This is a genomic window from Streptomyces sp. NPDC026377 (assembly GCF_055567715.1).
The window spans coordinates 57,672-154,793 of record NZ_JBVHPV010000018.1; the positions used below are offsets into that span (position 1 = coordinate 57,672).

Consider the following 97,122-nt stretch of genomic DNA (forward strand, 5'->3'; position numbering starts at 1 on the left):
CCGTCGAGCAGCTCCCCCGTGGTCAGCAGCCGGGGCCCGGCGAGCTGCCCGGCGGCGACCGCCTCCCGGATCCGGGCCTGCTCGTGGGCGAACCCGCCCAGGGAGACGGCCGTGGTGATCCCGTAGGTGAGCTGGCCCACCGTCTGACGGCCGCCGTAGGTGCTCTGCCAGGGGTGCGTGTGGGTGTCCCACAGTCCGGGCACGACCGTACGCCGCGAAGCGTCGATCCGGCGCAGCGCGCCCCGGCCGCCGCGGTGCGGCTCGACGGAGGCGACGCGCCCGTCCCGTACGACGATGTCGACGTCGTCCCGGACCCGCTCGCCGGTGCCGTCCCACAGCCGCCCGGCGTGCACCACGGTGTCGGCGGGCGCGGGCCGGCGCGCCTCCAGCGGTACCCGCACGGTGCGCGCGGGCCCGCCGCCGACGCCGATGAGCCGCAGGCGCGAGCCGGACAGGTACAGCAGCGTCCTGGAGTCCCCCGACCAGGAGGGGTGGTCGGCGGGCTCGTCGGTGAGGGTGCGCGGCGGACCCTGCGGGGTGCCGTCGGGGGAGACGGGCAGCAGACACAGGGCGGATTCGACGATGACCGCCATCCAGCGCCCGTCCGGCGACCAGACGGGCCCCGAGTCGTACCGGTCGGAGACCGAGACGTGCGGCGCCACCGCGTGCAGACGGGCGGTGCCGGTCCCGGTGTCGACGACCCGGATGAGGTTGTAGCCCTCCCTGAAGCGCGCGTTGAGGCGGTTGCGGTCGCAGAACGCGAGATGGCGGCCGTCGGGCGACCAGCTGGGACGACCGGGCAGACCACCCCCGCCCAGGGGCGCGGCCAGGACGCGTTCGGTGCCGGAGGCGAGGTCGCGCAGGAGGAGACGGCCGGTCATGTCGAAGCAGGCGAGCCGTGTGCCGTCGGGCGAGAGCGCCGGGTGCACCCGGCCGCCCGTCGCCAGCGCGCTCTCCTCGCCGGTGGCCAGATCCCGGCGGTAGACGCCGAGCAGCCCGTCGCGGTCGTCGGTGTAGAGCAGCGCCGCTGCGTCCCGGGTCCAGACCGGGCCGAGCAGATAGCGCGTCGGCGCCGACGCGCGCAGCCGCCGGGGCGGCCGGCCCCCCGACGTGTCCGCCAGCCACAGCGTGTTGAGGGCGGCGAAGGCGATGTGGCGCCCGTCGGGCGAGAGCGCGGGCAGATGGACGCCCCGCACCGGGCGCACCCGGCCCTCGCCGAGGTCGTACTCCTTGACCCGGTACCGCGGCCGTTCCACGGGCAGCACGCCCTCGAACGGGATCGCCTCCGCCTCACCGGGCCGCTCCGGACGTACGAGGGTGAAGTGCCCGTCGACGGTCAGCAGGAGCTCCCCCGCCGCCGTCCAGCGCGGCGGCACCGGGGCGATGTCCCCGGCGACGGCCACCGGTTCGCCGTCCACGACGAGTACGCAGGAGCCGTTCGGCGCGGGCGTGGTGCGCAGATACGCGAGCCGGTGGCCGTCGGGCGCCGGCGCGGGGCACATGACCTGCGCGGCCGCGGTCTCCGTGTGGACGGTGCGGACGGGTCCGGTCCCCTCCGCCGCGACGGCGGCGATTGTCCGCGCCTCCACACCGAGGCCCAGCGCGGTGGTGACGACCTTGGCGCGCACGAACAGGACGCGTGTCCCGTCCGGCGACCAGGTGGGGTCGAAGTCCTCCCAGGCGCCGTCCTGGAGCGGACCGTCCTGGCCGGGGAGCCCGGTCAGCCGGGTGAGATGGCCGGTGCGCAGGTCCAGCACATGGACGCGGTAGGCGCTGCCCGCCACGGGGTCGCCCGCGCGCTCGGAGGCGAAGGCGATACGCGTCCCGTCGGGCGACCAGGCCGGCCCCCGGTCGTCCCACGGCCCGTCGGTGCGCCGGCGCACGTCCGAGCCGTCCGGCCGCATGGTCCACACGTGGTAACCGCCACCCTGATAGGCACAGAAGGCGATGAGCGAGCCGTCGGGCGAGTGGACGGGCCGCACCGGTTCGAGCCCGGCCGGGGTGAGCGGCACGGCCTCGCCGCCGTGCCGGGGCAGCGACCACAGCACGCTCTGGACCTCGGCGACCAGCCGGTCCCCGGCGGGCGACAGGCTCGCGGAACCGTTGGTGGCCGCGCTGAACGACAAGGAGGTCCCATGCCGTCCACGGGCCGCCGCGGGGACCGTCCCGACGGCGGTGACGGCCCCGGCCGCACCGGCCGCCGCGAGCAGTTGACGACGGGAGAGGGAGCTCGCGGCCGGGCCGACGGTGTCACGATCCATGCCCCCACACGCTGGCGCACCACGCTCCCCAGGGGCAACGGTGCCATTCCGGCCAAACGGGCGACGGTCAGATCCGCCAGGACCGTATCCGGTCGGCCGCGTCGTAGGCGTCGGTGTGGCCCGCGTCCATGTCGCGGGCGAGGTCGATGAGGGCGCCGTAGGGGGCGTCCAGCCCTTCGCCCGCCGCGTTCATGTACGCCACGACCACCGCCGCGCCGAAGAGCGCGTTGCGGGCGGGCAGCGGGCGCAGCCGGATGATCGCGTGCATCAGGGCCCCGGCGCGCCAGGAGTTGTCGACGGTCGCCTCCACCCGGGGGGTGTTGACGCGGTGGCGGCCGACGGCGGCCACCAGGCTGGAGAAGTCGTGGACCGTGGGCTGTTTGGGCAGCACTTCCGTCTGGCGTTCGAGCAGCCAGCGGATGTCGATGTGGAACTCCACCGTCAGGCGGCCCGCCCCGAGGTGTCTCCCCGCCCGGGGGCGTCGTCGGGGAAGGCCGCGTCGAAGGCGTCGCCCTGTTCGGCGATGAAGGAGCGGAAGACCTCGGCCGCGCCCTCCAGCCGTGGATCGCGCACCGCTTCGTACGCCGCCCGCGTGATGAGCGCGGTCACCGTCGACCCCTCCGCCGCCGCGCGCTCCTTCAGCAGCGCGTGCAGATGGTCGTCGACCCGGATCGTCACCGACTTGGACATGCTTCGACCGTACCGCAGGGCGTACGGCGCGGGACCGGCCCGTCAGAAACGGCCCCGGCGCCCTGGTGCCCGCCGGACAAGCCCGCCGACAAGCCCGGTACGGGGGTCAGCCGTTCGCCGCGTACCGCCAGAAGTCGTTCATGGCGTCGGGGAGCGGGCTGGGGCCGGCCAGTTCCAGCTGGGTGAGCAGGATCGTGGCCGTGCCGGTGGAGGGGACGATGTGCGAAGCCGTGCCGGTGCCGCCGACCCAGCCGTACCGGCCCGGCACGTTCCACGGCTCGTCCGGTGCGACGTCGACCGAGCCGCCGTAGCCCCAGCCCTGGCCGACCAGGAACAGCCGGCTCCCCTCGCGCTGGACCGGGGTGAGGTGATCGGTGGTCATCCGCCGTACGGCGGCGGGCGACAGGACGCGGCGGCCGTCGAGCGTCCCTGCGGCGAGCAGCATCCGGGCGAAGGCGTACACGTCGTCGACGGTCGAGACCAGGCCGCCCGCCCCGGAGGGGAACACGGGCGGGGCGCTCCACTGGCCGTCCTGGGCGTCGACCTGCTCCAGCCCGCCGCGCTCGGCGCTCCCGGCCCGGTAGTAGCCGGTGAAGCGGCCCAGGTCGGCGGGCGGGACCGCGAAGCCGGTGTCGGTCATGCCCAGGGGCTCGAAGATCCGCTCGGCCAGGAAGTCGGACAGCGGGAGCCCGCTGACCCGGGCGGCCAGGACGCCCTGGATGTCCGAGCACGCGTTGTACAGCCAGGCCTCGCCCGGCTGGCGCAGCAGCGGGATGCGGCCGAGCGCCGCCATCCACGCGTCCGGGGCCGCCACCTCCTGCGGCTGCGGGGGTCCTTGCAGCAGCTCGGTGAAGAGCGGGGCGACCGCCGGGAGCGAGAAGTCGTCCGGGAAGCCGTAGCCCGCGCGGAAGGTGAGCAGGTCCTCCACCGTGATGGGACGGGCGGCCGGGACAAGGTCGTCCAGGGGGCTCTCGGGCGTGCGCACCACGCTCGGGGACGCCAGCTCCGGCAGCCACCGCGCCACCGGCGAGTCCAGCGCGATCCGGCCCTCGTCGACCAGCGTCATCACCCCGGCCGCCATGATCGGCTTGGTCAGTGAGGCGATACGGAAGATCGAGTCCCGGGCCATGGGGGTGCCGCCCTGGGCGGCGGTGAACCCGACGGCCGCCACCTCCACCTCCTCACCCCGCGCCACCAGGGCCACGGCCCCGGGCGCGCGCCCGTCGCCCACGTGCTTGCCGAGGATGTCGTGCAGCTCGCTCATCGGTTCGTCCGCCTTCACAAGTCGGTGCCGGGCATTCGGGAGTAGGACCGCCCGTGGCTCCGAAACTCATCGCCTCTCGCGGCGGGCGTAGGCGGTACGGGCGAAGGTGAGGGGCGCCGCCCGGCCGGGCGGCGCCCCTCGGCCGTCGAGGACGGGAGGATCAGCGGTTGAATACGCTGGTGCGGCTCCCTTCGACGACCGCCGTGCCGTCGAGCGGGGCCTGGTTGGCGAGTCCGCACAGCTGCGCGGGCGTCAGGCCCGCCAGCGCCTTGAAGTCGCGGTTCAGATGCGCCTGGTCGTAGTAGCCGCACGCCGCCGCGAGTTCGGCGAGCGACCCGTGTGAGCCGTACGGGAGTGTCAGCGCCCGCTGGAACCGCAGGATCCGGGCGACCGACTGCAACGGCAGGCCGATCTGTTCCCGGAAGAGCACCTGGAGCCGGCGCCCGCCGCGGCCGGTGGCCCCGGCGAGTTCACCCAGCGTCATCCCGCCGTGGCGGGCGCTCAGCCTGCTCCAGGCCTCGGCGACCACCGGCGACGGCTCGGGCCCGTCGGCCAGCAGGCTCGCCAGGGCGTCGTCGAGGAGCGCCCAGCGCGCCTCCCAGTCGGGGGCCGCGGCCAGCCGTTCGGTCAGCCGCTCCGTCCATCTGCGGCCCAGCAGCTCATCGGGATGGACGGTCTCGTTGGCCAGCTGGTGCATGGATATGCCCAGGCACATATAAGCGCCGAGCGGCGTGAAGTCCACCTCGACGGCCTGTCCCGAGCCCTGGTAGCCGCCGAAGACGGGTGAGGTCCGCAGACCTCCGACCAGCGAGTACCACGCGTTGCCCGAACCGCCCTCGGCGGCGTCGAACAGGTGCAGCGGGTCGCCCCAGCCGACGATCAGCGTCACCGTGGCGGCGGGCAGCGTCAGCCGCGCGGGCATTCCTCCCGGTGTGCGCCGGCCCCGGTACTTGACCACCTGGCCCCGCAGCCAGTCGGGCGCGGCTCGTTCCACACTCTCCCCTCGGTCTTCGGTAATCAAGGATGCTTTGGCCTCCACCTGCAACCCTCTCCTCACCATGCGCGTGTTCCGCCGACCGGAATCCGGCAAGGCAGTGCGCCTTCTTACAAGACCAGCGGTCGGCCTCGGCAGCAGTCTGGGACGGCACAGGCGGTGAAGGCCAGGAACGGACGGTCCCCTGGCCGAATATCGGCCATTGCCCGAGGCCGGGCGCACGTGCCACCGGTCTACGGCCGGCCGGGCGGCGGTACGGATGGCCCGGCGGGGCCGGCGCGGGCCGGTCCGTCTCCCTGTTGCCACCCGCCCACGGGGGTGGCGGGTGGCAACAGGAAGACGGACCGCGCCACGGGAACCGCGTGGCCGGTCCACGGCGTCCCCTGCGGCATCCGGACGATCGCTGTCCGGATCACTGCCTGCCGCACGAAGGACGTCCCCCATGGCCGCTTCGGCTGACCGCTACCTCTACCTCGCCCGCCACGGCGAGGCCCTGCCCGACGAGAGCGGCCTGACGGAGAGCGGGCGGCGCCAGGCCGTCCTGCTCGGCCGGCGGCTCAGGGACAGCCCGCTCGCCGCGGTGCTGCACAGTCCGCTCGCCCGGGCCGCACAGACCGCGGCCCTCATCCACGGCGAGCTCGACGGCGTCCCCATGGAGTCCTCGGAGCTCGCCGGGGACTACGTCCCGTACATGCCCCGCAAGGAGGAGCTGCCGCCCCGGTGGGCCGATTCGATGCTGGCGAGGCTGGCCCAGTACCCGGCCGGGATGCGCGAGCGGGGGCGCCGGCTGGCGCCCGCCGCGCTGGAGCGGTTCGCGGGGCCCGTCGAGGGTGACGAGCCGCGCCACGAACTCGTCGTCACCCACAACTTCCTCATCGGCTGGCTCGTCCGGGCCGCCCTCGACGGCCCCGACTGGCGCTGGCAGGGCCTCAACCACGCCAACGCGGCGCTGACGGTGATCCGTTACGCGGCCGACCGCCCCGCCTCCGTCGTCTTCTTCAACGACATGGGCCATCTGCCCGAGGAGCTGCGCTGGACCGGCTTCCCCCCGGAGTTCCGCGTCTGAGCGACGGGGGCACGCCTCCGGCGGAGCGGGCAACCGCCCGCGCCGCACAGGCGTGGTGGGCGCGGATGGCCGGATTTGCGGCGGCGGTGGGCCGGTGCTGTCTGCCTATGATCGTTTCGGAGTTCCGGGCGCGGTCGACGATCCAGGTGACCGGGTCACCGGCCCGGCGACCGCACACGACCACGGAGGCTGAACCGGCATGACCGAGCGACAGGTTGTCATCGTCACCGGGGGTGGGACGGGCATCGGCGCCGCCACCGCCCGGCTGCTGGCGGCATCCGGACACCGGGTGGTCGTCGCCGGGCGCCGCCCCGAGCCGCTGCGCGAGATCGCCGAGGAGACCGGCGCCCTGGCCCACCCCTGCGACATCGGCGACCCCGAGGCCGTGCAGGGCCTGGTGGACGCCACGGTCGCCGCCCACGGCCGGCTCGACGGTCTGGTCCTCAACGCCGGAACCGGGCGCAGCGGAGCCGTCGGTGAGACCTCCGTGGCGGACTGGGAGCTGGTGATGCGCACCAACCTCACCGGCCCCTTCCTGCTGCTGCGCAGCGCGCTGCCGCATCTCGTCGGGGCCCGCGGCTCCGTCGTCGCGGTCGCCTCGGTGTCCGCGCTGCGCAACGGGGTGGGCAACGCCGCCTACGCCACGTCGAAGGCCGCGCTGCTCCAGCTCTGCCGCTCGCTGGCGGTCGACTACGGGGCGCTGGGGCTGCGGGCCAACACCGTGTGCCCGAGCTGGGTGCGTACGGAGATGGCCGACCGGCGTATGGCGCGGTTCGCCGAGGAGGCGGGCCTCGCGGACGTGGACGAGGCGTACGAGACGGCGACGCGGCTGCTGCCCGTCCAGCGCCCGGGCGAGCCGCGGGAGGTCGCCGAGGCCATCGCGTGGCTGCTCTCCCCCGCCGCGTCGTTCGTCAACGGCGCGACGCTCACCATCGACGGCGGGGCGACGGCACTGGACCCGGGGACCGTGCCCTTCGGCTACCGCGTCGAACGGCGCGGCGGGGCGACCTGACGGACGGGGCCGGTCCGCCGCCCCGGATCGCACGCCACTGACCGGTTCCGGGATTCGGAGAATGCGTCGGCATTCCTTTGCGTTCAACAAATGAACGAATAGGCGACATATAGCGCGGGTGGAGTATATTTCCTGAAGCTTCGCGCCTTACGTGGACCACTCGGGGTCATTTCATGATCACCAACCCGCTGAGCTGCGGAACCGCCATTCCCCCGCAGGTCGAATTGACGAACCATCAGGAATGTTCCGGACAAGCAAAACGCTCCTGAAAGACCGTTTCACCCCATATTGCGGGGCAGATTAAGCCCGTCCGGCCCGTATCCGAAAATTCCGTTGTCATCTCGTTAAGGGCTAACTTCTTGACGGCATCGCCAAGGCAGGGTTGGCTTCCAGCCACCTCGGCCGAATTTATGCGGCCATGTCAGGGAGGTTGTTTTTCAGTGAGCACGCGTACCGGTCGTGGAGCGATGACAGCAGGTGTCATCGCGATGGCCGTCACCCTCGCCGCATGCGGCGGTGGGAGCAAGTCCGGTGGATCCGGCGACGCATCCAGGAAGAAGGACCTCAAGATAGGTCTGCTGCTGCCGGAGAAGCAGGCTGCTCGCTACGAGAAGTCCGACAAGCCGCTGATCGAGAAGATGGTCGGCGAGCTGACCAGCGGCAAGGGCCAGGTCGTCTACGCGAACGCGGAACAGGACGCGGCCCGGCAGAACCAGCAGGTCGACGCGATGATCGCCAAAAAGGTCGACGCACTCATCATCGACGCCGTGGACTCCAAGGCCATCGGCGGTGCGGTGCAGCGGGCCAAGGACGCGGGCATCCCCGTCGTCGCCTTCGACCGGCTCGCCGAGGGCCCCGTGGACGCCTATGTCTCGTTCGACAACGAGGACGTCGGCCATGTGCAGGCCAGGGCGCTGCTGGACACCCTGGGCACGAAGGCCAAGGACGGCCAGATCGTGATGATGAACGGTGCCCGCACCGACCCGAACGCCGCCCAGTTCAAGAAGGGCGCGCACGCCGAGCTCGACGGCAAGGTGAACATCGGCAAGGAGTACGACACCAAGGAGTGGAAGCCGGAGAACGCCGCCGCGAACATGCGCAGCGCGATCGCGGCGCTGGGCAAGACCAAGATCATCGGTGTCTACTCCGCCAACGACGGCATGGCCGGCGGCATCATCAGCGCCCTCAAGGACGCGGGCGTCACCAAGCTGCCGCCCGTCACCGGCCAGGACACCGAGCTTGCGGGAGTCCAGCGCATCGTCGCGGGCGAGCAGTACATGAGCGTTTACAAGTCGTACGCGGAGGAGAGCCCGATCGCCGCGCAGATGGCGGTCGCGCTGGCCAAGAAGCAGAGCCTCATCTCCATCGCCAACTCCAAGACCGACAGCCCGACCAAGGGCGACATCCCCACCGCGCTCGTCCCGGTCGTCGCCGTGATCAAGGAGAACATCCGCTCCACCGTCGTCAGCGACGGCCTCTACACGATCGACGAGATCTGCACGCCCAAGTACAAGGCCGCGTGCAAGTCCGCCGGACTGCAGTGACGGCCGCGCGCCAGTAGCGCGCGCACCCCGACCGTGAAGACCTCTGCCCGGCCCGCGTGACGCGGGCCGGGCAGAGGTCTTCGTGTGTGCCGACGGAACGGGCCTGCGGGCCGCTCAGCCGTCGTAGGCGGCCTTCGGCGGGCGGCGCAGCCGGGGCTCCGGGCGCGCGGCCCCCGATGCGCACGGCTCGAACCCGAAGGGCGCCAGGAGCTCGGCCTGGAAGGACGCGGGGGCGGTGGCGTAGGCCGGAAGGGACGCGCCGTCCACGATGCGCAGGACCGGGTCCAGGACGACCTCCAGGGCCGCCGGATGGGCGGTCGGGGCGATGCCCACGGCCGCGAGCAGCCAGTGGTCCTCCTCGCCCGGTATCCGTCCGTCGTGGTCACGCGCGGGCATCAGCGCAGGCCGCAGCCCGTGCAGCCGCAGGAGGGCTCTGTGCTCCTCCTCGTCGATGGAGACACCCGGCGGGATCCACACCGCGGCCGCCTCGGGCGCCCCCGACCCCGACTCGGCGACCCACACCTTGCCGGTCTCCAGGCCGAAGTGCGCGAGGATGAGCCGGAGTTGGGCCTGTGACGCCGAGACGAGAGCGGCGGTCTCGGGCGGCAGCCCGTGGTCGCCGGAGAGCAGGCGGACTATCGCGTTCACATCCTGCAGGGATGCACGCCGAGCGCTGACCCTGTGCGCAAAGGTGAGGGCCATAAGCCGTGCCTTTCGCTGTGGTGCGTGAGGACGACTGTGGCCTCGCGCACCTCTTTGGCTTCTCTTTACCGAGGCTACCCGCCCAAGGGTAAGGGCATCGTATGAATCCGGGACCCCTCGTCCGGCTGAGATTTGTGCGCCGGAGGAGGCGCCCGGGGCGCGCGATGCCGTCCGGGCGCCGTCACGCGGCACCCCGAATCCGTCGGGCCGGGGCGGGCGGCCGCGCTTGCGTTCCTCCTCGCGTACGGTCCTGACCTGCGGCAACGGGCGGCTCGGAGGCCGATGGCGGTCGAGGTACGCGCCCGGCCTCGGCGGACGCCCTCCTCACCCCGGGGGCTCGGCGGGCGTCTCGGGGCCCGGCTCGCCCGACAGGCCGGGCTCGGCTCAGAGGCCGGGCTCGGCTTCGAGGCTGTGGGCGACCGGGTGGCGGGGTTCGTAGAAGGCGAGCTCCGCCCCGCTGGGCAGGCGGACCGCCGCGATCCGGCCCCAGGGCTGGTCGGTGACGGGGCGCGTGATCGCCACCCCCTTGGCGAGGAAGTCCCGCACCTGGGCGGTGATGTCGTCGCACATCAGATACAGCTCGTGCCTGGGCTCGTCCGTGGTGGGGTGGACGGCCAGCTCGGCGGGCGGGAGCCGGAAGATCAGCCAGCCCTGGCCCGCGTCCACCCCGGGGAAGCCGAGCACGTCCCGGATGAAGGCCCGGTCGGCGTCGGCGTCCGTGCTGTAGAAGATGGCGTGCGCGCCACTGAACATGCTGCCCTCGCTTCGTCGTTCTTCCGCACCGGCTCGTCCCCGGCATCCTCGCAGCCGGGCCGCGGGCCCCCGTCGCCACGCGTGACCCGGCCGGACCCTACCCGCTCCGGGGGCGGCCGGAGTGGAGCGCCGCTGGAGCGCGGACGGGATGGCCCGCCCCGGCCCGCCGTTCCGCCTGCGAGCGGCCCTCCACCCCGGCGCCCCGCCCCGCAGGCCACTCGGGTCACCCAGCGTCACAATGAGACCGTGGAGTGGTTCGTCGCACCCGACTACTGGCTGAGCCGGCTGGTCTTCCAGCGGATGCTCGCCGCGATCTACCTCGTCGCGTTCCTGGGCGCGGCCCTGCAGTTCCGGGCGCTGATCGGCGAGCGCGGCATGCTCCCGGTGCCCCGTCACGTCGAGCGGGTCCCGTTCCGGCGGGCCCCCAGCGTCTTCCACTTCCGCTACTCCGACCGGTTCTTCGCGGCCTGGGCGTGGGCGGGTGTCCTGGTCTCCGCGGGGCTGCTGGCGGGGGTCGACGGCCGGGTTCCGCTGTGGGGCGCGATGCTGCTGTGGCTGCTGCCCTGGGCGCTGTACCTGTCGATCGTGAACGTGGGCCAGACGTGGTACGCCTTCGGCTGGGAGTCGCTGCTCCTGGAGGTCGGCTTCCTCGCCGTGTTCCTCGGCAACGACGACGTCGCGCCCCCGGTCGTCGTGCTGTTCCTGATGCGCTGGGTGCTGTTCCGCGTGGAGTTCGGGGCCGGGCTCATCAAGATGCGCGGCGACGAGTGCTGGCGCAGGCTGACCTGTCTGGACTACCACCACGAGACCCAGCCCATGCCGGGCCCGCTGAGCTGGTTCTTCCACCACCTGCCGAAGCCCGTGCACCGGGTGGAGGTCGCCGCCAACCACATCACCCAACTGGCCGTGCCCCTGCTGCTCTTCACCCCGCGGCCCCTCGCGACGGCAGCCGCCTCGCTGATGATCCTCACCCAGCTGTGGCTGATCCTGTCGGGCAACTTCTCCTGGCTGAACTGGACGACGGTCGCCCTGGCCGTCACCGCCGTCGACTTCTCCGGCCTCACCGGCTCCCGGCGCTTCGCGGCCGTCCCGCTCTGGTACGAGGTGGTCGTCCTGGCGGTGGCCGCGGGCCTGCTCGCCCTGAGCTACCGCCCGGCCCGCAACCTGTTCTCGCGCCGCCAGGTCATGAACCGCTCCTTCGACCCGCTGCACCTGGTCAACACCTACGGCGCGTTCGGCAGTGTCAGCCGGCTGCGGCTGGAGGTCGTCATCGAGGGCACGGCGGACCCGCTGGCGCACCACGAATCCGACTGGCGGGCCTATGAGTTCCGGGGCAAGCCCGGGGACCTCGGGCACTGGCCGCGCCAGTTCGCGCCGTACCATCTGCGGCTGGACTGGCTGATGTGGTTCGCCGGTCTCTCCCCGGGTTACGCGCGGCCGTGGTTCGGCCCCCTGGTGGAGCGCCTCCTGGACAACGACCGCGACACCCTGCGCCTGCTCCGGCGCTCCCCGTTCCCGCCCGACAGCCCGCCCCGCTACATCCGCGCACGGCTGTTCCGCTACCAGTACACGACGTGGCGCGAGCTGCGGGCGACGGGGGCGTGCTGGAAGCGGACGTACGTACGCGACTTCCTGCCGCCGACGCGCCTCGGGGCGGCGCGGGGCACGACGGGGGGCGGGAGCGGGCGGTCGGAGTGAAGGGCCCGGATCAGGGCCGGCAGACGCCGCGCTCGTAGTCGAACGTCGCGGTCGCCTTCGAGTACCGCCACTGCGGGGCGAGCAGCTTCGACGTCAGCTGGGCTGCGCCTTCGGGGCTCTCCACCACGTAGCCGAAGTCCTGGAGCCAGGAGGGGTAGAGGTTCTTCGAGCCGATGTAGAAGGCCGAGTCGTCGACGGAGACCAGCTTGTGGTGCTGGGCGTACGGGTGGCCGTCGGCCCACTTCGGACTGTCGGAGCTGCGGAAGGTGGCCAGCTGGAGGCTGGAGCACATCGTCGCGCGGGCGGCGCCCTGGTCACCGGTCAGCAGGGCGAGGCGGTCGCGCAGGGTGTCGCTGATCTCGGAGAGCGACCTGATCTGCGAATAGCCGCCGCTGCCGACCGCGCCGCGGTTGGCGGGGTCGCTGACGACGATCCGCACCTTCACTCCGGCGGCCATCCTCGCCGCCAGCGCGTCGTAGAGGCGGATGTCGTAGCGCGGGAGGGGCGGGCAGGTGGCGTTGAGGTCCTGCTGGGAGATCTCGATGTGGTCGCGGGCACTGGCGACGAGCGCGCGCAGGGCGCTCTCCTCGGGGTTGACCGTGTCGTAGTCCCGGTCGGCGTTGGTGTTGTCGTGCAGTCCGACGACGCACTTGGTGTCGGCGGCGGTGGGCAGCGTCGGGCGGAACGCGGAGGCCGGGTCGCTGCTCTTGATGCCGACGCCGAGACCGCCGACGGCGATCACGGGCACGCCGCCCTCGGCGGTGGTCCGGGCGGGGGCGTCCTGGGCCAGCGACGGCATGCAGCCGGCGCCGCCCGAGGAGGCGAACCAGACACTGGCGATGTTGGACTTGTTCTGGCAGGTCCAGGCCCACAGGGTGTCGAGGTACTTGCCCGCGGAGCCGGCGGCCGGTCCCGTCAGCGCGAGGTCGACGTCCGACACCGGGTGGGCGGTGTCGAGGTAGTCGTCCTTCCAGCCGTTGATGCCTCCGGTGACCGCCGAGCGGTTGTCGACGACGAGCAGCTTGGAGTGGTTCCAGGAGAACGCGGTCTTGGAGGTGGTCATCGACGCCACGTTGAGCGTGATGTTCTTCGCGGCCCCGCCCAGCCTGCCGACGAGTTCGTCGCGGTACTTCGAGGGGACCACGTTGAGGTGGTAGAGCGGCGCGGCACCGACGAGGACGCGGACCTTGAGCCGGTGTCCCGCGGCGGCCGAGGCCTTGAGGCCGGCGACGACCGCGTCCTCGAACGCCCCGTTGGGGAACGGGGCGAGGGTGGATATGTCGACCGTGTGCTCGGCCTTGGCCATGTTCTCGGTCATCTTGGCGAGCAGCCGCTCGGTCCCGGGCCGCTGGGCGCACTTGTCGTCGCCCCAGCAGCCGGGGGTCTGGAGCAGCCAGTCGGAGGGGTCGGCGTCCGAGGCGTCGAGGCGGTTGCCCGAGGTGCGCTCCCAGACGCTGCCCTCCAGACCGGGCGAGACCTGGCGCAGGGCCTGTTCGACCGCGTCCAGGTGCGCGGTCGCCGACCCCGGGGCGGGCGGGTTCGCGCCGGACTCCGCGAGCGCCGGGGCGGCGGGCAGGACGGCTAGCACGGTGGAGCAGGCCACCAGGTGACCGGCGAGACGGGTGCGGCGTCGAAGCTGACGGTGAGCCAATGGTTTTCGCATTCTGGTCGGGAAGGCGTTCGCGAACGCCCGCGCGGAGTGGGCGGGTCGGGCCACCGGGCCGCCCACCAAGATCAACTCCTCGAGGTTACCCATCGGGCGGAGGCGGTCGGACCGGAGCGGGGAGGCGGCCCGCCACGATGGCCGAGAACCGCCGGTCAGCGGCCGGCCCGGGCCCGCCCCGAGCCCTCCCGGCCGCGTGCGTGCGACCACCCCCGCGTGCCCCGCCCCCGCCGCGCGGCCCCGCGCGTATCGTCGCGCCCGTACCCGTCGTCCCCGACCCCGGCGAGGCCGCCTTGAGGAAGATCGTCCTGATGATGTCCGTGTCCCTGGACGGCTTCTTCGAGGGGCCCGGGCGCGAGCTCGACTGGCACCGCGTCGACGACGAACTGCACGAGCACTTCAACGAAGAGCTGCGCGCGATGGGCGGCTTCCTCCACGGCCGTGTCACCTACGAGTTGATGGCCGGGGTGTGGCCGACCGCGCAGGCCGATCCGGCGAGCACCGCGCCGATGCGGGACTTCGCCCGGATCTGGCTGGACAAGCCGAAGATCGTGTACTCGCGCACGCTGGAGCGGGCGGAGTGGAACACCACGCTCGTACGGGAGGTCGTCCCCGAGGAGGTCCGCGCGCTCAAGCAGCAGCCCGGCGGTGACCTGACGCTGGGCGGCCCCGACCTCGCCGCCGCGTTCCTGCGCCACGACCTGGTCGACGAGTTCCGTGTGTACGTCCACCCCGTCCTCATCGGACGGGGCAGGCTCCCCTTCCCGCCCTCCGGCGCCGAGGTCGCGCTCCGGCTCACCGAGAGCCGCGCGTTCGGCAACGGCGTCGTCCTCCTGCGCTACGAGCGCGCCGGCTGACCCACCCGCTCAGATCCGCCCCTTCCGGTCCTGCTCGCGCTTGTGAGGACCGGCGTCGGGGGACGGATGGGGATCGAGCTCGTGCAGTTGTACGCGGTGCAGCAGATCGGCGAGGTCGGCGCCCGGCCGACGTGCCTCCGCGCGCAGGGCGTCACAGCCCGGACAGCCGTACTGCATCCACCCTGTCCTCTCCCACCGGCGTGACGGATGCGGCAAGTCCATCACGCCGCCCCGCTCCGGCCGTGCAGCGAAATGATCCATCACTCCGATGGCCGGTCCGCCCCACGCCCGGGCGCGCCGGTCAGGCGCGGGCTCCGCGCGGTACCGCGAAGTCGGTGAGCAGCGCGGTCCCGGGCGCCAGGCCGGACCAGGCACCGCGCCAGGTGAGCACGGCGATCGCCGAGGTGGGGAACTTGGTCCCGGCCCGGTCCAGGCTCTCCCCGAGGGCCTCCCCGGTGAGCAGCAGGGTCAGGTCCTGGACGCCGGGGCTGTGGCCGACCAGGAGCAGCGTTCCGACGTCGGCGGGCCCTTCGCGCACCGCGCCGAGCAGACCGCGCGCGTCGGCCGCGTACAGCCTCGGGTCGTGGCGGACCGGGGGCGGGCTGCCCAGTTCGGCCGCTGCCAGCTCCCAGGTCTCGCGGGCACGGCGGGCGGTGGAGCACAGGACGAGGTCGGGCAGGCAGTCCGCCGCGCTCAGCCAGCGCCCGGCGGCGGGCGCGTCGCGCAGCCCTCGCCGCCCGAGCGGCCGGGCGTGGTCGGGCACGCCCTCGGGCCACGCCGACTTGGCGTGCCGCAGGACCACGAGCCGCCGCAGAGGGCTCACGCCCGCGCTCCCCCGGCGGGCGCGGTACCGATCTCGCGGGTCAGCTCCAGGGCGAGGACCCGGTCGAGCCGGGCGAACGTCTCGAACTTGGCGCCCGCCGGTACCCCGCCGTCCGTGGCCAGGTCCTCCAGCGTCCGCAGCACGGCGGCCGTGTCGAGGCTGTCCTCCAGCCCGTCGCGGACCGTGCGCACGAGATCGTCCAGGAGCGGCTTGGACGGCTCCTCGGCCCACCCGGCGACGGCACGGCGCCACCGCGCGAGGCGCCGGCCGGCGTCCTCGACGGCTTCGGCCGTGAGCGTGAGGGGCTGGTGGTACGGCTGGTCGAGCAGCGACAGCCGTACGGCCAGGCCGTCGCCGCCCTCGCCCTCGCGCGCCGCCCGCGCGACGCGCAGGGACAGTCCGCCCCCGCCCTCGTACGGCCGGGCGCTCACCTGTACGGCCGCCGGGCCGCCCAGGGCCTCGGCGATCTCCTCGGGGGTGCCCTCGGCGTCGGCGGGGTGGATACCGGCCTCGGCGGCGCCGGGCACCTGCGGGCCGGTCCGCCCGGTCAGGACGGCCCGGCCGCGCAGCTCGACCACGCGCGCGAGGACGTCGGCGGTCAGCAGCACCCGCAGCCCGGTGAGGTCGCCCGGGCCGCCGGCCCGCGGCACATGGGCGCAGATCCGCAGCGGACCCCGGCCGACGAGATGATCGAAGATGCGCAGCACACCCCCGAGCCTAGGCGCTCCCCCGCCCGCCCACAGGGACTCGTGCGAGCGAGGAACGGAATCCGGCCTCGCCCCGGGCCCACCGCGAGTTTTTCGGCGTACATTCCCGGCGCGGCCTGCCGCCCGTACGTGCGCGGCCGAGGCCCCCCGGGGGGGGGAGGCTCGCGGTCGCCCCGCGGAAGGGCGCGGTGGCCGCTCCGGGGCAGAAGCGGCCACCGCCCTCGCGGATCAGCGCGGCTCTCGGATGGCGTCGATGACGCGGGTCCAGTTGTCGCCGCCGTGTCCGTCCGCGAGCGCACGCCGGTAGTGGCTCTGCACGGCCAGCGGGAGCGCGAGGTCGAGGCCGAGTGACGTACTGGTCTCGACGATGTGGTCGGCCGTCGCCCCCATCATGGTCACCGTGCTGAGATCGCCGGGGTGCTCCCCCGCGTCGAGCGCGGTACCGGGCTTCTCCTCACCCGCCCTCAGGATGGCGCCGATCGAATCGGCGGAGGCGAGCAGCTCCGGCAGCGCCTCGCTCGCCTTCATCCCGGCGGTGCCCAGCATCGCGGTGGCGTGCATCAGCGCCGACAACGTGGTGAGGAAGACGGCCAGTTGGGCCTGGTACATCATCTGGGCGAGGCCCGGGTCCTCGCCCAGGTAGGTGGGCCTGCCGAGCAGCGCCAACGTGTCGCGCCGGTTCTCCATCGCCTCGCGCGGGCCGCTGTAGTAGACGTGGGACGCCTCCGTGCCGACCATCGGCGCGGGGACCATGACGCCTCCGGTGAGGAAGGCGGCGCCGTGGCCGGCCGCCCAGTCGGCCGCCTCGCGGGTGCGGTCGGGGGTGTCGGAGCTGAGGTTGACCAGCGTCCTGCCGGCGAGCGATCCGGTGGCGCCGTCGAGGACGTCGTACATCGCGCGGTAGTCGGTGAGGCTGAGGATCACGAGCTCGCTCGCCCCGACCGCCTCGGCGGGTGTCGCCGCGAGCGCCGCGCCTTCGGCGACGACACCGTCGGCCCGGTGTGCGGTGCGGTTCCATACGGTCACCGGGTGCCCGGCGGTGAGGAGGGTGCGGGTCATCGCCTGGCCCATCGGGCCGAGTCCGATGACGGTGACAGCGGTGCGCTGTGCGGCGGGGGTGCTGTGGTGTTGTTCGTTCACCCCTCCATGCTCGAAGGGCACCACTATTCTCGGAAGTACCCACTATTTACTGCGGTACTTACCTTTTAGTAAGGGGACATGGGATGGCCAAGGCGCCGAGGAACGGGCCGTACATCTGCGGCATCGACGCCGCGCTCGACGTGGTGAGCGGCAAATGGAAGGGCCTGATCCTCTGGGAACTCGAAGCCCATGGGGTGCGCCGCTTCGCCGAACTGCGGCGCGGCCTGCCGGGAGTGAGCGAGAAGATGCTGACGCAGCACCTGCGCGAGATGGAGGCGGACGGCCTGGTGCACCGGGTGGTCCACGCCGAGGTGCCGCCGCGGGTGGAGTACTCCCTGACCGAGCACGGACGCACCCTCAACCGGGCGCTCGGGCCGCTCGGCGCCTGGGGCTCGGAGCGGATGCGCCGCGAGGGCTTCGCGACGGTGGAGGTGGCGGCGGTCTCGCACGGCTGAGACAGGCTCTGCGCGTCCGGGCCGTTCGTCCACGCGCGAGCGCGGCGGTCCCGGCGGCCGTCGCGTGGTCGCGACCGGCCGCCGGGACCCCCGTGGCCGTACGGTCGGCGCCGCCCCCGCAGAGGCGGTCAGACGACCGTGAATCCGTGGCGGGCGCCGAGCCGGGTGAGTGAGTCGTGGCCGGGGATGCCGTCCGCGTCGGGGCCGGAGTAGCCGCACCGCCGCTGCCAGGCGGCGTACGCCGTCTTCGTCCTGGTGCCGAAGGAGCCGTCGACCCAGGTGGCGCTGAGCAGCCCCTCGGCCTGGAGGGCACGCTCGACGACCAGGACCTCGCTCTTGTACGTGGTGCCGCCCTGGGGGAGCCCCGGGTCGCGCCGGGCCGCGGCGATCACATGGGCCAGCGAGACCCTCGCCGTCGGCGGGGCTCCGGTGAACTGGGGCCAGGAGCCGGGGTCCTGATGGGTGTTCTCCGGTACGTGCTGGTGTCCGTACCATCCGCCGTGCGTCTCCCAGACGCGTTCGTCGCGGCGGGAGGTGAAGTCCACCGGCCGTCCCATCGGCCAGGTGTCGGGCACGCCCCAGGAGCGCACCCAGGCGTTCAGGGCCGCCCAGCCGGCGCAGGGGGTGTCGACGAGCCGGGCGTAGACCTTGCCGCTGACCCGGCAGTACGGGAAGAAGTGCGCCTCGATCTGGATGACGACGGTGCCCGCCCTGTTGGTCCGGGTGCCGCCGGACAGGTCGACCAGCGACTTGGAGCGCGAGTTGGCCGGGAAGAACTGGGTGAACGCGCCGGTGAAGGGCGACCAGAGCAGATGGGGGGCGGACCCCTTGCCGTCGGGGTTGCGGCCGAACCAGTCCTGCAGGTTGCCGTAGGGGACCTGGTCCTGGGGGTGGGCGGCGGTGGCGTTCTTGTCCCAGGTGATGTGGGCGATCGCCTTGGCGGGGTAGGTGCTGTCGGTGGGGGCGTGGTCGCCCACGTCGATCCGTTGTGCGCCGGGCAGCCAGAGGTCGGGCATGGGTGCCTCCAGGGCGGAGCCCCACTCGTGCGGGGTCCGTGGGGGGAAGGGGTGGGGGGAAACGGGTGGGGGCCGGCTGATGACGTCGAAGCCGAAGGCCCCCACGGGCGCGTCCCCGCCCGAGGTCTTCCGTGACTCTCCGTCGACCAGCCGGGGGGTCGAGGCGGAGTTGGCCTGTCATCAACAGTGTTGCGCGCAACGGCATCGCCGAAACGACTCAACGGGCCTCTGTGACAACGGTCTTGCCGAAAAGGCCTCGGCGGTGACGGGACGCGTCCCGGCAGTCCCGCCCGCTCCCCGCCCCTGGAACAACCTCCGTCCCACCAGCACCGAACGTCACGGTGTGCACGATCCGGCAAGGAGCACGCACGGATCGTCAAGGACATCTCTAGTCGACCCTCGTTGAATGAGGCACAAGTCGACCAGGAGGGGGCAGGCAGTTGAACACCCCATCGCAAGCAGACCACCGATCCGCCCACGTGGACACCTTCGTACAGGACCACTTACCATCCGGGCCGCTCCGGCCCGACCTGCTGCTCGGTATGCCCTCCCTGCGCTTTCCCGCGCGGCTGAACTGCGCGTGGGAACTCCTGGAGGGCGGCGGCTCGTTGGACCGGGCACAGCGGCCCGCCGTGCTGTCCCCGCACGGCGTGCGCTGGACGTACGGGCAGCTGACCGCGGTCGTGGCGCGTGTGGTGCACGTCCTGACCGAGGACATGGGCCTGGTGCCGGGCAACCGGGTGCTGCTGCGTGGCGCCAACACGCCGATGCTGGCGGCGATCTGGCTGGCGGTGGTGCGAGCGGGCGGGGTGGTCGTGACGACCGCGCCCACTCTGCGGGCCGAGGGGCTGACCCACGTGATCGACAAGGCGCGGGTCACCCACGCGCTGTGCGAGTGGGGCCTGCGGTCTGAGCTGGAGTCGGCGGGCCGCGCGCCCCGGACCCTGTTCTTCCTCGGCGGGGCGGGCGACGGGGCCGGTCTGGAGCGGGCCATGGAGGACAAGCCGGACTGGTCGCTGCCGGTCGACACCGCCGCGACCGACCCCTGCCTGATCGCCTTCACCTCCGGGACCTCGGGGCCGCCCAGGGCCACGGTCCACTCGCACCGGGACGTGATGGCCGCGTGCAACTCCTTCCCCCGGCACGTGCTGCGGGCCACCGGCGACGACCGCTTCATCGGCACCCCCTCGCTGGCCGACACCTACGGGCTGGGCGGACTGCTCCTCTTCCCCCTGCACGTCGGCGCCTCGACGGTGCTGCTCGACACCTCCTCGTCGCGCGTGCTCGCCCGCGCCGTCGCCGAGTTCCGCGCCACCGTCTGCTTCAGCGGCCCCGCGCGCTACCAGGCGATCTGCGCCGACCCCACCCCGTACGACCTGGCCTCGCTGCGCGAGTGCGTCTCCTCGGGGGAGGCGCTGCCCCTGGAGACGCGCCGCAGATGGAAGCAGCGGACCGGCAACAGTCTGATCGACGGGCTCGGCTCCGCCGAGATGTTCCACATCATCGTCTCGATGCGCGGCGAGCAGGCCTGGTCGCACCCCGGGGCGATCGGGCGCCCGGTGCCCGGCTATCTCACGGCGATCGTCGACGCCTCCGGGCGGCCCGTCCCGTACGGCCAGGTCGGCGCACTCGCCGTCAAGGGGCCCACGGGCTGCCGCTACCTCGACGACGAGCGCCAGCGGGACACCGTGCGCAACGGCTGGACCTTCACGGGCGACGCCTGCTGGACGGACGAATACGGCTTCCTCTACTACCACTCCCGCATCGAGGACATGGAGGACCCGCTCAGCGATTCGGGGCTGCCTCGCGGTAGTCACGCGGGCTGATCCCGTACGCCGCCCGGAAGGCGCGGCTGAAGTGGGACGGCTCGATGAACCCCCAGCGGGCGCCGATCGCGTGCACCGGGCGATGGCGCAGCACCGGGTCGGCGAGGTCCCGGCGGCAGCACTCCAGCCGCCGGGCCCGGATCCACGCGGCGACCGTGGTGCCGCGCGAGTCGAAGATCTGGTGCAGGTGGCGCAGGGAGATCCGGTGCGCGGCGGCGACGGTCGCGGGCGAGAGGGACGGGTCGGCCAGATGCCGGTTGATGTAGTCGCAGATCTCCACGCGCAGGGCCTGTCGGCGCGCCTGCGGGCTCATCGCGCCCTCGACGGCCAGCCGCCGCCCGAGCACAGCGGCGAGCAGGTCCACCGTCACCGAGGCGAGGGCCGGGATGTCGGCGGGCGCGCACTCGTCGGCGCGGGCACCGAGGTCGGCGAGCCAGCGGCCGAACACCCCGCCCATCCCCCGGTCGGCCGCGATGGGAGTGGCGGCGAGCCGCTGGACCACGTCCTGGGGCAGCGGCAGCCGGGTGCGGGGCAGCTGCACCACCGTCATGGACGAGTGCGCGCCGGCGAACCGGCCTTCGAAGGGGCGGCTGCTGTCGACCAGGACCAGCTCCCCGGGGCGCAGAGCCGTCTCCCGGCCGCCCTGCGCGGCATGGCCCGTGCCGGACATCAGGACGTTGACCTGATAGACCTCGGGGTCGTCCTGCCGTATCAGCTTGGGGGTGCGGGTGATCTCCACGCTCGGGTACGTCAGGGTCGTCACCCGCACATCGCCGAGGTCCAGGACGCGCAGCCAGGCGTGGAAGTCCTCGGCGCACTCGCTGCTGAGCCAGTTGCGCACATGCGACTGCGCGGCCAGTTCGGTCCACAGCGCGAACCGCTCGGCCGCCGGCACGGTCCCGGTGCTGAACTCGCTCGTCAGACCCATCCCCCACCCCCCTTGCGCAGAATGTCCGCCCCAGCCCGACCATGGCACATGTGTTCGCCTTGCGTCGAGCGCCTGATCGGCCATCCACCCCCGCCGGCCGGCCGCGCCCCGACCGGATCCGGAAGCCCGGGCGAGGTCCCCGGACCACTCCGCCGAGGCCGTCCCGGCCGGGGGCGGACCGAATTCCGTTGCCGGGCCACCGCCGCATGAGGAAGGCTGCCCGGCATGTCAGCGAATTCCCCCGGCGACGTGTCGGCACCCACCACCGGCGAGGCCTCGGCGCACACCACCGGCGAGGCGCGCACCACCCACGCCCCTCCGCCGCACGCCGCCACCGGCTCGCATGCCGTGGCCGCGCTCTTCTCCCACGGCCGCCTCACCGCGATCCCGCGCAAGGCCGCCCGCCGTGAGCAACTCCTCGTCCACCTCGCGCGGACACTCTTCGAGGCGGAGCGGCCGTACACCGAGCGGGAGGTCAACGAGGCGCTGCTCACGGTCCACGACGACTTCCCGGCGCTGCGCCGGTATCTGATCACGGCGGGCCTGCTGACCCGGACCCGGGACGGCGCCCGCTACCAGCGGGCCGCGTAAGGGGGCCAGGGCCACCCGATTGCGTCCGATCATGCTTTCGACGGTAGAGCGCGGACTCGGGTGGCCGCGTCGTCCTGGGGTCGCCATTCGAGCGGCTGCGCGTCCACCCGTGGGCTGCCTCCCCCCTCCACCCTGAGACGGGCTCACGGGCGCCCGGACCCGGGGACGGGTTGCGGAGGGCCGTGGGAGGACGGAAGGTGAACCGGGTGCCGCCCACGTCAGGGGCCATCGGTTTCGGATGTCGCCGATTTCGGGTGCCACTTACACCGGAAACGGGGTACCCGTACCAGGAGACCCGGAACGAGACACCTGCCTCGCCCGCCCAGCCACCGGCCCTGACGGCACGTGGACGGGGCCGGGCCCTTCCGGGGCAGTCCCTCCGATACGGTGAACGACGTCATACGCAGCGTAGCCATTACACTGCGCGACGGCACACCACCACAGGCGGCTGGGTGCGGGACGCCCGATTTGCGGGAAAATGGTGACCGCAGGAAGCCGCCAAGCGAGAGCGATCGGCATCAGTGATGGACAGGACAACCACGGTCCCGGACGACTGCAAGGCCTCGTCGAGCGCGGCGGTGCTCGGGGCACCGTGCTGGGTGAGCCTCATGGCGCGCGAGCTCGAACCCGCGCTCCACTTCTACGGAGCCGTCTTCGGCTGGACGTTCCGCGGCGGGCGGCTCGGCGAGCAGTTCCGGGTGGCGCTGGACGACGGCGAGCCCGTCGCCGGGATCGGGGCCCTGGCGCCCGCGCTCCAGGTGGCGGTGGCCTGGACGCCGTACTTCGCGGTCGAGGACGCCGACACCACCGCCTCGCGCATCCGCGAGCGGAGTGCCACGGTCGCTGTGGGCCCGGTCGCGTTCCAGACGGGGCGCGGCGCGCTCGCCGCCGACCGGGACGGCGCGGTCTTCGGTATCTGGCAGGGCAAACTCGTCGACGACTGGGAGTCCTGGCGCAACCGTGAGCCCGCCTGGCTGCGGCTGCGCACCCGCAACGCCTTCGAGGCGGCGATCTTCTACGGCGAGGTCCTCGACTGGGCGTCCGAGCGGCCGGGCTGCTGCGACGTGCGGTACGAGGCCGAGGAGGTCGTGCTGCGGCACGGCGGCCACATCGTGGCCCGCCTCAGCTCCGGCGCGCTCGAAGCCGCACCGGACCCCACCATCCGGCCGCACTGGGAGGTCCATTTCGTGACCACCGACGTGCCCGCCAAGACGGCGGCGGCCCGCGCCCACGGCGGCATGGTCATCGCCCAGGGCACGGCGGCGGGCGGCCCGTGGGCGACGATCCGCGACCCCGACGGCGCCACCTTCACCATCAACACGCGCGCGACGCCCGCGACACAACCGCGGCCCTCCTGACGGAACCGGCCCCCTCTCACGGACGAGCCCCGGCCGCCCCCGCCCCGCGCGGGGGCGGCTCACTTCACGTCCGTACCCCTTCGTCCCGGAATCCCTTCGTCCCGCAATCCCTTCGCCCCGGCGTCACTTCGCGTCGTGGAAGACGAGCCCCAGGGCGTGGCGCCGCCCCGAGCGGACCGTGCTCACCCCGTGCCTCATCGGGCCCGCCGACCAGCCGCGCCGCGAGGGCACCGGACGCTCGCGCGTGGTGAAGACGAGCCCGTGGCCCTGCGCCACGGTGGCGGCCGATCCCCTCGACTGGGCGCGGGGCCGCTGCTCGGTCATCAGGAACTCGCCCCCGGTGAAGTCGGTTCCGGGCACATTGAGGCCGATGACCACCTGGAGCGGGAAGACGGCCTCGCCGAACACGTCGCGGTGCAGCGCGTTCCAGTCGCCCGGCCCGTACCGCAGCAGGATCTGGGCCGACTTGCCCTGTCCGGCGTCCCGGCACATCCGCAGCCACTCCCCCAGCGAGTCCGGCCAGGGCGCCGGGCGCCCCAGCCGGGCGGCCCACGCTCGCGCGACGGGCAGCAGCCTCGGGTAGAAGGCGGCGCGCAGAGCGGCGACCACGTCCGGCAGGTCATGGGTGAAGTAGCGGTACTGGCCGGAGCCGAAGCGGTACCGGGCCATGTCGACCGTCGTACGGAAGTGCTCGCCCTCGTCGTAGAGCGCGATGAGCTCCCGGCACTCGTCCGGCGTGAGCAGCGGACCGGTGGGCGCGCTGCCGCAGGCGTCGAGTTCCTCGACCAGCGCGGGCCAGGCCACCGCGGCGACCCGACCGGCCGGGCCACCGGTGGGGCGGGGGGTGTCATTCGTGTCCATGAGGCGAGGCTCGCGCCCCGCCGCACGGGCCGCTGGCGGCAATCGGACAAGGCGGTGCGCGGTGCGCGCCCACGTTCACGGCCCCGGACGCAAACGCCATGATTACTCCACCAATTGCCTGGTCACGGAAGTGATAGCTTGGCGCGATGGCACTGCGCAACGCCGTTCTCGCCGCGCTCCTGGAGGGTGAGGCCTCCGGATACGACCTGGCCAAGGGGTTCGACGCGTCCGTCGCCAACTTCTGGATGGCCACCCCTCAGCAGCTCTACCGCGAACTGGAGCGGATGGAGTCCGAGGGCCTGGTCCGGGCGCGGCTCGTCCACCAGGAACGCAGGCCCAACAAGCGCCTGTTCTCCCTCACCGACGCGGGCTTCGCGGCCCTGCGCTCCTTCACCGCCGGGCCTGCGCGCCCCAGCGCGATCCGCGACGAGCTCCTGGTGCAGGTGCAGGCCGTGGACGCGGGCGACCGCGCGGCGGTACGGGGCGCGGTGGCGGAGCGGCTGGAGCGGGCCCGGGCCAAGGTGGCCCGGTACGAGCGGCTGCGGGACCGTCTGCTCGACGGGCGCACCGAGGACGAGTACCTGACCCGTTCCGCACGCGTCGGCCCGTATCTCACCCTGCTGCGGGGGCTCTCCTTCGAGGAGGAGAACATCCGCTGGGCCCAGCGGACGCTGGTGGTCCTGGACCGCCGCGCGGCGGTGGCCGAGCACTCCTGAACCCGGGGGCGACCTGGGCGTCTGCCGTGAGATCCCGACAGCCGGGCAGACGTGCGGACCGGCCCCGCGCCCCGCGCCCCGGTCAGGATCCCGGAGACACGTCCTGGCCCACCCGGTAGCCCGGCACCGAGGGCCAGCGGACCGTCAGCACGACGGACTCCTCCTCCGCGTACCAGGAGTGGTCCACCCCCTTGCCCCACACGACATAGTCGCCCTGCTCCGCCAACGTCACGGCGCCGCCCGGAAGTTCCACCCGGAAGCGGCCGCTGATGAGCACGAGCAGGGCCGTGCGCTCCTCGCCGGTCACCCACCGCGCCCGCTCGTCCCCCCGGGGATGGACGCCCCATTTGATCTCCACGGCGTCGCTGTGCCGCGGGTCCCCTGCGTCCTTGAAGTGGCCGAGCAGCCACCCGTGGTCCAGTGCGGCGTCCTTGCCCGCGTTGCCCGTGTACACCCCGTCGGCGCGCCCGTCACCAGCGGAAACCCTTATGCCTGCGTCCATGGTGTCGAACCCTAACCGCCGCCTCAGATCAGCGTGCGGCCCCCGTCCAGCGGCAGGAACGTGCCCGTGACCCTGCCGGCCAGATCGCTGGCCAGCAGCACGACCGCGTCGGCCACGTCCTCCGCCCGGATCGCCTCGGGCAGGGGTGTCCCGGCGGCGACCTGGGCGATGAGCGACGCCTGGGACGGGCCGGCGTTGGCGTCGGTGGGGACGAAGCCGGGGGCGATGGTGTTCACCCGGATGTTGTCGGGGGCCAACTCCCGTGCCAGCGCCCGGCCGACGGCGTCCTGAGCGCTCTTGGCCGCCGTGATCTCGACCGGCACGGGATAGGGGTTGTGCGTCGCCGAGGCGCCGATCAGGACGATCGAGCCGCCGCCGTGGCGCCGCATCGCCGGGACGACGGCGTGGCAGCAGGCGAGCGTCGCGTCCAGTTGGGAGGCGACCGCGTCCCGTACCGCGGCGATGCCCCGCGGGGTGTCGATGAAGCAGCCGGGCGCCCCCGCCCGGGCGGCGACCGCCTCGGTGCCGACCATCACGTTGCAGACCAGGACGTCCGGCGCGCCGAGCGCCTCCGTGCTCCGCGCCACCACGGCCCGTACCTGTCCGAGGTCGCTGACGTCCCCCGCCACGGCCACGGCCCGGCCGCCGGACCTCTCGATGTCGGCGACCACGCGGTCCGCGGCCCGCGCGCTGCGGAGGTAGTTCACGGCCACGGCAGCCCCGTGCGCGCCCAGCGCGCGGGCGACGGCGGCGCCGATCCCCCGGCTCGCGCCCGTGACCAGGGCCACCCGGCCCTCCAATAACGCCGACGACATGCGTCCACTTCCCCTCGTGCGTCCCGAGGGCGCCGCGGCTCTGTCAGTCCGGCCGCACGCCCGCCACTCGTATGACACTTTTGTGTACTTTCAGATGGATCTGAGGAGTCTTCTCCGCCAGCTCTGGAATGATCCAAAACGGCTGTCCGGAAGCCCGCCCGGCCCCGGTGCGCACCGTTCATCCCGACCCTCCCCGGCCCGCACGCCCGCTACGCCCGATCGAGAACGAATCCGCCGTGGCGGAGGCCGCCGCTGCGGAGCCTGCGGTCCGACCCCGCACCACCGAGACAGGAGAAGAACGCCATGGCCGAACCGCAGATCCACTTCTGGGCGCCGCCGGACCTGCCCGGCCTCGCCTTCGATCCGCTGCTCGCACGGCTGCTGCACGAGGAGCCGGTGGCCCGGGTGCGGCTGCCCAACGGCGAGGGCCACGCGTGGCTGGCGACCCGCTACGAGGACGTGCGGTTCGTCTCGGTGGACCCCCGCTTCAGCCGCCAGGCCGTGATGGGGCGCCAGGTGACCCGGCTCGCCCCGCACTTCATCCCGATGGACGGGGCCGTCGGGTTCGCGGACCCGCCGGACCACACCCGTATGCGGCGCGTGGTGGCCAGTGCCTTCACCGCCCGCTCGATGCGCCGCCTGCGCGACCACGCCCAGCAGGTCGTCGACCGGCTCCTGGACCGGATGGCCGACCGGGGCGGCCCCCTCGACCTGATGGCCCACCTCAACCGGCCCTTCCCCCTCGCCATGGTGTGCGCGCTGATGGGCGTACCGGAGGAGGACCAGTCGAAGATGGCGCACTGGTCGGACACCATCATCTCCGCCGCCCGCGGCCGCGAGGCCAGCGAGCGGGCCAAGGCGGAGATGGGCGCGTACTTCCGCGATCTCATCGAGCGGCGCGGGGCCGAGCCCGAGGAGGATCTGGCCGGTGTGCTGGCGAGCGCCCTGGAGAACGAGGTGCTCGACCAGGACGAGGCGGTCGGCCTCGCCGTGCTGATTCAGATCGGCGGCGCCCACGCGGTCCGCAACAACAGCGCCAACATGGTGTACGCCCTGCTCACCCGGCCCGGACACCTGGCCCGGCTGCGCGCCGAGCCCGAGCTCCTGCCGCAGGCCGTGGAGGAGTTGCTGCGCTACATCCCGCACCGTAACGCGGTCGGCCTCTCGCGCATCGCCCTGGAGGACGTCGAGGTGGGCGGGGTGACGATCCCCGAGGGCGACCCCGTCTACGTCTCGTACCTCACCGCCAACCGTGACCCGCGGGTGTTCGCCGACCCGGAGCAGCTCGACTTCGACCGGACGCACAACCCGCACGTCGCCTTCGGACACGGCCCCCACTACTGCCCCGGCGCCACCCTGGCCCGGATGGAGTCCGAGATCCTGCTGCGCTCGCTCTGGGACCGCTTCCCCGGCCTGCGGCTCGCGGTGCCGGAGCGGGAACTGGTGTGGGAGCGCGGGGCGCTGATCCGCGGGCCCCGGGAACTGCCGGTGCAGTGGTGACCGGCGGACCGTACCGAGAGGAGCAGACCGTGGACGACGCCGGCCCGTACACCCGCCCCACCGAGGGCCTGGTGATCCCGCCCGGCGGCGGCCGGACCGTCAGGACCGCCGCCCAGCAGGTCACCTTCAAGGTCACCGGGGCGCACTCGACGGTCGCCTCCACCTTCGAGGTGGTGGTGCCGCCCGGCTTCGACGTCGGCGCGCACGCCCACAGCCGCAGCGAGGAGCTGTTCTACCTGCTGGAGGGCGAGCTGGACGTGATGGCCTTCGAACCGAAGGTGCGCACCCTCGACGACTGGCGTGAGTGGGAGTCGCCGTCCGGGCAGCGCCACATCCGGGCCACGGCCGGGACGATGATCCTGGTGCCGCCGGGCTGCCCGCACGCCTTCGCCAACCCCACCGGCCGCCCCGCCAGGATGCTCTTCCAGGCGGCCCCTCCCCCGGACCACGAGCGCTACTTCGAAGAGCTGCTCGAACTTCTCGACAGCGGCGGCGGGATCGACCCGGCGGCCGTACAGGAGCTGCGTGTGCGCTACGACATCGAGCAGCTGACCCCGCTGCGGCACGCGTCCGCCGTCCAGGCCCCGGCGGCGGACGCGGGGGTGACGTCATGAGCGAGGACATCACCACCGGCGAGGTCACCACCGGCGAGCTGAGCCGGCGCACCTCCGAGGAGGCCACCGAGCACTTCTGGCCGGTGGAGCACCTTCACGAGCTGGAGTTCGACCCGCTGCTGCACCGGCTGCTGCGCGAGGAGCCCGTCGCCCTGGTGCGGATGCGGTTCGGGGAGGGCAACGCCTGGCTGGTGACCCGCTACCAGGACGTCAAGGAGGTCACCTCGGACCCGCGGTTCAGCCGGGCGCTGACCGTGGACCGGCCGGTGACCGGCATGACCCCGCACGTCGTGGCCCCCGCCGGTGGCATCGGGCGTACCGATCCGCCCGACCACACCCGGCTGCGGCGACTACTCGCCCAGACCTTCAACCGCAAGCGCGTCGCGGTCCTCAAGGTGGAGGCGGAGGCGATCGCGGAGCGGCTGGTGGGCGAGATGCTGGGGCGGGGGGCGCCCGCCGACCTCACCGAGTACGTGACCGGGCCGATGCCGGAGCAGGTGATCGGGAAGCTGCTCGGGGTGCCGGAGGCCGACCTCGGCCGCCTCCAGACCTGGCGGGGCGTCATCCTCTCCAGCGACCACTCCCTCGAGGAGAGCAACGCGGTCAAGGCCGAGATCGCCCAGTACTTCAGGACGCTAGCGGACCACCGCCTCGCCCACCCGGGCGACGACCTGTTCAGCGAGCTGTCCCAAGCACAGGCCGAGGGCGCGCTCAGCCGCCCGGAGCTGATCTCACTGGCCGTGATGATCGTCCTCAACGCCCTCGACCAGGTCCGCAACCAGTGCTCCACGATGGTGTACACCCTGCTCACCCACCCCGGGCAGCTGGCACGGCTGCGGGCCGAGCCGGAGCTGCTGCCCACGGCCATCGAGGAGCTGCTGCGGTTCATCCCGCAGCGCAACGGTGTGGGGCTGCCCCGGATCGCCACCGAGGACGTGCCGGTGGGCGATGTGCTCATCCGCGCCGGGGAGGCCGTCTACGTCTCGTACCTCGCCGCCGACCGCGACCCCGAGGTCTACACCGACCCGGACCGCCTGGAGCTGACCCGGGACGAGTCCCCCAACCTGGCCTTCGGGCACGGTGCGCACTACTGCCTGGGGGCGGCGCTGACCCGGATGCAGCTGGAAGTGATCCTGTCCACGCTGCTGCGCCTGGCCCCCGGTCTGCGGCTCGCGGTCCCGCCCGCGGAGGTGCGCTGGCGCCGCGGTTCGATCAACCGCGGCCCGGAGACGCTGCCGCTTGCGTGGTGAGGGCGGCGGGCGGGATCGTACGGGGATGACCTCTCCCCGGCACGACTTCCTGGCCCTGGCGGGCTCGGTCCCGGACCTGCTGCGCGAGCCGGCCGTCGCCGCCGCGTGGTCCGGGCCGAGCGCCCTCGCCGAGTTCACCGTGGCAGGACTGGCGGGCCATCTCGCCTACCAGGTCCTCTCGATCCCGCCCGCGCTGGCCGAACCCGTACCGGCCGAACCCACGGTCTCGCTGCTCGGGCACTACGAGCGGGTGGAGTGGATCGGGGCGGAGCCCGACGACGAGATCAGCGTACGGATCCGGCGCGGCGGCGAGAGCGCGGCCGTCGACGGGGCGAAGGCGCTGGCGGACCGGGTGGCCGCGGCCGTCGACGAACTGACGGACACGCTGGCCTCGGTGGAGAACCGGCCGGTCCGCATTCCGCTCTGGGGCCCGTGGTCGCTGCTCCTCGACGACTTCCTGACCACCCGGTCGATGGAGATCGCGGTGCACGGCGACGACCTGGCGGTGAGCGCGGGCATCCCCACGCCGCCCTGTGCGCCGAGCGCCGTGGAGGGCGTCGTCGATCTGCTCGCGCGTCTGGCCGTGCGCCGGCACGGCCCGACGGCGGTGCTGCGCGCGCTCAGCCGCGAGGAGCGGGCCCCCCGCACGATCGCCGCCTTCTGACGGGGGGCCACCGCCCGGAGCCGCTACAGGCCGAGCTCCGGCGCCACCGTGCTCACCTTGGTGAACACCGAGACCGGGTGCTGGGTGTCGCAGTACTTGTTGCCGGTCGAGACGATGCCGATCAGCTTGCCGTCCGCGACCAGCGGACCGCCCGAGTCGCCCGGGCAGATGCTGTCGGTGGTGCCGGTGCGCGGCAGGCCGCAGACGCGGAGGTCGCGGGTGTCGGCGGGTTCGGTGTAGGGGGCGCAGGATGCCTGCGGGGCGAGCCGGAGCGTGGCCTGCTTGAGCCGGGTGCCGAGGACGTTCGGGCCGGTCATGCCCCACCCGTACACGGTGGCCGTACGGCCGTCGCGGTACAGCGCGGTGTCCTTCTTTCCGGCCAGGGGCAGCGGCTTGTACGGAAGGGGCTTGTCGAGCGTGATGAGGGCCGCGTCGTGGTCCAGGTTCCAGTTGAAGTCGGGGGCAACCGCGAACCGCGCGACGTGGCGCACCCGGCCGCCGGTGGAGTTCAGGTCCGCCCGGCCGCCGACCACCAGCAGGGCCTCGGGGTCCGCCGCGTTCGCCAGGCAGTGCCCCGCGGTGAGGACCTTGTCCGGCGCGATCAGCGTGCCGCCGCACCACTGCGAGCCGTCGGGGCTCTCCAGGACCACCGCGAACGAGGGCGTCCCCGTGGCGTTCCCGCCCCCGTGCACGGCGGAGGCCGGGACGGCACCGGCCGCGACCAGGGCGGCGGCGGCCACGACCGCGCCCACGACGGCGCGGATCGTCTTCTTCGGCATGGCTTTCTCACATTTCGTCAGGGAAGGGCGGGACCGGCCGGCCCCGCGGTCCCACACTCCCGGCGGGCCCGTCCCGGCCGCCAGCCCCGGCGGCGAGTTGGGGACGCCGGGATGTTCCGACGGCTCTGACCTGCGCATATGCCGAGTCCTGGAACGGGGAGGTGGGACGCGTACGGCGGAGGCCCTCCTCTTTCCACCTTGCGCGGGAGGAAGTTCCGACCGTCAGACAGGGCGATCGCCGCGCCGATACGGTGTGCGGGCGAATCCGTATGCGGTGTCGGGGACGGAGTGCGATGGCGAGACGTGGGGGGCGCGATCGTGTATGGCTGGCCGGTGGCGCGGGGGCGGCGGCGGTCGGCGCGGTCCTGGTCTGGGCCCCGGGCGGGGTCCTGTCGTGGTCGGGCGGGGTGGCTGCGGCCGCCACCGCCGCGTATCTGAGCCAGGACCTGCCCCGGCAGTTCAGCGACCGGCTGGCACGGCGCAGGGCGCGCGAGGACTCCGGCACGGCGGTCCCCGTCCTCGTCTCGGCCCGGATCAGGAACCAGGACTACGTGGCGCTGGACGAGGGCGGCCGGGTCGTCGAGATCCCGGCGAGCGGGCACACGCTCCGACTGGTCGCGACCGGTGCCGGAGCACTGCCGGTGGTGCTGACGGAGCTGCGCGTCGAGGTGATCGCACGGGCGGACCGCCGCGGGGACCTCTCCCGGCACGCCGCCGAGATCCCGCTGCGGCGGTTCGAGGTGCTGCTCGACGCGGATCCGCCGCGCGTACGCCCGCTTGGCGGCAGCGACTTCCCCTACCAGGTGGGCCGGGACGCGGTGGAGGTGTTCGACCTGGAGGTCAGGACCGAGGCCGGGGACGTCACCTGGGTGCTGTGGCTGGACTGGTCCTGCGCGGGCCGGACCGGAAGCGTCCGGGTGGACCTCGGCGGCCGTCCGTTCCGCACCGCAGGCCGCCACGCGCGTCCGGCCCACTGATGGCGCCCGGCCCCGCAGGCAGGCCGCCGAGCGGCTCACCGCCCCGGAGGGACCCGCCGGGGGTGGTCTCCAGCACCGCGTCGGCGAGACCGGCGAGTCGGGCGAGGCGCTGTGCGCGTACGAACTGGCCTGTCTGCTGGACGAGAAGGGCGACCGGGCCGGGGCCGAGCGATGGTGGACCGCCGCGGCCCTCGCCGGACACCTGGAAGCGGTGCTGCGGGTCGCGCAGGTGGCAATGAACGATCACGACGACCTCGACGGGTGTCTGTCCTGGCTGCGGATCGCCGTCGAGGACGAGCGAACGCCGGTGGACCGGCTGGCGACGGCGGCGGACGCGCTGCGGCGGCTCGCGGGCGGGCTGTACGACGCGACGCGCCCCGACAACCCGGACGCGCTCGCGGCCTGCGCCCTGGCGGTCGAGGCGTACGAGCGGCTGCGACGCCTGGATCCGGCGGCCCACGAGGAGGCCTACGGCCAGGTACGCGACTTCCGCGCGCGCCTCGGCCGGTAGCGGAACCGGCCCAATCCCGCTGCCGGCGCGGCGGGTTGGCTTGGCGGTCCGGCGCTCCGGGCATAGCCCTACCGTTCCGCTGTGCACCCGGCGAGGAGGGGCGTGTGGACAAGGACGAGGAGCGGCGGCTGCGGGCCATCGCGCCGGAGATCACCCGTACCACGATCGACCTGCTGCGTACGGTCGTCGGGATGGAACCCGCCGAGCGGGTGCCCGAAGAGGCGCTGCGGGCGGCCGACCGGGTGCTGGCCAGGCACGGCCCCGACGGGCTGCGGATGCTGGTCATGAGCATGGCCGGATGGGCGGCGGTCGGCATCGAGTCGAACGCGCGCCTGACCGGCAAGACGCACGAGGCCTGCCTCGACGAGATGGAGCTCACCTGCCTGGAGGCCAACGCCGACGGCTGACACGCACGCCTGACGCGAACGGCTGACACGAACGGCTGACGAGGGCCCGCGTGGGTCGTGTGGAGGGCCGCACCCGGCCGCCGACCCGGTCGTGGCACCCGCTCCGACCTGGGCCGTCGTCCCGCCCGTAGCGGTGAACGAACCCTCGTGAGGGTGCCCGGAGCGCGGGTTCGCCGGACGGGATGTCAGGATGGGGGCATGACGACCAAGGTCTACTTCGACATCACCATCAACGACGAGCCCGCCGGGCGGATCACCTTCAACCTGTTCGACGACGTGGTCCCCAAGACCGCGGAGAACTTCCGCGCGCTCGCCACGGGCGAGAAGGGCTTCGGCTACGCCGGTTCCTCCTTCCACCGCGTGATCCCGGACTTCATGCTCCAGGGCGGCGACTTCACCCGCGGCGACGGCACCGGCGGCAAGAGCATCTACGGCGAGAAGTTCGCCGACGAGAACTTCACCCTCAAGCACGACCGCCCGGGTCTGCTGTCCATGGCCAACGCCGGCCCGAACAGCAACGGCTCGCAGTTCTTCGTCACCACCGTCGTCACCGGCTGGCTGGACGGCAAGCACGTCGTCTTCGGCGAGGTCGCGGACGAGGACGGCATGAAGCTCGTGCGGAAGATCGAGAGCCTCGGCTCGCAGAGCGGCAAGACCAAGGCGAAGATCACCATCGCCGAGTCCGGCCAGCTCTGACGGTCCCCCTCCGTCAGCGGTCCGCCGACGGCGGTCCGAGGGGCACACGTCCTGCGTGGGCCCCTCGGCGCCCGGCGGCACACCGCGCCACCGGGGTGGACGATTCCGGGGCGCGGGTTTCACCCGTGGCACCGCCGGGGAGAGTCGGGCATGACCCCAAGGCCCTCCTCCAGGCCCCCGCTGCGCCGACGGGCGGGCGCGCTCCCCGTGCTGCCTCTGACCGCGGCCCTGCTCACCGCAACCGTCGCGCTCTACATGGCACTTGTGGCGCTCGGGAACATCACCGACTTCGGCACCAACCGCGCCTTCGTCCACCACGTCCTGGCCATGGACACCACGTTCAAGGACCCCGACCTCACCTGGCGGGCCATCGATTCCACCGTCCTCCAGGACGTCGCGTACGTCCTGATCATCGTGTGGGAGACGGTCGCCGCGCTGGTGCTCGTCGCGGCGGGCGCGGTGTGGGCGCGGGCGCTGCGCGGCGGCGGGGCCTTCGTACGGGCGCGTCGGCTGAGCACGGTGGGGCTGCTGATGGTGCTGCTGCTCTTCGGCGCGGGGTTCATCGCGATCGGGGGCGAGTGGTTCGCGATGTGGCAGTCCAAGAGCTGGAACGGGCTGGAGGCGGCGACGCGCGACTTCGTCCTGGCCGCGTTCACCCTGCTCGTCGTCCACCTCCCGGGCGTCGAGGAGCGGAACGTCTGACGCCGGGCCGCCCCCGTCCCTCCCCGTCGCAGCGTCAGCCCTCCCGCCCCCCTGACACCCGCGTCGCCGCCCGGGTGATGTTGCGCGCCATGCCTCCGAAGACCACGGCGTGGAAGGGCGACACGCTCCACCAGTACGCGTGCCCGAGCAGCCCGTGCGGATGGAACAGGGCGCGCTGGCGGTAGCGGGTGCGGCCGTCGGGTTCGCGTTCCGCGTACATCTCCAGCCAGGCGAGCCCCGGCAGCCGCATCTCGGCGCGCAGCCGCAGCAGATGCGGCCGGGTGATCTCCTCCACGCGCCAGAAGTCCAGCGAGTCCCCGACCCGCAGCCGTGCCGCGTCACGGCGTCCCCGGCGCAGCCCCACGCCGCCGGACAGCCGGTCCAGCCAGCCGCGTACGGCCCAGGCGAGCGGGAAGGAGTACCAGCCGTTCTCCCCGCCGATGCCCTCGATGACCCGCCACAGCGCCTCCGGAGAAGCGTCCACCACGCGCTCGCGGCAGTCGGTGTAGAGGCTGCCGCCCGCCCAGTGGGGGTCGGTGGGCAGTGGCTCGCTGGGGGCCCCGGGGAGCGCGGCGGAGGACCAGCGGGTGATGACGTTGGCCTCCTTGATCCGCCCCAGGGCGAGCGCGATCGCCTCGTCGAAGCCGATGGGCGTGCCGGGCGGGTCCGGCACGTACCGCGCGATGTCGTGCCCGTGGCAGACCATCTCGTGGCGCAGGGACTCCGCGAGCGGTCGCGCCAGGCCGCTGGGGACCGGGGTGACCAGGCCGATCCACTCACTGGAGAGCCTCGGCGGCAGCATCGGCACTCGCAGGATCAGCCGGTGCGACAGCCCGGCGACCTCCGCGTACCGGCGCATCATCTGCTCGTAGCTGAAGACGTCCGGGCCGCCGATGTCGAAGGTGCGGTTGACGTCGGCGGGCAGCCGGGCGCTCCCCACGAGGTAGCGCAGCACGTCCCGTACGGCGATCGGCTGGACGCGGTTGCCCAGCCAGCTCGGGGTGATCATCACCGGAAGCCGTTCCGTCAGATGGCGCAGGATCTCGAACGACGCCGATCCGGAGCCGATGATGACGGCGGCCCGCAGCACGGCCGTCGGCACGGACGAGCCGAGGAGGATGTCGCCCACCTCCGCACGTGAGCGCAGATGCGGCGACAGCTCGCGCTGCGGTACGCCCGCGGGGATGAGGCCGCCGAGGTAGACCACGCGCCGGACCCCGGCGGCCGCGGCCTGCTCGGCGAAGATGCGGGCGGCCGAGCGGTCGGTGGTCTCGAAGCCGCGTCCGGTGCCGAGCGAGTGCACCAGGTAGTACGCCACGTCCACGCCCCGCAGCGCCGCCCCGACCGACTCCGCGTCCGTGACATCGCCCCGTACGGTCTCCACGCGCCCGGCCCACGGGTGGTCGCGCAGCTTCCCCGGGGTGCGGGCCAGACATCGCACCCGGTACCCGGCGTCGAGGAGCTCGGGCACCAGCCGGCCGCCGATGTAGCCCGTCGCGCCGGTCACCAGGACCAGTTCCGGGCCGTCCTCGCTCTTCATACCGCCTCCGCCGCTCGCGCTGCCCTGCGCCCACGATCTCCCGCGGACACCGTTTCCGCACGGCACGACACCGTTTCCGGCCGTACGGTTTGCCCCGGCCGCCCCGGCGGAGGAGGCTCGAAGCGTAGGCCCCTCGCGGCCCACCAGGCGCGGGCCGCGACCTTCTGGAGGAGGTCATCATGGGCACCGCCTTCGACACGGAGACACTGCGCCGCGGCATCGAGGGCCACGACGCGAAGGCCCTGCTGTCGCTGTACGCGGACGACGCGGAGATCCGCGTCGTCGACCGCAACAGCCAGCCGAGCCGCCCGATGGTCATGCACGGCCAGGGCGAGATCTCCCGGATGCTCGACGACGTCTACGGCCGGGACATGACGCACAGGGTGGAGCGGTGCGTGGTCCAGGGCGACACCGTCGCGTACACGGAGTCCTGCGAGTACCCCGACGGCGTACGGGTGCTGGCCAGCTCGATGATGTCGCTCAAGGACGGCAAGATCGTCGACCAGACCGTGGTGCAGGCCTGGGACGAGTAAGTCCCCCCGGGGGACGAGGACGGCGAGCGGCTACTGCACGCAGAACTCGTTCCCCTCCGGGTCCGCCATCACCACATGGTTCGTGCCGGGCTCCACGACGACCTGGAGCACGGTCGCCCCCAGGCCCCGCAGCCGCTCGACCTCCGCCTCGCGCTGCTCGGGGCCGAAGTGCAGGTCGAGGTGGAGGCGGTTCTTGACCTGCTTGGACTCGGGGACGCGCTGGAAGAGCAGCCGGCGGCCGAGGCCCATGCCGGAGGCCACGTCCACCGGGTCGTCGGGATGGCGTACGGCGGCCAGGGTGCGCCAGGCCGTGCGGTCCTCGGTCCGCGTGTACAGCTCGTCGGTGACGGCGCCCGCCGCGGCCAGCCGCTCGATGAGCGCGGTGTGGTCCTCCACCTCGTAGCCCAGGGCCTCGGCCCAGAACACGGCGAGGCTCTGGGGCCGGGCGCAGTCGACGACGAGTTTCCAGTGGACGGCCATACGGCTCTCCCGGTGGTGGGACGCCTTCGCGGGCGTTCGGGGTGTCGCGGGGGTGCGCGCGGTGACGGGAACGGGGCGCCCCCGTGTGCGTGCGGGGGCACCCCGTCAGGTGCGCTGAGCGATTCCTACCGGCATGTGCGGCCCTCGGACAGCCGGCTTTCGGCCCGGTCGGCGAACACGTGTCCGGCCGTGGTCCGCTGTCCGTACGCCGTGCTCCTTATCCCAGGCCCGGCAACAGGCCCATGACCGGCGCGACCGGGTCGGTGACCTGGTGGAGCTGCTTGAGGTCGTTCAGCTTGTTCAACTGGGCGAGCTGGGGCCCCACGTGGGGGATCCGGGCGCGCTCCTCCGCCGGGACGGAGCTGTTCACGAGCCCGTCGAGCACGGCGATCGGGGAGACACCGGCGCGCTGGGCTCCGAGCGGGCCCGCGGCGCTCGCCGCGGAAGCGCCGATGCCCGAGACGCCGGCGGCGAGGGCGAGGACTGTGGCGATACGTCGTGTTGAGATCACGCCCTGACAACCGGCCGACGCCACCGATGGACACGGCCACCCGGCAGCCTCACCCGGGAAGACGACGCCGCCGGGCCACGGCGAGCCGGTGCCGCCCGCGCGTCAACCGCGCGCCGGTGTCCGGCCCTCCCGCGTCCACGCCAGCAGTTCCTCGCGCGTCCACGCCGTGACGACCCGCTCGGCCGGGACCTGGCACTCCTCCGCGCGGGCACAGCCGAAGACCTGCCAGTCGAGCTGGCCGGGGGCGTGCGCGTCGGTGTCGATGGAGAACAGCACGCCCGCGTCCACCGCCCGCCGCAGCAGTCTGCGCGGCGGGTCCAGGCGCTCGGGGCGGCTGTTGATCTCGACCGCCGTGCCCGACTCGGCGCACGCGGCGAAGACCTCGTCGGCGTCGAACTCGGACTCGGGCCGCCTGCCCCGGCCGCCGGTGACCAGCCGGCCGGTGCAGTGCCCCAGGACGTCGGCGTGCGGGTTGCGGACCGCGGCGACCATCCGGCGGGTCATCGCGGCGGCGTCCATGCGCAGCTTGGAGTGGACCGACACCACCACGACGTCCAGCTGCTCCAGGAGCTCCTCCTCCTGGTCGAGCGAGCCGTCGTCCAGGATGTCGCACTCGATGCCGGTGAGCAGGCGGAACGGCGCCCACCGCTCGTTCGCCTCCGCCACGGCCTCCAGCTGCCTGCGCAGCCGTTCCGGGGAGAGGCCGTTGGCGACGGTCAGCCGGGGCGAGTGGTCGGTGAGGACCGCCCACTCGTGGCCGATCTCCGCGGCCGCCCACCCCATCTCCTCGATGGGGCTGCCGCCGTCGGACCAGTCGGAGTGGAGGTGGCAGTCGCCGCGCAGGGCCGCCCGCAGCCGCTCACCGCCCTCGGCCAGGGGCGCCGAGGCGCCTTCCTCCTCCAGCCGCCGCAGATACCGGGGCTCCTCACCCGCCAGGGCCTCCAGCACCACTTGGGCGGTCTTCGGACCGATCCCCCGCACGGACTCCAGCGACCCGGCGCCCGCCCGCTTCTCGACCTCGCCGTCCGCCATGTCCGCGATCACGTCGGCGGCCGTACGGAACGCCTTGACGCGGTACGTGGGGGCCTGGGTGCGCTCCAGCAGGAACGCGATGCGCCGCAACGCCGTCACCGGGTCCATCGCCACCTCCGACCGTCCCCATTGTCCGCCGCCACCCCGCCCGGCGCACTCCGCGCGCGGGTGCGGACCGGGTGGCACGCGGGCGGGGCACCCCCTCCGGGGGTGCCCCGCCGTTCGTACGGACGCGCTGTGTGCGGCCGCTCGGTCAGAACTCGAACACGATGCCCTGGCCCGCCTGCTTGAGGCAGGGGTTGGCGAACGTGTACTTGTACGACACGCGCTGGCCCTCCCACACGCCGTCGGCCGTGACCGTCACCGGCTTCCACTCCTTGGTGCACACCACTCCGGCCGGCGGGCCCGCCGTGATCGCGGCGAAGTCGCCGCGGTTCAGGCGGAGCTCCTGGCAGGCCCCCTTGGCGTCCGGGTGCGTGCCGGAGGGGGCGGGCGCGCAGGTGAGGGTGACCGCGCGCAGCACGGAGGCACCGTCGTCCCCGGTGCCGGGCGCCACGGTCAGGACGAGCGCGGAGGGAGCGTAGAGGCTCATCGCGACACCCCGGGTGTCATGCTGATCGGCGCCGGCCGCACCCGGTACGGCGACCGCTGCGCCGGCCAGAGCCAGCGCGGCCACCAGAGTCGTACGCCCAAGCGTCTTACGCATATCGAACACTCCTGTCATTCAGGGACGGATGAACGAGGGCGAGTCTTGCCCAGGTCCCGGGGTGCCGCAGCGCGTTGTATACGGATCCGGTCACACTCCGCCACGCCCCGATCGCGCAAAGTCGCAGGCCAGGGCCACCCGAACGATCGGACGGGCTGATGGGTGCTCGCGGAGAAGAAGGCGCAAAGCTGCCTCTGCTTGGGTTTCTAAAGCAACGAGAACATTGAATCTTGAATAGTAAGGTTTCGACGGGAGTTCATTCGCGGGCCACCGCCGGGATCCCCGGACGCGCCCGAGTGGCGCCGCCGGACGTGCGGGGAGCCGGGACGCCAGTCAGAGTGAGGGCGGTGCCGCGCTCCCCACCCGGCACCCCCGGGCCCCACGAAGGAGCAGCACACGATGGAACACCGCATCGTCGCCGAGATGACCGAGCCCGAGGGCACGCTCAAGGAGTGGCACATGGTCCGCGCCGGCCAGGACGTGTCCATGTGCGGGCGCGCACTCGACATGAGCCGGCCGCAACTGCCGTCCGACGCCTGGGGAACCGAGCAGGCGCGGCCGTTCTGTCACACCTGCGGCGCCCTGTTCCTGCGCGAAGTGCCGTGAAACAGGGCGCCGGGGCCGTACCGCCGCCGGACTATCCGCACAGATGCGGCTCCCGCTCCAGCGGGACGCCCACCGGGCGGCGCACCGGCATGGCGGGCGGGCGCTGCGCCGCGGCCAGCACGGGCAGCGGGTTCATCCGGACCAGGGCCTGCGCGTCGGGCGCCTCGGCCCGCAGCGTGAACCAGACGACCTTGCCGCCGTCCGTGGCGTGGGTGCCCCAGCTGTCGCTGAGCGAGGCGACCATGGCCAGACCCCGGCCACGGGCCGCGAGCGGCTCGTCGCCGCCGAGGACGGGCAGGCGCGGGTCGCGGTCGAGCACGGCCGCGGTGAGCCGGCGGCCGGTCCAGCGCAGTTCGAGCGTGCAGTTCTTGTCACCCTCGGCGTGCCGGAACACGTTGGTGAGCAGCTCGCACACACCGAGGCTGACCGGCTGGATCAGGCACTCGAGCTTCCAGTACCGAAGGTGTGCGGCGACGATCCGGCGGATCTGCGGCACCCGCTCGGGGGCCGCCTCCAGGTCCAGGGTGTACTGACGGTTGACTTCCACGACCACGCCCACGACTGCGCTCCTCATCAGGACGGCCGGCGGAGACCGGCTGCTGCCGCTTTGACATGACAGCCCCGAGAAAGCGGAAAGTAGTCACTCAGATACAGAGCGAACGCAATCAGCGTGACCCCATCCGGGTGAACACGCAACACAAGCGCCCGGGCGGCACGGCTGCACCCCAGGCCAGGGCAGCAAAAGAGCCCCGGCAGGACGGGGGAGACCCGCCGGGGCTCGTACAGGGAGCGGGTGAACCGGCGCCTCAGCGCGGCCCGCATATAGATGAATCATAAACCATGGCTGGAGTGCCTCTTGACTGGGGCGTGCTTCCCGGATCCGGCGCCTCGGATCCGGGCGCGCCCCTAGACCGGCAGGCTGTCCATGAAGGAACTCACCGAGAACACCGCGTTCCCCGGCCCCGCGGGCCCGTAACCGGGCGGGGAGGTCAGGCCGTACTCGTCCATCGTCGCCCGGTACGCCTCCAGCAGGCGGATGTGGTACTCGAGCGGCGCGCCCTGCGGGTTCGCCCTGCCGAGCGGGGTCGTCGGTTCGGGGCACCAGGTCGTGAAGCGCGGGGTGATCCCGCGCGACATGAAGTAGCGCAGGCCCTCGGTCGTGGAGGCGATCGCCTCGTCTACCGTGGTGAAGCCGAAGGGCTCGGCCATCTCCACACCCGCGACGAAGTTCGGGATCACCTGGCGCGGGCCGAAGATCTCCGCCGAGTCCAGGATCCGCCGGTGCCACTCGTCGCGGCCGACGTACTCCTCCTTGCCCGGGCAGTACAGCTCGAACAAACGCCGGTCCCACACCTCGTAGTTGGGGTGGTAGATCCGTACGCCGTAGTCGTGGAAGCGTTGCACGTCCTCCTTGGGCAGCGCCTGGGCGACGACCTTGCCGGTCCAGCGGCCGGGGAAGCGCTCCTCGATGGCCTTGGCGTACATCCCGTAGAAGTCGGCCTCGTCGCGTCCGCCGACGTGCGAGGTGATCGCACCGCCGGTGAGGGTGTACGCGGTGGACGCCTTGGCGGTGTCGTACCGGTCGATGATCTCCAGCGCCTCCAGGATCTCCTCGACCGGCTTCACGCCCGTGTAGGGGCGTCCGGCGGCCTTGTGCTGGCGCCAGTTGTGGTTGATGTCGCAGTACTGGCACTCCTGCTTGGCGCCGAAGTACTGGCAGACCCGGAACACGGTCAGATAGATCAGATAGCCCCACTGGATCGTCGGGGCCACCTCCATCACGGACTTGCCGTTGGACAGCTTGTGCTTGTAGTACTCCGGCATCGGGGGCAGCCCCACGTCGGAGATCCGCCTGCCGTCCAGGTACAGGCCGAGCATGCCGTGGTCGTCGGCCGCGACCCGGTACGGGGACGCCGGGTTGACGCGCACCGACACCACGGTGCGGCGCAGGCCGTACGGGCCGCCGGTCAGCACGATCTCCTCCGGCGGGCGGCGCAGCGCGGCCGCGCCGAGCTCCGGCAGGGTGCGGTGGTCGAAGGAGAAGATGAAGTACGACTTCGGCTTGACCTCCCCGGACTCGTTGTCGCTCAGCGCGGAGTCGTCGAAGGCCATCCCCCCGCGCAGCAGATCTTCCTTGATCACGGCTTCCCGGGGCACTCCCGGGAACCGGGCCATCAGTGATTCGACCTCATCGGTACGGCTGAGCATCTGCGGGCGTCCTCCGGTCCAGTCGCTTTCCTGTCCCACTGAACCTATGCTCTCGCCGGCTTCGCCGATCAACTGGGCATCGACGACGAAGCCGGCGAGCGAGGGCCACGCTAGCGGCGGCCCGGTCTTCGCCGGATCGGTCCCAGGTCGCGCTTCTCCTCCGCCCAAAGGCGTAGGCACCGCGGGCGCAGGCCGGGCGTCCGGCGCCCCGGCACGCTCAGTGGCCGATCGAGTCGATCAGCTCGCGGGCGCCCTGGCGCAGCAGGGTGACCGCGACGGAGGTGCCGAGGGTGGCGGGGTCGAGCGGGCCCGCCCACTCGTGGGCGTTGAGGACGGTCTTGCCGTCGGGGGTGAACACACAGGCGCGCAGCGAGAGATCGCCGTTGCGGGCGGCTCGCGCGTATCCGGCGATCGGGCTGTTGCAGTGGCCCTGCAGGACGTGCAGGAACATCCGCTCCGCCGTCGCCTCGCGGTGGGCGTCGGGGTCGCCGAGGTCGCTCACCAGGTCGATCAGGTCGCGGTCGCCCTCGCGGCACTGGAGGGCGAGGATGCCGGCGCCGATCGGGGGGCACATCACCTCCGGGGAGAGCACCTCGGTGATCGCGTCGGTGCGGCCGATGCGCTCCAGGCCCGAGGCGGCGAGCAGCAGGGCGTCCGCGTCACCCGCGGCGAGCTTCTCCAGGCGGCGGTTGGCGTTGCCGCGCATGGGGACGCAGCGCAGGTGCGGATGGGAGGCGGCGAGCTGGGCGACGCGGCGGACGGAGGAGGTGCCGATACGGGTGCCGTCGGGCAGCTCGTCGAGGGTGAGGCCGCCGGGGTGGATCAGGGCGTCGCGGATGTCGTCGCGCTTGAGGAAGGCGGCGAAGACGGTCCCCGCGGGCAGCGGACGGTCGGCGGGCACGTCCTTGACGCAGTGCACGGCGAGATCGGCCTCCCCCGCGAGCAGCGCGGCGTCCACCTCCTTGGTGAACGCGCCCTTCCCCTCGACCAGCGAGAGGTCGCCCATCCACGTGTCACCGGTCGTCCTGACCGGGACGACCTCGGTGGCCACCCGCGGGTGCAGGGCCGCGAGTTCGGCGCGTACGCGTTCCACTTGTGCGAGTGCCATGGGCGAGTCTCGCGAGACGATCCGGATCAGCTCGGGGGTGGACATGCGTCCACGATAGGGGCAGCGCGCGGATATCGCGCACAACACCCCTGGGGCTCCAGAGGCTGTGCCCGGCAGGGGAGTTGACGCCCGGCCCGGGCCCCCGGCGTATTCGGATCATCAGCCGATGGGGCAAGCCGGTCCCGCCGGACACGGGCGGGCCCCCGGCCGCGGCTGGCACGGGCGGGGGCCCCGGGAAGGGCGGCTGTGCGGGCAGCCGCCGTGGATCAGGTGGCCCTCTTGTTCTTGCTCATCAGCATGCCGCCCGCGACCAGCGCGAACAGGCACACCGCGCCACCGGTGACGACGTTGCTCAGGACCGCGCCGGTGCCGGGGTGGCGGGCCACCACCCAGGGAGCGGCGATCAGCCAGGCGCCCATCAGCAGGACCACGAGGTTCAGGTCCTGCGACCGCTCCGGGACGATGGACATGCACAGGCCCACGACCGCGAGGGCGATGCCGACGATCAGGTTGGTCAGGGCGAGCGTCGGCAGCGAGCCGGAGAAGTGCACGGTCCAGCCGGAGATGGCCGCGTAGATTCCGGCGAGGATCACCAGCTCCTCGACCGCCGCGACCCCCCTGGTCCGCAGCACCGCCGCGTACCTGTCCCGCATCTCCGGTACGTCGGGGTGCCCGGAAAGGTCACCTGATCGGTGGTGAGAGACGTCGGCCATGCGACTCGCCTCCTTCTGGTGTCCGCAAGTCCTGGCCCCGATGCGACATCCGGTCGCGGTTCCAGTGTGCTCTTATCCGTCCTTTATGCGAAGTTTTGCCGTTATCCGATATCTACAGAACTTATGGGCGTTCTATGTGGACACGCTCAGGCCGTGGCCTCGGCAGCCGCCAGCGCCCGCCGGCTGCGCCACCGCCACCATCCGCGCCGCAGGGCGGCGGGCCCCAGATCGACGCGGCCGTGCAGCAGTCCCAGCACGACGGCCATGCCCACCGCGATCAGATGTTCACGGCCGGCGAGATTGGGCCTCACCATCGCCTCGAAGAGCATCGAGCCACCGGTCAGGGCGAACACCACCGGAGCCCGGCGGACCACCGAGAGATAGGTGAACAGGCCGACCACGGCCGCCGAGGGCCCGGTGTCCAGCACCTGCCCGATCTCGCGCGGCAGGCCCAGGCCGCCCCAGGCACCGGGGCCGAGCGCGATCATGACGCGCGCGCTGAGCGTCCCGGCCAGCGTGGTCACGTACGCGATCACCAGGGTCCGGGCCCGGCCGAGGGCCAGCTCCGCGAGGGCGAAGCCGAGGAAGAGCTGGGTGAGGCCCGCCCAGACGGGCAGGTCGAGAGCCGGGACGAAGAGCGAGACGGGGGTGCGCAGCAGCGCCAGCCACAGGGGCAGATCGGCCTTGACCTCACCGGTCAGCCGGACCACCACCGCACCCGCCCCGGTCAGATGAATGGCGTGGAAGACGGTCACCGCCACACAGGCGAGCACGCCCAGGAAGAGGCCGCGCAGACCGCGGCGGACCAGTTGTCGCACGGGATCGACCACAATGCCCTGGAACTCGCCGCGCAGGGTGCGCACGACGAACCGCGCGAACCGCGCGGGCGGTTCGGCCCAGCGACGAGGGCCCCCGCCGCTCGTCGCGGGCGGCGCGTCCACCGCTCCGGCTCCCCGGACGGCGTCGCCGCCCCCCACCCCGTCACGACGGTCGTCGGCAAGTCGGAACACTGGTCGATCAACCCCTCAACGCTGCAACGCCCGGCAGTCACGACATTCGGCGCGTAGCTCCCCACGTACCCCCAGATCGTGCACCAGGTCGAACACGCGCCGCGCACGGGGGTCAACACCAAGGTAATCACCGCCGGGAGGAGCTTCAAGGATTTGGTTCACTCACCGAACCATTCTGGGCTAGGGTCGGCCGATGACCCTGCCGCGCGACTACACCGGCCAGTCCTGCTCCCTCGCACGCTCCCTGGAGGTCGTCGGGGAGCGCTGGACGCTGCTGATCGTGCGGGACGCCTTCTACGGGGTGCGCCGCTTCGGCGAGTTCGCGGCGCACCTCGCCGTCCCCCGCGCCGTCCTCACCGACCGGCTCACCACCCTCACCGAGGAGGGCGTCCTCACGAGGGTGCCCTCCGGGCGCCGCGAGGTGTACGAGCTCACGCCGAAGGGGGTGGCGCTGTGGCCGGTGGTGCGGGCGCTCACCTCCTGGGGCGACGAGCACTACGCGCGGGGCGGCCCGCGCCGGGTCTACCGGCACGCCGCCGACGACGCGCCGATCGCGGCCGACGGTCGGTGCACCCGCTGCGACCTGGCGGTGGAGGTGGCGGACATCCTCGTCACGCCCGGCCCCGGACTGGCCCCGGCGGACGAGGGCGACGACCCGGTGACGGTGGCCCTGAGCCGCCCCCACCGGCTGCTCCAGCCCCTGCGCGGCTGAAACCAGCCCCTCCCACCATCCCCTCGCACCACGATGTCCCCATGTCCACGAAGTCCACGAAGTCCACGACAAAAGGTGTACGCATATGAAGATCCTCGTCGTCGGCGCCGGAGCCACCGGCGGCTACTTCGGCGCCCTGCTCGCCCGCGCGGGACGCGACGTCACGTTCCTGGTGCGGCCGGGGCGCGCCGCCGTCCTGCGCGAGCGGGGTCTGCGGCTGACCGGTTCGGGCGAGGACGAGGTGCTCACCCCGCGCCTGGTCACCGCCGACGAGCTCACCGCGCCCTACGACCTGGTCCTGCTGTCGGTGAAGTCCACCGCCCTGGAGCGGGCCGTCGAGGACCTCGCCCCCGCGGTCGGCCCGGGGACCGCGATCGTGCCGCTGCTCAACGGCATACGCCATCTCGACGTGCTCAACGGCCGCTTCGGCAAGGAGGCCGTGCTCGGCGGGGTGGCCAAGGTCATCACCACGTTGAGCGAGGAGGGCGACATCGTCCGCCTCGCGCCGCCGGCGGTCCTCGTCCTCGGCGAGCAGGACGGCGGCGCCTCGGCCCGTACCGAGGAGATCCGCGCCGTACTGGCCGGGGCGGGCGTCGACGCGAGCGTGTCGCCCGACATCCTCGCCGCGATGTGGCACAAGTGGGTCTTCATCACCACCCTGTCCACCGTGACCTGTCTGATGCGCGGCGAGGTCGGTGACGTCGTGGCCGTCCCGGGCGGCGCCGGGCTCGGTCCGGCCGTCCTGGCCGAGGGGGCGGCGGTGGCGGCCGCGGCGGGGTTCCCCGTTCCCGACAGCGAACGGGAGCTCACCACGTCCCTGGTCACGCAGGCCGGTTCCACCTTCGCCTCCTCCATGTACCGCGACGTCATGTCCGGTTTCCCGACCGAGGTGGAGCACATCTTCGGTGACCTGACCGCGCGCGCCCGCGCGCTGGCGGTGCCCACGCCGCTGCTCGACCTGGCCACCGCGCAGCTGCGGGTGCACCAGCACCGGGTGGGGGCGGGGCGATGACGGGGAGCCCCTGGATCAAGCGGTTCCATCCGGCGCCGCAGGCCCCGACCCGGCTCGTCTTCTTCCCGCACGCGGGCGGCTCGGCCACCTCCTTCTTCGCCGCCGCCGGGGCCCTGGCGCCGGAGGTCGACGTGCTGGCGATGCAGTACCCCGGACGCCAGGACCGGTTGGCCGAGCGCCCGATCGAGGACATGGGCACCCTCGTCGACCGCGTCACCGAGGAACTGATGCCGTGGACCGACCGGCCGCTCACGCTCTTCGGCCACAGCATGGGTGCCTCCGTCGCCCACGAGGTCGCGCTGCGGCTGGAGGAGAAGGGGGTGCGCCCGCTCGGCCTGTTCGCCTCGGGCCGGGCCGCTCCCTGCGTACCCGTGACCCGCCGGCTGCACCTCGCGGGCGACGACGAGCTGGTACGCCACCTCGGGCAGCTGTCCGGCACGGATTCCCGACTCCTCGCCGAGGAGTCTTTGGTGCGGATGGTGCTGCCCGCGCTGCGCGCCGACTACCGCGCCCTGGAGACGCACCGCCCCGAGCCGGGCCGGCCGCTGACCTGTCCGGTGGTGGCCCTGTGCGGCGACGCCGACCCGGTGGTCGACCCCGACGACGTGGCCCGGTGGGAGCGGCACACCTCGGGGCCCTTCCGGATGCGGGTCCTCGGCGGAGGTCACTTCTTCCTGGACGCCCATCTGGCCGTCGTGGCGCAGGAGGTCCACGACCACATCGCGGCGGCGACGGCACACTGAGGGGCGGGCGCGGGGGGTACGCGGGCGCGGGGCCGTTCACGCCCCCGTGCTCACTCCCCTTCGCCCGCCCGCGCCACCACCACCCCCGTGGCCACCAGCTCGCCGCCCTCCCCCTCGGCCGTACGCCACCAGCCACGGAACACGTCGTGGCGCACCCCGTCCACCACCGGGCCGGGCACCCGCAACGCGCCGGTGAACGTGCCGCGTTCGGGGTCGGGGGTGATCACGCAGTCCTCGAAGTCCAGCCAGCGGCCGGTCAGCGGGAACCATGCCTTGAAGACGCTCTCCTTGGCGCTGAACAGCAGACGGTCCCATGCCACCGCCGGGTGCGAGACGGCGAGCCGGTCCAGGACGAGGCGCTCCTCGGGCCGGGTCACCATCTCCCGTACACCGTCGGGGACCGGCGCGTTGGGCTCGGCGTCCACCCCGACCGAGGCGACGGCCGAGGCGGGGGCGACGGCGGCGGCGCGGTAGCCGTCGCAGTGCGTCATGCTGCCCACCACGCCCTCGGGCCACCGCGGGGCGCGCTGTGCCCAGGCCGGGCCCTCCATCCGGGGCAGGATCGGGCCGGGCGGGTGGCCGAGCCGGGCGAGCGCGTTCCGCGCGCACAGCCGCACGGTCGCGAACTCCCGCTTGCGCTTGTCGACCGCCTTCGCCACCAGCTCGGCCTCCTGCGGGAACAGCCCGGCCGACGGCGGGTCCGCGAAGAGCTCCGCCACGACCACCCGCTCCGGCAGCAGTCCGTGCAGCAGCGCGCGGCTCACCATCGCTTCACCGAGGACGGCCCCGGCAGCACCCGGCACAGCCCCTGCGGCGGCGCCGACCGGCTGCCCCACTCCCGGGGATAGCCGAGCGACACCTCCAGATGCGGCACCCCGTCGACCTCGATGGCGCGCGGGATGTGCAGATGCCCGTAGACGACGGCGGCGGCGCGGTAGCGCACATGCCAGTCGGCGGTGGCCTCGGTGCCGCACCACTGCGCGAACTCCGGATGGCGCAGGATCCGGGTGGGTTCGCGCACCAGCGGGAAGTGGTTCACCAGCACGGTCGGCAGCGCCGGGTCGACGGCGTCCAGACGCGAGCGGGTGTACGCGAGCCGGGCCCGGCACCACGCGTCGCGGCTGGGATACGGGTCGGGGTGCAGCAGGTACTCGTCCACGCACACCACCCCGGTCGTGTGGGCGAAGGCCAGCGCCTCCTCCTTCGTGTGCGTGCCCTCGGGACGGAACGTGTAGTCGTACAGCACGAAGAGCGGCGCGACGACCACCGGTCCGTCCGGGCCCGGCCACTGGAGGTAGGGGTCCTCGGGGGTCGCCACCCCCAAGTCCCGCAATCGCTGCACCAGGTATGTGTAGCGGGCCTCGCCGCGCAGCTCCACCGGGTCGGCGGGCGGGGTCCACAGCTCGTGGTTGCCGGGCGCCCAGACGACCGTGGAAAAGCGTCCCGCGAGGAGCTCCATCGCCCCGAGCACCTCGTCCGCCTTCTCCCCCACGTCCCCGGCGACGACGAGCCAGTCCTCGGAGGAGACCGGGCGCAACGCGTCCAGGACCGCGCGGTTGCGCGCATGGCCGACGTGCAGATCGCTGATGGCAAGAAGACTCATGATGATCGCAGCCTACGGGGGGCCGCCCATCGCCCGGTCACCGGCGGCCGGTTCGGGCCGGACGGCCGAGCGGGGCGCTCCCGGGGTCCGGTGGGTCCGAAGGGGCACCCCGGCCCGCTGGAGTACGAGTTCCCGCACCCCGCGGAAGCCCTTCCGGTACCCCCCGGCAGCCGGTGCCGCGCAGACCGGCGAGCAACGGGTCGGCCCCGGTGACGCGGCCTCGGCATCACGGATATGCCGTGCCGCGCGGTCGAGCGCGGGCCCAGTGGAGCCTGGTACCGACGGTCCCTGGTTCCGGTGGCCGGGTTCCCCCATGATGATCATCATGACGACCGACCGCCGCCAGCTCGCCGATTTCCTGCGCCGCTGCCGTGACCGGGTCACTCCGCGGGACGCCGGACTGCCCTCGGGGCCGCGCCGGCGCACCCCGGGGCTGCGGCGCGAGGAGGTCGCGCAGCTCGCCGGGATGTCCGCCGACTACTACGTCCGCCTGGAACAGGCACGGGGGCCGCAGCCCTCGCCGCAGCTGCTCGCCGCGCTGGCCCGCGCCCTGCGGCTGAACGACGACGAGCGCGACCACCTGTTCCTGCTCGCCGGACACCGCCCGCCCGCCGCGCACTCGCCGGACGGCGAGGTCAGCCCCGGTCTGCTGCATCTGCTCGACCAGCTCGCGGGCACCCCGGCGGTGGTCCTGAGCGACCTCGGTGACGTACTTGTCCAGAACCCCATGGCGCGGGAGCTCCTGGGTGAGGTGTGCACGGTCACCGAGCACGGCCGCAACGTCGTGTGGCGCTGGTTCACCGAACCGTCCGCCCGCCTCCCGTACCCGAGGGAGGAGCACAGCTACTACAGCCATCTTCATGTGGCAGATCTGCGCGCCGCCGCCGCACGCCGCTTCGGCGACGCGGAGTCGGCGCGGCTGATCTCCCGGCTGCGCGGCGCCAGCGCCGAGTTCGCCGAGCTGTGGGAGCTGCACGAGGTCGCCGTCCGCAGACGCGACCGGGTCCGCGTCCTCCACCCGCGGCTCGGCCCGTTCGACCTGTTCTGCCAGGTGCTGCTCGCCCCGGAGGGCGATCACCGCCTGGTGCTCTTCACCCCCGCGCCGGGAAGTGCGACCGCGGACCGGCTGGCGCGGTTCGGTGCCTCGCGGAGCGGCTGAGGCCGGAGCCCGCACTGGGCGGCCGGCTCACCCGGCCCCGTGGTCCAGACAGGGGTACTCCCGACCGCACCAGCAGCGCCCCTGCATCGGCGTGGTGGCGAGCAGCATCCGGATGACCTCGTCCACGTCGAAGCCGTCCAGCTCGCTGCCCTCGGGGACGAGTTGGTAGGTGCGGGAGAGGAACTCGGCGATGTCCTCGATCTCGGCGAGGAGGTCGGCGCTGCCCTCGTCCGAGTGCAGCCGGATCCGCAGTCCGCTCTCGCCGTACTGCCAGACCCGCACGTCACCGAGGCCGACCGGGCAGCGGGAGATCAGCCCCTCCGCCACGAGGTCGCGGCCCATGGTCCACGTCGTACGCATGCCGTTGCCGCAGACGAATTCCACCGAAACGGCGAGCGGGTCGGCGGGATCATAAGCCATCAAGGCCTCCACGGGGGTCATGGCATCACCCTCGTGCAGTAGTTCGACATACAACGGAACGCAGATCTCTTCCATGTCGCCCCCCTCGTCGGGACAGTCCCCGGCGGCCGGTCGCCGGGCGTTGTTCGGTATACGCATCTATGACGTACTCAACGGCCGTGATAGTGACCGACTTCGCGAACAAATTCGCCCCGCGATGTGGAAACTGTGCGGACGGTGTCGCAAATTCGTATGCCAGCAGGGGTCGCTTACCCCGTGCCGCGCGGTTCGATCCCCCTGTTTCCGGTTCCGCTTCCCCGGCTCCCGCCCCGGCCACCAGCGGGCGCCCGGGTTCCGGGACCGGCCGGGCGGTGTGTGATGACGGCTTCACAATCCCCGCCACCGCGGCACCGATTCGGCCGGAACATGGCGTTCAGCGGCGTGTCGTGATCGTGACAGCGGACCGCCCGCGGCCGCGTCGGTGGCGGCCGCGGGCGGCATGGAGAAGCGTCGGGCTCAGCAGAACCTGTCCAGCTGCCCCGCTTTCGCCGCGCGAACCATGGCGGCGATCTCGGAGCGGGTGTACCGGAGCACCGGCGCTTCGGTGTCCTTCGTATGCGTCACGGCGATCCGGTCGCCGTCCACGGCGAATCCGACGCAATCCTTGGAGTGGTCCAGATCGCTGAATGACGACTTCTCGAATGCGAGGTGAGGGGCATTGCGGTTGACGTATTCGGTGACCTCGACAAGGCGCGAGTGGTCCACGGGAAGTGCTCCTTCGTGCGGCTGTGGGGGCTGTTCAGCACGCTACGAGCCCAAGTCCGCCTCTTGCTAGTGGCCTTGACAGCCGAATACCTGATGCGCTAGCGACTCACGGGGCCACGGCGGGAGCACCTGGGCGCCAACGGATCCCCTCCGGGGGCCCTACCAGAGGCCCAGGGTGGCGGCGGGCGCACCCTGGAGGGTCGGGGCGAGCAGCCCGGCCTGCGGCTCGCTCAGCTCGGGCAGCCCGAAGAACTCCGCCTGCGGCGGGGTGAGCGGCGCTTCCAGGATCGCCCCCGGGCTCTCCGCGCGCAGCGGCGAGGACGGCGTGATGACGGTCGCCGAGCCGATCTTGTCGTCGGTGAGCGGATCGGCCAGCGGCGCCTTGACCAGGGTGGACGGCACCTCGGAGGTGACCGGCAGCGCGGGCAGCACGGGCGAGGGCATCAGGGAGCCGACGACGTGGCGCGGCCCGCCGGGCGACCCCGGCACGGGGATCGGCACGGCCGTGCTCACCGTGGGGGCTTCGAGCGGCAGCACCGTCTCCACGCTTTCCAGCGGTACCTCGACGGGAGCGGACACACCGGCCGCGGCGGGTGTGACCGCCGCCGCGGTGGCCATGCACGTCATCATGGCCGCGAGGCCGGCCCGCTTGGTGAGCTTCATAGGTACTTCCATCCCTCTTGGGTCTCGGATCACTGACGGACAGGTGCCGTCTGGAAGAACGAGAGCGCAGGGCCGATCACTCCAAAATTCGCCTGTTCAGCGGAGCGGAAAAGCAACTCCCCGCTCGGAATCGGGGCGTGTTCCGAAGATCCGACGTTCCGATTCACCGATCGGCACATCATTGATGCTCGCCTCGCGCCGGGCCATCAGACCGTGTCCGTCGAACTCCCAGAGCTCGTTTCCGTAGCTGCGCCACCACTGCCCCGCCGCGTCCCGGCTCTCGTACTGGAAGCGGACCGCGATGCGGTTGCCGTCGAACGCCCACAGCTCCTTGCGCAGCGCGTAGTCGAGCTCGCGGGCCCACTTGGCTCTGAGCAGCTCGACGATCTCCGCGCGCCCGGTGACGAAGGTGTCCCGATTGCGCCAGCGGGAGTCCTCGGTGTACGCGAGCGCGACCTTCTCGGGGTCGCGGGTGTTCCAGGCGTCCTCGGCGGCCTGGACCTTCTGCCGGGCGGTGTCCGCGTCGAAGGGGGGCAGGGGCGGGCGAGCGGTCATGGAAGATCCTCCGGTCGAGGGGGCGCGGGCGCGCGGACGGGACGAGCAGGCCGGGCGAACAGGCTGGCCGGGCAAGGGAGAACACTCGTTCTCCGTTGCCCGGGACTACTCTAAGGAACGGGCGGGGCGGAGCCGTCCGGCGCGGGAACCGACCAGCGCGCTCGGCCCCAGCAGCGCACCGGTCTTCACGGGCCGTTCACCAACTGGCCCCCGTCCGTTGGTCGAAACCGGTACCGGACGCTCATCACCATGATCCTCATGTCGTTCACCCCGTACAACCCATCCGCACCACCCGGCTCCCGTGCCACGCGGTGCGGTCCCTCGTCCGTCCGGGCCGTCGCGTGCCTGCTCGCCCTCGCCCTCGCGGCCGTCAGCGTCCTCCTGGCCGCGCCCGCCTCGTACGCGAGCGGGCCGCTGGTGTCCTCGCGGGCGCTCGTCGGCGCCGAGCAGGTCCTGTTCCGCTCCGGTGTGGGCGGTTACGGCTGCTACCGCATCCCGGCTCTGGTGAAGACGAAGGCGGGCAGCCTGCTGGCGTTCGCGGAGGGGCGCAAGTCGCCCACCTGCGCCGACCGCGGCGACATCGACCTGGTGATGCGCCGCTCCACCAACGACGGCCGCACCTGGGGTCCGGCCCATGTGGTCCTGGAGGGCAGCCCCACCGACGGCACCGCCCCCTTCACCCGGGGCAACCCGGCGCCCGTGGTGGACCGCGAGACCGGCTCCGTCTTCCTGCTGACCACCTCCAACGAGCCGACCCCGACCGGCCGTCGGCTGCCCTGGGTGCAGCGGAGCGACGACGACGGGGTGAGCTGGGGCGCGCCCCGGGCGCTGCCGACGTTCAGCGGTGCCAACACCGGCTGGTTCGCCACCGGCCCCTCGCACGGCGTCCAGCTCACCGCGGGCGCGCACGCCGGACGGCTGGTGGTCGGCGCCCACCAGAACCCCGACGCCACCACCCGCTACGCGGGCGTCCTCTACAGCGACGACCACGGCGCCACCTGGCAGGCGAGCGCCACCGCCGACTCCTACGCGGCCGACAAGGTCGAGCCGGGCGAGGTCTCCGTGACCGAACTGCCCGGCGGGGCCGTGTATCTGGCCGCCCGCAACGAGATCGGCGGCAGCAGCAACCACCGCACCCGTGCGGTGAGTACCGACGGCGGAACCACCGTCCCCGCCTCCGCCGTCGTCCCGAGCCTCATCACCCCGGAGGTGCAGGGCTCGGTGCTCACCCTGCGCCGGACGTACCAGCACACATCCGGCGACACCCTGGTCTTCTCCGCGCCCTCGGACCCCTCCGACCGCAAGCTGATGAAGATCCGCTACTCCACCGACCAGGGCGCCACCTGGACGACCGCCCCCAACGGCCTGATCAGCAACGACCGGGCCTCCTACTCCGACCTCGCCGAACTCGACAGCGGTGAGCTCGGGCTCGTCTACGAGGGCGGGCCCGCCAACTCCGCCGACGAGATCCGCTTCAACGCGACCACACCGGCGGCCCTCGGCATACCGGGCACCTTCACCGGCCGGCCCTCCCCGCAGAAGAGCCCGACGGCCGGCCGCACCAGCCCGGACTCGGGGCCGGACGCCAACGACGCCTACCTCCAGGGCAACGCGGCCCTGGGCAGCGGGCGGTTCGGGCAGGGCCTGGTCCTGGACGGCGCGGGCGACTACGCCGACGTGCCCTACGGCCGGACCCTCGACCCGGGCTCGGGCGACTTCACGTACACGCTGTGGTTCAAGTACGCGGCGACAACCGCCAGCAGACAGCAGGCGCTCTTCTGGGCGTACGGGCAGGGCAGCACCAAACCGCAGGTCTGGCTGCGTGCCCAGCCCGCCGACGACCGGCTCTACGCCTGGGTGCAGGGCGCGGACGGCGGCGCCTGGCTCACGCTCACCGACTCCTCGGCGGGTGCGGCCTTCGGTGACGACCAGTGGCACCACGCGGCGCTGATCCGCTCGGGCCCGCAGATCCGGCTCACCGTCGACGGGACGTTCACCGCCGCGGCGACGGGCGTGGCCGGGGCGGTCACCGACGCGCCGCAGAACGGCGTCGAGGGGATCCGGATCGGCGCCAAGTCCGACACGGGAGCGAGCGACGCCTTCGGCGGTGCCGTCGACGAGTTCCGGCTGTACCGCACGGCGCTGACGGACAGCCAGCTCAGCCAGGTGCGCGCCAACGCCATCCAGCTGGACTCCGAATCCGCCACCCGCTCGATGGGAGCGCGGCTGCCCTTCCAGGTGATCGACACCGCGGTCGTCCCGGACCGGCGCCGCGTCACCATCGAGGACGACGTCTCGGGGCACTGCGCCCCCGGCACCCTGCTCGGGGGCGTACCCGCCCTGCCCGCGGGGCGCATCGGCTCGCTGGCGGCGACGGTCGACAGCGCCCACCCCGGCACCGAGACCGGGTTCTCGCCCACCCTCGACGTGGGCGCGGGCGACTTCACGTACTCCCTGTGGTTCCGGTACGCGGCGGGCTCCACCAGCGCGGACCAGGCGCTGGTGTGGGCGTACGGGACGGGGAGCGGCAGTCCGCAGCTGTGGGTGCGCGCCCAGCCCTCGCAGGACCGCCTCTACGCCTGGGTGCAGTCGGACGCGGGCTCGGTGGCGGTCGCGCTGGCGGACACCACGTCCGCGCGGTCGTTCGGGGACGGCGCCTGGCATCTCATGACGCTGACCCGCTCGGCCGACCGGGTCACGCTCGGCGTGGACGCGCGGACCCCGGCCACGGCCGGCGGCCTGGGCGGCTCGCTGACGCCCGAGCAGGGCAGCGGGCAGCAGGGCGTGCGGGTGGGCTCGAAGCCCGACGGCACCAGTGTGTTCGCCGGTGACGTGGACGAGTTCCGGATCTACCACCGGGCGCTCACCACGGCCGAGGTCTCCACGGTCGCGGGCTCGAACGCGGGCTCGTCCGGCTCCTACCCGGGTGATCTGCCCGCGCTGTGGTGGTCGTTCGAGAACCAGTACACCGGCGCCAGGGACGTGGTGCGGCCCGCGGCGGGCCCGGCGACCCCGGACTCCACCGCCCACTGCGGCCACGGCCTGGTGCGCGGCGGCGCCGCCACCACGCCGGGGAGGTTCGGCGGCGCGCTCGCCCTCGACGGCTCCGACGACGCCGTCGACCTGCCGTACGGCGCGGCCACCGCGCTCGGCTCGGCCGACTTCACCGTCAGCACCTGGTTCAGGTACGCGGCCACCGGCGGCAGCGCGGACCAGGTGCTGGTGTGGGCGTACGGGACGGGCGCCTCGGAGCGGCAGCTCTGGCTGCGGGCCCAGCCCTCCCAGGACCGGTTGTACGCCGCGTTCGAGACCGACACGGCCACCACGGTGGTGGCGGCGGTGGACGGCTCGGCGGCGGCCGGTTTCGGCGACGGCGCCTGGCACCACGTGGCCCTGGAGCGGGCGGACGGCCGGCTCCTGCTGATCGTCGACGGGCAGACGCTCGGCAGCGCCGCGGTCCCGGCGGGCTCGGTGACCACCACGGACACCTACGCCGTGGACGGTTTCCGGCTGGGCGCCAAGCCCGACGGGAGCAACCCCCTGACCGGGGCGCTGGACGAGTTCCGGATCACCCGCAAGGCGCTGTCGGACGAGGAGCTGACCGAGCTGCGGACGCGGAACAGCCTGCCGGGGACGGCCACGTCGACGTGGCTGCCGTTCCAGGTGGTCACGGCATCGGAGTTCGCCCGGATGTAGCCGGATAGTCTGGCGGGACGAACCGGGGTGGCCGTCCGTCGCACCGCGCGGCGGGCGGCCACCGGCGCGAGGGGGAGCAAGGATGACCGGGACACGGCCGCGCAACGCCGCCCAGTCGCGGGCCGAGGAGATCCTGGGCGAGGTGACCGCCTCCGGCGAGGAGACCGGCGTCCAGGTGGCGGCCTACCTCGACGGCGAACTCGTCGTCGACGCCTGGGCGGGCCTGGCCGACGTGGAGCGCGTGAGGCCGATGGAGGCGGAGACACTGGTGCCCGCCTGGTCGACGGGGAAGGGGGTCGCGGCGGCGCTGGTGGCGGTCCTGGTGGACCGGGGCGTGCTCGCCTACGACACCCCGCTCGCCGCCCACTGGCCCGAGTTCGCCGCCCGGGGCAAGGAGAGGATCACCCTCGGCCAGGTCCTGTCGCACTCGGCGGGGCTGCCGCAGCTGCCGCGGGAGGTGACCCCCGAGGAGCTGTTCGACGTGCCGGCGATCGGGGACTGGCTGGCGGGACAGGCGCCCCGGTGGGAGCCGGGCACGGCGAGCGGCTACCACGGCTGGACCTACGGCGTGCTGCTCGCCGAGACCCTGCGCCGGGCCACCGGCCGCACCTGCGACGAGCTGCTGCGGGAGGAGCTGGCCGGGCCGCTGGGAGTGGCGGACTCGCTCCTGTTCTCGGTCCCGGAGCGCCTGGAGGGCCGGGTGGCCCTCTGCTACGACGGCGGCTGGTCGGAGTATCTGGACCGGATGCCGCCCGACTCGCCGTTCCTGGTCTTCGCGCCCCGGCCGGTGCTGCCGGTGGCCGCGCTCGCCAACCGGGCCGACTACCGCCGGGTGGCGCTCCCGGCCAACGGGACGATGACGGCACGGGCCGCCGCCCGGATGTACGCGGCGCTGGTCTGCGGCGAACTCGACGGCGTACGCCTGGTGTCGGCGGCCACCCTCGAGGAGGCGACGGCGCCGAGGACATCGGGCGAGGACCGCTCGCTGGGCTTCCCGCTCCTGAAGGGCTACGGATTCATGCTCGGCGGCGCGGGCTCGGTGGTGCGCTCCCCCGACGGCGGCTTCGGCACCAACGGCTCGGGCGGCAGCGCCGCCTCCGGCGACCCGGCCCACCGCTTCTCCTTCGCGCTGACCAAGAACCGGATGAGCGTGAACGGTCTGGACAAGCGGCTGTTCCGGGAGGTCCGGGCCGCGCTCGGCATCCGCCGGGGCTGAGAGCCCGTCTTTGGACGCCGGCGCTCCCCGGGGGCGCCGTCAGCGGCCCGCGAACTCCCGCAGGTCGGCGGTGAGCCGTTCGGCGTGGGTGACGAACAGGCCGTGCCCCGCGTCCTCGTACACGTGGAAGGTGCTGTCGGGGATGAGCCGCGCCGCCCGCTCCCCGGTCAGGTGGATCGGCGCGGAGACGTCGTGGGTGCCGTGGACGACGAGCACCGGAACGTCGATCTTGGCGAGTTCGGGGGCCACGTCCAGGGTGGCCACGAGGTCCCCGAGGGCGTTGGCGGCGCGGGCCGTGGCCCCGGCGCAGCGGTCCTCCCAGTACCGGACCATGGCGGGCGAGAGGTCGTTGCCGGGCCGGTCCAGGGCGAAGAAACCGGCGGCGCCATCGGCGAAGAAGCCCGGCCGGTCCTTGCGGAACATCTCGTTCCCGGCCGCGACGAGCGCCGGGTCCACCCCCTCGGGGTGATCGGCCGAGCGGACCGGACCGGGCGCCATCCCGGCCACCAGGGCGACCCGCGCCACCCGGCCGCTGCCACGCAGGGTGAGGTGGCGGACGACTTCGGCGGTGCCGATGGAATGGCCGACCAGCGTGATGCCGGTCAGGTCGAGGTGGTCCAGGAGCGCGCCCAGGTCCCCGGCGAGGGTGTCGAGGTCGAAGCCGTCCCACACGTCGTCGGAGCGCCCGTGCCCGCGCCGGTCGAGCCCGACGCACCGGAAGCCCTCGGCGGCCAGCGGGAGCATCTGGAACTCCCACATCTCCGTACCGAGGTAGGAGCTGTTGACGAAGACGAGGGTGCGGCCCTCGCGGGGGCCGTAGTCGACGTAGTGCAGACGGGTGCCGTCGGTGGCGGTCTCGAAGTACGGCATGGTGCTGGGTCCTTCCCCCTCGTCCACCGCCCGGAGCGACGGTGTCTGTGGCTTCAATAGTGCGGGTGGCGTGCGGTGTTGGTCGATTACGTCGCGGGTAATGCGCCCCCTCCACGTCCCAACTGATCGTTTAACCTGACCGCATGAACGACACCGTCGCCGGGACCCAGGGCTACGGCGTGGACGCCGACGCACTGGCCGAGCAGTACGAGAGCGTCACCTTCGAGGAGGTCCACGGCGCGCTCCTGCACCTCTACCCGGCGCCGCCCGGACGGGTCCTGGACCTGGGCGCCGGGACCGGACGGGACGCGGCGGCGCTGGCGCGTCTGGGCCACACCGTCACCGCCGTCGAGCCGACCGCCGAACTGCGCGGCCACGGGCAGCGGTTGCACTCGGACACCGCCCTGACCTGGCTGGACGACGCGCTGCCCGGCCTTCCGGTGCTGGCCGGGCGGGGCGAGCGGTTCGACCTGGTCCTGCTCACCGCCGTGTGGATGCACCTGGAGGCCGCCGAGCGCGCCCGGGCCATGCGGAGCGTCGCCGCGCTGCTCGCCCCCGGCGGCACCCTGGCGATGACCGTACGCAGCGGCCCGGTGCCGCCCGGACGCCGCATGTTCGACGTGCCCGAGGACGAGACGCTCGCGCTCGGCCGGGCGGCGGGGCTGCGGGTCGCCCACCGGGGCGGCCGCGGCGATCTGCACGGGCGCCCCGGGGTGCGCTGGTCGGAGCTGGTGTTCAGCGCTTCCCAGGGCGTGGCGGAGCGTACCCGGGCCGCGGGGGCGTGACGGCCCCCGCGGCAGGACCGGAAACGGCGGGAGCACGCGCCGGGCCCGTGCCCGCCGGGCCCTCACCTCTCGCGCGCTCCGGGCCAGTTGGCCTCCCGTACCGGGAGGCGGGCCGAAAGCGCGCTGGTGTGCGCCGGGCGGGTGTGTGGTGGCCCGCGGCACGCGGGCGGCGGGCCCTCTGGGGTACTTGACGCGTGCTCCCCGAGGCGCTTTCATCCAGCCAGTGCGGGGCCTCAGTGCGGCCCGGCGCTTCGAGAGGTGCGCCCAGCCGGTAGCGGATCCCGACCCGATCCGGAGTCCGGCCCGAGTCGCCAGGACGTGTGTCCCGCGTCCGAGGCGGGGCGCGCCCGCTAAGGGATGGACGACCATGCCCGCCGGTCAGGACCGCACCAGCAAGCCCCGCCCCGCCCCGGGCCTCCCGCGCCGCCGGGTGCTGCGCACCGGGGCGGGCGTCGTCGCCGGGGCGGCAGCCCTCCCCCTGCTGGACGCCTGCGCCGCGACCACCTCCGACGGCGTCGGCCCCGACGGCCGGGTCACGATCGAGATGTGGCACGGCCAGAACGAGATCGGGAGCAGGGCCATCGAGGCGCTCGCCGCGGACTTCAACCGCTCGCAGTCCCGCATCCGGGTGAACGCCGCCGGCGGCGGCGTGGTGGCCGACGCCATGCTCCAGAAGGTGACGGCGGCGCTCGCGGCCGGCGCCTATCCCGACATCGCGTACATCTTCGGCTCCGACCTCGCGAGCATCGCCCGCAGCCCCAAGGTCGTCGACCTGACCGGCGCGCTGCACGACGGCTCGCCGCCGTGGAGCGACTTCTGGCCCTCCGTCAGGGAGGCCGTGACCCTGCACGGCAGGGTACGGGCCGCGCCCTCGCTGCTCGACTCGCTCGCCGTCGCGTGCAACACCACCCTCTTCCGGCGCGCCGGAATCCCGCTGCCGAAGGCGGGCTGGACCTGGCCCGAGTTCGTGGCGACCGCCAAGAAGCTCACCGACGCGGGGCACGGTGTCTTCGGCACCGGGTGGCCGGGCGCGGGCGACGAGGACACCGTGTGGCGGCTGTGGCCGATGATCTGGGACCTCGGCGGCGACGTGATCGCCCCGGACGGCAGGAGCATCGGATTCGCGCGGGCCGGGCGGGGGGCCCTGGAGACGGTCGCCCAGCTGGTCGCCGACAAGAGCGTCTACATCGACCCCAAACCCGGCAGCGAGCAGATGTACCAGGTCTTCGTCTCGGGGCGGATGGGCATGGTGATCACCGGCCCGTGGCAGCTGCCCAACATCGTGGAGTCCAGGATGGCGTACGAGGTGGTGCCCATGCCCACCTACAGCGGCCGGCCGCTGACCATCTCCGGGCCGGACACCTGGACCGTCTTCGACAACGGGAAGGCGCGCTCGAGGGCGGCGGTGGAGTTCGTCCGCTGGCTCATCACCCCCGCGCAGGACGTGCGGTGGGACATAGGGGGCGGCAGTCTGCCGCTGAGCAGAAGGACCGAGCGGGAGAGCGCCTGGCAGCGGCACTCCGCCGACACCGTCGGCCTCCCGGTCTTCACCAGGGCCCTGGAGACCGCCCGGGTGCGGCCCATCCACCCCGCCTATCCGCAGATCTCCCGGGCCACCGGTGAGGCCGTGGTGTCCGTGCTGCTCGGGCGCGCCTCCCCCGCCAAGGCGGTGCGCCGGTGCGCCGACAAGGCCGACGCCGCCCTGCTGATTCCCCGATGAGGAGGGTCGTCGTGGACCGAGGATCCCGTACGGGCACACCGCGCCCGCTCACCCTGGCCCCGGCCGCCCCCGGGGCCGCCGGGCGCGAGCCCGCCGAGCGGCGCCGCGCCCGGCGCCGGCGGGCGCGCGGCGAGACGGCCACCGCCTGGGCGTTCATCACCCCGTCCGTCCTGGTGATCCTGGGGCTGAGCGTCGTGCCGGTCGTCTGGTCGCTGCTGCTGTCGTTCCGCGCCGACGACCTGGTCACGCCCGGCCGCTGGGTCGGCCTCGACAACTACCGGGCCCTGTCGAAGGACCCGGGCTTTCGCAAGGCGGTCGAGAACACCCTGACGTACGCGGGCGTCTATGTGCCGCTCAGCCTGGCAGGGGGCCTCGCGCTGGCCCTGGCGCTCAACCGGCGGATCCGGTTCGTCGGCGTCTACCGCACGCTCGTCTTCCTGCCGTTCGTCATCTCGGCCGCGGCCCAGGGCGTGCTGTTCTCCTTCATCTTCGACCCGCAGTTCGGCGCGGCCAACTCGGTCCTGCACAAGCTGGGCGTCTCCCCGCAGGGGTTCCTCACCGACCCGGGCCAGTCGCTGTTCGTGCTGCTGGCGATCTCACTGTGGAGCGGGACCGGCTTCTGCGTCGTCGTCTTCCTCGCCGCGCTCCAGGACGTCCCCGCCGAACTGGTGGAGTCGGCGCGCCTGGACGGGGCGAACCGGGCGCAGGTGCTGCGGTACGTGACGCTGCCGACGCTCGCCCCGGTCACCGCGTTCCTGGTGCTGTGGCAGTTGATCACCTCGCTCCAGGTCTTCGACCTGGTGTACGTGACGACCAAGGGCGGCCCGCTGGAGTCGACCACGGTCATCGTGTACTTCGTCTGGCAGCAGGCGTTCCGCACCTTCACGGCGGGCTACGGGGCCGCCGCCGCGTACGTCCTGGCGGTCGCGCTGCTGCTCGCGGGCACGGCGGTGACGCTCTACCGGCGCCACCGGGAGCGCACCACCGGCGGCGCTGCCGGGCCCCTGCGCGCGGAAGGAGCGGCCCGATGACCGCCTCCACCATGGTCACCGAGGGCGCCGCGCCCACGGCTGCGCCGGTGCCGCGCGCCGCCCGGCGGCGAAGGCTGCCCTTCAGCCCCTGGCATCTGCTGCTGGCGCCGCTGTCGCTGGTCTTCGCGCTGCCGCTGGTGTGGCTGATGCTCAGCTCGGTGATGACCAACGCCGAGATCAACCGCTTCCCGCCGGCGCTGTGGCCCCGGGGGATCGACTTCGGCGGATACCGCTATGTGCTGGGCAACGCGATGTTCCCGCGCTGGTTCGCCAACTCCTGCGTCGTCTCGTCGGTCGCCGTCGCTTCGAACCTGGTGCTCGGCTCGCTCGGCGGCTACGCCTTCGCCCGGATGCGGTTCCGGGGTTCGCGGGCGCTGCTCGCGCTGATGCTGGCGACGATGGTGATCCCGTTCCAGCTGACGATGATCCCCACGTTCCTGGTGATGAAGTGGCTGGGGCTGATCGACACGCTGGGCGCGCTGATCGTGCCGTCGCTGGTCACCCCGTTCGCGGTGTTCCTCTTCCGGCAGTTCTTCCTCACGCTCCCCAGGGAGCTGGAGGAGGCCGCCTGGATCGACGGGTGCTCACGCCTGCGGGTGCTCTTCTCGATCGTGCTGCCGCTGGCCCGGCCCGCCCTCGCCACGGTCGCGGTACTGACCTTCCTCGCCACCTGGAACGACCTGTCCTGGCCGCTGATCGCCATCAACCACGACACCCAGTACACCCTCCAACTGGGGCTGACCACCTTCCAGGGGCAGCACCACACACAGTGGGCGGCGGTGATGGCGGGCAACGTGATCACGGTGCTTCCGGTGCTGCTCGCCTTCCTGTTCGCCCAGCGGACCTTCATCCAGTCGCTGACGTCGAGCGGGCTGAAGGGCTGAGGCGGCCCGGCCCCCGCGCCCCCGCGCCCGCCACCGACACACCCCGGGGAGTCCCTGCCCGACCGAGGGCTCCCCCTCACCCGACCTCCCCGGGCCGAAAGGCCCTTCGCCCTCCCCCGGACCCCGGACCAGAAAGCCCTTCGCCATGCCGTCACCGCCCCTGCCACCGGCGCCCCCGCCTTCCCCCCGCCCCTTCGACCTGCTCGTCGTGGGTGACGCCAACCCGGACGTGGTCCTCGGGCCCGTGCCGCGCGACCTCGCCTACGGCCAGCGCGAGCAGCTGGTCGAGCGGGCCGACCTCGTCCTCGGCGGTTCGGCCGCGATCATGGCGTGCGGGGCGGCCCGGCTCGGGCTGCGCGTGGCGTTCGCGGGCCGCGTCGGCGACGACCCGGCGGGCGCCTTCGTCCGTACGGCCCTGGCGGCGCGGGGAGTCGACACCTCGGCCCTGACGACCGACCCCGAACGCGCCACCCCGCTCACCGCCGTCCTGACCCGCGGCGCCGACCGGGCGATCCTCACCGCGCCCGGATGTCTGGCCGCGACCGGGCCCGGGGACGTCCCCGAGGCGCTGCTCGCCGCATCCCGGCACGTCCACGCGGCCTCGTTCTTCCTGATGCCGCGGCTCGCGGGGGCGCTGGCCGCGCTGTTCGCGCGGGCGCGCGAGCTCGGCGCCACGACCTCGCTGGACACCAATGACGACCCCTCCGGCCGCTGGGACCGGGAGCTGCTGGACCCGGTCCTGAAGGTGACGGACCAGGTGCTGCCGAACGCGGCCGAGGCGCGCGCCCTGACCGGGGTCGCCCGGGGGGTGGCCGAGGCGGCGGCCGCGCTCGCCCGGCGCGGGCCGCTCGTCGTGGTCAAGGACGGCGCCCGGGGCGCGCTGGCGCACGACGGGACGCGGCTGACGGCCGTGCCCGCGCTTCCCGTCGAGCCGCTCGACACCGTCGGGGCAGGGGACAGCTTCGACGCCGGATTCGTCGCCGCGGTGCTGCGCGGGCTCGGCCTCGCGGACGCGTTGGCCCTCGCCGCGGCCTGCGGCTCGTTGTCCACCCGGGGCCGGGGCGGCACCGCGGCCCAGCCCACCTGGGACGAGGCCGTCGCCCACGTGCCGGGCCCGGAAGCCGTGGAACGTAGGGGAGTTCGCGCATGACCGAGACGACTGGAGTCACCGAGATGGCCGGACCGGCCGAAGTGAAGATCGCCTTCATGGGCGCGGGCAGTGTGGTGTTCACCCAGGGGCTGCTGGCCGACCTGTTCGCCTTCCCCGAGTTGGGGCGGCTGCGGATCGCGCTGCACGACATCGACCCGGAGCGGCTGTCGACCGCCGAGGCGGCGGCCCGGCACATCGCCGGGGCGCTGGAGGTCGTGCCCGTCGTCACCGCGCACCCCGACCGGCGCGGCGCGCTCGACGGCGCGCACTTCGTGATCAACACCGTCCAGGTCGGCATGAACGAGGCGACCCGCACCGACTTCGCCGTCCCCGCGCGGTACGGACTGCGCCAGACCATCGGGGACACGCTGGGCGTCGGCGGCATCTTCCGGGCGCTGCGCACCTTCCCGGTGCTGCGGGGGATCGCCGAGGACATGGCCGAACTGTGCCCGGACGCCTGGCTGCTGAACTACACCAACCCGATGGCGATGAACCTCCTCTATCTGCACCGGATCGCCCCCCGGCTGAAGGCGGTGGGCCTGTGCCACTCGGTGTACTGGACGATGCACGACCTGTCCGAGCTGGTCGGGGTGGACTTCTCCGAGGTGTCGTACCTGGCCGCCGGGATGAACCACCAGGCGTGGGTGCTGCGTTTCGAGCGCGAGGGCCGCGATCTGCACCCGCTCCTGGACGCCGCCATCGACAAGGACCGCGAGCTGCTGCGCCGGGTCCGCGTCGACATGTACCGCAGGCTCGGCCACTACCCGACCGAGACCAGCGAGCACTCCTCGGAGTACGTGCCGTGGTATCTGCACCACGACAGCGAGGTGGAGCGGCTGCGGCTGCCGATCGGCGCGTACCTCGACATCATCGAGGACAACACGGTCAGCTACGAGCGCACCCGCAACGCCCTGGCGGCGGGCCGGCCGCTGCCGGTCGAGGGCACCATGGAGTACGCCCCGCAGATCGTCCACAGCATCGTCACCGGCACGCCCCGCACGGTCTACGGCAACGTCCCCAACCGCTCCCTGATCCCCAATCTGCCCACCGACTGCGTGGTCGAGGTGCCGTGCCTGGTCGACGCCTCGGGTGTGCAGCCCACCCATGTCGGCGCGCTGCCGCCGCAGTGCGCCGCGCTGAACCGGACGTACGCGAGCGTCACCGATCTGGTGGTCCGGGCCGCCACCGAGGGCGAGCCCCGGCATGTGCGGCACGCCGCAATGACCGACGCGGCGACCGCGGCCACGCTGCCGGTGGAGCGGATCTGGGACCTGTGCGACGACCTCGTACAGGCCCACGGGGAGCTGCTCCAGCCCGAGTTGCGGGTGCTGCTCGGGCACTGAGAGACCGGTCAGTACGCCGCGGTGAACCGGGTGCGGTGGTGGCGGGGTTCCTCGGCCTCGTCGAGGAGCGCCACCGCGAGGTCCTCCATGGAGATGGCGGACACGCCGTTGTCGTCGACGACGAGCTCGTCGCCTCCCAGGCGGTAGGTGCCGGTGCGCTCGCCCGGCTCCAGGAGGGCGGCCGGGCTGAGGTAGGCCCAGTCGACCTCGGTCTCCGCGCGGCAGACGGCGAGCTGCTCAGTGCAGGCGTCCGCGATGGGCCGCCAGTCGGCCGGGAAGCCCGGGTCGTCGACGACGGTGGCGCCTCCCATGCCCGGCAGGGTCAGGGTGGCGGCGCCGCCGACCACCAGCACCCGCACACCTGTTCCGGCGAGCCCGGCCAGCAGCGCCTTGGTGACGGTGACGAGGTCGCCCTCGCTGCCGGGGGCGGGCCGGGTGGCGCTGATGACCAGGTCCTGGCCCGCGCTCAGCGCGGCTATGTCCTCGACGCTCGCCGCGTCGCCGGTACGGGCGCGGGCCGCCGGGTGGAGTTCGGGAAAGCGCGCCCGGTCGCGCACGACGGCGGTGACCTCGTGCCCCCGGGCGACGGCCTCGGCCACGACGCGGCTGCCGACGTTTCCGGCTGCTCCGAAGACGGTGATGCGCATGAGTGTCCGCTCCTTCTGGTTCGTCCGGTCGCCGCGAGAAATTCTCTTAGCGCTAAGGGAAAAGTATCTCATCACTAAGAGATTGGCTAGGGTGGATCCGTGACCGACCATGTGGACCTGCTGCTCGCGCAGTGGGGCGAGCGCCGCCCCGACCTCGACGTGTCGCCGATGGCGGTGATCGGACGGCTCAAACGCCTCTCCCGGCTCATCGAGGCCGAGCTGCGCCGCACCTTCGCCGAGCACGGCCTCGACCCCGCCTCCTTCGACGTGCTCGCGACCCTGCGCCGCAGCCCGCCGCCCCAGCTGCTCACGCCCGCCGAGCTGATGCGCTCCGCGATGGTCACCTCGGGCGCCGTCTCCCAGCGCCTGGACCGGCTGGAGGAGCGCGGCCTGGTGACGCGCTCGCCGAGCCCCACCGACGGCCGGGTCGTCCAGGTCGCCCTCACCGCCGAGGGCCGCGCCCTGATCGACCGGGCGCTCCCCGACCACCTCGCCACCGAGGAACGGCTGCTCGCGGCGCTCGCCCCGGGCCGGCGGGACGCCCTCGCGGACACCCTGCGCGAACTCCTCGAATCGCTCGGGGACGGCGTGGGCTGATCCCGTGCGCGCCGGCCGGGCGAATCCCTCGCGGCCCTCACCCGGGTGACGGATGGAGTACCGCCGACGCGCGTGGGCACGCGCTGGAGGAGACAGTGGACACGACGTCGGCCCGCGGGCCCGTTCCCGGGTGCGCGGGCCGACGCCACGCCCATCGGCCCGCGCACCCAGGAGGCTTCCATGACCCAGCCGCCCTACCCCGACCCCACCCCGCCGACGCCGGGACCCACCCCGGGGCCGACGCCGGGGCGCCCCGATCCCGTGCCGCCCACGCCCGGGCCGACGCCCGGCCCGCCCGCGCCCGAGCCCGGACCGCTGCCGGGCCCCGTGCCCGTACCGGAGCCGGATCCCGTGCCCAACCCGCCGGGGCCCGACCCCGTACCGGACCCGGCCCCCTCGCCGGGTCCCGTCACCTGAGATTGGGGCGCGGGGCCCGGGCCCGGGCTACATCCCGCCCGCCACCCGCATGACGGTGCCCGTCGCGTACGAGGCGTCCTCGGAGAGGAGCCAGGCGACCGCTCCGGCGATCTCGTCCGGCCGTCCGGCGCGGCCCATCGGGATGGTCCCGGCGAGCTTCGCGGGGCGCTGGGGGTCCTCGTGGAAGCCGGTCCGGATGATGCCCGGCGCCACGCAGTTGACCCGGATCCCGTCGGCCGCGACCTCCTTGGCGAGGCCGACCGTCATGGCGTCGACCGCCGCCTTGGTGGCGGCGTAGTGCACGTACTGACCGGGACTGCCCAGGGTGGCGGCGGCCGAGGAGATGTTGACTATGGAACCGCCGCCCCGCGCCGCCATGTCGCGCACGGCCCGGCGGGCGCAGAGCAGATAGCCCACCACATTGACGTCGACGGCCCGGCGCATCCCCTCCGCGTCGGCGTCGGCGAGACGGCCGTTGGGTCCGCTCACGCCCGCGTTGTTGACCAGCCCGGTGACCGGGCCGAGCGCGGCGGCGGCGTCGAAGAGCCGGTCCACCGAGCCCTCGTCCGCCGTGTCGACCGCCACCGCCAGGGCCCGGCGGCCCGTCGCGCGCACCTGTCCGGCCACGGCCTCGGCGGCTCCCGCGTCCGAGCGGTAGCCCACCACCACGTCGTGGCCCTCGGCGGCCAGCCGGGCGCAGACCGCTGCGCCGATCCCCCGGCTTCCGCCGGTGACCACGGTGACGAACCTCTGCTCCACGAAAGACCTCCGGCGCCCAGCGGACGACCACCCCCAGGGGAGTGATCTTTCCCCCATCGTAGAGCCGCCCTCCGACAGCACCCCGGGGCCTGTGGACGGACGGTGAACCGGCGGACACCACCACATGCGTGGCGGCAACTGGCGGGAATCCGTCGCATGCTGGCACTTCCGCCACTTCTCCGTTCACCCGGGCACGCCATAGCGTCGGCCGGGGCTTTCGTCCGGAAGCCCGCATGCCCTACGAAAGCACTCCGCCCGTGACGAAGTTCCTGCTCACCGCGCACATCCTGGCCGCGATCCTCGCCGTCGGACCGGTGGCCGTGGCCGCCAGCATGTTCCCGCCCACCGCCCGGCGGGCCCTGGCCGCGCCCGGCGACGCGCAGGCACTGGCATCGGTGCGGCTGCTGTACCGGATCTGCCGGGTCTATGCCGCCGTGGGCGTCGCGGTGCCCGTCCTCGGCCTCGCCACGGCCAACACCATGCACATCCTCGGCGACACCTGGCTGATCGTCTCCATCGTGCTGACGACGCTGGCGGCGGGCGCGCTCATCGCGCTCGTCCTGCCCCGCCAGGACGCGATCCTCACCCGGCTCGACACGGCCGCCGCCGGGGCGCGGACCGCGCCCGCGAGCATCGCCGAGACACGGCCGACCGTACAACTGGCCATGTACACCGGGGTGTTCAACCTTCTCTGGGCGGCGGTGACCGTCCTCATGGTCCTGCGGCCCGGATCCACCACCGGAGGCTGAGGGCCCCTCGCCGGGCCGAGGGAACGTTTCCGGCCGCCCCGGTGCGCCCCCACGGCACGTCCTGGCCCAGTGCGGCAGGCTGGAAGGCGACTCACCCTCGGCGAAGGAGGACCCAGTGGCTCTGAAACCCGGCGACGGCGGCGCGGTGGAGATCAGCCCGACCGGTTGGGTGGCCGAACAGGCCCGGCTCTACGAGGAGTCGGGCGGAACCAAGGGAACGACCCTGCACGGCGCCCCGTGCCTGCTCCTGGACTACGTGGGCCGGCGCACCGGCACCGTACGCCGCACCGTGCTGATCTACGGGCGCGACGGCGACGACTATCTGATCGTGGCGTCCAAGAGCGGCTCCGACGACCATCCGCTCTGGTACCTCAACCTCGTGGAGGAGCCGGACGTCAGCGTCCGGATCGGCACCGAGCGGTTCCCCGCCCGCGCCGAGACCCTCTCCCCCCAGGAGAAGGCCCGGGTGTGGCCGCATCTGGTGGAGGTGTTCCCGCCGTACGCGGAATACCAGAAGAAGACCGGGCGGGACATCCCCGTCGTCCGGCTGCGGCACACCGACCGCTGACGGCCGGGGGGTACGGCACGGCGACCCGTGCCGTACCCCCGCGCGGTGTCACTCCGCGAGCGTGATGGCCTGCACCGGGCAGGCGCGGGCCGCCTCGCGGACCATGGGGTCTCCGCCGCCGTCCGCGCGCCCCGGCAGCACCACGCTGAATCCGTCGTCGTCCTGGGTGAACACCCCCGGCGCCGTCAGGGCGCACTGCCCCGAGCCGATACAGGCGTCGTCCTTGATGCTGATCCTCATGAGCCCACTCCACTACCAAGTGACGGGGAGTTCCAGCATCCCCTGGAGGGTGTCGCCCGGTTTGAACGGGATCCGGTCGGCGGGCGCCGCGAGCCGCAGCCCCGGCAGCCGCGTGAGGAGGGCTCCGAGTGCGATCTCCATCTCGGCCCGCGCCAGGTTCTGCCCCAGGCACTGGTGGATGCCGAACCCGAAGCCCACGTGGTGGCGGGCCGGGCGGTGCCAGTCGAGGGTGTCGGCGTCGGGGTAGACCGAGCCGTCCCGGTTGATCATGGAGGTGGCGAGCACGACGCCCTCGCCGGCGCGGATCACGCTCCCGGCCACCTCGATGTCCTCGGTGGCCACCCGCAGGATGCCGTCGGCGATGGAGAGGAAGCGCATCAGCTCCTCGACCGCGACCGGCATCAGCGAGGGGTCCGCCCGCAGCTCCGCCAGCCGCTCGGGGTGTTCGAGCAGCGTGAGGGTCCCCAGCGACAGCATGTTCGCGGTGGTCTCGTGCCCGGCGACGAGCAGCAGTACCGCCGTCCTGACCAGTTCGGTGCGGTCCATGCCTCCGGTGCGCAGCTGCTCCTCGACCAGCTCGTCGAGGAGTCCGTCACCGGGCTCGCGCGCCTTGCGGTCGATCAACTCGCCCAGATAGGCGTCCAGCCGGTCGCGGGCGTCCTGGGTGTCGGCCGGGGCCGGACCGCGCAGCAGCCGCCGGGACTGCTCCTCGAAGAAGTCGTGGTCGTCGTAGGGGACGCCGAGCAGCGCGCAGATCACCATGGACGGCACCGGCAGCGCGAACGCGCCGACCAGGTCGGCCGGCGGCCCCTTCTCGACCAGGGCGTCCAGGAGTCCGTCCACGGTCGCGCGGATCATCGGCCGCAGGGCGGCGGTGCGTTTGAGGGTGAAGCCGGGCACGACCTTGCGGCGCTGGGCGTGGTGTTCGGGGTCGTCCACACCGAGGAGTTCGGTACGGCGTTCGTTGAGCGCGGCGAACCGCTCGGTGGCGGTGGGGAAGTCCGGGTGGAGCCGGTCGGAGGAGAGCCGCGGGTCGACGAGCAGCGCCCGTGCCTCGGTGTGGCCGGTCACGAACCACGCCATGCGGCCGTCGAAGAGCCGCACCCGCGCCAGCGGGCCGGCCTGGCGCAGCGGCTCGTACGCGGTGGGCGGGTGGTAGGGGCAGGTGCGGTCCTGGGGGAAGGAGACGGGTGTGGTCATGGGGTGCACCTCGCAAGCGAAGAGTCCGTCTTGCCGGTCCCCACTACATGCCCTAGGCAGCTAAATGGTCTACGCGGAGTTCGGCCGAATCGTCCGCACCGGACGATCCGGCCGGTTTCCGCCCGATCGGGCCCTCGCGGCGCCCGCCGCGTGAGAGCCTGGCGGCACGAGCGCACACGGAAGAGGGGTCCCGTATGGCGGACACGGCCCGGGAACTGGTGGAGCGGATCACCTCGGAGCTCGCCCCCGCGAAGGACGCCAACCGGCTGGTGCCCCGGATCGCGGACGGCACGGCCACGATCCACACGCTGGCCGCGCTGGCGCTCGAACAGCACCATGTCATCGTCTCCGACCTGCGGGCCTTCACCTTCCTCGCCGACCGCTCGGCGCACGAGGGCAACCCGGCGTGCGCCGAGTTCTTCGCCTCCCTCGCCACCGGCGAGCGGCTCGCGCTGGAGCGGCTCAGCGCGTACGCGAGCGCCTGCGGGCTCGACGCGGACAGCGTCGAACGGTACGAGCCGCTGGCAGGCTGTCAGGCGTACCCGGCCCAGGTGGCCTGGCTGGCCCTGAACGGCGAACCGCCCTCGGTCGCGCTGGCCCTCACCGCCAACTTCGCGGCGTGGGGCGGCTACTGCGCCACCGTGGCCGAGGCGCTGCGCGTCCGCTACGGATTCCCGGACGAGGCGTGCGGCTTCTTCGACTTCTTCGCCCGGCCCGCGCCCGACCTGGAACGGCAGGCGGTGGCGGCGGTCGCCTCGGGGGTCGGCTCCGAGGCCGGGGCCGCCCCGGCGCGCCGCTACGGCCGTCTGCTGCAGTCGTACGAGGCGATGTTCTGGAACACGCTCGCCGACCGCTGAGAGCGCCGGGCGGCTACGGCCTCCGCCGGTGAACGGGTTCCCGCACGCCTCTGGCCATCACCGGCTCCAGGCCCCACCATGCTCGCGGCCACCCGGCCGCAACCACCGTGGTCCGCGCGGCCGGCGCGGAGTGAGGGGGACCTCGTGCTGTCCATCCGCCGCAGAACCGTGTCACTGACGCCGGCACTGGTGGCCGCCGTCGCCGGATCGGTGCTCGCCCCGGGGCCGGCGGCGGCCGCCCCCGCCCGCACCCCGGTCGTCTTCGTGCACGGCTACAACGCCGACCCCGGGGTCTGGGGCGCGATGCGCGAGGACTTCAAGGCGTCCGGGTACACCGACGCCGAACTGTTCTCCTGGGGCTACGACACCGGCCGGTCGGTCAACGAGGTGCTGGCCGGGCGGTTCGCCGCCCATGTCGAGGAGGTGCGGGCCCGGACCGGCGCGGCGCGGGTGGACGTCGTGGCGCACTCCTTCGGGAGCCTGGTGACGCGCTGGTACGTGAAGTTCGGCGGCGGCACCGCCACCGTCGCCCACTGGGTCTCGCTGGCCGGGCCCAACCACGGCACGTCCACCGCCTGGGCCTGCGCGCTGTGGTCCCAGGCGTGCCGCGACATGACCCCGGGCTCGTATGTGAACAAGCGCCTGGCCGAGGGGGACGAGACGCCGGGAGACGTCCGGTACGCCACCTGGTGGTCGGACTGCGACGAGGTCGTCAACCCCGACAGCAGTGTGCCGCTGACCGGCGCGGCCAACACCGCGGCGGGCTGCCTCGCGCACAACGACCTGCTGGGCGACGACACCGTCTCGCAGGGCGTGCGCGCCTTCCTCGCGCGCTGAGCGTGACCTCCGCCACCGGCCCCACCTGCTGGAATGCCCTCCGGTACGGTGTGGTTGTGCCGTACACGGTCCGGCGGGAGGAGCCCGGCGGGCCGGTCGCGGAGAACGGGAACGATCCATGGGCGAGTTGATCCTCATCCGGCACGGCGAGACGGCGTGGACCCTGAGCGGGCAGCACACCAGCCACACCGACCTGCCGCTCACCGACCACGGCGAGGCCCAGGCCCGCGCGGTGGCGCCGCTGCTCGCCGGGCACCGGATCGGGCTCACGCTCGTCAGCCCGGCGGTCCGGGCCCGGCGCACCGCCGAGCTCGCCGGTCTCACCGACCCGCGGGTGCGGCCGGACCTGAGCGAGTGGGACTACGGCGGGTACGAGGGCGTCACCACCTCCGAGATCCAGCGCGAGCGCCCCGACTGGAACCTGTGGACGGACGGGGTGGCCCCGGGGCCCGCCGCGCATCCGGGCGAGAGCGCCGAGCAGGTCGGCGAGCGGGCCGACCGGGTGCTCGCGGAGGCCGTGGCCGCTCTGGGGTCCCCGGACGCCGAGGGCGATGTCGCTCTCGTCGCCCACTCGCACTTCCTGCGCGTCCTGACGGCCCGCTACCTCGGGCTGCCCGCCGCCTCCGGAGCCCTGTTCCTGCTCGGCACCGGAACCGTGTCGCGGCTGGGGACCGAGCACGGGCGGCCGGTGGTCACGGCGTGGAACACGACTCCCGCGCCGCACGCGCCGGCGGCCCAGGGATGAGCCGCCCGCTCCCCGCCGCCAGGGCGAGCTCCGCGAGCGCCTCGGGGGCGCCGAGCTGACCCCGTATCCCGGGAAAGGCGTTGATGTCCACGATGAGCGGGCCGCCCTCCGCCTGCACGATGTCGACCCCGTACACGTCCAGGGCGTACACCTCCCCCACCCGCAGCGCCAGCGCGGCCCAGCCGGGCGGCAGCGCGTCGAGGGGGAGGGAGCGGGTGGGACCGCGGCCGCCGGGCGCGAGCTCGGAGCGGCGAAGCGCGGCGAAGACCCGGTCCCCGATGACCCACAGCTTGTGGTCCCAGCCGCTGTTGGCGGCGAACTCCTGCACCACCACCGGCTCCCCGGCCCACCGCTCGGCCAGCGCCCGCAGGCCCGCGCTGTCGTCGGCGCGGGCCACCAGGTCGTGGCGGCGGCTGTGTCTGCTCTTCACCACCAGCGGATAGACGAGGTCCGCGTCGTCCGGCAGCGGGGCGAGCGCGCCGAAGGTACGGGTCGCCGCGAACGGGAGCCCGGCCCGCACGGCGAGCCCGGCCATCGCCGTGCGGTCCTGGACGAGGCCCGTCGCCGAGGCGGAGTTCACCACCGCGGCCCCGCGCGCCTGGAGCTCCTGGGCGAGCGCGAGGGCGCGGGGCGTACGGGACTTGAGCAGGTAGACGTCCGCGACGCGGCCGGGCGGCGGCGAGGCCGGGTCGACCGCCTCCACCGCGTGCTCACGGGCGAGCAGGGCGGCGGTGGCCGCGAGCAGCGGGTGGCCGGGCTCGGCGGTGAGGAGGCCGATCCTCATACGGCCGCCCCCGGCTGCTCGGGGATGACGGCCGCCGGGAAGACGTCCGGGGCGCCCGGGCGGCCCGTGCGGGCCAGCTCCAGTACGGCGCGCGCCACCCGCGCCGCCGCCCGGGGGACCTGGCGGAAGCTGGGGAAGTCGTTCACGTCGACCACCACCGGCCCGTCGGGGCCGAGCAGCACGTCCACCCCGTACAGGTCCAGGCCGTAGACGGCGCCGACCTGGGCGACGGTCGCCGCCACCTCCGCGGAGAGCGCCACCCGCCGCTCGCGCACCGCGTGGTCGGGGTGGAGCGGGGAGCGGCGCTCGGTGGCGTACAGCTCGCCTCCCACGCAGTACACCTTCAGGTCCACGCCCGCGTTGGGCACGTACGGCTGGGCGACCAGCATGCCCTGGCCCGCCAGCTGTTCCGTCATCGCGGCGAGCCGGTCCGGTGAGGGGACCAGGCAGACCCCGCGCCCGGCGCTGCCGTCGGCGGGCTTGACCACCAGCGGGAACTCGGACTCGGGTATCTCGGCGAGCAGTTCGGGGACGGCCGCCGCGTACGTCGTCGGCATCGGCAGCCCCCGGTTGCGGCCGATGGCCGCCGCGAGCGCCTTGTCCCGTACGCCGCGGATCGACCGGGCGTCGTTGACGGTGGTCAGGCCCACCGCGGCGGCGGCCTCCAGGAGCGTGAGCCCGGGGCCGCCGGACACCGTCTTGAGCACCCAGGCGTCGTGGCTGCCCGCGCGGACCGCCTCGGACATCCGCAGCAGGGAGCCGCCGGGACGCAGGACGTCCACCCGATGGCCCCAGGCGACGAGTTGGCGGATCACCTCCACCGGCATGCCGTCGTGGCGGTAGTGCTCCTCCACCAGAAAGCAGAGCCTCATCGACCTTCCCCTGTAACCCCCCGGACGACCGCCGATCCCCATCTGTCCGGCGAGCTGTGACGACACAGGATGTCATGAACGGCCCCGAACCTCGCTCTCCGCCCCGGAACGGGTTCCTGCGCAGGTCAGCGCGAGTCTGCGGGGAAGGAGCTCCCCGGTCGCACCCGGGTGGGGTCCTCGCCGTCACCCTGCCGGTGCCTCCCGGGGTCCTCGAACGGCGTCCACCCTTCCGGTGCCGTTCGCCCGACACGCCGGGGCCGGGCGCGCGGGCCCGGTGGCCTCGTCCGGGGCGTGCGGGTGGACAAAGCGGGCGCGGTGGCGCTGCCCGGGCGTCTTTTGCCCTTCGCATCGGTGCTGTACTGGTGGTTTGGAGTGCGCGCACCCGTGGTTTCCCGGTTCGGCGGCGCGTGCGCTGATCGCCCACGGAAGGCCGCAGGCATATGCCAGAAGCACCACCGTATCGAGTGTTGCCAAATCCCTTACAGGGCATCGCTCGCTGTGCCACAGTCGTTACCGGTCCATCCTTCCGACTTGCAGTGCCGCGCCTGTATCGGAGTACGTCATGCCGTCCCATCTGTTCGCGGACCGTCCCAGCCCGCAACCGCCGGAGCGGGAAACGGTCGACGCGCTGATCACACAGACCCGCCGGCTCCGCGGCGGAGTGGACGCCGTACGGCGGGACGCGGTCGTGGAGGACGACGCGCACGGCCGCTGGCAGCGTGCTCTGTGCGATCTGGCGGTCCACCACCTCGACGACCTCGGCACGCACTTGGACCAGCTGAAGGAGGGCCTGCCCGAGCCCGCGCCGGAGGAGGCCGTCGAGGAGGAGCCGCCGCCCGGCCCCGAGCCCGACGCGCTGCCCGGCTCCCTGCTCAGCCGGGTCGGCAGCGCCGAGTGGAACCTGCTCACGGACGCGGTGGACTGGTCCGACGAACTCTTCGAGATCTTCGGACGGGCCCCCGGGAGCGGCGGGATGTCGCTCGACGAACTGCCGTCGATGGTCTTCGCCGAGGACCAGGCCCTGCTGACGGCCATGGTGACGGACTGCCTGGTCGACGGGAAGCCGATCGACGGCGAGTTCCGGATCGTGCGCACCGACGGACGGGTGCGCACCCTGCACATGATGGGTGAGCCCGTCCTCGACGCCGACGGCTGCACCGCTTCGATGTGGGCCGTGCTGCGCGACGTCAGTGAGCTGCGCCGCAGCCAGCGCGCCGTCCGGGAGTCACGCGACTCGCTGCGGCGCGAACGGCACATCGCCCGGACCGAGCACCGCCTCGCGGTCGAGCTCCAGGAGGCCGTGCTGCCGCCCTGGCGCGGCTCGCTGCGGCTGCCCCAGGGCAACCCGGCGGCCCTCGACGTCGCGGCGCACTATCTGCCGTCCGCCACCAGCGCGCTCATCGGCGGCGACTGGTACGACGCGCTGGAACTGCCCGACGGCAGGTCCTTACTGACCGTGGGAGACCTCACCGGCCACGGGGTGACCGCCACCGGCGCCATGGCGATGCTGCTCGGCGCGCTGCGCGGCATGGCGGTCGCCGGCATCCGCCCCGGCGACCTGATGGGCCACCTCAACCAGCTCCTCGACCACTCGGTCCAGCCCGCCCTGGGCAGCGCGGTCTGCTGCCAGTACGACCCGGCCACCCGCGTCCTCTCCTGGGCACAAGCGGGACACCCCGCCCCGCTGCTGTTCCGCGGCGGGACGGGGCGCGCACTGACGTCCCCGGACGGGGTGCTGCTCGGAGCGACGTCAGGAGCCGGGTACGGACAGGCCGAGGTGCAGCTGAGGCCCGGCGATCTGCTGGTCCTGCACACCGACGGGCTGACCCGGCGGGGCACCTCGGACGAGCCGGGGCGCCGCAGGCTGCTGGAGCTCGCCCCCCGTCTCGACACGGTCCGCACCGCTCAGGACGGCGTGCGCACAGTGGTCGAGGAGTTCGGCGAAACGGACCGCGAGGACGACGCCTGCGTACTGGTGGCACGCATCGGATCGTGAACGGCCCGGCGGCAGCGGTCGGTTGACGGCGGTTGCGGATCGAGTGGACGGTTGGCGGAACGAGGGCGGGTCCGGTGCTCCGGGCCCGCCCTTTACAGGTCCGTGCTCCCGCTCCGGCGCGTCGGCGCCTTCGGCAGGGCCAGCTGGATCTCCTCGCGCAGGTCCTGGATCTTCTGGAATCCGGAGTACTGCCCGGTGAGCCGGTACATCTCGCGCAGCCGGTCCCAGGTGCGGTGGGAGGAGGTCTCCCCCATCGACACCAGGGCCAGCCGGGCGTAGCGGTCCGCCTGTTCGGGGTCGTCGGCGATGAAGCACGCCGAGGCGAGGGAGATGTAGTCGAAGATCTTCGAGCGCTGACGCCCGTTGACCCGTAGTTCGAGCGCCTGTTTCGCGTGGCGGGCCGCGATGTTCGCGGCGCTCGGGTCGTGCTCGGCGAGCGTACGGAACGCCAGGGCCTGCATGCCGTGCATGTCCGCCTCGTCGAACATCTGCATCCAGCTGGGCGGGGGTACGTCGCCCCGGTCCGAGACGAAGAGCTCCTCGGCCTCGCCGAGGGTGCGCCGCATCGCCTGGCCCTGCCCCATCGACGCCTGCGCCCAGGCCTCGATGGTGTGCAGCATGGCCCGGGTGCGCGGCAGGGTCTCGTCGCCGGAACCGGACTTGGCGAGCTTCATGAGGTCGAGCGCGTCGTCGGGACGGCCCAGATGGACCATCTGACGGGCCGCGCGGGAGAGGGCCTCGCCGGCGCGCGGGCGGTCGCCGCCCTCGCGGGCCGCGTGCGCGGCGATGACGAAGTACTTCTGGGCGGTGGGTTCGAGGCCGATGTCGTGGGACATCCAGCCGGCCAGGACGGCCAGGTTGGCGGCGACGCCCCACAGGCGCCGCTGGAGATGGTCGGGGTGGCGGTAGGCGAGCATGCCGCCCACCTCGTTGAGCTGCCCCACCACGGCCTTGCGCTGAAGTCCGCCGCCCCGGGACGCGTCCCAGGCACGGAAGACCTCGACCGAGCGCTCCAGCGCGCCGATCTCCTGCGACCCGATCGGGGCGGCCTCGTAGCGGTCGTACCCGGCGGGGTCGGCGTGCAGGGGATCGTCGAGACGGGGGGCGTCGGCCGCGAGTACGGGGTCGGTGTGCAGCCAGTCGTGCATGGCGCTGCTGAGTGTTGAGCCTGCGGCGAGCGCGGCGCCCGCACCCACCAGACCGCGTCGGTTGAGCATGAGGTCCATTCCCGTGAATTCGGTGAGGACCGCCGCCGTCCGTTCAGGCGCCCACGGAAGGCCGTCGGGGTTGTGCTTGGGCCCGACGTCCCGCCGCTTCCCGGTGCGCCCTTGCCGGTCGAAACCGAGGTCCTCGATGGTCACGACACGGCCGAGCCGCTCGGTGAACAGCGCCGCCAGCACCCTCGGCACCGGATCGCGCGGGGACTCCCCCATGTCGATCCACCGCCGCACCCGGGAGGTGTCGGTGGCCAGCTGGGGGTGGCCCATCGCCGCCGCCTGCCGGTTCACCAGCCTCGCGAGTTCGCCCTTGGACCAGCCGGCGAGGCCGAAGAGGTCGTTCAGGCGGGTGTTGGGTTGTCCGTTCACTTCAAGCCCCCAGGTTCTCGGCTGAGTTGACAGTAACCCCCTGTCAGATGCGGTGGGACTATTCGCCAGGGTTCGCCAGGGTGCGCCAGATGGTGTGCCACCCGCGGTCGGGTGTCAGGTAAGAAGGCGCCACCCCGCCCCGGCAGGCGGACCCCATTCCCCAGGGTGGGATCAGGGCCACCGGGCCGGGCTGGCCAGCAACTCGTCGGCGCACGAAGGGATCTGTCTCGCCCATGTACACAGCATCGTCCTCCGTGTCAGCCCCGCCCCGGCCGCACCGCCACCTGGTGACGGGCGGCGGACCGTACCTCGACCCCTCGCACGCCGCTCCGGCGGCGCTCGGCGCCGGCCGGACCGCGCGGCGGCCCGGGGCGGGCGTCCAACCGCTCAGCGGGAGGATCGACTTGTCCGGTCCGCAGGGCGCGCAGCTGCGGATGGCCATCGCGTCCGTGCACCGCGTCTGCCCGGAATTCAACCCGGTGCAGGTCCTGCGGCGCAGCGGCCGGTCCGTGCTGCTGGTCGGCACGACCGGCCGCGCCACGGCGGTCGCCAAGTGCCTCCTGGACCACTCGCCCGCCTGGGCCGAGCGGTTCCGGCACGAAATAGCTGCTTACCGCGCGTTCGTCCGGCACCGCCCACCCGTGCGGGTGCCCCGACTGATCGCCGCGGACCCGGACAACTGCACCCTGGTGATCGAGCGGATGCCCGGCCGGGCGGCGGCCCTGGCCCGGCACCCGGTCGAGGCGCCGCCCCGGGCCGACATCCGGGCCGCCCTCGGGGCGATCCGCCGGGTCAACGAGTGGCGGCCGCCGGCGGAGATGTTCACCCGGCCGCTGGAGTACGCGCCACGGATCGCCCGCTACCACGAGCTCGGGCTCTTCACCGACCGGGATCTGAGCGACCTCCAGAAGCTGCTGCACGGTCTGGCCCACGCGGGCCGCCCGGTCACCTGGCAGTTCTCGCACGGTGAGGCGCTGCTGACGAACATCCTGCTGTCGCCGGCGGGTCCGGTGCTCGTCGACTGGGAGCACGCCGGGTGGTATCTGCCGGGGTACGACCTGGCGACGCTGTGGGCGGTACTCGGGGACGCCCCCGTCGCCCGGCGGCAGATCAGCCAGGCGGCCCAGGCCGCCGGCCCGGCCGCGCGGGACGCCTTCCTGGTGAACCTGATGCTCGTACTGACCCGGGAGATCCGGACGTACGAGACGGCCGTCCAGCGCGCCATGCGCGACTCGGCGCCCTCGGGCACCGCCTCGCCGCAGCAGCCGGGTGTGCCCTCGGCCGGAGAGCAGCAGCGGTTGCTGCTGCGCAGGCTGCACGACGACTGCGCCATGGCGCGTCGGGCCGTGCGTGCGGCGGTCGGGACCCGCTGACCGCCGCGTGAGGGGCCTCTCCGGCTACCTGCTCCGCCGGAGGGGCCCGGGAAAGGGGCGCGCCGCGCACCCGGTGCCGACACACCGGGCGCGCGGCGCGCCGCCGTGTGCGGGCTCTCAGCGCACCCGTACGACATCCACGTCGGCGGCCCGCACCACGGCGACGCGGTGGCCGATCTGGACGGTGACGTACTTCGCCGCGCCGGGGAAGTACGTGTGGTCGTACGGGAGCGAGGAGTCGATCGTCGGCGCGTAGAAGTAGCCGGTGGGGGCCTCGCCGCCGCCGGGGTAGGACTGGCCCGCCCTGATGGTGTACGGGAACGGGGCGCCCACCCGGGGGGCGGTGAAGCCGGCCGGGTAGTCGGCCTTGTCGGGGTAGGCCACGCCGTACACCGGCACCTCCGCCAGTCCGGGCTTCGGCCGGACCACCCGGCCGGCCGTCGGGGTGGTGGTGCGGGTGTGCTCGGGGGTCAGGAGCCAGGCCTTCCGGCCGTACCACCAGATCGCCGTCCAGCCGGGTCTGCGCTCGGCCACCACGGCCTGCTGGGTGGCGCTGATCTTGCTGCCCCAGTCGCTGACGCAGGCGGTGCCGGGCCGGCCGGGCGGGTGCAGACCCGGGTCGGCGAACAGCGGGGCGGTGGTGGAGGGTTCGGTGCGGAGGGGGACGGCGCTGCTGCCCTGGCGGGGCAGGTCGGTGTTCTTCTCGCAGTCACGGAAGACCTGCTGGTTGGCGGTGAAGTCGGGGCTGATGGTGACCAGTTGGCTGCCGGGGCGGGTGGTGGGGTGGGTGGGGGCGCCGAGCAGAGCCATGAAGCGGTTCCAGTCCCAGTACGGGCCCGGGTCCCAGTGCATGTTCTTGGTGCCCGCGGCCGTGGTCGGCGGCACGTTCTCGTGGCCGATGATGTGCTGGCGGTCGAGGGGGATGTCGTACTTGGCGGCGAGGTAGCGCACCAGTGCGGCCGTGGAGCGGTACATGCGCGGGGTGTACCAGGTGGCGCCCTCGACGGCGACGCCCTCCTGCTCGATGCCGATGGAGTGCGTATTGACGTACCAGTTCCCGGCCTGCCAGGCGACGTCCTTGGTCTTCACCATCTGCGCCACATGGCCGTCCGACGAACGTACGACGTAGTGGGCGGAGACGGCTCTCCTGGGATCCTGGAAGATCCGGATCGTGCCCGCGTAGTCCTCTTCGGTGTCGTGCAGGACGATGTACTTGACCGGGTTGGTGGACGGCCGGTCGGAGATGTCGTAGTTCCCGTACGCCTGTTTGTTGGCCGGATCGCCGTTCTGCTGGTAGGCCGCCGGGATCCAGTCGCACGACAGGACGCGCGGGCACTCGGTGGCACGCTCCTGGGCACCGGCCGGTGTCGCCGGGGCGAGGAGGGCCAGGCCGAGGGCGCCGGTGGCGATCAGCGCGCGAGCGAGCCCGGACCTCTGAGGGGATGTCATGGCGGCCCTTCCTGCGGGGAGTTCACCTGGGGTGCGGTGCGCGCACACTGTGTGACCCCGGGTGAGGGCGCGTCAAGAGCGCTGCGGGAAGGGCGTGTCGTATCAGAGGAGGAGACCAGTGGCAGGCCGCTGACCTGCCACTGTCGCCGTCAGCCCTGCTGGAAGAGCTCGGCGGGAAGCGGCTTGAGGAGCGCGTAGAGATCGTCGGTGATGGGCCGGTCCCAGCTGGCGATGGTGACGAGCACCTTGTCGCTGCGGTCGAACTGGACGCAGGAGACGCGGCTCTCGGAGAGCTTCAGGCGCCGCACGATGAGCAGGTTGTCGCCCTGCATCACGGGGATGTCCTCGGAGTCGACGACCTCGACGGGCTCGTCGTTCTCCAGCGCGAGCAGGAGCTGGGCGACCTCGAAGGGCACCTGGCCCTCGTCGAGCTCCCGGGCCGGGGAGCCCTCGGGCAGGTTGCCGATGACCATCGCGGGGCCCCGGCCGCCGAACAGGTCGTAGCGCAGGAAGACGCCCTGGCAGCTTCCGTCGGGCGCGGGCAGCAGCCCGGCCCCGAGGTTTCCGGGCCAGTCGCCCGGGTCCATGGCCAGGACATCGAAGTCCGGGCCCGCGGGAGTGGCGGAGCTGCGGCGGCGGAGGAACGACATGCCGCCATGGTACGTGGCCGGGGCGCCGCGACGGGCCCCGGCCCACGTACGGCCGCTCAGTACGGTGGCGTCCCGGGGCCCGGGTGGCCCTCGGGGTACCGCAGGAGGTCCGGCAGTCCGGCCCGGTCGGTGCCGAGCTTGCGGAAGACGCCCGAGAGCAGCAGCTCCACGCCCCGCTCCCGCAGGCCCAGCTCCTCGGCGATGCGGGTGTTGTCCCAGCCCCGTGCCGCCCGGTCGGCCGCCGTCTTCTCCTGGGCGGTCAGCGAGTCCGTGCCCACCGCACGCAGCCGCAGGGGACGCAGCCCCGAGGCGGCCAGTTCGTCGCGGGCCCGGGCCGCCAGCGCGTCGGCGCCGCAGCTCGCGGCGGACTCCATGCCCCGGACCAGCAGCTCCGAGGCGTCCTGGGGCAGGCCCGCGCGGCTGAGCGCCGTGCCGTGGTCGATCAGCGCGCGGGCCAGCTCGTACGCGGACGGCGAGCGCTCCAGGTACTGCACGGCCTCCGCGAGGAGCTTGAGGCTCTTCGCACCGGTGGTGACCTTGGCGGCCGAGTGCAGGGCCCGGCCGATGGCTCCGGCCGTGCCGAACCGGCGGGCCAGCTCCACGGCCTCGTCGGCCACCTTCTGCGCCTCGGCCGGGTCCACGTGGGCCAGCGCCTCGGCGAGCAGCGGCCGCCAGGGGCACCACGCCGGGTTGCGCATGCCCCTGCGGTCCAGGCGCCGGCCCACCGCGCGCAGCCGCTGTTCGGCGTCGGTGCGCAGGCCCCGGGCGAGCAGCAGCTCGCTGTAGACGGTCTCGGAGTCGGGGTAGACCACGGCGTTGGGGACGACCTGGCCGTAGTTGTAGCGGTCGGAGAGCTCCTGCGCCTCGTCCACCCGTCCCCTGGCCAGCAGGATCTCCATCAGGATGCCGAGGGCGAACCACTGCGCGGGGATGCGCTGGCCGACCCGGTCGGCGATCCGCAGCCCGCCGTGGACCAGGTCCTCGGCCTCGGCGAGGCGGCCGCGGCAGAACCGGATGTAGCCGAGCAGGGTGAGCCCGAAGGAGAGGTGGGCGCCGCGCCAGCCCCGGTTCTCGCACTCCTCGATGCCCCGGCTGAACAGCTCGTCCGCGCGCCCCGGCTGGTCGCAGTACATGAAGGTCAGCGCGACCATCACGGGGACCTCGAAGCCCCACTCCTCGTCGGTCCAGGAGAGCCCGTCGCCCAGCGCCTCCTCGGCGTAGGCCAGGGCGGTGGCGGCGGGCTCGCCGCGGACCATGGCGTCCCAGGCGCGCAGCCCCAGGATGTAGCGCTCGGCCATGCCGCGGGTGGTGAGGTGGTCGGCGAGGCGGGCGAGCCTGCGCGAGCGGGCGGCGGAGTCCTCCTCGTCGGCGCGGAAGGCGTTCCACTTGAAGCCCTCGGCCTGCATCCGCAGCCGGGTGCGCGGGTTGGTGGAGATCCTGGCCTCGGCGGCGACGAGTTCGGCCGCCTCGCCCATCCGGTCGGTGTGGGCCAGCGCCTGGGCGAGGCGGCAGGTGATCGCCTCGCGCAGGGCGGGGTCGAGCTCCGGCTCCTCCAGGGCGGCCTGGAGGTGGTTGACGGTGGTGGCCGGTTCGTTCAGGAGCGCCGAGCAGCCGAGCTCGAACAACACCTGGGCCCGGTCCTCCAGGGAGGGCGGCTCGCGCAGGGCGCGGGCCAGACAGCGCCGGGCCGCCTCGGGGGCACCGGCCCGCATGCACTCGCGCGCCGCGGCCCTCAGCTGCTGCACCGCCCAGCGGTCGTCCTCCGGATGCATCTCCAGCAGGTGGCGGGCGGCCACCGTGGGCCCGAGGCCCGCCTCGGTGACGCGGACCGCGGCCTGGCCGTGCATCGCCACCCGCATCGCGGGCGGGATGGCGCGGTAGACGGCCGTACCGACCAGCGGGTGGAAGAAGTCCAGCCGGTCGGTGTCGCCCGAGCGCTCGGCCAGGATGCGGGCCTCGCGCAGCCGCTGGATCGCGTCCACCGACTCCTCGGCGCCCAGTCCGCCCACGCTGCTCGCCATCTGCGGGTCGACCGAGGTGCCCAGGATGGCGACGGCCCAGGCCAGTCTCACCGGCGAGGGGCCGAGCCGCTCCAGACGCTCGACCAGTCCGCTGCCGCGGGCGGTGGAGGCGAGTTCGCGCAGCTCGGCGGCGTTGGCGTAGTGCGGTTTGATGTTCCGCTCGTGGATCTTGGCGATGAGTTCGACGGCCTCGAAGGGGTTGCCTCCGGTGAGCGCCCAGCACTCGCGGGAGAAGAGGTCGTCGGCGCCGTTCTGCAGCACGTCGTGGACGAGCCTGCCCACGCCGTGCGGGGAGAGCGGGGACAGGGTCACCGGCCGGGAGCCGTGCCGCTCGGCGAGCCTGCGGAACTCCACGGCCTGCGAGGGCAGCTCCTCGGGCCGGTAGGCCGTCACGATCAGGATCGGCAGTTCGGCGGCGCGCAGGGCGAACGAGCTCAGCCAGCTGAGGGACTCGTCGTCCGCCCAGTGCGCGTCGTCGACGATGAGCACCACGGGCATGTGCTGGACGGCGAACCGGGTCACCAGCCAGTCGAGGCCGTCGCGCACGCCCTGCGGGTCGGGCGAGCCACCGCCCGGGACGGCGACCAGGCCGACCGCGGGCGCCACGATGTCGTACCAGGTCCCGAGTATCCGGCGGTGTTCGTTCTCGCCGGTCGCGGCCAGTACGGGCTGCACCAGCTGGCGCACCACGTGGAAGGCCACGCCCTGCTCCTGCTCGCCGCCGCGGGCCGTCAGCAGGGTGCAGCCGCGTGCGACGGCCTCCCTGCGGATCTCGGCGATCAGGCTCGTCTTGCCGAGTCCGGCGCCTCCCGCGATCGCGAGCAGCCCGCCGCTCGGCGCGGTCGTATCCCCCTCGGCTCCGGTGCCGCACAGGTCGTCCAACATGCTTTCGAGGAGCAGGAGTTCGTTCTCCCGCTCGAACAGCCGCCTGCGCGCACCACTGGTCCGCCGGCCTTTCGAGTCCGCCACAACCGTCCCCTTTTGGCAGTAGGGCCGAGCCTACGCGTTCGGACACGCACCGTGACACCGATGTGACTGTCTTGCAAACCCGGCTTGACTGACTGGCCTGGATCTGCTGGGGCGTTGGTCCGCACCCGGGGGCGCGAAGCACCGGCCCACACGCCGCTTGTGCGGTTCCGGCCACGGGCGCACTATGAGCTTTCCGGACAGCAGATCCGCCCAAGGCTGCTCACCCCTTCGGCGTTCAGGAGGCGGAGCGATGGCGTCCCCACCAGGCTCACAGCAGTCGTACGGCCGCACGGGACTGGTGGACATCCCGTTCCCCGCCCGCTGCCATCCGCGCCACGGGCTGGCGCGTCAGCACACGCTGGACTGGCTTCACCGGTTCGGGATGCTCTCGGGCCAGAAGGCCACGGACGAGTACGACGCGATGGGGCTCGAACGTCTGATGGCGTACTTCTACCCGGACGCCGACGACGCCGATCTCGCGCTGGCGACCGATCTCAACGCCTGGTTCTTCGTCTTCGACGACCAGTTCGACGGTCCGATCGGCCGGCAGCCCGACGCGGTGGCGCGGCAGATCGACATCATGCTGCGCACGATGAGCGAGCGGGGCCCCGCCCCGGGCGACCCCACCAGCCATCTCGCGGGCACGCTCGCGGAGTTGTGGAAGCGGCTGAGCGACGGCACCCCGCTCCTGTGGCAGAACCGCTTCCGGGAGCACTGGCGGGAGTATCTGACGGCGTATCACTGGGAGGCGGTCAACCGCACCCGTACCGGGCTGCCGTCGCTGCCGGGGTTCTTACGCGGGCGCCGGGACTCCATAGGCGTACAGCCCTGTCTGGACCTCGTCGAGCGGTGCGGCCGCTACACGCTCCCCGACGAGCTGCACCGGGGCAGCCCGCTGGCCGAGATGCGCTGGATCACCGCCGATGTGGTGATCTTCGTGAACGACATCGTCTCGGTGGACAAGGAGCTGGCCGCCGGGGACGTCAACAACAGCGTGATCATCCTGCACCGGGGGTCCGGGCTCTCGGTGGACCGGGCCGCCCGCGAGGTCGCCCGGCTGGCCAACTCCCGGGTGGAGCTCTTCCAGACGCTCGCGGCCGAGCTCGCCGAGACGCTCGCGGGCACGGGCGTCTCGGACCAGCTGCGCGCCCAGGCCGACGACTATGTGGCGGGGATGCGGGCGCTGATGAGCGGCAACCTGGCGTGGTCGCGCACGACGGCCCGGTACAACAGGACCGGCGTCGAGGCGGCGGGCCGGGGGCAGCGGCCCTGGGCGCACCTCTTCGAGGAGGCGGACGCGCTGGAGGCCTGACGTCCGCCGGGGGGTTACGGCTCGGCGTGGAGCCGTCGGCGCCGCTGGTGGCGGGCGACCCGGGCGCGGTTGCCGCAGGAGGGTTCGCACCACTCCTGGCGCGGGTGCTCCTTGAGGAAGTACCGCACGCACCGGGGCGCGTGGCAGGCACGCAGCCGCTCCCGGTCGGGGCCGGCCAGAAAGTCCATGGCGGCGCGGGCGAGCGCGGCGGCGAGCGCCGTAGCGGCGCCGGGCGTGCCGGTGCTCCGTTCGACGGTGTACGGCTCGGCGCCCTCGGGCCATTCCAGGCGGGGCGCGGTGGGGACGGCGGCGGCCGCCGCGTTCAGCAGGTCCAGGGCCGTCCGCGCGGACGGCAGCGGCTCGGCGTCGGCGTGGCTCGGCGGCTCCGGGCGCACCGCGCGGGCGAGCAGGGCGCGCACGGCGGCCCGTAGCGCACGCACGGCGGTGAGGGCGCCGTCGTCGGCGGTGAAGGTGCGGGCGAGCGCGTCGGGGCCGGTGTCGAGGGCACTCGCATGCTCCCGTACCCACGCCGTCAGCCCTTCCGGCCCGCTCAGGTCGTCGGCGATGCCGCCGCGTCCGTCGTGGCGGACGGTGAGGGCGAGGTCGAGAACGAGGGAGTGGTCGGGCATGCGGGTCATGGTAGCCACGGCGGCGGGCGGTGGACCGGGACGGCCTCGGGGCCCCTGGGCGGGCGCCGCTCCCGCCCGGCGCGCGGGCCGGACGGGAGCGCGGCGGACCGGGCCGCGCGGCTGCTGCTGCCCGTGCGGACGGCCCGTGCCTCAGGTGAGGTCGAACTCGCCGTCGCGCGCGTTCAGCACGAAGGCGCGCCACTCGGCCGGGCTGAAGATCAGCGAGGGGCTGCCGGGGCGGCCCCCGTTGCGCATCGCGATGAACCCCTCCACGAACGCGATCTGGACGTCTCCCGTCCCTTGACTGCTCGACCTCCAGTCGGCCTTGCTGAGATCGAGATCCGGCTTGTCCCAGCCCACAAGGGTCTGCTGGGTGGTGCTCTCGGCCACGTCCTGCTCCTCCCGGTTCCCTGTCGTCCGGGCCAGACTAGCGATCGCGTCCGGTCCCGGACAGGCCACGGAAGGAGTACCGCGCCCCACCCGCGTCGACGGGCCGGGACGCCCCGCCGACCGGCCTGCCGCGCCCATGGGGTGGCCTTCGGGTCGTGCCTGGTTCCGGGGGGGCCGGGCACCCGTACGGTTCCGGGGGGCCGGACACCCGTGCGGCAGGACCGAAGCCGACAGGATCCGCAGAGCACGCCCTACCGGCCGGGCGGTTCCGAGCCGACCAGCCACATCGCGAAGAACTGCGAGCCGCCGCCGTAGGCGTGCCCGAGCGCCCTGCGCGCCCCTTCCACCTGGTGCTCACCTGCCCGCCCCCGCACCTGGAGGGCCGCCTCGGCGAAGCGGATCATGCCGGAGGCGCCGATGGGGTTGGTGGAGAGTACTCCGCCCGAGGGGTTGACCGGCAGGTCCCCGTCGAGTTCGGTGACGCCCGACTCGGTGAGCTTCCAGCCCTCCCCCTCCGGCGCGAAGCCCAGGTTCTCCAGCCACATCGGCTCGTACCAGGAGAACGGCACGTACAGCTCTACGGCGTCGATCTCGCGGCGCGGATCGGCGATCCGGGCCTGGCGGTAGACGTCGGCGGCGCAGTCCTTGCCGGCGCGCGGCGAGACGAAGTCCTTGCCCGCGAAGAGCGTGGGCTCGCTGCGCATCGCCCCGCCGTGCACCCAGGCGGCCGGATGGGGCGAACGGGCCGCGCCCGCGCGGTCGGTGAGGACCATCGCGCACGCCCCGTCCGAGGAGGGGCAGGTCTCGGAGTAGCGGATGGGGTCCCAGAGCATCGGGGAGGCCTGCACCTTCTCCAGGGTGATGTCCCGCTCGTGCAGATGCGCGTACGGGTTCAGGAGCGCGTTGCGCCGGTCCTTGTACGCGACGAGCGAACCCACGGTGTCGGGGGCGCCGGAGCGCCGCATGTACGCGCGGACGTGCGGCGCGAAGAAGCCGCCCGCCCCGGCGAGCAGTGGCTGCTGGAAGGGGATGGGCAGGGACAGGCCCCACATCGCGTTGGACTCGGACTGCTTCTCGAAGGCGAGGGTCAGGACGGTGCCGTGGAGGCGGGCGGCCACCAGGTTCGCGGCGACCAGCGCGGTGGAGCCGCCGACCGAGCCGGCGGTGTGCACGCGCAGCAGGGGTTTGCCGACCGCGCCGAGCGCGTCGGCGAGGTACAGCTCCGGCATCATCACGCCCTCGAAGAAGTCGGGGGCCTTGCCGATGACGACGGCGTCGATGTCGGCGAACTCCAGCTGGGCGTCGTCGAGGGCGCGCCGGGCCGCCTCGCGGACCAGTCCGGCGATCGAGACGTCGTGGCGGGCGGCGACGTGCTTGGTCTGGCCGATCCCGACGACCGCCACGGGTTCCTTGCTCACGACGGCTCCCCCTCCAGTACGGCGACGAGGTTCTGCTGGAGGCACGGCCCCGAGGTGGCGTGGGCCAGCGCCCGGTCGGACTCGCGCCGGTGGATCCCGGCGGCGGCCTCCCCGATCCGGATCAGCCCGGCGGCCATCACGGGGTTCGCGGCGAGCGCGCCCCCGGAGGGGTTGACGCGTACCCCGGGGGCCAGCCTCAGCGCCTTGCGCAGGACGACCTCCTGCGAGCTGAAGGGGGCGTGCAGTTCGGCGGTGTCCACGGGCCGTTCGAAGGCTCCGGCGCGTTCGGCCGCGAGCCGGGTGGAGGGCGAGTCGGTCAGGTCGCGCACGCCGAGGGCGTGGGCCTCGACGCGGTGGTCCATGCCCCGGATCCAGGCGGGCCGCTCGCACAGCCGGCGCGCGAGGTCGCCCGCCGCGAGGATCACGGCGGCGGCCCCGTCCCCGACGGGCGGGCAGTCGCCGGTGCGCAGGGGCTGTGCGAGGTAGTCGCCCTGCGGCCGTGAACCGCGCACCTGGGCATGGGGGTTGGCGGCGGCGGAGTCCCGGCTGCGGGCGGCGATCACGGCGAGCGCGTGCTCGTCGGTGTCGCCCGCGTCGATGAGGGCCTGGGCCTGGAGCGCGGCCAGCGCGACGGAGTCGGGCCACAGGGGCGCCAGGTAGTACGGGTCGAGCTGGCGGGTCAGGACCTCGCGCAGCTCGCCGGGTGAGGACTTGCCGTAGGAGTAGACGAGCGCGGTGTCGGCCTCGCCGGTGAGGATCTTCACCCAGGCCTCGTAGAGCGCCCAGGCGCCGTCCATCTCCACGTGCGACTCGGCGATGGGCGGCCAGGCGCCCACGCCGTCCAGGGCCATGGTGAAGGAGAAGGCGCGGCCCGCGAGGTAGTCCGAGGAGCCGGAACAGGTGAAGCCGATGTCGCTGGTGCGCAGTCCGGTGCTCGCCAGCACCCGGTGCAGCACCGGCATCAGCATCTCGACCTCGGAGAGCTCGTCCGTGCGGCGCCGGTGGTCGCTCTGCGCGAAGGCGACGACGGCCACTTCCCGTGCGGGGCCCATCAGATCAGCTCCTTGTACGAGTCGTAGTCGGCGTCGGGCTCGCCCGTGGGCCGGTAGTGGTCGGGGTGGCGGCCGCCCTCGCTCCACACCGGTTCGACCCGCAGCCCCATCCGCACCTGGTCGTAGGGGATGCCGCCGATCCGGCCGTGCAGGGCGAGGTCGGCGCCGTCGAGGGCGATGTGCGCGTACACGTAAGGCACCTCGATGGCGTCGGTCATCGCGTTCTTGGCCTTGATGTTGACGATGCAGTACGTGGTGACGGTGCCGGCCGGGCCCACCTCCACGCGCTCCTCGGTGGCGACCCCGCAGGTGGGGCAGGCTCCGCGCGGCGGCACGTACACCTTGCGGCACGAGGGGCAGCGCTCGCCGACGGTCCTGCGCTCGGCCAGCGCCTCGATGTATCCGGCCTGGGCCCGGCCCGGGCTGTAGGTGTAGTCCAGCCGGGCCGGGGCGACGATCCCGGTGACCGGGTCCGCGAACTCACCGCTGTGCGGGCGCGGCTGCCCCGCGTTCTCGCTCTCGTACGGATCGCTCTCGTACGGCTCGAAGCACGCGATGTCCGTGATGGCGCCCGCGCGTTCCCCGGCCCACCGCACCCGCACCCGCATCCCGGTCCGCACGGCCTCGGGTCCCGGGGCGTCCAGGGCGTGCAGGAGCGCGGTGTCGGCGCCGTCGAGCCGGACCAGGACCCAGGCGAAGGGGTGCGCCAGCGGCTGCCCCCGGCGCGGGGCCGGGTTCCAGGCCCAGGTGGTGACGGTGCCGGTGGGGGCGACCTCGACGAGGTCGCGCAGCTCCTCGGCGGTGACCGGGTCGTATTCGACGGGCGGCACGAGCGTCCTGCCGTCGGAGGTCGTCACCCCGAGGACGGTCCGCTCGCGCAGCCCGGTGAGGAAGGCGCTCTGGACGGGGCCCAGCGAGCGGGTGAACGGGAACTCGACCACCAGGGGAGCGCTGAGGACTTCGGGCATCGGGGTCTCCTTCTCGGGCGCGGCGCAGGTGCGCGCTCAGGCGCGCCGGTAGACGGGCGGGCGCTTCTCGGCGAAGGCGCGGGCGCCCTCCTTGGCGTCGGCGGTGTCGAAGACGGGCCGGCCGCGCTCGAGTTCGGCGGCGAGCCCGTCGGTCTCGGTCATCTCGGCGCTCTCGTACACCGAGGCCTTGACCGCTTCGACGGCGAGCGGCCCGCAGGCGTTGATCTGTTCGGCGATCTCCAGGGCCTTGGTGAGGGCGGTGCCGTCCGGGACGACGTGGCCGATCAGCCCGATGGCGGCGGCCTCGCGCGCCGTGTAGGGCCGGCCGGTGAGCAGCATCTCCAGGGCGTGGGTGCGCGGGATCTGGCGTTGGAGCCGGACGGTCGAGCCGCCGATGGGGAAGAGGCCGCGCCGGACCTCGAAGAGTCCGAAGGTGGCGCTCTCGCCCGCCACGCGGATGTCGGTGCCCTGGAGGATCTCGGTGCCGCCCGCCACACAGGGGCCCTCGACGGCGGCGATCACGGGTTTGCGGGGACGGTGGTGGCGCAGCATCGCCTTCCAGTGCAGATCCGGGTCGGCCTTGAGGCGGTCGCGGTGCGCCTCGCCCTCCATGCCCTGCCCCGCCAGGGCCTTGAGGTCCATGCCCGCGCAGAAGGCGCCGCCGGCGCCGGTGAGGACGACCGAGCGGACCGCGTCGTCGTCGTCGGCCTCCAGCCAGCCGTCATGGAGGCCGACCAGCATCGAAAGCGAGAGCGCGTTCCTGGCCTCGGGCCGGCTGAGCGTGAGTACGAGTGTGGCGCCCTCGCGCCGCACGGTGAGGTGTTCGGTGCCACCCATGGACCTGCCTCCCGTCGTCGGACTGGAACAGGTTGCAGGAGCGAGGGGCGCAGTTCAAGAGTTTTCTGACAGGCAGTCAGTTTCTTTCGTGGGAGCCCCTTCCCACTTGTGGCGGCCTCTGCTCTGATGACGGCCACGCGGATGACGCCGGGGTCAGGAGGAGCGGTGGAGTACAACCTTGCCGACCTGTTCGAGTCGGTCGTCGACGTGGTCCCCGACCGCGAGGCCCTGGTCCACCTCGACCACCCCGGAACGGGCGCGGAGCGGCGGCTGACCTACCGGCAGCTGGACGCCGCCGCCAACCGGATCGCCCACCACCTGATCGACAGCGGCATCGGGCCGGGCGAACACCTGGGCCTGCATCTGTACAACGGCGTCGAGTACCTCCAGACCGTGCTCGGCTGCCTGAAGGCGCGGATCGTCCCGGTCAACGTCAACTACCGGTACGTGGAGGAGGAGTTGGTCTACCTCTACCGGGACGCCGATCTGGCCGCTCTGGTCTTCGACGCGGAGTTCACCGGGCGCGTGGCGGGCGCGCTGCCGCACACCGGCAGGCTGCGCCATCTCCTGCGGGTGGGAGAGACGCCCGAGGGCGCGCCCGCGCTGGACGCGGTGCCGTTCGCCGAGGCGGAGGCGGCCGGGTCGGCAGAGCGGGGGTTCGCACCCCGCTCCCCCGACGACCTCTTCATCATCTACACCGGCGGCACCACCGGCATGCCCAAGGGCGTGATGTGGCGCCAGGAGGACCTGTTCTTCTCCGGTCTGGGCGGCGGCGCGCCGACGGGCGAGCCGGTCACCCGCCCCGAGGAGCTGGCCGAACGGGTCGCGGCGGGCGGCGAGGGCATCACCTTCTTCCCCACTCCCCCGTTGATGCACGGCACCTCCACCCTCACCGCGTTCATCGGCTTCCACTTCGGCCAGCGGGTGGTGATCCACCGTAAGTTCGTGCCCGAGGAGGTCCTGCGGACGATCGAGAAGGAGCGGGTCACCAGCGTGTCGCTGGTGGGGGACGCGATGCTGCGCCCGCTCATCGACGCCCTGAGCGGCCCTTTGAAAGGCATCGACTGCTCGTCCCTGTTCAGCGTCTCGTCCTCGGGCGCGATCATGTCGGAGACGGTCCGCACCCAGTTCAGCGCGCTGGTGCCGAACGCGATGCTGCTCAACAACTTCGGCTCCTCGGAGTCCGGCTTCAACGGCACCGCCACCGACGACTCCGGCCCCGACAAGGGCTTCCGGCTGCGCGTCAACTCCCGTACGGCGGTGGTCGACCCGGCCACGCACGAGCCGGTGAAGCCCGGCGAGCCCGGCCGGATCGCCCAGCGCGGCCATGCGCCGCTCGGCTACTACAACGACCCGGCGAAGACCGCGGAGACGTTCTTCCAGCGCGGCGGCGAGCGCTGGGTGCTGCTCGGCGACATGGCCACGGTCGACGAGGACGGCATCGTCACGGTCCTCGGGCGCGGCTCGCAGTGCATCAACACCGGCGGCGAGAAGGTGTATCCGGAGGAGGTCGAGCAGGCGCTCAAGTCCCATCCGGACGTCTACGACGCGCTGGTCGCCGGGGTGCCGGACGCCACCTGGGGCAACCAGGTCGCGGCGGTGGTGCAGGTGCGCGAGGGCGCCGAGGCCCCGACGCTCGACGCCATCCAGAGCCACTGCCGCACCCGGCTCGCCGGGTACAAGGTGCCGCGCCACCTGGTCATCGCGCCGAGCATCCAGCGCTCGCCCAGCGGCAAGGCGGACTACCGGTGGGCACGGGCGGTGGCCGTGGAGTCGGCGGGCTGAGCGGCCGAGCCGCGTCCGGTGCCCCGGGGAGGCGCGGGGACGTTGTCCACAGGTCTTGACGGTGCGGGCGCGTGGCTGGATTACTGAACCCGAGCAGAACTACCGAATGATCGGTCGTCCGATTTCTGGCGGAGTGACGACCGGCGAGGACGGGAGCGGCCCATGGAACCCCTGCTGGACGCTGCGGAGCGGCTGAGCCGGGCGGAGCTGGAGGCGCTCCAGCTCGACCGGCTGAGAGCCTCGCTGCGCCATGCGTACGAGAACGTGGGCTTCTACCGGGAGGCGTTCGACAAGGCGGGGATACGGCCCGAGGACTGCCGTTCCCTCGCCGACCTCGCCCGCTTCCCCTTCACCACCAAGGCGGATCTGCGCGACCACTACCCGTTCGGGATGTTCGCCGTCCCCGAGTCCGAGATCCGCCGTGTCCACGCCTCCAGCGGCACCACCGGCCGCCCGACCGTGGTGGGCTACACCCAGCACGATCTGGACACCTGGGCGGACGTGGTGGCCCGCTCGATCCGCGCGGCGGGCGGCCGCCCGGGTCACAAGGTGCATGTGGCGTACGGATACGGGCTGTTCACGGGCGGCCTGGGCGCGCACTACGGGGCGGAGCGGCTCGGCTGTACGGTGATCCCCGCCTCCGGCGGTATGACCGCCCGCCAGGTCCAGCTCATCCAGGACTTCCGCCCCGAGATCATCATGGTGACCCCGTCCTACATGCTGACGCTCCTCGACGAGTTCGAGCGGCAGGGCGTCGATCCCCGCACGACCTCGCTCAAGGTCGGGATATTCGGCGCCGAGCCGTGGACGGAGGAGATGCGCCGCGAGATCGAGGAGCGTTTCGCCCTGGACGCGGTCGACATCTACGGGCTGTCGGAGGTCATGGGGCCCGGCGTCGCGCAGGAGTGCGTGGAGACCAAGGACGGGCTCCACATCTGGGAGGACCACTTCTATCCGGAGGTCGTCGACCCGCTCACCGGCGAGGTGCTGCCCGAGGGCGAGCGCGGGGAACTGGTCTTCACCTCGCTCACCAAGGAGGCCATGCCGGTGATCCGCTACCGGACGCGGGACCTCACCCGGCTGCTGCCGGGCTCGGCCCGGGTGTTCCGGCGGATGGAGAAGGTGACCGGCCGCAGCGACGACCTGGTGATCCTGCGCGGGGTCAACCTCTTCCCCACCCAGATCGAGGAGATCGTGCTGCGCACGCCGGGCATCGCCCCGCACTTCCAGCTGCGGCTCACCAAGGAGGGCCGACTGGACGCGCTGACGGTACGGGTGGAGGCGCGGGCCGGCACCGCGCCCGGGCAGCGCGAGGCGGCCGGGCGGTCGATCGTGGCGGCGGTGAAGGAGGGCATCGGGGTCTCGGTGGGGGTGGAGGTCGTCGACCCCGACACCATCGAGCGGTCGGTGGGCAAGTTCCAACGGATCGTGGACCTGCGCGACGCCCCTGCGGCGGGGTGAGACGGCAGGGGTGGCTTGCGGGGTGAGCGGCAGGTGCGGCCCGCGGGGTGAGGTGCGGCTTGCGGGGAGGGGAGGGATTCGCGGGAGCGCGTACCGGCCGGCCTGTTGACAGGGGTGCCCGGGGCTGACTGAGTGGCTGGCGGCACTTTGTGTGTCACGGGCAACCACCCGTGGCATCCCCCGAGTTGGGAGGAACGTTGGCTCTCCGCACCCGCATCGCCGACCGCACCAACACCGCCCGGACCGCCGCCCGCACCGGCGGCGGCGACACCGGCCGAGGCACCACCCGTACGCACGCCCCCGCCCGTCCAGGCGCCCGCACCCGGGTCCGCACCCGGATCGCGCGCCTCGCGCTGGCCGGTGTCGCCCTGCTCACCGCCTCGGCCTCGTTGTCCCCGACGGCCTCGGCCGCGCCCGGCGGCCGCGAGCACCACCCCTCCGGGGGCGGCCTGTCGGCCGTCATCCGCTACACCGAGTACGGCATCCCGCACATCCTCGCCAAGGACTACGCCGGCCTCGGCTTCGGCACCGGCTACGCCCAGGCGGCCGACCAGGTGTGCACCCTCGCCGACGGGTTCGTCACCCTGCGCGGGGAGCGGTCGAAGTGGTTCGGCCCGGACGCGGCCCCCGACGGCTCGCTGTCGGCCGCCACCAAGAACCTCTCCAGCGACCTGTACTTCACCTCCGTACGCGACTCCCGCACGGTCGAGAAGCTGCTGGCCACGCCCGCGCCCGCCGGGCCGAGCCGGCAGTCGGGGGAGCTGATGCGCGGCTGGGCGGCGGGCTACAACGCCTGGCTGAAGCAGCACCGCGTCACCGACCCGGCGTGCCGGGGCGCGGCCTGGGTACGCCCGGTGAGCGTTGTCGACGTGGCCGCGCGCGGCTTCGCGATATCCGTGCTCGGCGGCCAGGGGCGCGTGACCGACGCCATCACCGCCGCCCAGCCGCCGGCCGCCGCGCCCACGCCCGCCATGCCCACCCCCGCGGCGCCCGATCCCGCCGACGCGGCGAAGGCGGCCCAGCGGCTGTTCGCGGCCGACCAGGCCGACATGGGCTCCAACGCCGTCGCCTTCAGCGGGGCCGCCACCGCCAACGGGCGCGGTCTGCTCCTGGGCAACCCGCACTACCCGTGGCACGGGGGCCGCCGCTTCTGGCAGATGCAGCAGACCCTCCCCGGTGAGCTGAACGTCTCCGGCGCGGCCCTGCTCGGCACGGCGACCATGAGCATCGGCTTCAACGACCGGGTGGCCTGGAGTCACACCGTCGCCACCGGCGTCACCCTCAACCTCCACCAGCTGACCCTAGACCCGGCGGACCCCACCGCGTACCTCGTGGACGGCCGCTCCGAGCGCATGACCCGCAGGACCGTGACGGTCGCGGTCAAGGGCGGCGCCCCGGTGACGCGCACCCAGTGGTGGACGCGGTACGGACCGGTGGTGACCGGGCTGAGCCCGACGGTGCCGCTGCCCTGGACCGCGGCCTCGGCGTTCGCCCTGAACGACCCCAACTCCCTCAATCTGCGCGCCTCCGACACCGCACTGGGCTTCTCCCGGGCGCGGAGCGCGGACGACGTCCTGGCGTCGCTGCGCCGCACCCAGGGCCTGCCCTGGGTGAACACGGTCGCCGCCGACGCGCACGGGCACTCCCTCTTCACCCAGTCGCAGGTCCTCCCCCGGATCACCGACGACCTGGCCGCGCGCTGCTCCACCCCGCTGGGCCGGGCCCTCTATCCGGCCTCGGGCGTCGCCGTCCTCGACGGCTCGCGCGGCGACTGCGCCCTCGGCTCGGACCCGGACGCGGTTCAGCCCGGGGTCTTCGGGCCCGCCCGGATGCCGGTGCTGCAGGACACCGCGTACGTGGAGAACTCGAACGACAGCGCCTGGCTGACCAACGCCGATCGTCCGCTGACCGGCTACGAGCGGATCTTCGGCACCGTCGCCACCGCACGCTCGCTGCGCACCCGCGGGGCCGTCGAGGACGTCTCGGCCATGGCCGCCAAGGGCCGCCTCACGGTCGCCGACCTCCAGCGCCAGGAGTTCGCCGACCGGGCGCCCGCCGGGCACCTGGCGGCGGCCGGCACCGCCGGGGCGTGCGCCGCGCTGCCCGGCGGGACCGCGACGGACAGCGCCGGCAGGAGCGTCGACGTGTCCGGGGCGTGCCCGGTGCTGGCCCGCTGGGACCGTACGGTCGACGCCCGCAGCCGGGGCGCCCTGCTCTTCGACCGCTACTGGCGCAGGCTGACGGCGACGGTGCCGGCGGCCGAGCTGTGGAAGGTGCCGTTCTCCGCAGCCGACCCGGTGCACACGCCGAACACCCTCAACACCGCCTCGCCCGGCGTCGCCCGGGCACTCGCCGACGCGGTCGGTGAGCTGCGTGCGGCGGGCATCCCGCTCGACTCGGCGCTCGGCGACCACCAGTACGTGGTCCGCGACGGCGAGCGCCTTCCCGTCTCGGGCGGGACGGAGGCGCTGGGCATCTGGAACAAGGTCGAGGGGGTGTGGGACCCGGCGCGCGGCTATACCGAGGTGTCGACCGGATCGAGCCACATCCAGGCGGTCGGCTGGGACGGCGGCCGCTGCCCCGTCGCCCGCACCCTGCTGACGTACTCCCAGTCGGAGAACGTCCGCTCGCCCCACTACAGCGACCAGACGAGGCTCTACTCGCGCCAGCGCTGGGTCACCTCGCGCCACTGCGAGCGCGACATCCTCTCCTCGCCCGCCCTGCGGGTCGTCCGGGTGCGCGAGCACCGGTGACGGCCGCGGGGGCCCCCCCGGCCCGGGGGGGCGCGCCCCCCGGGGGGGGCGGGGCGGGGGGGGGGGGGGGGGGGGGGGGGCCGCCGGAGATACCCGGGGCGCGGCC

97 protein-coding genes (1 of these 97 cut by a window edge) are annotated in these 97,122 nt (G+C 73.2%); 46 read left to right on the forward strand and 51 right to left on the reverse strand.

Translation table 11 applies throughout. The annotated features are described in order from the left end of the window. From ACZ4MU_RS29110 to ACZ4MU_RS29130, 5 genes are all read right to left on the reverse strand, one after another. Window positions 1–2,261, reverse strand: partial view of an amidohydrolase family protein gene (locus ACZ4MU_RS29110; protein ID WP_467882191.1) — the 5' portion only. It extends 946 nt beyond the left edge of the window; 2,261 of the gene's 3,207 nt are visible here — the first part of the coding sequence; it begins with the start codon at window positions 2,259–2,261; the stop codon falls past the left edge of the window. A 67-nt stretch (window positions 2,262–2,328) separates the two neighbouring features. Next, a complete protein-coding gene (locus ACZ4MU_RS29115) occupies window positions 2,329–2,700 on the reverse strand; it encodes a toxin Doc (RefSeq protein ID WP_406552481.1) in 372 nt (123 codons plus the stop codon). Window positions 2,701–2,702: 2 nt separating this feature from the next. Beyond that, a complete protein-coding gene (locus ACZ4MU_RS29120; RefSeq protein WP_467882192.1) occupies window positions 2,703–2,951 on the reverse strand; it encodes a hypothetical protein in 249 nt (82 codons plus the stop codon). 106 nt (window positions 2,952–3,057) lie between these two features. Continuing rightward, complete coding sequence (locus ACZ4MU_RS29125) at window positions 3,058–4,215, reverse strand: serine hydrolase domain-containing protein (protein ID WP_467882193.1); 1,158 nt, start codon at window positions 4,213–4,215, stop codon at window positions 3,058–3,060. Between the two features lie 160 nt (window positions 4,216–4,375). Then, the gene (locus ACZ4MU_RS29130) at window positions 4,376–5,209 is read right to left on the reverse strand and encodes a helix-turn-helix domain-containing protein (RefSeq protein ID WP_467882195.1); all 834 of its coding nucleotides are present in this window, start codon (window positions 5,207–5,209) and stop codon (window positions 4,376–4,378) included. Between the two features lie 442 nt (window positions 5,210–5,651). Between ACZ4MU_RS29130 and ACZ4MU_RS29135 the strand changes: the two genes are divergently transcribed. From ACZ4MU_RS29135 to ACZ4MU_RS29145, 3 genes are all read left to right on the forward strand, one after another. Next, window positions 5,652–6,275: a histidine phosphatase family protein gene (locus ACZ4MU_RS29135; RefSeq protein WP_467882197.1), complete on the forward strand. Its 624-nt coding sequence runs from the start codon at window positions 5,652–5,654 to the stop codon at window positions 6,273–6,275. A 199-nt stretch (window positions 6,276–6,474) separates the two neighbouring features. After that, window positions 6,475–7,287 carry an SDR family NAD(P)-dependent oxidoreductase gene (locus ACZ4MU_RS29140; RefSeq protein ID WP_467882198.1) on the forward strand — a complete coding sequence of 271 codons (813 nt, stop codon included), beginning with the start codon at window positions 6,475–6,477 and terminating at the stop codon, window positions 7,285–7,287. 440 nt (window positions 7,288–7,727) lie between these two features. Continuing rightward, a complete protein-coding gene (locus ACZ4MU_RS29145; protein ID WP_467882200.1) occupies window positions 7,728–8,831 on the forward strand; it encodes a sugar ABC transporter substrate-binding protein in 1,104 nt (367 codons plus the stop codon). A 114-nt stretch (window positions 8,832–8,945) separates the two neighbouring features. Here the strand turns inward: ACZ4MU_RS29145 and ACZ4MU_RS29150 are convergent, their stop codons facing one another. Then, complete coding sequence (locus tag ACZ4MU_RS29150; protein WP_467882202.1) at window positions 8,946–9,479, reverse strand: hypothetical protein; 534 nt, start codon at window positions 9,477–9,479, stop codon at window positions 8,946–8,948. A 438-nt stretch (window positions 9,480–9,917) separates the two neighbouring features. After that, a complete protein-coding gene (locus tag ACZ4MU_RS29155) occupies window positions 9,918–10,286 on the reverse strand; it encodes a VOC family protein (RefSeq protein ID WP_467882203.1) in 369 nt (122 codons plus the stop codon). A 246-nt stretch (window positions 10,287–10,532) separates the two neighbouring features. On the opposite strand from ACZ4MU_RS29155, the gene ACZ4MU_RS29160 reads away from it, so the two are divergent. Beyond that, window positions 10,533–11,984: a lipase maturation factor family protein gene (locus ACZ4MU_RS29160; RefSeq protein WP_467882204.1), complete on the forward strand. Its 1,452-nt coding sequence runs from the start codon at window positions 10,533–10,535 to the stop codon at window positions 11,982–11,984. 10 nt (window positions 11,985–11,994) lie between these two features. On the opposite strand, the gene ACZ4MU_RS29165 is transcribed toward ACZ4MU_RS29160, so the two are convergent. Then, entirely contained in the window at window positions 11,995–13,635 is a 1,641-nt protein-coding gene (locus ACZ4MU_RS29165; RefSeq protein ID WP_467882206.1) for a phospholipase D-like domain-containing protein, read from the reverse strand. A 305-nt stretch (window positions 13,636–13,940) separates the two neighbouring features. Between ACZ4MU_RS29165 and ACZ4MU_RS29170 the strand changes: the two genes are divergently transcribed. Beyond that, complete coding sequence (locus tag ACZ4MU_RS29170) at window positions 13,941–14,504, forward strand: dihydrofolate reductase family protein (protein ID WP_467882207.1); 564 nt, start codon at window positions 13,941–13,943, stop codon at window positions 14,502–14,504. A gap of 9 nt (window positions 14,505–14,513) precedes the next feature. On the opposite strand, the gene ACZ4MU_RS29175 is transcribed toward ACZ4MU_RS29170, so the two are convergent. From ACZ4MU_RS29175 to ACZ4MU_RS29190, 4 genes are all read right to left on the reverse strand, one after another. Then, complete coding sequence (locus ACZ4MU_RS29175) at window positions 14,514–14,681, reverse strand: hypothetical protein (protein WP_467882208.1); 168 nt, start codon at window positions 14,679–14,681, stop codon at window positions 14,514–14,516. Between the two features lie 124 nt (window positions 14,682–14,805). Next, window positions 14,806–15,327 (reverse strand): SixA phosphatase family protein, encoded by a 522-nt coding sequence (locus ACZ4MU_RS29180; RefSeq protein ID WP_467882210.1) that lies wholly within the window; start codon window positions 15,325–15,327, stop codon window positions 14,806–14,808. Continuing rightward, on the reverse strand, window positions 15,324–16,034 hold the full coding sequence (locus ACZ4MU_RS29185; protein ID WP_467882212.1) for a hypothetical protein: 711 nt from the start codon (window positions 16,032–16,034) through the stop codon (window positions 15,324–15,326). Before ACZ4MU_RS29185 ends, ACZ4MU_RS29180 begins: the two co-directional genes overlap by 4 nt. A 228-nt stretch (window positions 16,035–16,262) precedes the next feature. Then, window positions 16,263–17,174 (reverse strand): NAD(P)-dependent oxidoreductase, encoded by a 912-nt coding sequence (locus ACZ4MU_RS29190; RefSeq protein ID WP_467882214.1) that lies wholly within the window; start codon window positions 17,172–17,174, stop codon window positions 16,263–16,265. 83 nt (window positions 17,175–17,257) lie between these two features. Between ACZ4MU_RS29190 and ACZ4MU_RS29195 the strand changes: the two genes are divergently transcribed. Beyond that, entirely contained in the window at window positions 17,258–17,629 is a 372-nt protein-coding gene (locus tag ACZ4MU_RS29195; RefSeq protein WP_467882215.1) for a winged helix-turn-helix transcriptional regulator, read from the forward strand. Between the two features lie 128 nt (window positions 17,630–17,757). On the opposite strand, the gene ACZ4MU_RS29200 is transcribed toward ACZ4MU_RS29195, so the two are convergent. Continuing rightward, a complete protein-coding gene (locus ACZ4MU_RS29200; RefSeq protein WP_467882217.1) occupies window positions 17,758–18,645 on the reverse strand; it encodes a peptidoglycan-binding domain-containing protein in 888 nt (295 codons plus the stop codon). A 479-nt stretch (window positions 18,646–19,124) separates the two neighbouring features. On the opposite strand from ACZ4MU_RS29200, the gene ACZ4MU_RS29205 reads away from it, so the two are divergent. Beyond that, window positions 19,125–20,471 (forward strand): AMP-binding protein, encoded by a 1,347-nt coding sequence (locus tag ACZ4MU_RS29205; RefSeq protein WP_467882219.1) that lies wholly within the window; start codon window positions 19,125–19,127, stop codon window positions 20,469–20,471. On the opposite strand, the gene ACZ4MU_RS29210 is transcribed toward ACZ4MU_RS29205, so the two are convergent. Further along, a complete protein-coding gene (locus tag ACZ4MU_RS29210) occupies window positions 20,431–21,399 on the reverse strand; it encodes an AraC-like ligand-binding domain-containing protein (protein ID WP_467882220.1) in 969 nt (322 codons plus the stop codon). The two genes, ACZ4MU_RS29205 and ACZ4MU_RS29210, sit on opposite strands and share 41 nt — an antisense overlap. A gap of 348 nt (window positions 21,400–21,747) precedes the next feature. Here ACZ4MU_RS29210 and ACZ4MU_RS29215 point away from each other — a divergent pair, with 348 nt between their 5' ends. Together ACZ4MU_RS29215 and ACZ4MU_RS29220 are read left to right on the forward strand one after the other, a co-directional pair. Continuing rightward, window positions 21,748–21,990 (forward strand): DUF2087 domain-containing protein, encoded by a 243-nt coding sequence (locus ACZ4MU_RS29215; protein WP_467882349.1) that lies wholly within the window; start codon window positions 21,748–21,750, stop codon window positions 21,988–21,990. Window positions 21,991–22,514: 524 nt separating this feature from the next. After that, entirely contained in the window at window positions 22,515–23,348 is an 834-nt protein-coding gene (locus ACZ4MU_RS29220) for a VOC family protein (protein ID WP_467882222.1), read from the forward strand. A gap of 123 nt (window positions 23,349–23,471) precedes the next feature. Here ACZ4MU_RS29220 and ACZ4MU_RS29225 read toward each other — a convergent pair whose 3' ends face one another. Continuing rightward, window positions 23,472–24,209, reverse strand: a complete 738-nt coding sequence (locus ACZ4MU_RS29225; RefSeq protein WP_467882224.1) for a 2OG-Fe(II) oxygenase — start codon at window positions 24,207–24,209, stop codon at window positions 23,472–23,474. Window positions 24,210–24,355: 146 nt separating this feature from the next. Between ACZ4MU_RS29225 and ACZ4MU_RS29230 the strand changes: the two genes are divergently transcribed. Next, window positions 24,356–24,925 carry a PadR family transcriptional regulator gene (locus ACZ4MU_RS29230; RefSeq protein ID WP_467882226.1) on the forward strand — a complete coding sequence of 190 codons (570 nt, stop codon included), beginning with the start codon at window positions 24,356–24,358 and terminating at the stop codon, window positions 24,923–24,925. Between the two features lie 82 nt (window positions 24,926–25,007). Here the strand turns inward: ACZ4MU_RS29230 and ACZ4MU_RS29235 are convergent, their stop codons facing one another. Both ACZ4MU_RS29235 and ACZ4MU_RS29240 read right to left on the reverse strand, forming a co-directional pair. Further along, entirely contained in the window at window positions 25,008–25,427 is a 420-nt protein-coding gene (locus ACZ4MU_RS29235; RefSeq protein ID WP_467882228.1) for a cupin domain-containing protein, read from the reverse strand. A 23-nt stretch (window positions 25,428–25,450) separates the two neighbouring features. Beyond that, a complete protein-coding gene (locus ACZ4MU_RS29240) occupies window positions 25,451–26,242 on the reverse strand; it encodes an SDR family NAD(P)-dependent oxidoreductase (RefSeq protein WP_467882230.1) in 792 nt (263 codons plus the stop codon). 303 nt (window positions 26,243–26,545) lie between these two features. On the opposite strand from ACZ4MU_RS29240, the gene ACZ4MU_RS29245 reads away from it, so the two are divergent. Genes ACZ4MU_RS29245 through ACZ4MU_RS29260 form a run of 4 tightly spaced genes read left to right on the forward strand, consistent with a single transcriptional unit; the run spans window position 26,546 to window position 30,270 of the window. Further along, window positions 26,546–27,742 (forward strand): cytochrome P450, encoded by a 1,197-nt coding sequence (locus ACZ4MU_RS29245; RefSeq protein WP_467882231.1) that lies wholly within the window; start codon window positions 26,546–26,548, stop codon window positions 27,740–27,742. Window positions 27,743–27,771: 29 nt separating this feature from the next. Further along, window positions 27,772–28,356 carry a cupin domain-containing protein gene (locus ACZ4MU_RS29250; RefSeq protein ID WP_467882233.1) on the forward strand — a complete coding sequence of 195 codons (585 nt, stop codon included), beginning with the start codon at window positions 27,772–27,774 and terminating at the stop codon, window positions 28,354–28,356. Next, window positions 28,353–29,606, forward strand: coding sequence for a cytochrome P450 (locus ACZ4MU_RS29255; protein WP_467882235.1), 1,254 nt, complete (start codon window positions 28,353–28,355; stop codon window positions 29,604–29,606). The genes ACZ4MU_RS29250 and ACZ4MU_RS29255 overlap by 4 nt, the downstream gene beginning before the upstream one ends. 25 nt (window positions 29,607–29,631) lie before the next feature. After that, on the forward strand, window positions 29,632–30,270 hold the full coding sequence (locus ACZ4MU_RS29260; RefSeq protein WP_467882237.1) for a maleylpyruvate isomerase N-terminal domain-containing protein: 639 nt from the start codon (window positions 29,632–29,634) through the stop codon (window positions 30,268–30,270). 23 nt (window positions 30,271–30,293) lie between these two features. Here the strand turns inward: ACZ4MU_RS29260 and ACZ4MU_RS29265 are convergent, their stop codons facing one another. After that, window positions 30,294–31,049, reverse strand: a complete 756-nt coding sequence (locus tag ACZ4MU_RS29265; RefSeq protein ID WP_467882239.1) for a S1 family peptidase — start codon at window positions 31,047–31,049, stop codon at window positions 30,294–30,296. A gap of 293 nt (window positions 31,050–31,342) precedes the next feature. Between ACZ4MU_RS29265 and ACZ4MU_RS29270 the strand changes: the two genes are divergently transcribed. The 5 genes from ACZ4MU_RS29270 to ACZ4MU_RS29290 all read left to right on the forward strand — a co-directional run bounded on the left by ACZ4MU_RS29270 (window position 31,343) and on the right by ACZ4MU_RS29290 (window position 34,342). Then, entirely contained in the window at window positions 31,343–32,026 is a 684-nt protein-coding gene (locus ACZ4MU_RS29270; RefSeq protein ID WP_467882240.1) for a hypothetical protein, read from the forward strand. Between the two features lie 235 nt (window positions 32,027–32,261). Next, the gene (locus ACZ4MU_RS29275; protein ID WP_467882242.1) at window positions 32,262–32,537 is read left to right on the forward strand and encodes a hypothetical protein; all 276 of its coding nucleotides are present in this window, start codon (window positions 32,262–32,264) and stop codon (window positions 32,535–32,537) included. A 104-nt stretch (window positions 32,538–32,641) separates the two neighbouring features. Then, the gene (locus ACZ4MU_RS29280; protein ID WP_467882243.1) at window positions 32,642–32,944 is read left to right on the forward strand and encodes a hypothetical protein; all 303 of its coding nucleotides are present in this window, start codon (window positions 32,642–32,644) and stop codon (window positions 32,942–32,944) included. A gap of 198 nt (window positions 32,945–33,142) precedes the next feature. After that, complete coding sequence (locus ACZ4MU_RS29285) at window positions 33,143–33,640, forward strand: peptidylprolyl isomerase (RefSeq protein ID WP_467882244.1); 498 nt, start codon at window positions 33,143–33,145, stop codon at window positions 33,638–33,640. Between the two features lie 150 nt (window positions 33,641–33,790). Beyond that, complete coding sequence (locus ACZ4MU_RS29290; RefSeq protein ID WP_467882246.1) at window positions 33,791–34,342, forward strand: DUF2165 domain-containing protein; 552 nt, start codon at window positions 33,791–33,793, stop codon at window positions 34,340–34,342. A gap of 34 nt (window positions 34,343–34,376) precedes the next feature. Here the strand turns inward: ACZ4MU_RS29290 and ACZ4MU_RS29295 are convergent, their stop codons facing one another. Continuing rightward, on the reverse strand, window positions 34,377–35,882 hold the full coding sequence (locus tag ACZ4MU_RS29295; RefSeq protein WP_467882248.1) for an SDR family oxidoreductase: 1,506 nt from the start codon (window positions 35,880–35,882) through the stop codon (window positions 34,377–34,379). 179 nt (window positions 35,883–36,061) lie between these two features. On the opposite strand from ACZ4MU_RS29295, the gene ACZ4MU_RS29300 reads away from it, so the two are divergent. After that, window positions 36,062–36,415, forward strand: a complete 354-nt coding sequence (locus tag ACZ4MU_RS29300; RefSeq protein WP_467882249.1) for a nuclear transport factor 2 family protein — start codon at window positions 36,062–36,064, stop codon at window positions 36,413–36,415. Between the two features lie 30 nt (window positions 36,416–36,445). Here ACZ4MU_RS29300 and ACZ4MU_RS29305 read toward each other — a convergent pair whose 3' ends face one another. From ACZ4MU_RS29305 to ACZ4MU_RS29320, 4 genes are all read right to left on the reverse strand, one after another. Further along, the gene (locus ACZ4MU_RS29305; RefSeq protein ID WP_467882251.1) at window positions 36,446–36,895 is read right to left on the reverse strand and encodes a VOC family protein; all 450 of its coding nucleotides are present in this window, start codon (window positions 36,893–36,895) and stop codon (window positions 36,446–36,448) included. A gap of 217 nt (window positions 36,896–37,112) precedes the next feature. Then, a complete protein-coding gene (locus tag ACZ4MU_RS29310) occupies window positions 37,113–37,406 on the reverse strand; it encodes a hypothetical protein (RefSeq protein ID WP_467882252.1) in 294 nt (97 codons plus the stop codon). A 102-nt stretch (window positions 37,407–37,508) separates the two neighbouring features. Next, window positions 37,509–38,546 carry a PHP domain-containing protein gene (locus ACZ4MU_RS29315; RefSeq protein WP_467882254.1) on the reverse strand — a complete coding sequence of 346 codons (1,038 nt, stop codon included), beginning with the start codon at window positions 38,544–38,546 and terminating at the stop codon, window positions 37,509–37,511. 145 nt (window positions 38,547–38,691) lie between these two features. Further along, entirely contained in the window at window positions 38,692–39,144 is a 453-nt protein-coding gene (locus ACZ4MU_RS29320) for a subtilase-type protease inhibitor (protein ID WP_467882256.1), read from the reverse strand. Between the two features lie 399 nt (window positions 39,145–39,543). On the opposite strand from ACZ4MU_RS29320, the gene ACZ4MU_RS29325 reads away from it, so the two are divergent. Continuing rightward, window positions 39,544–39,750, forward strand: coding sequence for a hypothetical protein (locus ACZ4MU_RS29325; RefSeq protein ID WP_467882258.1), 207 nt, complete (start codon window positions 39,544–39,546; stop codon window positions 39,748–39,750). A 31-nt stretch (window positions 39,751–39,781) separates the two neighbouring features. Here ACZ4MU_RS29325 and ACZ4MU_RS29330 read toward each other — a convergent pair whose 3' ends face one another. The 5 genes from ACZ4MU_RS29330 to ACZ4MU_RS29350 form a co-directional block, all read right to left on the reverse strand. Next, window positions 39,782–40,309 carry an ATP-binding protein gene (locus tag ACZ4MU_RS29330; RefSeq protein WP_467882260.1) on the reverse strand — a complete coding sequence of 176 codons (528 nt, stop codon included), beginning with the start codon at window positions 40,307–40,309 and terminating at the stop codon, window positions 39,782–39,784. Between the two features lie 347 nt (window positions 40,310–40,656). Further along, window positions 40,657–41,958, reverse strand: coding sequence for a radical SAM protein (locus ACZ4MU_RS29335; RefSeq protein WP_467882262.1), 1,302 nt, complete (start codon window positions 41,956–41,958; stop codon window positions 40,657–40,659). Between the two features lie 217 nt (window positions 41,959–42,175). After that, window positions 42,176–43,111 carry a hydroxymethylbilane synthase gene (gene hemC / locus ACZ4MU_RS29340; RefSeq protein WP_467882264.1) on the reverse strand — a complete coding sequence of 312 codons (936 nt, stop codon included), beginning with the start codon at window positions 43,109–43,111 and terminating at the stop codon, window positions 42,176–42,178. A gap of 221 nt (window positions 43,112–43,332) precedes the next feature. After that, window positions 43,333–43,779, reverse strand: a complete 447-nt coding sequence (locus ACZ4MU_RS29345) for an SPW repeat protein (protein ID WP_467882266.1) — start codon at window positions 43,777–43,779, stop codon at window positions 43,333–43,335. Between the two features lie 146 nt (window positions 43,780–43,925). Beyond that, on the reverse strand, window positions 43,926–44,789 hold the full coding sequence (locus ACZ4MU_RS29350; protein WP_467882267.1) for a hypothetical protein: 864 nt from the start codon (window positions 44,787–44,789) through the stop codon (window positions 43,926–43,928). Between the two features lie 193 nt (window positions 44,790–44,982). Here ACZ4MU_RS29350 and ACZ4MU_RS29355 point away from each other — a divergent pair, with 193 nt between their 5' ends. From ACZ4MU_RS29355 to ACZ4MU_RS29365, 3 genes are all read left to right on the forward strand, one after another. Continuing rightward, window positions 44,983–45,501 (forward strand): winged helix-turn-helix transcriptional regulator, encoded by a 519-nt coding sequence (locus tag ACZ4MU_RS29355; protein WP_467882269.1) that lies wholly within the window; start codon window positions 44,983–44,985, stop codon window positions 45,499–45,501. Window positions 45,502–45,586: 85 nt separating this feature from the next. Continuing rightward, window positions 45,587–46,513 carry a ketopantoate reductase family protein gene (locus ACZ4MU_RS29360; protein ID WP_467882271.1) on the forward strand — a complete coding sequence of 309 codons (927 nt, stop codon included), beginning with the start codon at window positions 45,587–45,589 and terminating at the stop codon, window positions 46,511–46,513. After that, window positions 46,510–47,256, forward strand: coding sequence for a thioesterase II family protein (locus ACZ4MU_RS29365; protein ID WP_467882273.1), 747 nt, complete (start codon window positions 46,510–46,512; stop codon window positions 47,254–47,256). Before ACZ4MU_RS29360 ends, ACZ4MU_RS29365 begins: the two co-directional genes overlap by 4 nt. Before the next feature lie 50 nt (window positions 47,257–47,306). On the opposite strand, the gene ACZ4MU_RS29370 is transcribed toward ACZ4MU_RS29365, so the two are convergent. Further along, entirely contained in the window at window positions 47,307–48,008 is a 702-nt protein-coding gene (locus tag ACZ4MU_RS29370) for a 4'-phosphopantetheinyl transferase family protein (RefSeq protein WP_467882350.1), read from the reverse strand. Window positions 48,009–48,016: 8 nt separating this feature from the next. Then, window positions 48,017–48,859 (reverse strand): metallophosphoesterase family protein, encoded by an 843-nt coding sequence (locus ACZ4MU_RS29375; protein ID WP_467882275.1) that lies wholly within the window; start codon window positions 48,857–48,859, stop codon window positions 48,017–48,019. Window positions 48,860–49,184: 325 nt separating this feature from the next. Between ACZ4MU_RS29375 and ACZ4MU_RS29380 the strand changes: the two genes are divergently transcribed. Further along, a complete protein-coding gene (locus ACZ4MU_RS29380; RefSeq protein WP_467882277.1) occupies window positions 49,185–50,018 on the forward strand; it encodes a helix-turn-helix transcriptional regulator in 834 nt (277 codons plus the stop codon). Window positions 50,019–50,045: 27 nt separating this feature from the next. On the opposite strand, the gene ACZ4MU_RS29385 is transcribed toward ACZ4MU_RS29380, so the two are convergent. From ACZ4MU_RS29385 to ACZ4MU_RS29400, 4 genes are all read right to left on the reverse strand, one after another. Next, a complete protein-coding gene (locus ACZ4MU_RS29385; RefSeq protein WP_467882279.1) occupies window positions 50,046–50,438 on the reverse strand; it encodes an SsgA family sporulation/cell division regulator in 393 nt (130 codons plus the stop codon). Between the two features lie 495 nt (window positions 50,439–50,933). Continuing rightward, window positions 50,934–51,182, reverse strand: a complete 249-nt coding sequence (locus ACZ4MU_RS29390; RefSeq protein ID WP_467882281.1) for a DUF397 domain-containing protein — start codon at window positions 51,180–51,182, stop codon at window positions 50,934–50,936. A 159-nt stretch (window positions 51,183–51,341) separates the two neighbouring features. After that, window positions 51,342–51,845, reverse strand: coding sequence for a hypothetical protein (locus tag ACZ4MU_RS29395; RefSeq protein WP_467882283.1), 504 nt, complete (start codon window positions 51,843–51,845; stop codon window positions 51,342–51,344). A 96-nt stretch (window positions 51,846–51,941) separates the two neighbouring features. Further along, on the reverse strand, window positions 51,942–52,400 hold the full coding sequence (locus ACZ4MU_RS29400) for a nuclear transport factor 2 family protein (protein WP_467882285.1): 459 nt from the start codon (window positions 52,398–52,400) through the stop codon (window positions 51,942–51,944). 258 nt (window positions 52,401–52,658) lie between these two features. Here ACZ4MU_RS29400 and ACZ4MU_RS29405 point away from each other — a divergent pair, with 258 nt between their 5' ends. Continuing rightward, window positions 52,659–56,096 carry a LamG-like jellyroll fold domain-containing protein gene (locus tag ACZ4MU_RS29405; RefSeq protein ID WP_467882287.1) on the forward strand — a complete coding sequence of 1,146 codons (3,438 nt, stop codon included), beginning with the start codon at window positions 52,659–52,661 and terminating at the stop codon, window positions 56,094–56,096. Window positions 56,097–56,178: 82 nt separating this feature from the next. After that, window positions 56,179–57,312 (forward strand): serine hydrolase domain-containing protein, encoded by a 1,134-nt coding sequence (locus ACZ4MU_RS29410; RefSeq protein WP_467882288.1) that lies wholly within the window; start codon window positions 56,179–56,181, stop codon window positions 57,310–57,312. 39 nt (window positions 57,313–57,351) lie between these two features. Here the strand turns inward: ACZ4MU_RS29410 and ACZ4MU_RS29415 are convergent, their stop codons facing one another. Continuing rightward, entirely contained in the window at window positions 57,352–58,182 is an 831-nt protein-coding gene (locus tag ACZ4MU_RS29415; protein WP_467882290.1) for an alpha/beta fold hydrolase, read from the reverse strand. Between the two features lie 143 nt (window positions 58,183–58,325). Between ACZ4MU_RS29415 and ACZ4MU_RS29420 the strand changes: the two genes are divergently transcribed. The 6 genes from ACZ4MU_RS29420 (at window position 58,326) to melA (ending at window position 65,095) form a co-directional block, all read left to right on the forward strand. Continuing rightward, entirely contained in the window at window positions 58,326–58,967 is a 642-nt protein-coding gene (locus tag ACZ4MU_RS29420; RefSeq protein ID WP_467882292.1) for a class I SAM-dependent methyltransferase, read from the forward strand. Between the two features lie 367 nt (window positions 58,968–59,334). Beyond that, entirely contained in the window at window positions 59,335–60,687 is a 1,353-nt protein-coding gene (locus ACZ4MU_RS29425) for an extracellular solute-binding protein (RefSeq protein ID WP_467882294.1), read from the forward strand. A gap of 11 nt (window positions 60,688–60,698) precedes the next feature. Then, a complete protein-coding gene (locus ACZ4MU_RS29430) occupies window positions 60,699–61,718 on the forward strand; it encodes a carbohydrate ABC transporter permease (RefSeq protein WP_467882296.1) in 1,020 nt (339 codons plus the stop codon). Beyond that, complete coding sequence (locus ACZ4MU_RS29435; RefSeq protein ID WP_467882298.1) at window positions 61,715–62,602, forward strand: carbohydrate ABC transporter permease; 888 nt, start codon at window positions 61,715–61,717, stop codon at window positions 62,600–62,602. The genes ACZ4MU_RS29430 and ACZ4MU_RS29435 overlap by 4 nt, the downstream gene beginning before the upstream one ends. A gap of 145 nt (window positions 62,603–62,747) precedes the next feature. Continuing rightward, entirely contained in the window at window positions 62,748–63,752 is a 1,005-nt protein-coding gene (locus tag ACZ4MU_RS29440; protein WP_467882300.1) for a carbohydrate kinase family protein, read from the forward strand. After that, entirely contained in the window at window positions 63,749–65,095 is a 1,347-nt protein-coding gene (melA, locus tag ACZ4MU_RS29445; RefSeq protein WP_467882302.1) for an alpha-galactosidase, read from the forward strand. Before ACZ4MU_RS29440 ends, melA begins: the two co-directional genes overlap by 4 nt. Before the next feature lie 8 nt (window positions 65,096–65,103). Here the strand turns inward: melA and ACZ4MU_RS29450 are convergent, their stop codons facing one another. Further along, window positions 65,104–65,742, reverse strand: coding sequence for an NAD(P)-dependent oxidoreductase (locus ACZ4MU_RS29450; RefSeq protein WP_467882304.1), 639 nt, complete (start codon window positions 65,740–65,742; stop codon window positions 65,104–65,106). Between the two features lie 99 nt (window positions 65,743–65,841). On the opposite strand from ACZ4MU_RS29450, the gene ACZ4MU_RS29455 reads away from it, so the two are divergent. Further along, window positions 65,842–66,339 carry a MarR family winged helix-turn-helix transcriptional regulator gene (locus tag ACZ4MU_RS29455; protein WP_467882306.1) on the forward strand — a complete coding sequence of 166 codons (498 nt, stop codon included), beginning with the start codon at window positions 65,842–65,844 and terminating at the stop codon, window positions 66,337–66,339. 180 nt (window positions 66,340–66,519) lie between these two features. After that, a complete protein-coding gene (locus tag ACZ4MU_RS29460; protein ID WP_467882307.1) occupies window positions 66,520–66,756 on the forward strand; it encodes a hypothetical protein in 237 nt (78 codons plus the stop codon). Window positions 66,757–66,783: 27 nt separating this feature from the next. Here ACZ4MU_RS29460 and ACZ4MU_RS29465 read toward each other — a convergent pair whose 3' ends face one another. Beyond that, a complete protein-coding gene (locus tag ACZ4MU_RS29465) occupies window positions 66,784–67,515 on the reverse strand; it encodes an SDR family NAD(P)-dependent oxidoreductase (RefSeq protein ID WP_467882309.1) in 732 nt (243 codons plus the stop codon). Between the two features lie 257 nt (window positions 67,516–67,772). On the opposite strand from ACZ4MU_RS29465, the gene ACZ4MU_RS29470 reads away from it, so the two are divergent. After that, window positions 67,773–68,264: a DUF2269 family protein gene (locus ACZ4MU_RS29470; protein ID WP_467882352.1), complete on the forward strand. Its 492-nt coding sequence runs from the start codon at window positions 67,773–67,775 to the stop codon at window positions 68,262–68,264. A gap of 115 nt (window positions 68,265–68,379) precedes the next feature. Next, window positions 68,380–68,832 carry a nitroreductase family deazaflavin-dependent oxidoreductase gene (locus ACZ4MU_RS29475; protein ID WP_467882311.1) on the forward strand — a complete coding sequence of 151 codons (453 nt, stop codon included), beginning with the start codon at window positions 68,380–68,382 and terminating at the stop codon, window positions 68,830–68,832. A 48-nt stretch (window positions 68,833–68,880) separates the two neighbouring features. Here ACZ4MU_RS29475 and ACZ4MU_RS29480 read toward each other — a convergent pair whose 3' ends face one another. Both ACZ4MU_RS29480 and ACZ4MU_RS29485 read right to left on the reverse strand, forming a co-directional pair. Continuing rightward, the gene (locus ACZ4MU_RS29480) at window positions 68,881–69,072 is read right to left on the reverse strand and encodes a ferredoxin (protein WP_467882312.1); all 192 of its coding nucleotides are present in this window, start codon (window positions 69,070–69,072) and stop codon (window positions 68,881–68,883) included. Between the two features lie 12 nt (window positions 69,073–69,084). After that, window positions 69,085–70,272 (reverse strand): cytochrome P450, encoded by a 1,188-nt coding sequence (locus tag ACZ4MU_RS29485; RefSeq protein WP_467882314.1) that lies wholly within the window; start codon window positions 70,270–70,272, stop codon window positions 69,085–69,087. A gap of 194 nt (window positions 70,273–70,466) precedes the next feature. Here ACZ4MU_RS29485 and ACZ4MU_RS29490 point away from each other — a divergent pair, with 194 nt between their 5' ends. From ACZ4MU_RS29490 to ACZ4MU_RS29500, 3 genes are all read left to right on the forward strand, one after another. After that, complete coding sequence (locus ACZ4MU_RS29490; protein WP_467882316.1) at window positions 70,467–71,129, forward strand: transcriptional regulator; 663 nt, start codon at window positions 70,467–70,469, stop codon at window positions 71,127–71,129. A gap of 153 nt (window positions 71,130–71,282) precedes the next feature. After that, entirely contained in the window at window positions 71,283–71,966 is a 684-nt protein-coding gene (locus tag ACZ4MU_RS29495; RefSeq protein WP_467882354.1) for an esterase/lipase family protein, read from the forward strand. Window positions 71,967–72,084: 118 nt separating this feature from the next. Then, a complete protein-coding gene (locus ACZ4MU_RS29500) occupies window positions 72,085–72,711 on the forward strand; it encodes a histidine phosphatase family protein (protein WP_467882318.1) in 627 nt (208 codons plus the stop codon). On the opposite strand, the gene ACZ4MU_RS29505 is transcribed toward ACZ4MU_RS29500, so the two are convergent. Both ACZ4MU_RS29505 and ACZ4MU_RS29510 read right to left on the reverse strand, forming a co-directional pair. After that, entirely contained in the window at window positions 72,659–73,495 is an 837-nt protein-coding gene (locus tag ACZ4MU_RS29505) for an ATP-grasp domain-containing protein (RefSeq protein ID WP_467882320.1), read from the reverse strand. The genes ACZ4MU_RS29500 and ACZ4MU_RS29505 overlap by 53 nt on opposite strands. Beyond that, the gene (locus tag ACZ4MU_RS29510; protein ID WP_467882322.1) at window positions 73,492–74,367 is read right to left on the reverse strand and encodes an ATP-grasp domain-containing protein; all 876 of its coding nucleotides are present in this window, start codon (window positions 74,365–74,367) and stop codon (window positions 73,492–73,494) included. The genes ACZ4MU_RS29505 and ACZ4MU_RS29510 overlap by 4 nt, the downstream gene beginning before the upstream one ends. Before the next feature lie 562 nt (window positions 74,368–74,929). Between ACZ4MU_RS29510 and ACZ4MU_RS29515 the strand changes: the two genes are divergently transcribed. Beyond that, window positions 74,930–76,363 (forward strand): PP2C family protein-serine/threonine phosphatase, encoded by a 1,434-nt coding sequence (locus ACZ4MU_RS29515; RefSeq protein WP_467882324.1) that lies wholly within the window; start codon window positions 74,930–74,932, stop codon window positions 76,361–76,363. Between the two features lie 92 nt (window positions 76,364–76,455). Here the strand turns inward: ACZ4MU_RS29515 and ACZ4MU_RS29520 are convergent, their stop codons facing one another. Continuing rightward, window positions 76,456–77,949 carry a DNA-binding protein NsdB gene (locus tag ACZ4MU_RS29520; protein ID WP_467882326.1) on the reverse strand — a complete coding sequence of 498 codons (1,494 nt, stop codon included), beginning with the start codon at window positions 77,947–77,949 and terminating at the stop codon, window positions 76,456–76,458. A 233-nt stretch (window positions 77,950–78,182) separates the two neighbouring features. On the opposite strand from ACZ4MU_RS29520, the gene ACZ4MU_RS29525 reads away from it, so the two are divergent. Then, complete coding sequence (locus tag ACZ4MU_RS29525; RefSeq protein ID WP_467882328.1) at window positions 78,183–79,322, forward strand: aminoglycoside phosphotransferase family protein; 1,140 nt, start codon at window positions 78,183–78,185, stop codon at window positions 79,320–79,322. A gap of 117 nt (window positions 79,323–79,439) precedes the next feature. Here ACZ4MU_RS29525 and ACZ4MU_RS29530 read toward each other — a convergent pair whose 3' ends face one another. The 3 genes from ACZ4MU_RS29530 to ACZ4MU_RS29540 all read right to left on the reverse strand — a co-directional run bounded on the left by ACZ4MU_RS29530 (window position 79,440) and on the right by ACZ4MU_RS29540 (window position 84,327). Then, window positions 79,440–80,771, reverse strand: a complete 1,332-nt coding sequence (locus tag ACZ4MU_RS29530; RefSeq protein WP_467882329.1) for an N-acetylmuramoyl-L-alanine amidase — start codon at window positions 80,769–80,771, stop codon at window positions 79,440–79,442. Window positions 80,772–80,920: 149 nt separating this feature from the next. Continuing rightward, a complete protein-coding gene (locus ACZ4MU_RS29535; protein ID WP_329396377.1) occupies window positions 80,921–81,421 on the reverse strand; it encodes a glycosyltransferase family protein in 501 nt (166 codons plus the stop codon). A gap of 56 nt (window positions 81,422–81,477) precedes the next feature. After that, entirely contained in the window at window positions 81,478–84,327 is a 2,850-nt protein-coding gene (locus tag ACZ4MU_RS29540) for an ATP-binding protein (RefSeq protein WP_467882356.1), read from the reverse strand. A gap of 334 nt (window positions 84,328–84,661) precedes the next feature. Here ACZ4MU_RS29540 and ACZ4MU_RS29545 point away from each other — a divergent pair, with 334 nt between their 5' ends. Continuing rightward, complete coding sequence (locus ACZ4MU_RS29545) at window positions 84,662–85,723, forward strand: isoafricanol synthase (protein WP_467882331.1); 1,062 nt, start codon at window positions 84,662–84,664, stop codon at window positions 85,721–85,723. A gap of 14 nt (window positions 85,724–85,737) precedes the next feature. On the opposite strand, the gene ACZ4MU_RS29550 is transcribed toward ACZ4MU_RS29545, so the two are convergent. The 6 genes from ACZ4MU_RS29550 to ACZ4MU_RS29575 all read right to left on the reverse strand — a co-directional run bounded on the left by ACZ4MU_RS29550 (window position 85,738) and on the right by ACZ4MU_RS29575 (window position 91,017). After that, entirely contained in the window at window positions 85,738–86,352 is a 615-nt protein-coding gene (locus tag ACZ4MU_RS29550) for an ABATE domain-containing protein (protein ID WP_467882333.1), read from the reverse strand. A gap of 150 nt (window positions 86,353–86,502) precedes the next feature. Continuing rightward, on the reverse strand, window positions 86,503–86,742 hold the full coding sequence (locus ACZ4MU_RS29555; protein ID WP_101386816.1) for a DUF397 domain-containing protein: 240 nt from the start codon (window positions 86,740–86,742) through the stop codon (window positions 86,503–86,505). Between the two features lie 251 nt (window positions 86,743–86,993). Then, window positions 86,994–88,160, reverse strand: coding sequence for a thiolase domain-containing protein (locus ACZ4MU_RS29560; RefSeq protein WP_467882334.1), 1,167 nt, complete (start codon window positions 88,158–88,160; stop codon window positions 86,994–86,996). Then, window positions 88,157–89,212: a thiolase domain-containing protein gene (locus ACZ4MU_RS29565; protein ID WP_467882336.1), complete on the reverse strand. Its 1,056-nt coding sequence runs from the start codon at window positions 89,210–89,212 to the stop codon at window positions 88,157–88,159. Before ACZ4MU_RS29565 ends, ACZ4MU_RS29560 begins: the two co-directional genes overlap by 4 nt. Then, window positions 89,212–90,180 (reverse strand): Zn-ribbon domain-containing OB-fold protein, encoded by a 969-nt coding sequence (locus tag ACZ4MU_RS29570; protein WP_467882338.1) that lies wholly within the window; start codon window positions 90,178–90,180, stop codon window positions 89,212–89,214. Before ACZ4MU_RS29570 ends, ACZ4MU_RS29565 begins: the two co-directional genes overlap by 1 nt. 36 nt (window positions 90,181–90,216) lie before the next feature. After that, window positions 90,217–91,017: a crotonase/enoyl-CoA hydratase family protein gene (locus ACZ4MU_RS29575; protein WP_467882340.1), complete on the reverse strand. Its 801-nt coding sequence runs from the start codon at window positions 91,015–91,017 to the stop codon at window positions 90,217–90,219. A 165-nt stretch (window positions 91,018–91,182) separates the two neighbouring features. On the opposite strand from ACZ4MU_RS29575, the gene ACZ4MU_RS29580 reads away from it, so the two are divergent. The 3 genes from ACZ4MU_RS29580 (at window position 91,183) to ACZ4MU_RS29590 (ending at window position 97,016) form a co-directional block, all read left to right on the forward strand. After that, window positions 91,183–92,802 (forward strand): acyl-CoA synthetase, encoded by a 1,620-nt coding sequence (locus ACZ4MU_RS29580; protein ID WP_467882342.1) that lies wholly within the window; start codon window positions 91,183–91,185, stop codon window positions 92,800–92,802. Window positions 92,803–92,964: 162 nt separating this feature from the next. Further along, window positions 92,965–94,263: a phenylacetate--CoA ligase PaaK gene (paaK, locus tag ACZ4MU_RS29585; protein WP_467882344.1), complete on the forward strand. Its 1,299-nt coding sequence runs from the start codon at window positions 92,965–92,967 to the stop codon at window positions 94,261–94,263. A 338-nt stretch (window positions 94,264–94,601) separates the two neighbouring features. Then, window positions 94,602–97,016: a penicillin acylase family protein gene (locus ACZ4MU_RS29590; RefSeq protein WP_467882358.1), complete on the forward strand. Its 2,415-nt coding sequence runs from the start codon at window positions 94,602–94,604 to the stop codon at window positions 97,014–97,016. The last annotated feature ends 106 nt before the right edge of the window (window positions 97,017–97,122 follow it).

Bases quoted from the DNA above. Each gene is read 5' to 3' on its own strand.
- ACZ4MU_RS29345 (WP_467882266.1), bottom strand. From the start codon at position 43,779: ATGGCCGACGTCTCTCACCACCGATCAGGTGACCTTTCCGGGCACCCC.
- ACZ4MU_RS29405 (WP_467882287.1), top strand. From the start codon at position 52,659: ATGTCGTTCACCCCGTACAACCCATCCGCACCACCCGGCTCCCGTGCC.
- ACZ4MU_RS29385 (WP_467882279.1), bottom strand. From the start codon at position 50,438: ATGGCTTATGATCCCGCCGACCCGCTCGCCGTTTCGGTGGAATTCGTC.
- ACZ4MU_RS29285 (WP_467882244.1), top strand. From the start codon at position 33,143: ATGACGACCAAGGTCTACTTCGACATCACCATCAACGACGAGCCCGCC.
- ACZ4MU_RS29540 (WP_467882356.1), bottom strand. From the start codon at position 84,327: ATGTTGGACGACCTGTGCGGCACCGGAGCCGAGGGGGATACGACCGCG.
- ACZ4MU_RS29435 (WP_467882298.1), top strand. From the start codon at position 61,715: ATGACCGCCTCCACCATGGTCACCGAGGGCGCCGCGCCCACGGCTGCG.
- ACZ4MU_RS29460 (WP_467882307.1), top strand. From the start codon at position 66,520: ATGACCCAGCCGCCCTACCCCGACCCCACCCCGCCGACGCCGGGACCC.
- ACZ4MU_RS29485 (WP_467882314.1), bottom strand. From the start codon at position 70,272: ATGACCACACCCGTCTCCTTCCCCCAGGACCGCACCTGCCCCTACCAC.
- ACZ4MU_RS29365 (WP_467882273.1), top strand. From the start codon at position 46,510: ATGACGGGGAGCCCCTGGATCAAGCGGTTCCATCCGGCGCCGCAGGCC.
- ACZ4MU_RS29260 (WP_467882237.1), top strand. From the start codon at position 29,632: ATGACCTCTCCCCGGCACGACTTCCTGGCCCTGGCGGGCTCGGTCCCG.
- melA (WP_467882302.1), top strand. From the start codon at position 63,749: ATGACCGAGACGACTGGAGTCACCGAGATGGCCGGACCGGCCGAAGTG.
- ACZ4MU_RS29325 (WP_467882258.1), top strand. From the start codon at position 39,544: ATGGAACACCGCATCGTCGCCGAGATGACCGAGCCCGAGGGCACGCTC.
- ACZ4MU_RS29440 (WP_467882300.1), top strand. From the start codon at position 62,748: ATGCCGTCACCGCCCCTGCCACCGGCGCCCCCGCCTTCCCCCCGCCCC.
- ACZ4MU_RS29490 (WP_467882316.1), top strand. From the start codon at position 70,467: ATGGCGGACACGGCCCGGGAACTGGTGGAGCGGATCACCTCGGAGCTC.
- ACZ4MU_RS29200 (WP_467882217.1), bottom strand. From the start codon at position 18,645: ATGCCCGACCTCTGGCTGCCCGGCGCACAACGGATCGACGTGGGCGAC.
- ACZ4MU_RS29545 (WP_467882331.1), top strand. From the start codon at position 84,662: ATGGCGTCCCCACCAGGCTCACAGCAGTCGTACGGCCGCACGGGACTG.
- ACZ4MU_RS29380 (WP_467882277.1), top strand. From the start codon at position 49,185: ATGACGACCGACCGCCGCCAGCTCGCCGATTTCCTGCGCCGCTGCCGT.
- ACZ4MU_RS29125 (WP_467882193.1), bottom strand. From the start codon at position 4,215: ATGAGCGAGCTGCACGACATCCTCGGCAAGCACGTGGGCGACGGGCGC.
- ACZ4MU_RS29375 (WP_467882275.1), bottom strand. From the start codon at position 48,859: ATGAGTCTTCTTGCCATCAGCGATCTGCACGTCGGCCATGCGCGCAAC.
- ACZ4MU_RS29535 (WP_329396377.1), bottom strand. From the start codon at position 81,421: ATGTCGTTCCTCCGCCGCCGCAGCTCCGCCACTCCCGCGGGCCCGGAC.
- ACZ4MU_RS29275 (WP_467882242.1), top strand. From the start codon at position 32,262: ATGAACGATCACGACGACCTCGACGGGTGTCTGTCCTGGCTGCGGATC.
- ACZ4MU_RS29240 (WP_467882230.1), bottom strand. From the start codon at position 26,242: ATGTCGTCGGCGTTATTGGAGGGCCGGGTGGCCCTGGTCACGGGCGCG.
- ACZ4MU_RS29155 (WP_467882203.1), bottom strand. From the start codon at position 10,286: ATGTTCAGTGGCGCGCACGCCATCTTCTACAGCACGGACGCCGACGCC.
- hemC (WP_467882264.1), bottom strand. From the start codon at position 43,111: ATGTCCACCCCCGAGCTGATCCGGATCGTCTCGCGAGACTCGCCCATG.
- ACZ4MU_RS29290 (WP_467882246.1), top strand. From the start codon at position 33,791: ATGACCCCAAGGCCCTCCTCCAGGCCCCCGCTGCGCCGACGGGCGGGC.
- ACZ4MU_RS29265 (WP_467882239.1), bottom strand. From the start codon at position 31,049: ATGCCGAAGAAGACGATCCGCGCCGTCGTGGGCGCGGTCGTGGCCGCC.
- ACZ4MU_RS29220 (WP_467882222.1), top strand. From the start codon at position 22,515: ATGGACAGGACAACCACGGTCCCGGACGACTGCAAGGCCTCGTCGAGC.
- ACZ4MU_RS29565 (WP_467882336.1), bottom strand. From the start codon at position 89,212: ATGGGCCCCGCACGGGAAGTGGCCGTCGTCGCCTTCGCGCAGAGCGAC.
- ACZ4MU_RS29270 (WP_467882240.1), top strand. From the start codon at position 31,343: ATGGCGAGACGTGGGGGGCGCGATCGTGTATGGCTGGCCGGTGGCGCG.
- ACZ4MU_RS29255 (WP_467882235.1), top strand. From the start codon at position 28,353: ATGAGCGAGGACATCACCACCGGCGAGGTCACCACCGGCGAGCTGAGC.
- ACZ4MU_RS29515 (WP_467882324.1), top strand. From the start codon at position 74,930: ATGCCGTCCCATCTGTTCGCGGACCGTCCCAGCCCGCAACCGCCGGAG.
- ACZ4MU_RS29245 (WP_467882231.1), top strand. From the start codon at position 26,546: ATGGCCGAACCGCAGATCCACTTCTGGGCGCCGCCGGACCTGCCCGGC.
- ACZ4MU_RS29395 (WP_467882283.1), bottom strand. From the start codon at position 51,845: ATGAAGCTCACCAAGCGGGCCGGCCTCGCGGCCATGATGACGTGCATG.
- ACZ4MU_RS29400 (WP_467882285.1), bottom strand. From the start codon at position 52,400: ATGACCGCTCGCCCGCCCCTGCCCCCCTTCGACGCGGACACCGCCCGG.
- ACZ4MU_RS29335 (WP_467882262.1), bottom strand. From the start codon at position 41,958: ATGCTCAGCCGTACCGATGAGGTCGAATCACTGATGGCCCGGTTCCCG.
- ACZ4MU_RS29360 (WP_467882271.1), top strand. From the start codon at position 45,587: ATGAAGATCCTCGTCGTCGGCGCCGGAGCCACCGGCGGCTACTTCGGC.
- ACZ4MU_RS29525 (WP_467882328.1), top strand. From the start codon at position 78,183: ATGTACACAGCATCGTCCTCCGTGTCAGCCCCGCCCCGGCCGCACCGC.
- ACZ4MU_RS29410 (WP_467882288.1), top strand. From the start codon at position 56,179: ATGACCGGGACACGGCCGCGCAACGCCGCCCAGTCGCGGGCCGAGGAG.
- ACZ4MU_RS29295 (WP_467882248.1), bottom strand. From the start codon at position 35,882: ATGAAGAGCGAGGACGGCCCGGAACTGGTCCTGGTGACCGGCGCGACG.
- ACZ4MU_RS29120 (WP_467882192.1), bottom strand. From the start codon at position 2,951: ATGTCCAAGTCGGTGACGATCCGGGTCGACGACCATCTGCACGCGCTG.
- ACZ4MU_RS29500 (WP_467882318.1), top strand. From the start codon at position 72,085: ATGGGCGAGTTGATCCTCATCCGGCACGGCGAGACGGCGTGGACCCTG.
- ACZ4MU_RS29575 (WP_467882340.1), bottom strand. From the start codon at position 91,017: ATGGGTGGCACCGAACACCTCACCGTGCGGCGCGAGGGCGCCACACTC.
- ACZ4MU_RS29235 (WP_467882228.1), bottom strand. From the start codon at position 25,427: ATGGACGCAGGCATAAGGGTTTCCGCTGGTGACGGGCGCGCCGACGGG.
- ACZ4MU_RS29510 (WP_467882322.1), bottom strand. From the start codon at position 74,367: ATGAGGCTCTGCTTTCTGGTGGAGGAGCACTACCGCCACGACGGCATG.
- ACZ4MU_RS29355 (WP_467882269.1), top strand. From the start codon at position 44,983: ATGACCCTGCCGCGCGACTACACCGGCCAGTCCTGCTCCCTCGCACGC.
- ACZ4MU_RS29195 (WP_467882215.1), top strand. From the start codon at position 17,258: ATGGCCAAGGCGCCGAGGAACGGGCCGTACATCTGCGGCATCGACGCC.
- ACZ4MU_RS29210 (WP_467882220.1), bottom strand. From the start codon at position 21,399: ATGGGTCTGACGAGCGAGTTCAGCACCGGGACCGTGCCGGCGGCCGAG.
- ACZ4MU_RS29320 (WP_467882256.1), bottom strand. From the start codon at position 39,144: ATGCGTAAGACGCTTGGGCGTACGACTCTGGTGGCCGCGCTGGCTCTG.
- ACZ4MU_RS29315 (WP_467882254.1), bottom strand. From the start codon at position 38,546: ATGGACCCGGTGACGGCGTTGCGGCGCATCGCGTTCCTGCTGGAGCGC.
- ACZ4MU_RS29305 (WP_467882251.1), bottom strand. From the start codon at position 36,895: ATGGCCGTCCACTGGAAACTCGTCGTCGACTGCGCCCGGCCCCAGAGC.
- ACZ4MU_RS29480 (WP_467882312.1), bottom strand. From the start codon at position 69,072: ATGAGGATCAGCATCAAGGACGACGCCTGTATCGGCTCGGGGCAGTGC.
- ACZ4MU_RS29550 (WP_467882333.1), bottom strand. From the start codon at position 86,352: ATGCCCGACCACTCCCTCGTTCTCGACCTCGCCCTCACCGTCCGCCAC.
- ACZ4MU_RS29450 (WP_467882304.1), bottom strand. From the start codon at position 65,742: ATGCGCATCACCGTCTTCGGAGCAGCCGGAAACGTCGGCAGCCGCGTC.
- ACZ4MU_RS29225 (WP_467882224.1), bottom strand. From the start codon at position 24,209: ATGGACACGAATGACACCCCCCGCCCCACCGGTGGCCCGGCCGGTCGG.
- ACZ4MU_RS29230 (WP_467882226.1), top strand. From the start codon at position 24,356: ATGGCACTGCGCAACGCCGTTCTCGCCGCGCTCCTGGAGGGTGAGGCC.
- ACZ4MU_RS29425 (WP_467882294.1), top strand. From the start codon at position 59,335: ATGCCCGCCGGTCAGGACCGCACCAGCAAGCCCCGCCCCGCCCCGGGC.
- paaK (WP_467882344.1), top strand. From the start codon at position 92,965: ATGGAACCCCTGCTGGACGCTGCGGAGCGGCTGAGCCGGGCGGAGCTG.
- ACZ4MU_RS29505 (WP_467882320.1), bottom strand. From the start codon at position 73,495: ATGAGGATCGGCCTCCTCACCGCCGAGCCCGGCCACCCGCTGCTCGCG.
- ACZ4MU_RS29135 (WP_467882197.1), top strand. From the start codon at position 5,652: ATGGCCGCTTCGGCTGACCGCTACCTCTACCTCGCCCGCCACGGCGAG.
- ACZ4MU_RS29175 (WP_467882208.1), bottom strand. From the start codon at position 14,681: ATGCAGTACGGCTGTCCGGGCTGTGACGCCCTGCGCGCGGAGGCACGT.
- ACZ4MU_RS29140 (WP_467882198.1), top strand. From the start codon at position 6,475: ATGACCGAGCGACAGGTTGTCATCGTCACCGGGGGTGGGACGGGCATC.
- ACZ4MU_RS29530 (WP_467882329.1), bottom strand. From the start codon at position 80,771: ATGACATCCCCTCAGAGGTCCGGGCTCGCTCGCGCGCTGATCGCCACC.
- ACZ4MU_RS29570 (WP_467882338.1), bottom strand. From the start codon at position 90,180: ATGCCCGAAGTCCTCAGCGCTCCCCTGGTGGTCGAGTTCCCGTTCACC.
- ACZ4MU_RS29420 (WP_467882292.1), top strand. From the start codon at position 58,326: ATGAACGACACCGTCGCCGGGACCCAGGGCTACGGCGTGGACGCCGAC.
- ACZ4MU_RS29415 (WP_467882290.1), bottom strand. From the start codon at position 58,182: ATGCCGTACTTCGAGACCGCCACCGACGGCACCCGTCTGCACTACGTC.
- ACZ4MU_RS29300 (WP_467882249.1), top strand. From the start codon at position 36,062: ATGGGCACCGCCTTCGACACGGAGACACTGCGCCGCGGCATCGAGGGC.